This window comes from Streptomyces sp. col6, assembly GCF_008042035.1.
Taxonomy (GTDB): domain Bacteria; phylum Actinomycetota; class Actinomycetes; order Streptomycetales; family Streptomycetaceae; genus Streptomyces.
The window spans coordinates 478,722-566,145 of sequence record NZ_RDBL01000029.1; the positions used below are offsets into that span (position 1 = coordinate 478,722).

An 87,424-nucleotide genomic window follows, 5' to 3' on the forward strand; every position below is an offset into this window, starting at 1 on the left:
GCCGGCGGGGGCGGGTTGCGGCGCGACTCCCGGCGGGGTGGGCGGCGTCGCGGCCAGACGCCCGAGGCGCGGGTCATCGACCACCTCGCGGGACGCGGGTTGCTGCGAGACTGGCGGTATGCGGAACGAACAGATCTTCTCGGTCCACGGGGACGCGGAGCTGCTGGCCCGCGCGGGGCACCTCTTCGAATCCGCCCGCACGGAGTTCCTGTGCGCCGCCCGGGACCTGGCGACCTGGGCACAGCCGGAGGCCCGTACGGCGGTCGCGCAGCGCATGCACTCCGGCCAGTCGCCGGAGTTCGTCACCCGCAAGCTGCTCAGCCCGGTGGCCCTCACGGAGGAGGCGTCCCGGGCCCACATACGGCTGGTCCTGGGCCACGGCGCCCAGGTCCGCATCACCGACGCGGCGCTCCCGCACGAGACGATCATCATCGACCGCCGCGTCATGATCCTCGCGGGCCGCGACTCCCCGGCCGGTCGCGAGTACTCCGTGACCACCTCGAAGAACATGATCGACGGCGTCCACTCCCTGTTCGACGCGATGTGGCACCAGTCGACGGACTACGACACGTACCTGGCGACGGACACCCCCCACCTGGCCCCGGAGTCCCGCCGCATCCTCGAAGCCCTGAGCACGGGCCTGACGGACGCCACGGCGGCCAGGCAGCTGGGCGTCTCCCTGCGCACGTACCGCCGCCGCGTGGCCGACCTCCTGGTGACCTTGCAGGCCGCGTCCCGCTTCCAGGCGGGGCTGCGGGCGGGGGAGCTGGGGCTGCCGGGGCGGTGAGACCGGGTGTCACAACGAAGCCTCGGCGTCACCCACCGAACATGCGTCTCATGCAGCCTCACCCCTCCGGGACCGGCTGCGTGAGGTTCACCGCGTTGCCGTCGGGGTCGCGGATGTGGGCGACGCGTTGGCCCCACGGCATGTCCTTGGGGCCGCCGCTGACCGAGCCGCCCAGGGCCTCCACGCGGCCGAGCATCTCGTCGACGTCGTCGACCTCGATGCTGAGCAGGATGCGCGGCGCCGCACCGTCCGCCGGGTCCGGCTTGGTCACCAGGCCCAGGTCGGTGTCGCCGATGCGCAGGCCAAGGTAGAAGACCGGGCCCTTCGCGGGGACCCGGAAGATCTCCTCGGCGCCGAAGAGGTCCGTGTAGAAACGGCGCAGGGTGTCCAGGTCGGCGGTGAGGATCACTGGCTGGATGGTGGACATGGCACTCCTGTCGAGGACGGTCGGGTCACTCGGTGGACCGTCCGCGAACGGAGAACTCATCGCTCGCCCCGCGTGGGAGGGTGGCCGTCCATACGAAGCCGCTGGAGGCGCGCGTGAAGGGCCCCGCTTCGACCTGTCCCCGGACGAGGCCGCCTTCGTCGGGGAACACCGCGCGTACGACGAGTGCTACGCCGTGAACCACCTGGTCAACTGGCTGGCCGTCGCGCTGTACGGCCACCCCCCGGCTGAGCGCAGGAGGGGATTCCGGCGTCGATCGCGGCACTCCTGCTCCGGCACGGACCGGTGGCGGCGGCGATGGGCGACTTCTACCGCGCGTTCCAGCGGGAGAGCCGGACGGTGCCGCACCCGCTGGGGACGATCGGCCCGGTCGCGTGGAGCGGGACCACTTACTCGGTGGACAACGCGGCGGCCGGCGACGACCGTTGACCGAATGCAGCAGCAGAAGATCTGGGGCGCCGACACCGCCCGACGCTACGACACCCCCGGTTCCGGGATGTTCGCGCCCGAGGTCCTGGAGCCGGCCGTGGACCGCCTCGCCCAGCTCGCGGGTGACGGAGGAGCGCTGGAGTTCGCCATCGGGACCGGCCGCGTAGCCGTTCCGCTCGCGGGGCGCGGGGTGCCCGTCACCGGCATCGAGCTGTCGCGCCCGATGGTCGAGCAACTGCGTACGAAGGCCGACGAGGCGGCGATTCCCGTGATCATCGGCGACATGGCGACCGCGGTCGCCCCTGGGGAGTACTCCCTCGTCTACCTCGTGTACAACACGATCTCCAACCTGCTCACACAGGACGAACAGGTGCGGTGCTTCCGCAACGCGGCCCGCCACCTCACACCCGGCGGCCGGTTCGTGATCGAACTCTGGGTACCCGACCTGCGCACGCTGCCGCCGGGGCGGACGGCCGCGGTCTGGCAGTCCGAAGCCGACTACATCGGGCTGGACACGTACGACGTGCTCCACCAGCGCGTCGTGTCTCACCACTTCCGCTTCGACGAGACCGAGGAGGCGCGGCTGTTCCGCAGCCCGCACCGCTACATCTGGCCGGCCGAACTCGACCTCATGGCCCGGCTGGCCGGCTTCGAGCTGGAGAGCAGGCACGCGGACTGGGCCGGCGCCGAGTTCACCGCCGAGTCGGGTTCCCACGTCTCCGTGTACCGGCTCCCGGTCTCGGGGGACCTCCCCTAGGGACCCCTCTTCGCCGTGGCGACGGCACGCGCAGGGCCCCGCGGACCGGTCGGGTCGTCCGCGGGGCCCTGCGTGTGGGAGGAGGCCGTCAGTCGGTGAGGGCGTCCTTCGCCTTCTCCTTGGCCTGGCGGGCGTCGCCCTTGGCCTGCTCGGCGCGGCCCTCGGCGGTGAGCCGCTCGTTGCCGACGGTCCGGCCGGCGACTTCCTTGATCTTGCCCTTGGCCTGCTCGGTCTTGGCCTGGGTCTTCTCGTCAGCAGCCATGTCACTCACACCTTGCTGTGTTCGACGTCTGGATGCCTTCCGTCTGACCGTGCTTTCCCGTTCCAAACACGGCAGTCGCGGAATCCGCCCGTTATCAAAAATCCATCTTCGCGGGATGAATGAACGTCCCGGCCCAGGGCAACTGGCCGAACATGCTTCCTATCATTCTGGTTCTCCTCCTCGCCCTGATCCTCTTCGGCGCCGGTTTCGCCCTCAAGGCGCTCTGGTGGATCGCCGTCATCGTTCTCGCGATCTGGCTCATCGGATTCTTCGTCCGCCCCGCAGGTCACGGCGGCAAGCGGGGCCGCTGGTACCGCTGGTAACCGTCCCCCGACCATCCTTTTCGCGAGATCCGGCAGCACGAGCTGCCGGATCTCGCCCGCATTTCCCGATCTCCGGAAAATGCGAAACGCAAGGAAGAGCGATGAGCCCGCGAGATCGGATTACCGGAGGAACGGGCCTCGGCTCACGGCCGGTTGAACGCCGGCCCTGCCCCTGTCAGTGGGCTCGTTTACGGTGGCCCCATGGACGAACAGCAGCAACCGCCGGACGCACAGGACCAGCAGCCGCAGGGCGACGACCTCATACGGCGCTGGGCACGCGCCAACGGTTTTCTCGTGAACGACCGGGGGCGTATACCCGCGATGTTCCGCGAGGCCTACGCGAGGGCGCAGGCGGAAACGCAGGACCCGGCCGGGGAGTAGGGCCTGTCCGGCGAATCTTCGCGGGCCCGCCGGCCAGGTCCTAGGCCGCCGCCCGCCGCAGCGTGAACTCGTTGCCGTCCGGGTCCAGCAGCACCCCGTCCGGGCCGGGTCGCGCGCCCAGGGCCGTCAGGCGGGCGGTCTCCGCCGTCTCGTCCGCGTCCGCCGGGAGCGTCAGCTCGAAGTACAGACGGTTCACGTCCGGCTTCGGTGCGACCGGCGGGCCGCCCCAGGTGATCTTCGTGCCGCCCTGCGGGGACTGGATCGCGGTCTCCTCGTCCTGGTCCCAGACCAGCGGCCAGCCCAGCGCCTTGCTCCAGAAGTAGCCGACCGCCTGGGTGCCGTCGCAGGCGACCGCGCCGATGACCCCGGTGTCCGCGAGGAACTTGTTGCCCGCCTCGATCACGCAGAACTCGTTGCCGTCCGGGTCGGCGAGGACGATGTGGCCCTCCTCCGGCGTCTGGCCGATGTCGATGTGCCGGGCGCCGAGTTCCAGCGCGCGGGCCACCATGTCCTGCTGCGCCTGCGGGGTGGCGCTGGTCAGGTCGAAGTGGGCCTGGTTCTGCCGGGACTTCGGCTCCTGGCTCTCGGTGAAGCGGAGGCCGAAGCCCTTGCCGTCCGGGGGCAGGACCGTGACGGCGTCGGTCCGCTCCCAGCCCAGGAGGCCGGCCCAGAAGCGGGCCAGGTCCGCCGGGTCGGTCGCGTGGAAGCCGATCGCTGCGAGGTGGGGCGTCATGTTCCGTACGTCTCCGAATCGTTGGCAGGGCGAGCCCGCGCATCCTAGGTACGGCACACAGGGGACGCATCCCGATTTCGCGCGCCTCCACCCCCGGTTACGCTGACCGGCCCGGTCCGCCCCGACGAACGGATGCAGTCGTGCGTGTCTTGTTCAGCAGCCGCGTCATCGAGTGGCGCGGCCCCGCGCCGTACTACTTCGCCCCCGTGCCAGCGGAACAGGCCGCCGACATCCAGGAGGTCGCCCAACTGGCCTCGTACGGCTGGGGGGTGATCCCCGTCGAGGCCGAGATCGGCGGGACCGCCTTCACCACCTCGCTCTTCCCGAAGGACGGCGGCTATCTGCTGCCGCTCAAGAACGCGGTCCGTGTGCCGCAGGACATCGCGGCGGGCGACGACGTGACCGTGACGATGACGGTCCGCCTCTGAGGCGCGCGCCGCTCAGGCCGGCGTCACCCGCGCCGTCACCGGCAGGTGGTCGCTGCCCGTCGCGGGAAGCGTCCGGACACGGCCCACCGTCGCCCCGCGGGCCATCACCTGGTCGATCCGGGCCATCGGGAACGACGCGGGGAAGCTGAAGGCGAAACCGCGCTCCGGGACGTTGAGCTGCGAGGTCAGCGGGGACAGGCCACGGTCGTCCACCGTGCCGTTCAGGTCGCCCAGCACGATCACCGGGCCGGTCGGCTCGGCCGCCAGCGCCCGGCCCAGCAGCCGGGCGCTCTCGTCGCGGCGGTCGGTGCCCAGTCCGCCCGCGCCGAGCCGGAACGACGGCAGGTGCGCCACGTACACCGCGACCTGGCCGTGCGGGGTGCGGGCCACCGTACGCAGGCCCCGGCTCCAGCCCTCCGTGATGCCCGCCGGCTTGATGTCCACGGTCCGGGTGCCGGAGAGGGGGTGCCGGGACCAGATGCCCACGGTGCCCCGGACCTCGTGGAAGGGGTACTCCGCCGCGAGGGTCCTCTCGTACGCCGGCAGCGCGCCGGGCACCAGTTCCTCCAGCGCGATCAGGTCGGCGCCGGCGGCTGCCAGCACGCGGGCCGTGCCCGTCGGGTCGGCGTTCACATCGCTGACGTTGTGCTGCACGACGACCAGGTCACGCGGGCCCGGGTCCCCCGCCGGGAGGAGCAGCCCGCCGAACGCGTACGCCCACGCCGCCACCGGCAACACCACCGACACCAGCGCGAGCACCGACCGGCGCAGCACGGCCAGGGTCAGCAGCGGGACGACGGCCAGTCCGAGCCACGGCAGGAACGCCTCCAGGAGGCTGCCGAGGTGGCCGGGGGTGTTGGGGACGGCGCGATGGCCGATGAGGAGAAGCGCCACGAGGCCCGCGAGCGCGGCCGTGACCCGTCCCCGCCGCCCGGCGCGATCCCACGCCCGCCACGAGACGGCGGCCCGCGCCGCCGCAGCCACTCGTTTCACCCTCGTCTGTGCCATCACCCACCAGGACGGGGGACCGACGCGCCCGGTTCCTCCCCCGGCCGGATCGGGGCCCCGGCGCGCCGGTCTCGCCCACGGGTGCCGGCGCCCCTCCCTCACCGCCCCGGAAACCGCTCCCCGCAAGCACTGCAGAACACCGGTGCCGACTCCGGGGACATCCGGCCGCACTCCGGGCACACCCGGTCCAGCGCGCACGGCGCCTCTCCGCCCTCCTGCGCGTACACCGTCGGCTTGAGCGTCAGGCCGGGGCGGCGACGGTGGACCGTCAGGTAGGCGAGGCCGTCCGGGCCCGCCGTCAGGGAGCGGCGGGAGGTGCGGGGCAGCCAGGTCGCCGTCGTCGGGGTCAGGGGCAGGGGCTCCGCGCCGTCGCCCGGGGTCAGGCGGCCGCTGCCCGCGAGGACGACCAGGAGCACGTCGAGCACGTCCTCCTGGTGCTCCCCGACCTCCGCGCCCGGGGGCAGCCGCACCAGGTTCGCGTCGAGCTCCCTCCCCTGCCGGTCGAGCTGCCACAGGGCGCCCCGGTCGTCGGGGGCCGCGGCGGCGAGCAGGTCGTCCAGTACGGCGAGTACCTCGGGAGTCGCGTTCACGCCGACCAGGCTACGACCGGGTGCGGCCGGGTGCGGCCGGGGGAAGGGTCGTATCAGGCGGAGGCTGCCCGGAGCAGGGTCTCGGCCGCGGCGGTGCGGGCGTAGAGGACGAAACGGCCGCTCCGGTGGGCGCTCACCAGACCGGCGTCGCGCAGTGCGGTGAGGTTCTGGGACACCGCCGCCGGGGAGAGCCCGGTGCGCTGTGCCAGCCGCGTGGTGGCGGCCGGGATCTCCAGCTCGGCCAGCAGCAGCGTGCGGGAGCGGCCCAGCACGGCGGACAGGGTGGCGGCTCCCGTGACGGGCCGGGGCTCCCAGAGCAGGCCGACACCGCGCGCCCGATAGGCGAGTTGGGGCGGGTCCGGCGGCGTCGTCCGGGTGCGCAGGCCGGGCCCGGCGAAGGCCGAGGGGATCAGCAGCAGTCCCGTGCCCGCCGTCGTGCGGGTGAGCGGCCGCTTACGGTGGGCCATCAGCAAGGCACCGTCGTCCCAGCTCAAAGACGTGTGCAGGTCGTCGAGGAGGTAGCCGGTGCCGCGCTCGGCGGCCAGACGCGCCCGGTACCCGATGTCGGCGTCCAGGACCGCCCTGATGCGGGCCCAGTAGGGGGCGAGGGCCCGTTCCCAGTAGGTTTCGAGCTCCTTGGTGAGCTCGGCGAGGAGCGGCCCGTACGGGTCGTCGCGCAGGGCGCGCAGCCGAGGGCCGAGGAACCCCTGATGGCGCGCCAGATGGTCCAGGTCCCGGCGCACACGGTCCCCGGGCGTGGCCCGGATCGCCTCCCACTCCGCCTCCGGGGCGGGAGCGGGACCGGAGGGGGCCGGGTTGAGGAAGTCGGGGATGTAACCGCGAGTGAGCGGGATCAACTCGCCGAGCCAGCCCCGGTCCAGCCCGCCGGCCACCCAGCGCGGGCGTACCTGATCGACCCAGGTGCGATGGACCGGATGCGTGGAGTGCGATCGCAGCAGCCGGAAGCTGGGCGCGACCTCCCACATCGGTGAGACCGAGAACCGCACCTGTGCCAGATCGCTCGTCGAGAACGCCAGCCCGGCCAGAACACCCACTCCTCGACGGATTCACGCATGTCCGAATCAATGGCGGACCAGCCTAGCGCGCGGACATCATCCCGCCATGACCTCACAGACGATCACCGCGGCGGCATCGGGCACCTGGGAGCTCGGTGACCTGACGGTCCACCGGATCGGCTTCGGCGCGATGCGCCTGCCGCAGTACGGCGAGGCGCTGGTCGCCGACGCCCTGCCGCGCGACCGCGACCAGGCGGTCCGCGTGCTGCGCCGCGCCGTGGAGCTCGGCGTGAACCACATCGACACCGCCGCGTTCTACTTCTCCCCGCTGCGCTCGGCCAACGAGCTGATCAACCGGGCGCTGGGCCCGTACCCGGACGACCTCGTCATCACCACCAAGGTCGGGCCCGGCCGTGACGCCTCCGGCGAGTGGCAGGCTCACGCCACCCCCGGGCAACTGCGCGGCCAGGTCGAGGAGAACCTGCGCCAGCTCGGCCGCGACCACCTCGACGTGGTGAACCTGCGCATCGTCGGGACCGGCTCGATCGCCGAACGCTTCGGCGCCCTGGCCGAACTGCGCGAGGCCGGGCTCATCCGCCACCTGGGCCTGTCGAACATCCGCCCCCACCACCTGGCCGAGGCCCAGCACATCGCGCCGGTGGTCTGCGTCCAGAACATGTACGGCATCGACGCGTCGCCCGAGCAGAGGGAGCTCCTGGACCTCTGCGGCGAACAGCGCATCGCGTTCGTGCCGTTCTACTCGATCGCCGGGACCGGACGCACCGCCGGCGCGACCACCGGCCACAGCCCCGAGGTCCACGCCGTCGCCCTCGCCCACGGCGTGACCCCGGCCCAGATCAGGCTGGCGTGGACGCTGCACCAGGGTCCGCACGTCCTGGCCATCCCCGGCACGGGCGACCTCGGCCACCTCGCCGAGAACATCGCCGTCGGCTCCCTGCGCCTGACGGAGGAGGAAGCCGCCACCCTGCGCGGAACGGCATGAGAACGGAACGGCATCAGCACGGAAGCGCGTGAGCAGGGGCCGGCATGAGCAAGCGGCTCCGCCGCGAACCGGCCCTAAGCTGGCGCCCTTTGCTGTACGCCGATGAGGAGACGCGGTCATGGAACGCCTGCCCGACGAGAAGTACCCGCCCATCGAGCCGTACGACCACGGCATGCTCGACGTCGGCGACGGCAACCTCGTGTACTGGGAGGTGTGCGGCAACCCCGCCGGGAAGCCCGCCGTCGTCGTGCACGGCGGCCCCGGTTCCGGCTGCACCGAGCGGCCCCGGCAGCACTTCGACCCGGAGCGCTACCGCGTCGTCCTCTTCGACCAGCGCAACTGCGGCCGCTCCACCCCGCACGCGAGCGACCCGGCCGTCGACCTGCGGCACAACACCACGGACCACCTGATCGCCGACATGGAACGCCTCCGCGCACACCTCTCCATCGACCGCTGGCTGCTGTACGGGGGTTCCTGGGGCTCCACGCTGATCCTGGCGTACGCCGAGCGGTACCCGGAGCGGGTCGCCGAGATCGTGATCCCGGCGGTGACGACGACCCGGCGCTCCGAGATCGACTGGCTGTACCGGGGCGCGGGCCGCTTCTTCCCCGAGGCGTGGGACCGCTTCCGGGCGGGTGTCCCGGAGGCGGCGAGCGACGCGACCCCGGACGTGCTCGCGGCGTACGCCCGGCGGACCACCGACCCCGATCCGGAGGTACGGGCGCGGGCGACGGCCGGCTGGTGCGCCTGGGAGGACGCGGTGCTCTCGCAGGAGGCGTACACGGGCCCGCCCCCGTACAGCGGGCGGCCGGGGCGGGCGCAGCGGGCGCTGGTGCGGATCTGCGCGCACTACTTCGCGCACGGCGCCTGGCTGGAGGAGGGGCAGCTGATCCGGGACGCGGGGCGGCTGGCCGGGATTCCCGGGGTGCTGGTGCACGGGCGCGGCGACATGGGCGGGCCGCTGGTCACGGCGTGGGAGCTGGCGAAGGCGTGGCCGGACGCGGAGCTGACGGTGATCGAGGACGCGGGGCACCTCGGCGGGGCGGCGACGAGCCGGGCGGTCCTCGCGGCGCTGGACCGGTTCGCCCGGACGTAACGGACACGCTTGCTTCGAGCGCGCTCGAAGGAGTTGGCTTGGGGGTCATGAAGTACACGCAGCTCGGACGCACCGGACTCAAGGTAAGCCGCCTCGTCCTGGGGACGATGAACTTCGGCCCCCAGACCAACGAGAGCGACAGCCACACCCTCATGGACGCCGCGCTGGACGCCGGCGTCAACTTCTTCGACACCGCGAACGTCTACGGCTGGGGCGAGAACAAGGGCCGCACCGAGGAGATCCTCGGCACCTGGTTCGCGCAGGGCGGCGACCGCCGCGACAAGGTCGTGCTCGCCACCAAGGTCTACGGCAACATGGCCGCCGACGGCGAGGCGTGGCCCAACCACGACAAGCTGTCCGCCGTGAACATCCGCCGGGCCGTCGACGCCAGCCTGAAGCGGCTCCAGACGGACCACATCGACCTGTACCAGTTCCACCACGTCGACCGGGACACCCCGATCGACGAGATCTGGCAGGCCATCGACGTACTGATCCAGCAGGGCAAGATCCTGTACGCCGGTTCCTCGAACTTCTCCGGCTACAAGATCGCCCAGGCCAACGAGCGCGCCCGGCAGCGGGGCAGCTACGGCCTGGTCAGCGAGCAGTGCATCTACAACCTGATGGAGCGCGGCGCCGAGATGGAGGTCATCCCGGCCTCCCAGGAGTACGGCCTCGGGGTCATCCCCTGGTCCCCGCTGCACGGCGGCCTGCTCGGCGGCGCGATCCGCAAGGAGCGCGAGGGCGGCGGCGCCCGGTCCACCTCCGGCCGCTCCGGCGAAGCGCTGGCCGACCCGAAGGTCCGGGCGCAGATCCAGGCGTACGAGGACCTGCTCGACAAGCACGGCCTGGAGCCCGGTGAGGTGGGCCTCGCCTGGCTGCTGACGCGGCCCGGGATCACCGGCCCGATCTCCGGCCCGCGCACGCGGGAGCAGCTCGACTCGGCGCTGCGCGCGGTGGAGCTGGAGCTGTCGGCGGAGGTGCTGGACGCGCTGGAGGAGATCTTCCCCGGTCCGGGCCCGTCGCCGGAGAACTTCGCCTGGTAGCAGCGCCCGTCAGCCGAGGGCGGCCGCCACGGCGACAACGGCGAACATCAGTACGAGCACGGCCGCCATAATGCGGTTTCTGGTCTTCGGGTCCACCCGATGAGCGTAACCGGACCGGCGTGCCTGAACGCGACGCGGCCCCGTCCCGGAGAACCGGGGCGGGGCCGTAGTCGCGCGTTCACGTACGGGAAGACCCCTACGCGGCCGTCGCCAGCTGCTCGCGCGGCACGAACCGTACGTGCGGACGGCCCGGCCGCAGGTCGACCTTCAGCCGCAGGCCGCCGAGGCGGGCCAGGATCACGCCGATGCCGACCGCGGCCGCCAGGGACAGCGCACCGCCGACCACCATGCCGGTGCGGGCGCCGTACGCGTCGCTGATCCAGCCGACGATCGGGGCGCCCACCGGCGTACCACCGGCGAAGACCATCATGTAGAGGCTCATCACCCGGCCGCGCATGGCCGGGTCGGACGCCATCTGGACGCTGGTGTTGGCGCTGACGTTGGTCGTCTGGCCGATCATGCCGATCGGCACGAGCAGGACCGCGAAGATCCAGACCGTCGGCGCGAGCGCCGCGACGATCTCCAGCAGGCCGAACGCCGTACCGGCGGCGACCAGCATCCGCAGCCGCGAGGAGCGGCGGCGGGCGGCGAGCAGCGCACCGACCAGGGAGCCGACCGCCATGAGGATGTTGAAGAACGAGTACATCCCGGCGCCGCCGTGGAAGATCTCGTCCGCGAAGGCCGTCAGCCAGATCGGGAAGTTGAAGCCGAAGGTACCGACGAAGCCGGCCAGAACGATCGGCCAGATCAGCTCGGGCCGGCCCGAGACGTAGCGCAGCCCCTCGCGGAGCTGCCCCTTGGCGCGCGGCACGACGACGGACTTGTGGAGCTCGCTCGTCCGCATCATCATCAGGCCGACCAGCGGCGCCAGGAACGACAGGCCGTTGAGCATGAAGGCCCAGCCGCTACCGACCGTGGTGATCAGCACACCCGCGACGGCGGGACCGATGAGCCGGGCGGACTGGAAGTTCGCCGAGTTCAGGCTGACCGCGTTGCGCAGCTGGGCGGGGCCGACCATCTCGGACACGAAGGCCTGGCGGGCCGGGTTGTCCACGACGGTGACCATGCCGAGCAGGAACGCGATCAGGTAGACGTGCCAGACCTGGACCACGCCGGAGAGCGTGAGCACGGCGAGCACGACACCGCAGGCGCCCAGGGCGGCCTGGCTGACGAGCAGGAGCTTGCGCTTCGGCAGCCGGTCGGCGATGACGCCGCCGTACAGGCCGAACAGCAGCATGGGGAGGAACTGGAGTGCCGTGGTGATACCGACGGCGGCGGCGGACCCTGTGAGGCTCAGGACGAGCCAGTCCTGCGTGATGCGGGACATCCAGGTACCGGTGTTGGAGATCACGGCGCCCGTGGCGAACAGGCGGTAGTTGCGGATCTTCAGCGACGAGAAGGTCCCGCCGGGCTTGCTCTCGTGGGTGGAAGTCGGTGCGGGGGCGGAGTCTGCTCCGGATCCCGTACTCAAAAGGGTTCGCCTCCTCGGCGTGGGCATCTTGCTGGTCGACGGGGACGGAGACGTGTCTCCTACAGGTGGGCGAGCTTCTCCAGCACGGGCGCCGCGTTGCGCAGCGTCTCCCACTCGTCCTCGTCCAGGCCTTCGGCGAGGGTGGTCAGCCAGGCGTTCCGCTTGTCGCGGCTCTCGGCGAGCATGGCCTCGGCCTGCTCGGTCTGGCTGACCATCTTCTGACGACGGTCATCGGGGTGCGGTTCCAGCCTGACCAGGCCCTTCGATTCCAGCAACGCGACGATGCGGGTCATCGACGGCGGCTGGACGTGCTCCCGCCGGGCCAGCTCACCCGGAGTGGCGGAGCCGCAACGGGCGAGAGTCCCGAGCACCGACATCTCGGTCGGGCTCAGCGACTCGTCGACGCGCTGGTGCTTGAGGCGCCGGCCGAGCAGCATGACGGCGGAACGAAGGGAGCTCACGGCGGCGGCACTGTCGCTGTCGTGGATCAGGTCAGGCATGTTTGTTAGCGTAACTCATTACCTACTCTAAAGACCACTTGTGTTACACGCGCGTAAGCGGGATCACCTCCCGCGGATGGGCCGGATCACCAATCGATCACCCAAACGAGTGAGTCGATGGCGGAAAATCACGCACGGCGGGGCCGGGGGACGTAACCCTGCTTGGCATGGGATCGACAGTGCTCAGCCTGCGCATAGACGGTGAGCTGCTCGACCGGCTCAAGCAGCACGCCGCAAAACGCGGAATGAGCGTCCAGGACTACGTGGTCCGGACGCTCATTCGCGACGACTTCGACGAGCGCTTCCAGGCGGCCGTCGACGAGACGGAGAAGTTCTACGGGCCGGAGAAGCTCTGCCCCGCGGACGGCGTGCCGGCCGAGGAGGTCACCTGACCCCCGGGGCCGGCCCGTTCCCCGCCCTTACGTGAGGCCGAGCGCCGGCATCATGTAGTAGAAGACGAAGACCGCCGACACCACGTACATGGCCACCGGCACCTCGCGGCCCCGCCCGGAGGCCAGCCGCAGCACGCTGAACGCGATGAAGCCGATGCCGATGCCGTTGGTGATCGAGTACGTGAACGGCATCATGACCATGGCGAGGAACGCCGGGATCGCGAGCGTGAAGTCGCTCCAGTCGATGTCCCGCACCGAGCCCGCGATGATCAGGAAGCCCACCGCCAGCAGGGCCGGAGTGGCCGCCTGCGAGGGGACCATGGTCGCCAGCGGCGTGAGGAACAGCGCCACCGTGAACAGCAGCCCCGTGACGATGCTGGCCAGACCCGTACGGGCACCCTCGCCGACACCCGCCGTGGACTCCACGAAGCAGGTCGAGGCGGAGGAGGAACTGGCACCGCCCGCGGCGACCGCGACACCGTCGACGAACAGCACCCGGTTGATGCCTGGGAAGTTGCCCTTCGAGTCCGTCAGCTTCGCCTCGTCGCCGACACCGAGGATGGTGCCCATCGCGTCGAAGAAGCAGGACAGCAGCACGGTGAAGACGAACAGGATGCCGGTGAGGACGCCCACCTTGTGGAAGCCGCCGAACAGGCTGAAGTGACCCAGCAGCCCGAAGTCGGGCGACGCCACCGGATTGCCCGGCCACTCCGGGACGGTCAGCCCCCATGCCTCGCCCGGCAGGTCCGCCACGGCGTTGATGATCAGCGCGACGACGGTCATCGTCACGATGGAGATCAGGATCGCGCCCGGCACCTTGCGGACGATCAGGATCAGCGTCAGCAGCGCGCCGAGGACGAAGATCAGGACCGGCCAGCCGGTGAGGTGGCCGTCGCCGCCGAGCTGGAGCGGGACGGTGGTCATCGCCTTGTCGGGGATGCGCGAGACGAAGCCGGAGTCGACGAGGCCGATCAGCAGGATGAACAGGCCGATACCGATCGCGATGCCCTTGCGCAGCGAGCCCGGTACGGCGTTCATCACGCGTTCCCGCAGCCCGGTCGCGACCAGCAGCATGACCACGATGCCCGCGAGGACCACCATGCCCATGGCGTCGGGCCAGGTCATCCGGGGGGCGAGCTGGAGGGCGACGACGGTGTTGACGCCGAGGCCCGCGGCCAGCGCGATCGGCACGTTGCCGATGACACCCATGAGCAGGGTGGAGAACGCGGCGGTGATGACGGTCGCGGTGACCAGCTGGCCGTGATCGAGGAAGTGCTGGTTCACGTCCTTCGCGCTGCCGAGGATGATCGGGTTCAGCACGATGATGTAGGCCATCGCGAAGAAGGTCGCGAATCCGCCGCGGATCTCGCGGGCGACCGACGACTTCCGCTCGGAGATCTTGAAGAAGCGGTCCAGCCCGTTGGTGGGCTGCGGAGTCGGGGCGTCGACCGGAGCGGTGGCCGAGGGGGACATGTATGACCTCAGTACGTACTCAGAGGGGATCAAAAGCGGTCAGCTTTGGACTTTCACACGAATAATTCGAGCCAGCCATAAGCAGATTCAGTATGAATACATAAGGCGAAGATCGCTATCTCCGCGCGTAGACCCTTGGGCCGACTGGCCCGAACGCACTTACATATGCGCCGCATACACTGACCGCATGGCGAAGTGGACACCGAAGCACGAGGCGCCGGAGCCCCTGGAGGGCCCGGTCGTCGCGACCATCACCGGCGGCACGATCCTCTGGTTCGTCCTCTTCCTCGTCCAGATCCCGTTCTACGGCTGGTTCGACGACCACGGCCACCTGTGGTGGGTGTGGACCTGCCTGGCCGGTGCCGGCCTCGGCCTGATCGGCATCTGGTACGTACGGGGACGCGACGCGGCCCTCAAGCGCGCGGCGGCAGCGGCGGCGGACCCGCAGACCGACTGAGGCACGGTCCCGTACGACCACGGGACCATTCCCCTCCTCCCCCGGTCTGATCTTCGTACTTCCCGGCGGGTGCCTCGGACGTTCCGCCCGTACCGTCGGAACCATGACTCAGCGGGCATCCGACCCCTCCGGGGAGCAGCGAAGCGGTCCCTCCGGCCGGGAGGCCACGATCGACGCCGGGGCCGAGCTCGACCCGGTCCACCCGGTCGAGCTGCCCGAACCGCCCGCCGGGCGCGGACTCACCTCGGCCGAGGTGGCGGAACGGATCGCGCGGGGCGAGGTCAACGACGTACCGGTACGGTCCTCGCGGTCGCTCACCGAGATCGTCCGGGCCAACGTCTTCACCCGGTTCAACCTGATCATCGGCGTCCTCTGGGTGATCATGCTGTTCGTCGCGCCGATCCAGGACAGCCTCTTCGGCTTCGTGATCGTCGCCAACACCGGCATCGGCATCGTGCAGGAGTGGCGGGCCAAGAAGACCCTGGACAGCCTCGCGGTCATCGGCGAGGCGAAACCCGTGGTCCGGCGCGACGGGACGGCCGCCGGGATCCACACCTCCGAGATCGTCCTCGGCGACCTGGTCGAGCTGGGGCCCGGGGACAAGGTCGTCGTCGACGGCACGGTCGCCGAGGCCGACGGCCTGGAGATCGACGAGTCCCTGCTCACCGGCGAGGCCGACCCGGTCATCAAGAAGACCGGCGACACGGTGATGTCCGGCAGTTTCGTCGTCGCCGGCGGCGGCGCGTTCACCGCGACGAAGGTGGGGCGCGAGGCGTACGCGGCCCAGCTCGCGGAGGAGGCGTCCCGCTTCACGCTCGTACGGTCCGAGCTGCGCAGCGGCATCTCGACGATCCTGAAGTACATCACCTGGATGATGGTGCCCACGGCGACCGCCCTGGTGATCAGCCAGCTGGTGGTCAAGGAGCACAACTTCAAGGACTCCATCGCCCGCACGGTCGGCGGGATCGTCCCGATGATCCCGGAGGGCCTGGTCCTGCTGACCTCCGTCGCCTTCGCGATCGGGGTCGTACGCCTGGGGCGCAAGCAGTGCCTCGTCCAGGAGCTGCCCGCCATCGAGGGCCTGGCCCGGGTCGACGTCGTCTGCCTGGACAAGACCGGCACGCTCACCGAGGGCGGCATGGACGTCACCGAGGTCCGCGCGCTGAACGGCACCGACGAACCGTATCTGCGCCGCGTCCTGGCGGCCTTCGGCGCCTCCGAGCCCCGGCCCAACGCCAGCCTCCAGGCGATCATCGACGCATACCCGGCCCCCGGGGACGGCGGCTGGCGGACCACCGGCACGCTGCCGTTCTCCTCCGCCCGCAAGTACAGCGGCGCCGCGTTCGACGAAGACGGCGGGGCCTCCTCCGCCTGGCTGCTCGGCGCGCCCGACGTGCTGCTGGCCGAGGACGACCCGGCCCTCGCGGAGGTGGAGCAGCTCAACGAGCAGGGGCTGCGGGTGCTGCTGCTGGCCCGCGCGCGGGGCGAGCTGGACGCCCTGGACGCGGCGGAGGGCGCCGAACCGGCCGCCCTGGTCGTCCTGGAGCAGCGGTTGCGGCCCGACGCCGGGCAGACCCTCGCCTACTTCGGCGAGCAGCGGGTCGCGACGAAGGTGATCTCCGGCGACAACGCGGTCTCCGTCGGCGCGGTCGCCGCGAAGCTCGGGATGAAGGGCGCGGAACACCCCCAGGACGCGCGCAGGCTCCCCGAGGACACCGACGCGATGGCGACGGTGATGGAGGAGAACGCGGTGTTCGGCCGCGTCACCCCGCAGCAGAAGCGGGAGATGGTCGCCGCGCTCCAGTCACGCGGCCACACCGTCGCGATGACGGGCGACGGCGTCAACGACGTCCTCGCGCTGAAGGACGCCGACATCGGCGTCTCGATGGGCTCCGGCTCCGAGGCCACGCGCGCGGTCGCCCAGATCGTGCTGCTGAACAACAGCTTCGCGACCCTGCCGTCCGTCGTCGCCGAGGGCCGCCGCGTGATCGGCAACATCACCCGGGTCGCGACCCTGTTCCTGACGAAGACCGTGTACTCGGTGCTGCTCGCCGTGCTGGTGGTCTGCTTCCAGGTCGAGTACCCGTTCCTGCCCCGCCATCTGACGCTGCTGTCCACGCTGACGATCGGCATCCCGGCGTTCTTCCTGGCGCTGGCCCCGAACAAGGAGCGCGCCCATCCGCACTTCGTACGCCGTGTGATGCGGTACGCGGTGCCCTCGGGCGTCATCGCCGCCGCCGCGACCTTCGTGACGTATCTGATCGCGCGGCACCACTACTCCGGTACGGGGGCGCTGGACGCGGAGACGAGCGCGGCGACGCTCACGCTGTTCCTGGTCTCGATGTGGGTCCTGGCGATCATCGCCCGCCCGTACACCTGGTGGCGGATCTGCCTGGTGGCCGCGATGGGTCTCGCGTTCCTGGTGGTGCTGGCGGTGCCATGGCTCCAGGACTTCTTCGCGCTGAAGCTGGTGGGCACGCAGATGCCGTGGACGGCGGTGGGCATCGCGGTAGTGGCGTCGGTCGTGCTGGAGTACGCCTGGCGGCTGGTGAGCCGCCGCTTCCCGGTGTAGTCCCCGTACGTGGGGAAGCGGCGGCCCTCGGCCCGTGCGGGCCGGTCTACTTCACGTCGACGTAGTCACCCGTGGCGGTGGCCGCCGGGGTGGTGGACGTACCGGCGAAGCTGTAGCGCCAGTAGCCGTCGACCGTGGCCTTCACGGTCGTCTTCGCGTCGCCCTTGTTGTTCGTCTTGACGGTCTTCACCGTGGTGTAGGTGCTGCTGCCCTTCTTGCGGAACTGCAGCTTCACGGACTGGCTGGTGTAGCCGTGGTACTTGTAGTCGTCCCAGTTGGCCCGCGAGAGCCAGCCGGTGACGGTGATGGTCTTGCCCTTCTTGACCGGCTCGGGGGAGGCGTTGACGGTCTGCCGGGAGGCGCGCTGGAACTTGAACGAGCTCGCCTTCTCCTCCCAGATGTAGTCGCCGTCCTTGGCATCCACCCATGCGTCGACGTACCAGGTGCCGGCGTAGTCGTTGGAGTACATGAGGTCGGCCTTGGGGTCGACGGTGAACGACGCCGTGCAGGTGCTGCCGGAGCAGCGGGCCTTACCGGTCATGAAGCCGAACCCCGGACCGTGCAGGCTGATGTCGGCGCCTTCGATCCCGGAGTTGTCCTTCGCGGTCACGGAGACGGTGAACTTCTTGACCTCGCTGGTACCGACGACCACGTTCTTGCCGCCGTTGACGGTGACCTTGGTGATCCCGGTGTCGCCATAGCCGCCGTCGGCATGGGCGGCCGGCACGGCAAGGGCGGTCAGAGCCAGGGCGCCGGTGAGGACGGCGGCGGAGGTGCGCATGCGCATGTGTGCTTCCCCGTGGGAAAGGGCCCGGGTCCGCGCGCGGACCCCTCGGGCCGATCGGTCAGTCGAGTCGGGGTGACTCAACAGACCAGACGAGCAACGGATGTGAAGGGTTGTGCAGGATTTGAAGATTCTGCGAAGATCGCATAAATCGGTGTAGTTGCCACAGACCTCCGCACCCGCCCGGCCGGGCCCCTGTCTCAGTCGAACCAGCGGTCCCGGGCCAGTTCCGCCGTACGGGAGGGGTCCTCCAGCAGGGCCGCGACCTCGAAGCGGCGGGGCCACTGGCCGGCCGCCCAGGCGAGGCCCGCCGCGACGCCCTCCAGCGTCGAGGCGTGCACCACGCCGTCCGGGGTCCGGCGCCAGTCCAGTTCGACGCCGCCCGCGCGCAGTTCGCCGTGTTCGACGTACGTGGCCGGGGTGGCGGGCCCCAGCAGGACGCGGACGGACTCGGGCACCTCGTGCTCCTCGCCGTCGCTCGTGACCCCGGCCTCGACGCTCTCGCCGAGCCGCCGCACCTGGAACAGCTCGGCCAGCTCCGCCGCGTGCGCCGGGGCGACGGGCAGCAGCGGCAGCCCCTCGGTGAGCGGCAGCAGGTCCGGCGCGTCGGCGATCACCGCGTCCGCAGCGTCGGCCACCCGCACCTCGCCGTCCACCACCGCACGCAGCTCGTCCGGCAGCGTGACCTGTTCCGGGTCGAGCGCGGACAACGCGGTGTACAGGGCGTGCAGTTGTACGCCGGTGACCGGGCGGTCCCCGTCCGCGAGCCGGCCGAGGAGTTCGGCGGCCCCGCCCGGCTCGTCCAGCAGGGCGTCGACCGAGGTCCGTACGCCCAGGGCGCGCAGCACCTCGGCGTCGTCGAAGCCGGTCGCGTCGGCGGAGTCGTACAGGCCCGCGAGCCGGGCGTCGCTCCCGTGGGCGCGCAGTCCGGCGGGGCGGCGGCCGTCCAGCACCGGGTGCCCGCGCAGCCACCACGCGGTGTACGGGCGGACGGACTGCGTGGTGCCGTCCGGGAGCAGCACCCGGACCGGCTGGGTGAGCGCGTCGCGCAGCGGCGGTTGGGCGAGGAGTGCGAGCGCCTGCGGCCAGGCGTCGTCGTCGACGAGGTCGAGGTCCCGTACGGCGACGAGCTCCGTGGCGACCGGCGGCACCGGGCTGTCCGGGAACCGGTCGAGGATGTCCTCGCACCACACGTCGACGGCGTCGAGCAGCCCGGCGTCGTCCGGCTCCGGGAAGTCGCTGTCGCGCGGCTCCAGTTCGTCCGGGTCCAGCACGACGTCGGTGGCCCGGACGAGGGCGAAGGTGGCGAGCACCCCGCAGGCGGTGAGCGGCTGTTCGCCCCAGCGGTCGGCCAGCTCCGCGTCGCACAGGGCGAGTTCGCCCTCGCGCATCACGTCGGCGAACGCGCTGCCCGGCAGCACGAGTTCCCCGGCCGGGGCGAGTTCGCCGTCCTCGTCGGTCAGCGCGAGCGCCCCGAGCCAGGGCTCGTCGCCCGGCTCCAGGGCCGCGTCCCGGACCAGGGTGAGCACGGTCTCCACCAGCTCGTCCCCGTCGAGCGCGTCCTCGTCCCAGATCTCCCCCGCGTCCAGCGACCCGGCGACGGCGGACCGCACCTGCGGGGTCGTCAGCACGGCGCGCGGGGTGGCGGGCAGGGCGCCCAGCTTCTCCAGGAGCGGATGCGCGGCGTCCGGGTGCGCGACCTTGAGACCCAGCCGGCCGAGGCGGTCGAGGACCGGGCCGGAGAGGGCGTCGGGGAGCGGGAGGAGGACCTGGCGGGGGCCGATGGTGGTGCGGGGAGGCGGGGGAAGCGCGAGCGCTTCCCGGCCGGCGGAGGGGGCGTCGGGGCCGCCGTACGGGCCGTCCGCTCCGGCACCGGCCGACGGGGCGTCGGGGCCGATGCCCGCGGACGGGGCGTCCCAGTCGGCGCCCAGGGACAGAGCGCCCCGGACATCCCTCGCCGCGCCCGTCCCCGCGAGCGGTACGGGGAGGCCCGACAGCCGGTCCGGGTCGACGCCGGTCAGGCTGTCGTAGAGCCGCCGCCACCAGGCGGGTTCGCGCTCCAGACCCGCCAGGCGGTCGATCGCCTCGGTCAGCGGGACGCGGGCGACGCCCAGCGTGCGCAGCTCGACGCGGCGCTCCAGGCCGGCGGGCAGCAGGCACGGCAGCACCTCGGCCAGCACGGCGACGGTCTGCGCGCCGACGCCCTCCACCACCTCGGCCTCGACCGGCCGCAGGGCGACGGTGTCCTTGCGGACGCCCTCGTCCCAGCCGTCCCAGCGCTCCGGCTCGGCGGCCGGGTCGCGCGGGGCGGCCGGCTCCAGGAACGCCACGCGCGGCAGCCGCTCCAGGATGGCGCCGCGCAGCGCGGCGTCCAGCCCGCCCTGCCCGAGGGGGCCCGGGACCAGGGAGATCGTCGCGACGGAGACCGGCTCCCAGTCGCCGAGCAGTTCCGCGTACGCGTCGGCCGCGCGCTCCACCAGGAAGTCGGTGAGCGGTCCGGGGGCGGGGTGCCTGCGGGTGGTGTCCAGCGGCAGCGAGGCGATGAGCAGCGCGGGCAGGCCGAGCGGTTCGTCGGTGGGCGTCGGCGCGTGGACGACGGACGCGGTACGGGGGTGGACCGGGGCGCCCTCCGTGTCCACCGGGACGGCCCAGGTCACCGACCAGTGCGGACGCAGCCGTTCCTCCAGCGGCCGGTCGGCGAGCAGGGCGGGCTCGATCGGGCCGTGGTGGACGGCGGTCCGCCAGCGGTGCGTGCCGTGCGCGGAGTCCTCGATGTGCGTGTACGGGCCGTGCTGGGAGCGGCGCAGGGTGCGTACGCCCTCCGGGGTCTCGACGACGACCTCGTCGAGCCCGGTCAGCGTGAGGAGCAGCGCGTCGTCCACGGCGGCGAGCAGCCGGCCCACCAGGTCCTCGGCGGTGCCGTCGCGCAGCGGCAGCACCACGACGGTGTCGTAGCCCTCGGGCGCGGTGCCCTCGGCGGGCAGCGGGAGGCGCAGCAGCGGTACGTGGCCGTCGCGGCGGCGCAGCTCGTCGCCCAGGCCGGGGCTGCCGACAGCGGCCTCCCGGGCGAGTTCGCGGGCCTCCGCGAGGGACCAGCGCACCCCGCCGTGCCGGCCGACGACCGCCGGCTCGTCGCTGACCGCGAGGACGGCGGCGAACCCGACGCCGAACCGGCCCACGGCGCCCTCGTGGCCCTCGCGCTTGGCGGAGGCCCGCAGCGTGGACAGCGACTCGACGCCGGTGGCGTCCAGGGGGGCGCCTGTGTTCGCGGCGGCGAGGACGGCGGGGGCGCCGTCCGTCGCCGGGTGCAGGGTGAGCCTCAGGCGGCCGGGGGTCCCGGCGCGGGCCGCGGCGTCGGCGGCGTTCTGGGCCAGCTCGACGACGAGGCGGTCGCGGTAGCCGCCGAGCGCGAGGTCCTCCTCGGCGTTGGCGTCCTCCCGGAACCGGGCGGGCCCCGCGCCCCAGGCGTCGAGCACGCCGCGCCGCAGCCGCGCGGTGCCGAATGGGTCGGCGCCCTCGGTCGCGTTGATGCCCATGGGCGTACTCCCTCTGCCGGTTGCCGGTAACGCGTACCCCGCGAAGCTACCGGGTACGGGCGAGCACCCGAACGCACCGGTCCCCGCGCGCGGGCTTCCGTCCTCAGTCGCCGGACAGGCTGGATTCCGCAGTCCCCGGGCCCACCACCCCGGAGGTTCCGTCCTCAAACGCCGGACGGGCTGGGAATGCCGCGGGCCGCGCTCGACGGATCAGGCGAGCCACACCAAGCCCGTCCGGCGATTGAGGACGGAACCGGCTCGCCGGGGCACCCGAGGTCATCGGGACCCCCGGCCCCGGAGGGGCTACGCGTGGCCCAGGTCCTCCGAGGAGGAGGACGACGCCTCGTGCAACGGATACTCGTCCACCCGCACCGTGTCCAAGCGATGCGGCACCGCCGCAGGCGGCTTCGGCATCACCGCCGCCTCCGAATGCCCCCCGCACCCGTACGACAGCGACACCACATGCCCGTCCGCCGGACCGAACTCGTTCGCGCACACGCCGAACGCCTGCCGCAGCGAGCCCGCCAGCGGCATCAGGAACGCGCAGGACACGCACGAGGCCGGCGCGGCCTGCGCCATCGGTGTCTTCGGGCCGAACTCCTCGTCCCAGCGGTCCGCCGCCGAGTGCAGCCCGTAGCGGGACAGCACCCGCGCCCGCCGCATGCCCAGCTCGTCCGCCACCGCGGCGATCGAACCGCGCACGGCCGGATCCGGGCGCGTCGTCAGCTCCGCGTCCTCCACGTCGACGAGGTCGGCCAGCTCGTCGGTGACCGGCGCGTTCGGCAGCGGCTCGTCCGCCCCCGTGTACCCGGGCTCCAGCCGCAGGTCGTCCGCCTCGGTGGGCAGCAGGTCGCCCGGACCCATGTCGCCCGGCCGCAGCCGCTCGCTCCACGGCACCCACTCCGGCGCGAGGAGCGCGTCACTGCCCGGCAGCAGCACGGTCTCGTCCAGCGTGACGTTCTTCGCGCGGGAGGCCCGCGCGACCGTCACCGCCCAGCGCCAGCCCCGGTACCCCGGGTCCTTGCACTCGAAGTAGTGCGTGACGACCCGGTCCCCCTCGGAGACCACCGCCACATGCTCACCCACGATCCCCGGCGCGGCAGCCTCCTCGGCGGCCGTGCGGGCGAGGTCCACCGCCTCGGCGCACAAACGGTCGGGCACAGGGGTACGGGCGGTACGGGCCGTACGGCCTCGCGTCGTCGCAGCACTCACAGGTCTCGCTTCTCTCCTACGCCAGTCTCACGAGCGCGCCAGCACATCGACCATCGATTTCGGCCATACGGTCGCGGACGGAGCGGACCTGAGGGCCGCGTCGACGTCCACACCCGTTGAGCCAACCTCGGGCACGCCTTCCGCAATCCATTCTGCGGGATCGCCAAGAAGCGCGCGGCCGAGAACAACCGCCGGTGGCGCGCTACGCACGGTACCCTCTCCGCCGCCCCCCGCCCACCTGCCGTCCCAAACGGCGCCGTATCCGCGCCGCGCGCCGCCCGTCGGCAGGCCGCCCCCGAGAGGCGCCCCGCACCCCGCCACCTGGCCGATCACTGACCCGACGGGGCGGTCCGGCCCGCGCCCCGCAGTGATGCCGGTTCGCATCGCCCGGTCCTGGGGCACTATGACCAAGTGGCTTCTGCCAGGTCGCACGACGGACCCGGCCCCTTCCGCAGGACGGGCCGGTCGATCGGTCATGCCCTGAGGGTCCCGTTCACCGGCACCGCCCGGGGCATCCGGAAGGCCACGCACGCGCACGGCGCCGGCGAGAGCGGCCTCGGCAAGCTGATCGAGCTGCACGCGGTGAACGGCGCGGGCGACGTGATGATCACCGTCGCCCTCGCGTCCACCGTGTTCTTCTCCGTACCCACGGACCAGGCACGCGGCCGGGTCGCGCTGTACCTCGCCGTCACGATGGCGCCGTTCATCCTGCTCGCCCCGGTCATCGGACCACTCCTGGACCGCCTGCCGCACGGCCGCCGCGTCGCGATGGCCGGTTCCATGCTGGCGCGGGCGCTGCTGGCGCTCACCATGTCGGGCGCGGTCGCCACCGGCGGCCTGGAGCTCTACCCGGCGGCGCTCGGCGTCCTGGTCTGCTCGAAGGCGTACGGAGTGGTGCGCAGCGCCGTCGTACCGCGCCTGCTGCCACCGAACTTCTCGCTGGTGAAGGCCAACTCCCGGGTGACCCTGGCCGGTCTGCTGGCCACCGGGGCCGCCGCGCCGATCGGGGCGGGGCTGCAGATGATCGGCCCGCCGTGGCCGCTGTACGGCGCCTGCGCGGTGTTCGTCGGCGGCGCGATCCTGGCGTTCACGCTGCCGCCCAAGGTGGACTCCGCGAAGGGCGAACGCAGGGCGCAGCTCGTACCGCCGCACGGCGAGGGCACGCCCCGCCCGGAACCGCTGCGGTCCACCTCCACGCAGGCCGGGGCCAAGGGCGGCCGGTGGCGCAAGCGGCGGGAGAACGGTGAGCGGCGGCCGGGGCTGCGGTCCGTCGGCCCGTCCGTCCTGCACGGCCTCCAGGCCAACGCCGCGCACCGCGCGCTCTCCGGCTTCCTGATCTTCTTCCTCGCGTTCCTGCTGCGCGAGCACCCGCTCGCCGGGCAGAGCGCCGCGATCTCGCTGGGGATCGTCGGCGTGGCGGCGGGTGTGGGCAACGCGCTGGGCACGGCGATCGGCTCCTGGCTGCGGGCGCGCGGCCCCGAGATCATCGTCGCCTCGGTCCTGGGCCTGGCGCTCGGCGTCGCCGTCCTCGCGGCCATCTTCTTCTCCACGGTCATGGTCGCCGCGCTCGCCGCGACGGCGGGCCTCACGCAGGCCCTGTCGAAGCTGTCGCTGGACGCGATGATCCAGCGCGACGTGCCGGAGGAGGTGCGGACGTCCGCGTTCGCCCGCTCCGAGACCCTGCTCCAGATGGCCTGGGTGGTGGGCGGCGCGATCGGCATCGCCCTCCCCCTCAACGGCGTACTGGGCATGTCCGTCGCCGCCGGGCTGCTCGCGCTCGGTGCTTCCGCCTCCGTACGGGGGCTGCTGGGCGCCGCGCGGCGCGGCTCGCCGCACCCCCGCGTGGCGTGAGCGGGAGCGACCGATAGCCTTCGGCCCATGACCGTTGCGTTCTTCTCCGGTAAGGGCCGTCGAATCGGCGTCGCTCTTGGTGCCGTGTCCGCGGGACTTCTCGTCCTCTCCGCCTGCGACAAGCCGACGCCGCTCGCCACCGTGACGGTCGGCGACAACTCGGTGAGCACCGAGGCCGCCTGCTACAACGACGGCAAGGCCCTCAAGGAATCCGAGGTCAAGTCCTGCCTCAACAAGGAGGCGGAGAAGACCGTCAAGGTCTCGATGTCCGACACGGTCCACTTCGGGGTCGACCCGGAGATCGCGGACCACGGCTGGACGCTCTTCATCAACGGCCAGCAGGCCGAGCAGGAGCCGTTCAAGAAGACCTACCGCTCCATCTCGGGCAGCGCCTTCTTCTCCAGCCAGACCGGCGAGACCGCGGACAAGACGCAGATCAGCGTGGTGGAGACGAAGGGCGCGAGCGTCCTCGGCGTCTGGCACTTCGAGCTGAAGAAGACGGACTGACCCTCTCCCGACCTCGAAGGGCTCCTCTTCGTGCGCGTGCTTGTCGTGACCGCGGTCCCGGTGGAACGGGACGCGGTCACGCGTGCGTACGGGGACGAGCCGGCGGTCCACCGGATCCGCGGCGCGGAGATCCACCGCGCCGGCCCGCTCGACGTGCTCGCGGGCGGCGCGGGACCGGCCGCCGCGGCGGCGTCGGCCGCCTTCGCCCTCGCCTCGGACCGCTACGACCTGGTGGTCTCGGCGGGCATCGGCGGCGGCTTCGCACCGGCCGCCCCGGTCGGCTCGCTCGTCGTGGCCGACGCGATCGTGGCCGCCGACCTGGGTGCGGACACCCCGGACGGCTTCCTGCCGGTGACGGCGCTCGGTTTCGGCCGCGACCGGTTCGCGCCGCCGCCCGCGCTGGTCCGGGAGACGGCCGCCGCGACGGGCGCGCGCACCGGCGGCATCCTCACCGTCTCCACGGTGACCGGCACGGCGGAGCGCACCGCCGCGCTCCTGACCGCCCACCCGCACGCGGTCGCCGAGGCCATGGAGGGCTTCGGGGTCGCGGAGGCGGCGGCCCTCGCCGGCGTACCGGCCCTGGAGATCAGGGCCGTGTCGAACACCGTCGGCCCGCGCGACCGCGACGCCTGGCGCATCGGCGACGCGCTGACCGCGCTGACCGGCGCGTTCGGCAAGCTCATACCCGTACTGGAAGGCTGGACCCGCCATGACCGAGACGACACCGCAGGCTGACGCGCTGCGCATCGCCTTCTCGCCCTGCCCGAACGACACGTTCGTCTTCGACGCCTGGGCGCACGGCAGGGTCCCCGGCGCGCCGGCGCTGGACATCACCTTCGCGGACATCGACCTGACCAACGGCATGGCCGAGCGCGGCGAACTGGACGTGCTCAAGGTGTCGTACGCGGTGCTGCCCTGGGTCCTGGAGGAGTACGCGCTGCTGCCGTGCGGCGGCGCGCTGGGCCGGGGCTGCGGGCCGCTCGTCCTCACCCGCGAGGCGGGCACCGACCTGACCGGGAAGACCGTCGCCGTACCGAGCGAGCGCTCCACCGCCTACCTGCTGTTCCGCCTCTGGGCGGCCGAGGTGGTGCCGGGCGGGGTCGGCGAGATCGTCGTCATGCCGTTCGACGAGATCATGCCGGCGGTCCGGGACGGCAAGGTGGACGCCGGCCTGGTCATCCACGAGGCGCGCTTCACGTACCGGAACTACGGCCTGCACAGCCTGGCCGACATGGGCCGGCACTGGGAGGACACCACCGGCCTGCCGATCCCGCTCGGGGCGATCATCGCGAAGCGCTCGCTGGGCGCGGACACGCTGAAGCTGCTCGCCGAGTCCGTCCGCACCTCGGTCCGCATGGCCTGGGACGACCCGGAGGCCTCCCGCCCGTACGTCCTCGCGCACGCCCAGGAGATGGACCCGGCCGTCGCGGACCAGCACATCGGCCTGTACGTGAACGAGTTCACCGCGGACCTGGGCGAGGACGGCTACGCCGCCATCCGCGGCCTGCTGACCCGGGCGGCGGCCGAGGGGCTGGTCCCGGCGCTCGCCCCGGACGCGCTGTCGTTCGCCTGAGAGCCGGGGGCCGGGCGAGTCCCGCGCCGGTCGTGCCGCGCACGGGCCCTTCACATCCCCCGCGCCACAAACGCGGTGCGCGGTGGCATGGTTGACCGACTGGCGAGCCTGATGCCAGGACATCCATTCCGTGGGGGGATTTCTCATGCGTACCCGTACCACCGCGGCCGCCGCGGCCGTTGTCCTGCTCACCCTGCTGGGTTCGACCGCCTGCTCGTCCTCGTCGGACGGCACGTCACGATCCGATGAGCGGCAGGCGGCCCCGAGCGAGCCCGCCGTCGACCCCTCGAAGTGCGCGGTCCCCGCCGACAGGACTCCGGCGGAATGCGAGATCGACGCGTCCTTCGCGGTGATCGAGGAGGGGGTCCCCGCCGAGGGGATGCCGACGCAGGCGGCCGGCAAGTAGGCCTTGGCGCGCGAAACGCGAGGTGGGCGCCCCCGGCCGGGGGCGCCCACCTCGCGTCGCGTCGGCGGCTACACGTCGAGCTGGTCCGCGACCGCCCTCAGCAGGCCGGCGATCTTCGCGCCCGCCGCCTTGTCGGGGTAACGGCCGCGTTCCAGCATCGGGGTGATGTTCTCCAGGACCGTCGTCAGGTCCTGGACGATCGACGCCAGCTCGTCCGGCTTGCGGCGCTGGGCGGCCGCGACGGACGGGGTCGGGTCGAGGACGGTCACGGAGAGCGCCTGGTCACCGCGCTGGCCGGCGACCACGCCGAACTCGACGCGCTGGCCGGGCTTGAGAGCGTCGACCCCGGCCGGGAGCACGGACGAGTGCACGAAGACGTCGCTGCCGTCGTCGCGGGAGAGGAAGCCGAAGCCCTTCTCGCTGTTGAACCACTTGACCTTGCCAGTCGGCAAAGCACGCACCCCATCTCAACCCGTATGCCGGAACGAAAGCCCTCAGCAGGTCAGGCCGTCCTGTGGTCGTGCTCCCCTGCCGGGCCTGAAGCCTCCACAGGTGACGTACCCCTCGTCAAGCCTGGTCATCCGGACTGTGTCCGGAAACGGCATCTGCTTCACCCGGACACGGTTCGCCGTGCCCGGGAACTACCCTGACGGGGTGAGTACCTCATCTTCCGGCGCAGGCGACCGGCTGGTCCGGATCGGCGCGATCGTCTTCCTCATCGGCGCCCTCTCCACCCTCGCCACCATGGCGCCCCTGTTCCTCGGCACCCACCCGCTCCCGTCGATCGCGTGGTCCCTCTGCATGCTGATGGGCGTCGGCTTCCTGATCGCGGCGGCGGGCGTGGTCCGCTCGGCCCGCGCGGGGTCCCGCGAGCGGTAGCTAGGGGCGGTACGCGTCCAGCCAGGCCGGCAGTTCGGTGAGGGACGTGAGGACCACGTCCGCGCCCGCGTCGCGCAGCTCCTCCGCGCCGCACGGGCCCGTCGTGACGGCCACGGAGACGGCGTTCGCCGCCCGGGCGCCGCGTACGTCGCCGATGTGGTCGCCGACGTAGACCGTGGCGCCGTGCTCCTTCAGGGCCACCGCCTTCCGCTCGGCCCAGAGGTTGCCCACGATCACGTCCGGTTCGATGCCGAGGTGGGCCAGGTGCAGCTTGGCGTTCGGCTCGTACTTGGCGGTGACCACGAGCGTCCGGCCGCCGCGCGCCCGTATCGCCTCGACCGCCTCCCGGGCGCCCGGCAGGGCGAGCGTCGGGGTGATCGCGTACGAGGGGTAGATCTCCCGGTACCGGTCCGCGACGGCGGGCACCTCGGCGGCCGGCAGCCAGTTCGCCAGCTCCTCCTCCAGCGGCGGGCCCAGGCGGCTCACGACCAGGTCGGTGTCGATCGCGGCGCCCGTCTCGGCGACAAGGGCCTCGTAGACGGCCTTGATGCCGGGACGGGAGTCGATGAGCGTCATGTCCAGGTCGAAGCCGACCGTCAGGGGTGTGGGGGTCATGTCCCCCATTGTGGACGCCGGACGAACGGCCGCCGCGCCCGGTCGTCCCCGCCGCCTACCTCCGCCTCGCCCGCCACAGCAGGAACAGCGCCGAGGCCACCGCCGCCGCTCGTACCGTGACCGGCCAGACGTCGCCCAGGGCGTCCTTCATGCCGTCCTCCGCGATCGGAGCACCCCAGCGGCCGTCCATGCGGCCCCACAGCCAGACCAGGGCCGCCGCTGCGACCGCCCCGGGCAGGCCCATCGCCGCCCACTTCGCCTCCGCGCGCGTCAGCTTGCGGGAGCTGTACGCGAGCAGCCAGCCGCCCGCCAGGGCCAGCAGCGAGCCCATCACCGCGCCCGTCACCAGCAGGGCGGCGGCCAGCAGCAGCACCGGGTGGCCGAAGCCCCGGCGCGGGGCGGCGGCCTCCGGCGCGACGGTGGGCCTGCGGCGGAGCTTCGGCAGCCGGCGGCGGCGCTTCTCCGGGGGCGCGGCCTCCGGGGCCTCCTCGTCGGAGACCTCCTCGTCCGGCTCCTCCTCGTCCTCCTCCGGCTCCGGCGGGCGCAGCAGCGCCTCGATCTCCACCCCGCCCCGGAAGCCCGGCACCTCCGTACCGGGGCCGAACTCGCCGAACGCGCCCGGTCCGGACTCGCCGAACGGGCCGGGTTCGTCCCGCCACCAGTCCGCCTCGCCGTCGCCCAACTCGTCCGTACCCGCCCGGTGCGGGCCGGCGGCGCCGAAGTCGGCCGCGTGCGCGACGGCGCCCGTGTCCGCCTCGTCCGGTGCTTCCGGCGGTGCGGGCCTGTGGTGACGCGCGCGGCGCGGTCCGGGAATTTCCGGGGCGTCCGGCGCCCTCCGGCCCGCCTCCGCGACGAGTTCGTCCGGGGTGCCGAGCGTGCCGATGATGCGGCGCACCTGGCCCGGCGTGTGGGCCGCCTGGGCCGTGCGCTGCCGGTCGATCTCGGCCCGGAGCTCCGACACGAGCCGCATCCGGGCGGCCGACGACAGCTGTTGCTGCTGGGCGAGGTCGCCGACCCGGCTCAGATAGTCGTAGACCAGCTGGTCGCTCTCGATCCCCACGCGATGCTTCCCCTCGGTTCCCCGCTACCGGCCTGCACCGACGGTAGCGCCCTCACGGCTGTCCGGAACGACTACCGTGGGGCGGATGGGGACGACCACACCACCGCGGACGCTCGCCGAGGCTCTGCGCGCCCGGGACGACGAGTCACTGGCCGGGCTGCTGCGGGCGCGGCCCGATCTCCTCTCCCCCGTGCCGGGCGACATCACCCAGCTCGCCACGCGCGCGGGCACCCGTGCGTCCGTCGTCCGGGCCCTGGAACACCTCGACCGGTTCGCCCTGCAGACCGCCGAGGCGCTGGCGGTGGCGCCCGACCCGGCGCCGTACGGGACGCTGCTCGGCCTGCTGACCGGTGACGGGCAGGATGACGGCGAGCAGCGCGACGACGCGGGCGCCGCGATCACCGAGGCGCTGCCCGGCGCGCTCGGCACCTTGCGCGAGCAGGCCCTCGTATGGGGCGAGGACGACCGGCTGCGGCTGGTGCGCACGGCGCGGGAGCTGCTGTCGCCGTCCCCGCAGCACCCCTCCCCCACCGGGCTCGGGCCGACCGTCGCCGAGGCCACCGCCGGGATGTCGCCGGGCCGGCTCCAGGAGATCCTGACCGCCGCCGGACTGCCCGCCACCCACGACCCGGTGTCCGCGGTGACGGCCCTGACCGCGCTGTTCACCGACCGCGCCCGGATGGGCGGGCTGCTCGACACCGCCCCCATGGAGGCGCTGGCGGTCCTGGACCGGCTCGTGTGGGGGCCGCCGTACGGGGAGGTGACGCCGAACCCGACGCCGCCCGTGAAGTGGCTGCGGGACCGGGGCCTCCTGCTGCCCGTCTCGACCCGGACCGTCGTGCTGCCCCGCGAGGCCGCGCTGCATCTGCGGGCCGGACGCGCGCACCGGGTGCCCGAGCCCCGGCCGCCGGTCGTGGCCGCCGTCGCCGAACGCGATCCACAGGCTGTGGACAGCGCGGCGGCCGGTCAGGCGTTCCTGGCCGTGTCCACCGTCGAGGAGCTGCTGAAGCTCTGGAACGGCGGCGGCCCCGTCGTCCTGCGCGCCGGCGGCCTCAGCGTCCGGGAGCTGCGGAAGACGGCCACCGCGCTGGACGTCCCGGAGCCCGCCGCCGCGTTCTGGGTCGAGCTGGCGTACGCCGCCGGGCTGCTGGCCTCCGACGGCGAGGCGGACGAGCGGTACGCGCCGACGCCCGCGTACGACGAGTGGCTGGAGCTGCCCGCCCAGGAGCGCTGGGTCTCCCTCGCCACGACCTGGCTCACCGCCACCCGCACCTCGGGGCTGGTCGGCGGCCAGGACGCCAAGGGGCGGGCCCTGTCCGCGCTCGGCCCCGATCTGGACCGTTCCGCCGCGCCCGAGGTACGCCACCGGGTCCTCGCCCTGCTCGACGCCCTGCCGGCCGGCACCGCGCCCGACCCCGAGACCGTGCTCGCCCGGCTCCGCTGGGAACGGCCCCTGCGCGGGACCGCCGCCACCGGGGAGACCACGGATCTGCGCTCCCGGATCGCCCTGTGGACGCTGAACGAGTCGGAGCTCCTCGGCATCACCGGGCGCGGCGCGCTCGCCGCGCCCACCCGCGCCCTGCTCACCGGCGGGCCCGCCGAGGCGGCCGGGCTGCTCGCCCCACTGCTGCCCGAGCCCCTGGACCACGTCCTGCTCCAGGCCGACCTGACCGCCGTCGCGCCGGGGCCGCTGGAACGCCCCCTCGCCGATCTGCTCGGCGCGCTCGCGGACATCGAGTCCAAGGGCGGGGCGACGGTGTACCGGTTCACGCCCGGGTCGGTCCGCCGGGCCCTGGACGCCGGACAGACCACCGCCGACCTGCACGCCTTTCTCGCCGCGCACAGCCGTACGCCGGTGCCGCAGCCGCTGAGCTACCTCATCGACGACGTGGCCCGGCGCCACGGCCACCTCCGGATCGGCGCCGCCTCCTCGTACGTGCGCTGCGACGACGAGGCCGTGCTCAACGAGATCCTCGCCGACAAGCGGTCCGCCGCGCTGCGGCTGCGCCGGATCGCGCCGACGGTGCTGGCGGCCCGAGCCGATCCGGCCTCGCTCCTCGAAGGGCTCCGCGAGATGGGGTACGCGCCCGCCGCGGAGTCCGCCGACGGCGACGTCCTGATCACCCGGGCCGGTGCCCACCGCACCCCGCCCCGGTCGGCGCCCACGCCCGTCCCCGAGGGCCCGCCGGTGCCGGACACCACCCTGCTCGGCGCGGCGGTCCGGGCGATCCGGGCCGGGGACACCGCCGCCACGGTCGTCCACGCGCAGAAGGACACCGGCCCCGCCACGCCGCCCGGCGCGCTGCCTCGTACGACCCCGGCGGAGACCCTGGTCACCGTCCAGGCCGCCGCGATGACGGGCTCCGCGGTGTGGATCGGCTACGTCAACGCGGAGGGCACCGCGAGCCAGCGCGTGATCGCCCCGGTCCGTGTGGAGGGCGGCTTCGTGACGGCGTACGACCACACGGCGGACGAGGTCCGCACGTACCCGCTGCACCGGATCACGGGCGTGGCCGAGCTGGCGGAGTAGGCCGGACGCGGCTGTTTGCCCCTGGGCCGGGCGCGGGCACACTTTGGCGTGTCCGCGACTAAGTCCGCGATCACAGGGGGAATCACATGCGACGCACCGACGCTGCCCGGCAGCTGGGCGGCTTCGTCCGCGAGCACCGCACGGACGGCGGCAGACGGCTGGTGCAGGCCGGCGTGCTGGCGGCCGTCGGGGCGGCCGGACTGGCCTTCGGGATACCGGTCGTGCTCGCCTCCGTCGGCACCACGGACGGGGCCCCCGAACTGGCCGGCCTGCTCCTCGGAGTCGGGCTCGTGGGGCTGGGCCTGGCGGTCTGGCGGTTCGTGCAGGGCTTCCGTACGCGTGAGCAGAGCTTCGACGTCCACGAGCGGGGGCTGACCCACCGGGTCGCGGGGACCGCGACGCTGATCCCGTGGGAGGACATCGCGTCGGTGGGGGCGCACGGCGACGACGGCCGGCCGCTGGCCGAGGCGCGCGGCATGGGCTTCACGTGCGTGATCCGCCTCCGCGACGGGCGGGCTCTGCGGGTCGACACGTTCACGCAGGACGCGCCGGAGCTGGCGCGCACGGCGCACGCGGCGGTCCACCAGGGCCGCCTCCCGCGGGGCCGGGGCCAACGGCCGCCGACGCCGTGACCCTAGCGGGCCGCCCGCGCACATCCGGTCGTGAGACTGGTGGGCCCGCACGTTGAGGTGTCGCGTATCCTCCGGCGGTCTCCAGTTCTGGTCACCCTGAGTGGTCGGTGGTGGGCACGTAGGGCGGGATCGTCCAGCGCACTGTTGTCCGGCCCGTGGGACCAGGCGGAAGAGTCACGAGACAGACCTGTCCGGAGGTTCGTTCGCCGCAGCCCAAAGACGATGCCGAGCGAGCTGCGCGGCTGACGGCATCGGAGCCCGCCACCCGCAGCCGTTCCTCCGCTGCGGGTGGCTCCCCTGCCCGGCAGGACGGGGCGCCGTCCTGCCGGTGCGCGGGCCGAAGGGCCCGGTCGCTCAGGTTCTGCCGGGTTTGCCCGTCGAGACCAGCAGGAGGACGGACGAGCCCGGTGCCACCGGTGCTGCGCCGCCCCGGGGGGCACTGCTGATCACCTGCCCGGCGGGAGCGTTCCAGTCCGTGTGCCGCATGATCGTGCAGCTCAGTCCGAGTCCGCGCAGCAGGCTTCCGGCCTGTTCGACCGGCATGCCGGCCAGGTCCGGCAGCGCGATGCCCGCTCCCGCGGTCTGCTCCCGTTCCTGTGTCGGAGTCGGATCGGCGCTTCCGCTCTTGGGGGTGCCGGTGGCGAGCGGGGTGCACGCCCCGTTCGCCGCTGGGGACGGGGAGGCGCCGGGCGCGGGCGGCACGGGCTTCAGCGCGAAGAACCCCACCGTGGCGCACGCCAGCACGCAGCACGCCGCAGCGGTGCCGAGGAGCGCCCGGCGGGTGCGGCTGCGGCTGACGACTCGCTCGATCGCGGCCGCGTCGACGACCGGCGCCGTCGGCCCGTCGGCGAAGGAGGCCACCGCGGCACGCAGCTCGGCTTCGAGGCCCGGCTCGAACGGGGCGGGTCCGGACGACGTGTTCCTCACTTCGTACCTCCGAAAGCGGCCGACGGGGTGTGCGGCGCCTGGGCGCCCGATACGGAATCGCGCAGCTTGGCCAGGCCGCGGGCTAGCTGGGACCTCACCGCACTCGAAGAGATGTCCAGGACGCCGGCGACCTGCTCGGCGTCCAGATCGTGCAGGTAGTACAGGACCACCACGCTGCGCATGCCCATCGGCAGCCCGAGCAGTGCCTCGATCAGCTCCGCGCGCAGATCCACCTGCCCGAACCGGTCCCGGGGGTCGGCCGTCTCGGGCACCCCCGACAGCCCGGGGCGCCAGCCCGGGCGCGACAGCCGCCGCCAGCGGTCGTTGGCCAGGTTGACCAGCACTTTGCGCACGTACGCCTCCGGCGAGTCCGCCACCGCGACCTTCCGCCAGTGTCGGCACGCCCGCTCCAGCGCCTCCTGCACCAGATCCTCGGCCACATGCACGTCACCGGTCAGCGCATACGCGGTGCGGAACAACGCTCCCGACCGCTGTGCGACGAACTCCGTGAACCCGATGCCCGGACCACTCCTGCGAAACCTCACCCGCCGACCTCCTCTCCTCGTCCCGTCCCGATCACTGCCCCCATGACGGCGGAACGAGGCCGGGTGCTGCACCGAGCCGCCGGCAGTGACGTGAATCACAGCTGGGACGGAAGGGTGTCCCAGGACCTCGCGCCGCTGCCACGGCCTGGCGGGCGAGAGCGGCAAGCTCGGCGTTCGGCGCTTGAGGACAAAGCCGGTGTCCCCGGACCGGGCCTAAGGGTTCCGTCCTCAAACGCCGGACGGGCTGGGTTGCCCCGGCCCCGACGACGGGCCCACGACACACCGCCCCCCGATGCGGCACACTGGAGGTTTCCCCCGAGCCGGAAGGGCCAACGCGCGTGAGCGGACCCCTCATCGTCCAGAGCGACAAAACGCTCCTCCTCGAAGTCGACCACGAGCAGGCCGACGCCTGCCGTCGGGCCATCGCGCCGTTCGCCGAGCTGGAGCGGGCGCCCGAGCACATCCACACGTACCGGCTGACCCCGCTCGGGCTGTGGAACGCCCGCGCGGCCGGGCACGACGCCGAGCAGGTCGTGGACGCGCTCGTGACGCACTCGCGCTACCCCGTCCCGCACGCGCTGCTCGTCGACATCGCCGAGACGATGGACCGCTACGGCCGCCTCACCCTGTCCAAGCACCCCGTGCACGGGCTGGTGCTGACGACGACGGACCGGCCGGTGCTCGAGGAGATCCTCCGCTCGAAGAAGGTCCAGCCGCTGGTCGGGGCCAGGATCGACCCGGACACCGTCGCCGTGCACCCCTCCGAGCGCGGCCAGGTCAAGCAGACGCTGCTCAAGCTCGGCTGGCCCGCCGAGGACCTCGCGGGGTACGTGGACGGCGAGGCGCACCCGATCGAGCTGGACGAGAACGGCTGGGCGCTGCGCCCGTACCAGCAGCAGGCCGTGGACGGCTTCTGGCACGGCGGGTCCGGCGTCGTCGTGCTGCCCTGCGGCGCGGGCAAGACCCTCGTCGGGGCGGGCGCGATGGCGCAGGCCAAGGCGACCACCCTGATCCTCGTCACGAACACCGTCTCCGCCCGGCAGTGGAAGCACGAGCTGGTGAAGCGGACCTCGCTGACCGAGGAGGAGATCGGCGAGTACAGCGGGACGCGGAAGGAGATCCGGCCGGTCACGATCGCCACCTACCAGGTGCTGACGACCCGCAGGAAGGGCGTCTACCCGCACCTGGAGCTGTTCGACTCCCGTGACTGGGGCCTGGTGATCTACGACGAGGTGCACCTGCTGCCCGCGCCGGTCTTCAAGTTCACCGCCGACCTCCAGGCCCGGCGCCGCCTCGGCCTGACCGCGACGCTGGTCCGCGAGGACGGCCGCGAGTCGGACGTCTTCTCGCTCATCGGGCCCAAGCGGTTCGACGCGCCGTGGAAGGAGATCGAGGCGCAGGGCTACATCGCCCCGGCGGACTGCGTCGAGGTCCGGGTCAACCTCACGGACTCGGAGCGCCTCGCGTACGCGACCGCGGAGGCCGAGGAGAAGTACCGGTTCTGCGCGACGACCGCGACGAAGCGGAAGGTGACCGAGGCGCTGGTGCGCAAGCACAAGGGCGAGCAGACCCTGGTCATCGGGCAGTACATCGACCAGCTCGACGAGCTGGGTGAGCATCTGGACGCCCCGGTGATCAAGGGCGAGACGAGCAACGCGCAGCGCGAGAAGCTGTTCGACGCCTTCCGGGAGGGCGAGCTGAACGTGCTGGTGGTGTCGAAGGTGGCGAACTTCTCCATCGACCTGCCGGAGGCGACGGTCGCCATCCAGGTGTCGGGGACCTTCGGTTCGCGCCAGGAGGAGGCGCAGCGCCTGGGCCGGGTGCTGCGGCCGAAGGCCGACGGGCACGAGGCGCGGTTCTACTCGGTCGTCGCGCGCGACACGATCGACCAGGACTTCGCGGCGCACCGCCAGCGCTTCCTGGCCGAGCAGGGCTACGCGTACCGCATCGTCGACGCGGACGAGCTGCTGTCGGAGAGCTGAGGCAGGGGCGGCGGCGCGGTCAGCGCCGCCGCACCCCCGCCTCCTCCGCGTACTCGCCGAGCACGACGACGCCGAACGCCGCCTGCGCGAACACCTTCACGGCGTGCAGGGCCTCCCAGGCGCGGTTGTGGGGGTGACCGGGGGCCGCGGTGGCGCCGGTCCTTCGCGGGTCAAGAGTGACGGTACTCATGTATCCATGGTGCTCCGGACGGGTGCGCCGGGGCGTCGGTCCGGAGGCGGAAGCGGGGCGCGGCCCGCGTACACCTCCGGTCGCACGGCATCCCCTACGGGACGTACGGGACTGCCCCCACCCCGCCCCCGTAAACCGTTCGAGGTTCTGGGCGTCCTCCCGCATGGCGCGCAACGCGGCGCGGGACGCGGCGAGATGGGCGCGCTCATGGGCGAGGGGGTCGGTGGTGGTGTCGCTCTCGAATTCGTGCGCGGGCACGGTGTTGCCTCCGGCATTCAACGCAGGACGGCGGACCGCACACCCCCCAAAGGTGAGACGCGGTCCGCCGTCCTGCGTTGAATGCCGGAGGCAACACCGTGCCCGCGCACGAATTCGAGAGCGACACCACCACCGACCCCCTCGCCCATGAGCGCGCCCATCTCGCCGCGTCCCGCGCCGCGTTGCGCGCCATGCGGGAGGACGCCCAGAACCTCGACATCCGCGATGTCACCGCGAACTGGGTGAACGCGGCGGTGCTCCAGGCCCAGATCGACGAGCGGATCAAGTCGCTCGCCGACCTCGCGCACACCCCGCTGTTCTTCGGACGCCTGGACTACCTGCACGTGGTCGGCGCCGAGGAGGCGGAGGGCGCCGAGGGCGAGCAGTTCTACATCGGGCGCCGCCATGTGCACGACGCGGTCGGCGACCCGATGGTGATCGACTGGCGCGCCCCGGTCTCGCAGCCGTTCTACCGGGCCTCCCGCAAGGACCCGCTGGACGTCGGCCGCAGGCGCCGCTTCGGTTACACGGGCGGCGACCTCACCGCGTACGAGGACGAGCACCTGACCGACCCGGCGGAGGCGGAGCAGACGAGCAAGCTGCTCCAGGCGGAGATCGAGCGCCCGCGCGTCGGCCCCATGCGGGACATCGTCGCGACGATCCAGCCGGAGCAGGACGAGATCGTCCGCAGCGAGCTGGGCGGCACGGTCTGCGTCCAGGGAGGCCCCGGCACCGGGAAGACCGCCGTCGGCCTGCACCGGGTCGCGTATCTGCTGTACGCGCACCGCGAGCGCCTGGCCCGCACCGGCACCCTGGTCGTCGGCCCGAACCGCTCCTTCCTGCACTACATCGAGCAGGTGCTCCCCGCCCTCGGCGAGCTGGAGGTCAAGCAGGCGACCGTCGAGGACCTGGTGACCGCGCAGATCGAGGTCCGGGGCGCGGACGAGGCGACGGCCGCCGTCGTGAAGGGCGACGCGCGGATGGCGGAGGTGCTGCGCCGGGCGCTGCGCTCGCACGTCACGCTGCCGACCGAGCCGGTCATGGTGGTGCGCGGCTCACGGCGCTGGCGCGTTCCGGCGTACGAGATCGAGGAGATGGTCCAGGAGCTGCTGGCCCGGGACATGCGGTACGGCGCCGCGCACGAGGCGCTGCCCCAGCGCATCGCGCACGCCGTGCTGGTGCGGATGGAGGAGGCGGGCGAGGCGCCCGACGACCGGGTCCAGAACGCGGTGGCCCGCACCCCCGCCGTGAAGGCGGCCGTCAAGGCGATCTGGCCGGCGGTCGACCCGGCGAAACTGGTCCTGCGGCTGCTGTCCGACGCGGAGTTCCTGGCGGAGCACGCGGAGGGACTGCTGACCGAGGACGAGCGGAAGGCGATCCTGTGGGCCAAGCCGGCGCGCAGCGTGAAGTCCGCGAAGTGGTCGGCGGCGGACGCGGTCCTGATCGACGAGGCGGCAGACCTGGTGGCACGTACGCACTCGCTGGGCCATGTCGTGATCGACGAGGCCCAGGACCTCTCCCCCATGCAGTACCGCGCGGTCGGCCGCCGCTGCTCGACCGGTTCCGCCACCGTCCTCGGCGACCTCGCACAGGGCACGACCCCGTGGTCGACGCAGAGCTGGGAGCAGGCGCTGCACCACCTGGGCAAGGCGGACGCGCTGGTGGAGGAGCTGACGGCCGGTTTCCGCGTGCCGCGCGATGTGATCGCGTACGCCTCCCGGCTGCTCCCGGTGATCTCGCCGGGGCTGACGCCGGTGGAGTCGGTGCGTGAGTCGCCCGGTTCGCTCTCCGTGCGGGAGGTGGCCTCCGGTGTCCTGGACGCGGCGGTGATCGCGGCCTGCGAGGAGTCCCTGGCGCACGAGGGGTCGATCGGTCTGATCGCCGCCGACGCCCGCGTCCCGGCCCTGGCCGACGCGCTCACGGCGGCCGGTCACACGTATCTCTCCCCCGGTCAGGAGACGACCGCCGAGTCCCGGCTGACGCTGGTCCCGGCCTCGCTGGCGAAGGGCCTGGAGTACGACTACGTGGTGCTGGACGAACCGGCCGCCGTGGTCGACGGCGAACCGGACGAGCGCACGGGCCTGCGCCGGCTGTACGTGGCGCTGACCCGTGCGGTCTCCGGGCTGACAGTGCTTCACGCGGCTTCGCTGCCGGAGCAGTTGGTGTAAAGAGGGAGCGGGAGCGGGAGGACCCTCGCGTCCACTCCCGCCCCCGCCCGGTCATCATCCCGCCGTGCAGGCCCGCCCGTTCAGCTTCACGGTGCCCGGGTCGGCCGCCGGGCCCGTACGGCTGCTGTTGAACCCGAAGTCGATAGAGGCCCCGGGCGCGAGCGTCCGGTTCCAGGACAGCGGCGCGGCCGTCACCGTCCGCCCGTACTGGCCGATCTCGGCGCTCCAGGTGTGGCTGAGCTTCTGGTCGCCCGGCAGCAGCCAGGTCAGGGACCACGGGGTGACGGCCTCGCTGCCGGTGTTCTTCACCGTGACCGTGGTGGTCGAGCCGGTGCTCCACGGGTGCGAGGAGTACATCACCGTGCAGGCGCGCTCCGGTCCGGCGCCGTCGCCCGCGTCGTCCAGGTAGGAGGCGACGAAGGCCAGCGGCGCGTTCCAGTTGATGGCGACCTCATTGGTGGCGTACGAGCCGTTGTCGTCGAGGTAGCACATCGCGGCGGCGCAGCCCTTGAGCTTGGCGGCGGCCTCCGGGTCGCCCGAGGTGGGCGCGGTCAGGTTCGGCCCGCCCGCGAGGGACCCGGCCGGCGGGTGCGGCAGGGACGGGTCCGACTCGTGCGCCCAGAACCGGTGGTGCTGGTTCTGCGAGAACCGCTCGCCGTAGCCGGTGACATACGACTGGTTGAGCGGGTTGCGCCCGAACAGGTAGTCCGCGCCGCGCAGGACGGCGTCCCGGTATCCGGCCTCGCCGGTGAGGTCGGCGGCGGTGGCCAGCACGATCATGTTGTTGAGGACCTGGCTGTTGGAGCCCCAGACGTAGTTCTGGTCCTTCGGCGCGTACGGCACGCCGTACAGCTGGTCCGCGGTCTGCGCCGCGTACCGGTCGGCGGCCGTGGTGACCACGGACCGTACGTCGGCGAGCTGCGCGGACGTCAGGTCGTTCGGGACCGTGGCCAGGGTCAGCACGCCGAGCCCGGCGGTGCCGCCCCACCACATGCCGCCGTCGGCGGGGAACGCCGCGTCCACGTCACCGTGGAGCGGCGAGTCGAGCAGCGCCTGCCGGTAGGTGTCCTTGCCCGTGGTGGTGAACAGCTCGGCGGCGGCCCAGTAGAACTCGTCGCTCACGTCGTTGTCCTCGTACGTCCCGCCCCCGACCCCGTCGGCCGGGCTGGCGTACACCGCCGGGTGGGCCTTCGCGGCGGCCCATGCCGTCTCGGCGGCGGTACGGCACTTCGCCGCGAAGTCCGCGTCGTACGGGGCGTACAGCCGGGCGCACTGGGCGGCGGTCGCGGCGAGGTTCAGGGTGGCGGCGGTCGTCGGCGGGTGCAGTTCGCGCTGCTCCGGGTCGAGTTCGGGCCGCATCGGGATGCCGGTCCAGTTGGCGTCGTGCACCTTGTGGTGCACCATGCCGGCCAGCGGCTTCCCGGCCGGGACCTGCATGCGCAGCAGGAAGTCCAGCTCCCAGCGCGCCTCGTCGAGGATGTCCGGCACCTCGTTGCCGTGCTCGGGCACCCGCAGCGCGCCGTCGCCCAGCTCGGCGGACTCCGCGCCGTCGGCGGTCAGCGTCCTCTCGTAGGTGTCCATCAACTCGGCGACCGCGATGCCGCCATTGACGACGTATTTGCCGTGGTCCCCGGCGTCGTACCAGCCGCCGCGCACATCGAGCCGGTAGTCGCAGACGCCCGCCTGGCACGGCACGTCCGTGTCGCCCTTGTTCGGCGCCACACCGAGGTGGCCGGCCGGGCGCGCGTACTCCGCGCCGACGAGGTCCGCGTCGATCGCGATGCCGCTGCGGTTCTGGTAGAAGTACGCCAGCGAGTCGGACCGCAGCCCGTCGTAGAGGTCCGCGCGGATCGAGAACGGCTCGCTGACCTGCCCGTCCGCCTCGACCGTGAAGCCGTCACCGGTCGCGGTGGCGTCGCTGAAGTCGAAGGTGTGCACGTTCTGCCGCGAGGTCGGGTCCTCGCCGCCCGGCACGGTGGTCCCGCTCGCGACGGTCGCCCCGTCGGCGGCCTTCAGCTTCCACGGCAGCGGGTCGGCGGCGTCGGTGACCAGGGTGCCGGTCTTGGGGCCCTTGGGCAGGTAGCCGACCTGGTTGACGCGTACGGGCGACCCGGTGTCGGGCTCGTACACGGGCGGCTCGGCGCCCCCGCGCAGCGACACGTCGTCCACACAGAAGGTGGCCGCCGCCGCACCCCCGCCGACCTGGAAGGCGACCTGCGCCCCGTCCTGGTCGGCGCTCGCGGTGAAGACGTGGGTGAAGGGGGCCGCCTCCGCGTCGATGTGATCGGTCGCGGAGAGGTCGGCGGTGTAGGGATCGGTCGCCATTTGCACGTTGGTGTGAATGGAGAGCGGCGCGCTCGAACTCGCCGTGTACGTCAGCGTGTACGTCTCCCCCGCCACGAGCGGGATGTCGTTCTGCCCGATGATCGCGTCCCACGGGTTGGCGGTCCCGGCCGGTACGTCGGCGCAGAGCCGCCCGTCGACCACGGCGACGGGCGCGTTGGCCGTGGACCACCAGGGCGCGGTCCCGGCGGAGAAGTCACCGTTGGTGATCTGCTCCGGCGCGGGCTCGTCGTCGGCGGCAGCGGCGGCCCCGGGCGCGGTGAGGAGGCCACCGCAGAGGGCGGCCAGAGCCACCACGCCGAACACACGACGTCTGCGCCGGACGGGGGACGGGGGCGAGAAGGCGTTCACCGGGAGCCTTTCGACGTGGGGGCCGGAGACAGGGATGGGAGCGCTCCCACAACAGATGGGCATGCCGGGGAGGCGCACCATGGGAGCGGTCCCATCGCTGCGCAGTCATTGTGGGGCGAGGGGCGCCTGATGCGCCAGGGTCATGACAGGACGAGGTTGCGAAACCAGCCCCTCCGGCGCTTGAGGAGCGGGGGTCCGGGGGCAGCGCCCCCGCGCAGACAGCCCGCGCCGGGCGGGGCGGGCCGCACACCACCGCACCCGCCCCGCCCGGCGCGGGCTGTCTGCGCGGGGGCGCTGCCCCCCACGCACCCCGCCCCCGCGGCTACGCGTCCAGCACGTCCCGCCACTCCCGTACCGCCGCCGCGTCCACCGGCCCGGACCAGCCCCGCGGCCGGGCGGCACCACCGATGTGCACCGCATCGATCCCCGCGGCCAGCAACTCCGGCAGATGCTCCAGCCGGAGCCCGCCGCCCACAAGGATCCGCGGCTCGTACCCCGGCTCGCCCGCGCGCCCCGCCTCGGCCACCAGCGTCGGAATCCCCGCGTCCACCCCGGCGGCCGCCCCGGCCGTCAGATACGTGTCCAGCCCCGGCAGATCCGCCAGGGCCTTCCGCAGGGCATCCCTGTCCGCCGCCCGGTCGATCGCACGGTGGAACGTCCAGCGGCACCCGTCCAGCTCGGCGACCAGCCGCTCGACCGCCACCAGGTCCGGATTGCCGTCCGCGTCCAGGAAGCCGAGCACGAACTCGTCCGCACCCTCCGCCCGCAGCTCACGCGCCTTGCGTACGAGTATGTCGACATCGCCGGCCGCGAAGCCGTCGGCGACCCTGAGCATCACGCGCAGCGGAATGTCCACCGCGGCGCGGATCGCCGCGAAGGTCGCACAGGACGGGGTGAGGCCGTCCGCCGCCATGTCGGTGACCAGCTCAAGCCGGTCCGCACCACCCGCCCGGGCAGCGACCGCGTCCTCCGCGTCGAGAGCGATCACCTCCAGGACTGCACGGTTGCTCATGGGAACCCAATCCTCCAGGAAGCAGCTACAGGTCTAGTCCAATGGCCCAGCCTACGGGGCGGTAGGCCGGGGGCGCAGCCCCACCGTGAACGTGAAGATACGCGAGGTCAAACGCGTGACGGACGACCGCTCACGGGGCGGCCCGCGCATCCACGGCGGATCACCCTTGCCCCGACATAGGGGGTGGGGGTATACATGAAGCAGAGGGAGATACCCCCAGGGGGTATATAGAAGCCGATCGAGGAGGGCCCGTGTCCACGCACACCACAGCCACCGCAGCCACCGCCGAGGTCGAGCTGGCCATCGGAGGCATGACGTGTGCCTCCTGCGCGGCCCGTATCGAGAAGAAGCTCAACCGGATGGACGGCGTCACCGCGACGGTCAACTACGCCACGGAGAAGGCCCGCGTCAGCTACGACGACGGCGCCGGGGTCTCCGTACAGGACCTGATCGCCACGGTCGAGAGGACCGGGTACACCGCGCAGGAGCCCGCACCCCCGGCGCGTACGCCCGAGGAAACGGCCGAACCACCCGTCCAGGAGACGGACACGTTGCGGCAGCGGCTGATCACGGCGGTCCTCCTCGCCGTGCCGGTGATCCTGATGTCGATGATCCCGGCGCTCCAGTTCGACAACTGGCAGTGGCTCTCCCTGACCCTGGCGGCGCCTGTCGTCACCTACGCCGGCTGGCCCTTCCACCGCGCCGCGTGGACCAACGCGCGGCACGGCGCGGCCACGATGGACACGCTGATCTCGGTCGGTACGTCGGCCGCGTTCCTGTGGTCGGTGTGGGCGCTGTTCTTCGGCACCGCCGGGATGACCGGCATGACGCACCCCTTCGAGCTGACGATCGGCCGCAGCGACGGTTCCGGGAACATCTACCTCGAAGCGGCGGCGGGCGTCACCGCGTTCATCCTCGCGGGGCGCTGGTTCGAGGCCCGCTCCAAGCGGAAGGCGGGCGCCGCGCTGCGGGCGCTGCTCGAACTGGGCGCCAAGGAGGTCACGGTCCTGCGCGACGGCCGCGAGGTGACCGTGGACACGGCGGACCTCCGGGCCGGCGACCGCTTCCTGGTCCGGCCGGGCGAGAAGATCGCCACGGACGGCGTGGTCGTCGAGGGCTCGTCCGCCGTGGACGCGTCCATGCTGACCGGCGAGTCCGTCCCGGTGGAGGTCTCCACGGGCGACGCGGTGACCGGTGCGACGCTGAACGCCGGCGGCCGGCTCGTCGTCGAGGCGACCCGCGTCGGCGCGGACACCCAGCTCGCCCGGATGGCGAAGCTCGTCGAGGACGCGCAGAACGGCAAGGCGGCCGCGCAGCGGCTGGCGGACCGGATCTCGGCGGTGTTCGTCCCCGTGGTCATCGTGCTCGCGCTGGGCACGCTGGGCTTCTGGCTGGCGAGCGGGGCGGGTCTCACGGCCGCGTTCACGGCGGCGGTCGCCGTCCTGATCATCGCCTGCCCGTGCGCCCTGGGCCTCGCGACCCCGACCGCGCTCATGGTCGGCACCGGACGCGGCGCCCAGCTCGGCATCCTCATCAAGGGCCCCGAAGTCCTGGAATCCACCCGCCGCATCGACACCATCGTCCTCGACAAGACCGGCACCGTCACCACCGGCCGCATGACCCTCCAGGCCGTCCACACGGCCGCCGGAACCACCGACACCGACGTCCTCCGCCTGGCCGGAGCCCTGGAACACGCCTCGGAACACCCCATCGCCCAGGCCGTCGCCACCGCAGCCACCGAACGCACCGGCACCCTCCCCACCCCCGAGGACTTCGCCAACGTCCCCGGCCTCGGCGTCCAGGGCGTCGTCGACGGACACGCCGTCCTCGTGGGCCGCGAACAGCTGCTCGCCGAGTGGGAGATCCGCCTCCCCGCGGACCTGGCCGCCCGCAAGGCCGAGGCGGAGGCCGCCGGCCGGACGGCCGTCGCGGTCGCCTGGGACGGCGAGGCGCGCGCGGTCCTGGAGGTCGCCGACGCGGTCAAGGACACCAGCGCCGAGGCCATCGTCCGGCTGCGCCGGCTCGGCCTCACCCCGATCCTGCTGACCGGCGACAACCGGGCGGTCGCGGAGTCGGTCGCGGCCGAGGTCGGGATCGACGAGGTGTACGCGGAGGTCCTGCCGCAGGACAAGGTGGACGTCGTCAAGCGCCTCCAGGCGGAGGGCCGTTCGGTGGCGATGGTCGGCGACGGCGTGAACGACGCGGCCGCCCTCGCCCAGGCCGACCTGGGCCTGGCGATGGGCACCGGCACCGACGCGGCGATCGAGGCGGGCGACCTGACCCTGGTCCGCGGCGACCTCCGCGCGGCCCCGGACGCGATCCGCCTGGCCCGCCGGACGCTGGGCACGATCCGGACGAACCTGTTCTGGGCGTTCGCGTACAACGTGGCCGCGCTGCCGCTGGCCGCGGCGGGGCTGCTGAACCCGATGATCGCGGGCGCGGCGATGGCCTTCTCGTCGGTCTTCGTGGTCGGCAACTCACTGCGGCTGCGGGGGTTCCGGGCGGAGGCGTAGGGCGTACGCCTGTCAGCCTCGGCGCTCCGCCCACTCCTCGTACAGCAGGCCGTAGACCACCCGGTCGTACCAGCGGTCGCCGACGCGGACGGCGGAGCGCCGGCGTCCTTCCTCCACGAACCCGGCGCGCCGGAAGGTCCGCATGGCGCGCTCGTTGCCGCTCCAAGTGTCGAGCTCGACGCGCCGGATCCCGCACGCGCCGAAGAGGTGCTCAAGCAGCAGCCCCAGGGCCTCGGAGCCGTATCCGCCTCCCCAGTGGCTGCGCTCGCCGATGGTGATGCCCACCGTCGCCTGCCGGGTGAACGGTTCGACGTCGCGGTAGTCGACGGTGCCGATGACCCGCCCGTCGGCCAGGTCCTCCACGGTGAGCGAGGCCTCCGTACGCGGGTCCTGCCGGAGCCTCGCGTCGTGGAACCCCTCCAGGGCCTCACGGGTGATGGGCCCGTAGTGCGGGTCGCCACCGGTGGCCCAGTGCACGACCTCGGGGTCGTTGCGCCACCGCAGGTGGGCGTCCAGGTCGGAGGCCCACAGGGCGCGTATGCGAACGAGCTTTCCCTCAATCATGCGGTGATCGTAAAGGAGCCGCTACGGCGTAGGACCGGCCCTCAGCGCACGATCCGCGCCTCCAAACGCCCCCGCACGTCCGGCCACTCCTCCGCCGTGATCGAGAAGATCGCCGAGTCCCGCAGCCGGCCTTCCTCGCCGGGTGCCCAGGACGGGGACCAGTTGCGCAGGACGCCCTCGAAGCGCGCGCCCACCGACTCGATCGCGGCCCGCGAACGCCGGTTGCGGGCGTCGGTCTTGAGGTCCACCCGCGCCACGCCCCACACCTCGAACGCGTGGCGGAAGAGCAGGTACTTGGACTCGGTGTTCACGCCGGTTCCCTGCGCGGACGCGGCGAGCCAGGTGAAGCCGACCTCGATCGCGGTGAGGCTGTCCTCGTCCAGCCAGGAGCGCGGCTCCCAGTACGCCGTGGCCCCGACGACCTGTCCGGAGGCCCGGTCCACCTGCACGTACGGCGCGAGCTTCCCGTCGGCCGCCCGCCCCAACTGGGCGTCGATGTAACCCTCGACCTCCCCTGGCCCCGGCACCCAGGTGAACCCGTACGAGTCCCGGTTCTCCTGTCCGGCCCGCAACAGCCCTTCCGCGTGCCGGTGTTCAAGTGGTTCGAGCCGCACCCGCGAACCCTCCAGAACCGGTCCCGCCAGCACGAAAGCCATCGCTCCCCCATCCCGTCACCGGGCCCGCGACCGCGCGCCCGTGCGTAGGTTTCCAGAGCCGCCACACGCGTGTCGCGCGAATATGTCCGCAGGCCGGAGCCGCATACGCAGGCCCCGCCCCGCCGTTGTCAGTCCCGCCGCCTACGCTCGCCGCATGACTTGGATCCACGACGCGTACGGCTTGCCGGGCCACGAGGTCAATCTCGTCTTCGCCCGGGGCACGTCCCTCGCCGCGCTCACCGCCGGGCTGCGCGAGCTGAACCGCGAACCGCTCGCCGAGGGTGAGGAGGGCGGCTGGGCCTGGGTGGTGCACGACATGGTCAACGACGAGCTGGAGGACTACGAGAACGTCGACTACACGCGCGTCTGCCCGCCGGGCGCCGAGGTCGCCGTGCTCGTGACCGAGCCGTGCAGTGCCAAGGCGCACGCGCCGGACTTCACGTATCTGCGCGACGGCAAATGGACGCTGCACTTCAGCTTCGAGGACCTGGAGCAGCGCGTCGGCGACAACCCCGACTACATGTCGGCCGAGCTGCTCGCCGCGAACCTCATAGGCCCGGACGCGGAATGCCTCGCGTGGGAGACCGATCCGGCCCACGACTGCGACGCGCACGACTTCGACCGCGAGGAGCGGATCGTGCGGGCGATAGCCGCGTGCTTCGCCCTGCCGTCGCCGCCGCTCGCCCCGGAGGTGGTCGCGGCGTGAGCACGCCCCTCCTTCCCCCGGACACGTTCGTCACGTACGCCAGGGGCATCGACCTGCCCACGTTCAGCGGCATCTGCGCCGACGTGGGCCTCCCCTCCCGCACTCAGGGCGCGGCGGACGGCTGGGTCTGGGTGACGCACGACGCGGCCACCAGCAACGGCGGGGCGGTGGCGGACCAGGCGGGTTTCGTCACCGGGTTCCGCTACGAGGAGCGGTTCGGGAGCCCCAACCCGGTGGAGACGGTGTTCCTGGCCTCCACCCCGGCCTGCGAGTGCCCGCACGGGCAGAACTACATGGTTCCGCACTGCGAGGCGCACCCGTTCCACTTCATCCACAGCCGGCGCGGCTTCTCCACGACGTACTTCAACATGGGCCGGCGCCGTGAGTCCCGCCGCTCCGGCGACCTTCTCGTACGCGAGCTGCTGGCCGCCGGAATCGTCGGCCGGGAGACCCCGCGCTACGAGACCGAGCCCGGGTTCAACGAGGACGGCGCCGTGACCCTGCGGCTCATCGCCGACCGCTTCGGGCTGCCCGCCACGGTCTGACGCGACCGGCGCGCCCGGCGGCCCGCATGTGACGGGCGAGCCGCCGGGCAGCGCGACGCCTCAGCCGAAGAGGTTCAGCTCGCTCTCCCGCGCCCCGGTCAGCTCGTACCGTGTGCCGGTGAGCGGCCGGCCCGCGTACAGCCGGATCAGCGTCGCCCCGTCCCCGGCGTACCGCGCCCGCTCCCGGTCGCCGTCCTCCGCGCCGAGCGCCAGCTCGCCGTCCGCGCCGGTCAGCCGGGCGGTGAGCGGGACCGTGCCCCGGTCCCGGGTCACCGCCGCGAGGAGGTCCAGGGCGGGGTCGAGTCCGGGGCCCGCGTAGGCGCCCGGGACGCCGAACGCCTCGCGCACGTCCCCCGCGTGCACCCACTCGCCCAGCGCGATCCCGTCCAGCTTCCCGCCGGACGCCGCGATGACGGGCCCCGCCCCGGTCATCCCGCGCTCCAGCTCGTCCACGACGCGCGCGTTGGTCCAGCCGGCCCGCTCCGCGATGTCCCGGTCGTTGGCCTCGGGACTGAACACCCCCCGCTCGAACCTGCCCTCCACCACCCGTGTCAGCGCCGCCCCACAGTGCGCGAGCACATCCCGCACGGTCCAGCCGGGGCAGGCGGTACGCAACTCGAAGTCGCGGTCCGCGGCCTCACGCAGCAGCGGTACGAAGAGGTCACGCTCGGTACGCAGCAGAAGACCGGGCAGTTCCGGATCACGTTCGTCAGCCATGGCCACAACCTAACGCCCCCTCGCAGCAGGGGACTTCGGGAGGCAAGTGCCGTCACCGTCCGCCACGCCTACCCTCGTACGCATGACGGACGACCGCACGCAGCACAACCACGGCCCGGCCGCGCTCCGCACCCGCTGGCGGGGCGCCCTCGTCGCGGCCCGCGCCGGGGCGGAGGGGCCCGACCCGCTTCCGTACGCCGACAATCTGCTCGCCCGCTGGGCCGAGCCGCAGCGCAAGTACCACACGACCGCGCACCTCGCGGCGGTGCTCGACCGCGTCGACACGCTCGCCGGGCACGCCGCCGACGCGGACGCCGTACGCCTCGCGGCCTGGTTCCACGACGCGGTCTACCGGCCCGACCGGTCGGAGAACGAGGAGCGCAGCGCCGTCCTCGCCGAGCGGGCGCTGCCGGAGGCGGGAGTGCCCGACGCGGTCACCGAGGAGGTCGCCCGGCTGGTCCGGCTCACCGTCACGCACGACCCGGCCGCCGGCGACACCAACGGCGAGGTGCTGTGCGACGCGGACCTGGCGATCCTGGCGGCGCCGCCGAAGGAGTACGCCCAGTACGCGGCGCAGGTCCGCGAGGAGTACGGCTTCGTACCGGAGGAGGCGTTCCGGGAGGGCCGGGCGGCGGTGCTGCGGCAGCTCCTCGGGCTGCCGAGGCTGTTCCGTACGCCGTACGGGACGGCCGAGTGGGAGCCGAGAGCGCGGCAGAACCTGCTGACGGAACTGGAGCTGCTCACGCGCTGAGGCGGGAATGCCCAGGTGCCGGTCCGTGTTGGGTGCTGTTATGCCTGACTCAGCCGCGCGCGGCAGCTCCCGTATGCCTCTGGCCGTCTACATCCTCGGCCTCTCGGTCTTCGCCCTGGGCACGAGCGAGTTCATGCTCTCCGGGCTGCTGCCGCCGATCGCCGACGACATGGACGTATCGATTCCGCGCGCCGGACTCCTCATATCCGCGTTCGCGATCGGCATGGTGGTCGGTGCCCCGCTGCTCGCGGTGGCGACGCTGCGGCTGCCGCGCCGGACCACGCTCATCGCGCTGATCTCGGTCTTCGGCCTCGGCCAGGTCGCGGGCGCGCTGGCGCCGACGTACGAGGTGCTGTTCGTGTCCCGCGTGGTGAGCGCGTTCGCGTGCGCCGGTTTCTGGGCCGTCGGGGCGGCAGTCGCCATCGCGATGGTGCCGGTGAACGCGCGGGCACGGGCCATGGCCGTGATGATCGGCGGGCTGTCCATCGCCAACGTGCTGGGCGTCCCGCTCGGGGCGTTCCTCGGCGAGAACCTGGGCTGGCGGTCCGCGTTCTGGGCGGTCGGCGCGGCCTCGGCGGTGGCCCTGGTGGGTGTGGTGACGCTGATTCCGCGTATCCCGCTCCCGGACGAGAAGCCGCAGCTCAAGCGCGAGATGGGGATCTACCGCGACCGCCAGGTGTGGCTGTCCATCGTGATCACCGCGCTCGCGGCGGGCGGCGTCTTCTGCGCGTTCAGCTACCTCGCGCCGCTGCTGACGGACGTGGCGGGGCTCGACTCCGGCTGGGTGCCGACCGTGCTGGCGCTGTTCGGGGTGGGCGCGCTGGTCGGTACGACGATCGGCGGCCGGGTCGCCGACGCGCACCTCTTCGGGGTGCTGCTGAGCGGGATCACGGCGTCCACGGTGTTCCTGGCGGCGCTGGCGCTGTTCGCCTCCAACCAGGCCGCCGTGATCACGCTGTCGTTCCTGCTGGGCCTGTCCGCGTTCTACACCGCCCCGGCGCTCAACGCCCGCATGTTCAACGTGGCGGGCGCCGCCCCGACGCTGGCGGGCGCGACGACGACTGCCGCGTTCAACCTGGGCAACACCGGCGGGCCCTGGCTGGGCGGCGCGGTGATCGACGCGGACTTCGGCTTCGCGGCGACGGCGTGGGCGGGCGCGGCGATGACGGTGGCGGCCGTGGTGGCCGTGGTGTTCTCGCTGCGGCTCCAGCGCTCGCACGCCTCGGCGTCCTCCCGGCTGGTGGCACAGGGTTCGCCGAAGGCGGCGCCCGTGGAGTCGACGGAGTGCACCACGGGCTGAGCCGGACGGACCGAGCGGGGGCAGGCGGTCAGGGGGCCGGGCGTCCCTTGGGCCGCCTCAGGCCCGCCTCCGTCAGCCGCCGCACCAGCTCCTTCGAGCCGATCTCCCGCGCCCCCGCCCGCACCGCGTCCTCGTACCGGGTGGCCGGAATGTCGTAGTGGTCGCGCTCGAAGGCGCGCTCCGGGGCGCCGATGGACGCGGCGAAGGCGTGCAGCTCCTCGAAGGAGACGTCGCTGACCAGGTGCGACCAGAGGCGCCCGTGTCCGGGCCAGGTCGGCGGGTCGATGTAGAGCGTCATCGGTTCACCGCGTCATCGCCGGAGTATGCCGCTGAGCGCGCCGACCGGGGCGACCGCCACCGCGGCCTTGGTGCAGACCCAGTGCGGGTGCGGGCCGAGCTCCGGCTCGACGTCCAGGGCGTGCGGGTCGCCCGCGTCGCAGACCGGGCACAGCGGCCAGCGGCCGTACGCCTCCAGGAGCGCGTCCTGCACGTCCTGGGCGACCAGGCCCACGACGAACTCGGCGCCCTCGGGCCACTGCTCCACCCACCAGCGGCGGTGCGTCACGGCGTCCTCGACCATCGACACGATCTGCGCCTCGGCGACGTCTCCGGCGGCGAGGTCGGCCATGACGAGGGCGCGCGCGGTGTGCAGCGCCTGCTCCAGGCGGTCCGGCTCGGGGGGGTTCTGCTCCATGCACCCATTGTCCACCCGCCCGCCGGGCGTCAACCGTTTCTTTCAGAGGTCACACCAAAGGGGGTTGACGGGCCCCCGGCTTGAAAATATCTTTCAAAGGTGACCAATGACCTGAAGGAAAGTTTCAGTACGGACTCGCCGCCCGCGCCGGCCGCCCTGGCCGCCAAGGTGCGGACGCTGTCCCCGTCGATGACCCGCTCCATGCAGCGCGTCGCCGAGGCCGTCGCCGGTGACCCGGCCGGCTGCGCCGCCCTGACGGTCACCGGTCTCGCCGAACTGACGGGCACCAGCGAGGCGACGGTGGTCCGCACCGCCCGCCTCCTCGGTTACCCCGGCTACCGCGACCTGCGCCTCGCGCTCGCCGGTCTCGCCGCCCACCAGGAGTCCGGCCGCGCCCCCGCCGTCACCGCGGACATAGCGGTGGACGACCCGATCGCCGACGTGGTCGCGAAGCTGGCCTACGACGAGCAGCAGACCCTCGCCGACACGGCCGCCGGGCTGGACACGGTGCAGCTCGGCGCCGCTGTCGCCGCCGCCGCCACGGCCCGCCGGATCGACATCTACGGGGTCGGCGCGTCCTCCCTCGTCGGCCAGGACCTGGCCCAGAAGCTCTCCCGGATCGGCCTGATCGCCCACTCCCACACCGACCCGCACCTGGCGGTGACCAACGCCGTGCAGCTGCGCTCCGGTGACATGGCCATCGCGATCACGCACTCCGGCTCGACGGGTGACGTCATAGAGCCGCTGCGCGTCGCCTTCGACCGGGGCGCGACGACGGTCGCGATCACCGGCCGCCCCGACGGCCCCGTCACGCAGTACGCGGACCACGTCCTGACCACGTCCACGGCCCGCGAGAGCGAGCTGCGCCCGGCCGCGATGTCGAGCCGCACCAGCCAGCTCCTGGTCGTCGACTGCCTCTTCATAGGCGTCGCCCAGCGTACGTACGAGACGGCCGCCCCGGCCCTCGCCGCCTCCTACGAGGCACTGGCCCACCGGCACACCCCGCGCACCCGCTGACCGTCACCCGGACCCCTCCGGCAGCATCCGCACCCCGCACCCGCACGCCGTACGAGAAAGCAGAGCCGCCCTCCATGACCTCCCTGACCGACGCCGACGCCACCCCCGACGGCTACGGCGAGCTGCGCGCCCAGCTCGCGACCCTCACCACCGAGGCGTTCCGCCCGGAGCTCGCCGATATCGACCGGCTGGACACCGCGGAGATAGCCCGGATCATGAACGGCGAGGACCAGACGGTCCCGGCCGCCGTCGCCGAGCGGCTGCCCGAGATCGCGGCCGCGATCGACGGCACGGCCGAGCGCATGGCCCGGGGCGGCCGGCTGATCTACGCGGGCGCGGGCACCGCGGGCCGCCTCGGCATCCTGGACGCCAGCGAGTGCCCGCCCACCTTCAACACCGACCCGGCCGACGTGATCGGCCTCATCGCGGGCGGCCCGTCCGCGATGGTCACCGCCGTCGAGGGCGCGGAGGACAGCAAGGAGCTGGCCGCCGCCGACCTGGAGGCGCTGAAGCTCACCGCCGATGACACGGTGGTCGGCATCTCCGCCTCCGGCCGCACGCCGTACGCGATCGGGGCCGTGGAGCACGCCCGCGCCAAGGGCGCCCTGACCCTCGGCCTGTCGTGCAACGCGGACTCCGCGCTGGGCGCCGCCGCCGAGCACCCCCTCGAAGTGGTCGTCGGCCCCGAGCTGCTGACCGGCTCCACCCGGCTCAAGGCGGGCACGGCGCAGAAGCTCGTGCTCAACATGATCTCGACGATCACGATGATCCGGCTCGGCAAGACGTACGGGAACCTCATGGTCGACGTGCGCGCCTCCAACGAGAAGCTGCAGGCCCGCTCCCGGCGCATCGTCGCGCTGGCCACCGGCGCGTCCGACGAGGAGATCGAGACGGCGCTCGCCGCCACGGACGGCGAGGTGAAGAACGCCATCCTGACGATCCTCGGCCAGGTCGACGGCCCCACCGCCGCCACGCTGCTGTCCGAGTCCGACGGCCACCTGCGCGCCGCACTCGCCGCCGCTCCCCGCACCACCTGAACCCACCGCACCACCTCCCCGCACAGCAAGGCACCACGCACCATGGCTACAGAAGACAAGAACCGCGCCACTGCCGCCGCGATCCTTCCGCTCGTCGGTGGCGCCGCGAACGTCAGCTCCATCGCCCACTGCATGACCCGGCTCCGGCTCGGTCTGCACGACCGTTCGCTCGTCCAGGACGACGCGCTGAAGGCCGTTCCCGCCGTCATGGGCGTGGTCGAGGACGACACGTACCAGATCGTGCTCGGTCCCGGTACGGTCGCCCGCGTCACCCCGGAGTTCGAGAAGCTGGTGGAGGAGGGCCGCGCCGCGGCCCCCGCCCCGGCCGCCGCCCCGCTCACGGCGGAGGAGCTGGCCGCGCAGGGCGCCGAGATGAGGGCGGCCCGCAAGGCGAAGAACGCGACGCCGTTCAAGCTGTTCCTGCGCCGCATCGCGAACATCTTCGTGCCGCTGATCCCGGCCCTGATCGGCTGCGGCATCATCGCCGGGCTCAACGGCCTGCTGGTCAACCTCGGCTGGCTGACCTCGGTCACCCCGGCGCTCGCGGCGATGGCGTCCGGCTTCATGGCGCTGATCGCGGTCTTCGTCGGCTACAACACGGCGAGGGAGTTCGGCGGCACGCCGATCCTGGGCGGTGCGGTCGCGGCGATCATCGTCTTCCCGGGCGTCGCGAACATCGAGGCGTTCGGCCAGAAGCTCTCCCCCGGCCAGGGCGGTGTGCTCGGCGCGCTGGGCGCCGCGGTGCTCGCGGTGTACGTGGAGAAGTGGTGCCGCCGCTGGGTGCCGGAGGCGCTGGACGTGCTGGTCACGCCGACGCTCACGGTCCTCATCTCCGGTCTGGTCACGATCTTCGGCCTGATGTACGTGGCGGGCGAGGTCTCCACCGCCATCGGTGACTTCGCCGACTGGCTGCTGTCCAACGGCGGCGCGGGCGCGGGCCTGATCCTGGGTGGCTTCTTCCTCCCGCTGGTCATGCTGGGCCTGCACCAGGCGCTGATCCCGATCCACACGACGCTGATCGAGCAGCAGGGCTACACGGTCCTGCTCCCGATCCTCGCCATGGCCGGGGCCGGCCAGGTCGGCGCCGCCATCGCGACGTACTTCCGCCTGCCGCGCAACGAGTCGATCCGCAAGACCATCAAGTCCGCCCTCCCGGCCGGCTTCCTGGGCGTCGGCGAGCCCCTGATCTACGGTGTCTCGCTGCCGCTGGGCCGCCCGTTCATCACGGCGTGCGTGGGCGGTGCGTTCGGCGGCGCGTTCGTCGGCTTCTTCAACCAGCTGGGCGACGCGGTCGGCTCCACCGCGATCGGCCCGTCCGGCTGGGCCCTGTTCCCGCTGCTCGACGGCAACCACGGCCTGGGCGCCACGATCGCGATCTACGCGGGCGGCCTGGTCGTCGGCTACCTCGCGGGCTTCCTCGCCACGTACTTCTTCGGCTTCAGCAAGGAACTCCTGGCGGAGTTCAACGTGAGCCAGGAGGAGGCGGCCCCGACGGCGACCCCGGACCCGGCCCCGGCCACCACGACGGCGAAGGCACCCGCGTCGGTCTGACCCGTACGGCTACGGAGCGGCGGCACCCTTCACCCAGGGGTGCCGCCGCTTCGTCGTCACGGCTCAGTTCTCGCCGGCACCGAGGGAGATGACCGAAAACCTTTATCAGGGATGGCTGAAAGTCGCCCCCTCCAATGAGGGTCGGCGCGGGTCGATGTGAACACCAGCTGATTCAAGCCTGAATCACTCCCGTCCCGCTGGTGACATCCACTCGCGGAAAATCCCTGGGGGGACTTTGCCTTCCGCTACATCCGGCCGTTTCGGTCTCGCGCGCGCGAAGCGCGCGAGACGGATCGCGGCCTGCACCGCACTCGTTCTCTCCGCCGGCATGCTGCTGGCGGCCCCGGCCTCGGCCGACGACGCCTCCAGGGGCTCCGGCGGCCCCGAGACGCCGGCCACTACGAAACCGCGCCTGGACCTGAACGGCAACGGCGACAACGACCTCATCTACCGAGGCGTGGACGGCGGCCTGTACGTCAAGACGGCCCCGAACACCCCGGACTACCCGTTCCGGATCCCCGCCACCGACGAGCGGGAGATGCCCAAGGACATCATCCCGCTGGGCGACCTCGACTCCAACGGCCCGCCCGCGCTCGTCACGCTCTCCGCGACCGGCACGCTCACGCTGTACCCGAGCGCGGGCGAGGAGAGGGCCTCCCCCGCCACATGGTCCGGTGACGGCTGGCAGAAGTACAACAAGGTCCTCTCCCCCGGCGACCTGACCGGTGACGGCCGCAACGACCTGCTCGCGCGCACGCCCTCCGGCGACGTCTACCTCCATGCCTCCACCGGCGCCATCAAGGGCGAGCCCTTCGCGCCCGCGGTCAAGGTGGCCTCCGGCTGGGAGCAGTACGACCAGATCGTCGGCCTCAACGACAGCAACGGTGACGGGTTCGGCGATGTCGTCACCCGCACCACGGGCGGGGACCTGTACTTCTTCGCGGGCACCGGCGACGCGGCGAAGCCCTTCAAGACGCCCACCAAGAGAATCGGCTACGGCTTCGGCATCTACAACCAGCTCGTGGGTGTCGACGACCTCAACGGAGACGGCCACGGCGACCTCATGGGCCGCAAGCCGAACGGCGACACGTACATCTACCGGTCCACCGGGCAGGGAAGCTTCCGCACGCGTGCCGCCGATACCTTCGGCTGGCAGAAGGCCGCCCTGTTCGTCAGCCAGGGCGGCAACCCCGACTTCGGCAAGCACGAGGCCGTGGGCATCACCGACAACGGCAGTGCGTGGTGGTACGACTCCAGGAACAACGGACAGTTCTACCCCCGCACGTTCTACACCGACCAGTCCGGGCTGACGAGGCTCGTCTCCTCCCTCGACGCCGACGGCCGGGCCGAACTGCTCCAGCTCCAGGACGGCCGGCTGACCATCGGGAACCACTCCTTCGGCAGCGGCTGGGGCGCCTACGACGATCTCATCGGGCCGGGCGACCTGAGCGGTGACGGCAAGGGCGACCTGCTGGCCCGCGACACCAAGGGCGACCTGTACCTGTATCCGGGCAATGGCCTCACCAAGTTCGGTGCCAAGATCAAGGTCGGCTACGGCTACGGCACGTACCGCCACATCGTCGGCGCCGGCGACCTCACCGACGACGGCAGGACCGATGTGGTGGCCGTCGCCAAGGACGGCACGCTCTATCTGTACGCGGGCACGGGCCAGGCGTCCGCGCCGCTGAAGCCGCGCGTGAAGATCGGCTCCGGCTTCGACATCTACAACAAGTTCGCCGCGCCCGGCGACATCAACGGGGACGGCAGGGCCGACCTGATCGGCGTCAACGGCTACGGCGACCTGTACCGCTACACGTCCACCGGGACCGGCACGATCAGCAAGCGCATACGGATCGGCTACGGCTACAACATCTACAACGGCCTGTACTGATCACTGCGCCGCGGCGCCCTCCTCGCGGATGCGCGGGAGGGCGCCTTCGAAGCGGCGCACCGAGCGCCGCTCGCCTTCACTCCCCGGCGCGCGCCAACCCCAGCAGCGCCGCGTGCGTCTCGGCGTCCGCCGCGACGATCAACCCGCCCTCGCCCCGGTCCACCGGCAGCCCGTCGATCCCCGTCACCACGCATCCGGCGGCCTCGCACAGCGCGATGCCCGCCGCGAAGTGGACGCTGTCCAGACGCAGGCCGGGCCCGCCGTCCGTGACGTACGCGGCCCGGCGCCCGGCGGCGACCCAGGCGACGGCCACCGTGCTGGAGACGACGCGCGGCCGGAACCCGGCGACGAACTCCGGCGCGGCCATGAGCTCCACCGCCCGGAAGCCGGGGGCGTGCGGGAACGGCGGGTCCAGGTTGAGGTCGACGAGCCGTGAGCCCGCCGAGGGTATGAGCCGCTCGTCCCGTCCGTCTTCGCCCCGCACCCAGGCGCCCGCCCCGTCGGTCCAGAACACCTCGCCGCTGAACGGATCGGCGGAGGCCGCTGCCGCGATACCGGAGCCGTCCCGCAGCGCGACGTTCACCGCGACGAGCATGTTGCCCACCGCGTAGTTCAGCGTCCCGCACAGCGGATCGACCAGCCACCGGCGCCCCGCACCGGCGGCCCCGGACTCCCCGCTCTCCTCCCCCGTCACCGCATCATCGGGCCGGGCCGCGCGCAGCACGCCGAGCACGGCCTCCTCCGCCGCGATGTCCGCCGCCGTCGCGAAGTCACCGCCACCCTTCTCGTACCGCGTCAGCGAGGCCCCGTACATCTCCCGCACGACGGCCGCGCCCGCCCGCGCGGCCCTGACGGCCAGTTCGGCGTCGCTCTCCATGCTCATGATCACCATCACCGCAGGCTAGCTCCCGCCCCCCGCCCCGGCAGCGGTACGCAGGAACCGCACGAGGTCGTCGGTCCCGTACCCGAGCTTCGGTCCTCGTTCGGCCGCCATCAGGAGCAGCTGGCCCACGATCTCCGCGCCCCACCCGTCGGTGCCGTCCGCCGACCACTCCCACAGCTTCTCGATCCCGAGGTCGGTCATCAGCAAGCCGTGCCCGGTCCGGATCTCGGCACACACCTCGGCCACCGCGTCGAGCAGGGTCGCGCCCGGACGCTCGCAGACGAGCCCGAAGTACGCACCGAACTCCTCGACCCGGCACCCCTGCGGCGGAGCGGCCCTGATCCCCTCGTACTCCGGACCGTCCAGACGCGGCTGCTCCCCCACCGGGCAGTGGATCAGCGTGAACCGGTGCCATCCGGGCGGCAGCGGAAGCTCCGGTGTCATCGCGGCAGCTTCCCCTCGCGGTTGATCTCCGTCACCCGTGCCCGCAGGACGACCCCTGGAGGCGCCGGCCGGACGGAGTCGGGCGGGCAGTCCCACACCGGCCCGCCACCCGGCGGACGCAACCGCACGTACGGCCCGACGCGCCCCAGCACCCGGCCCACCCGTCCGTCCCGCGCGTCCACGGCGAACGACCCCGGCTCCGGCGCACACGGCTCCGGTTGGCCGCCCTCGGCCGTCATGCCCCCGCCGCCCTCTCGTCCAGCACCCGGCTCAGCCGCACCGCCGCGTCGAGGTTGCAGCGCCCCAGGTCGACGAGCACCGCCGGTGCGTCGCCCGCACACGAGGCCGCGTCGATCCGCAGCGACGGCAGCTTCACCCCGGCCCGCGCGAAGCCGTCCCGCAACCGCGCCACCACCTCCTCGGCCTCCCGGATTCTCTCCACTGCCGCCCTGCGTCGTTCCGTAGTAGTCATGATCCATTCCTTCCACGCTGAGTAACGACGATGCATACCCAGAGTGGTGATTCTCTCGCTAGCCTGGAAGAGGTTCAGCCCCAACAAACGCATGTGTGCAACCGGGAGTTGTCATGCCAGGGCCCAGGAAGCTCGACCCTTCCTCCTCCCCGCGCGCCCTCCTCGGCGCGGAACTCCGCCACCGACGGGAGCTGGCAGGACTTTCCCAGACGGCTCTGGGCGAGCCGTTCTTCCTCAGCGGCTCATTCATCGGCCAGCTGGAATCCGGCGTGCGGCGCATGCAGATGGACCAGGCCGTCCAGTTGGACTTCGGAAGCCGATACCACCGAAGCGCGTAGCGGGCCCGGCTTCCGTCCCGTCCCAGCTCTTGACCTCAACCGCGCTTGAGGCCAAACGATCTCCTGAGTGGCCCGCACAAGCGGAGCTCGGAGACGAAGGGCAGGTCCATGCAGGCGGCTACGGAATGGATCGAGAAGAACTCCCACGCGCTCACCGCAAGGAAGCCCGACGAGCCGTTGGACGATCTGCGACCGCTCGCCCCACTGGTGCGCGACGCCAAGATCGTGGCGCTGGGGGCCGCCGCCCGGCTGACACGCGAACTGTCGGACGCGGCACACCGCGTGGTGCGTCTGCTGGTGGATGAGGAGGGATTCCGGAGCGTCGCCCTGGAGGGTGACGACCCCGGCCGACTCGGCTTGGACGCCTACGTCGCCACCGGCAAGGGGGACCCGCGGGCCATGCTCGCCGAGGCGCGAACGTTCTGGCAGACAACGGAGATCCTCGAACTCGTCCACTGGATGCGGTCCTACAACAAGCACCACCCGGACGACCCGGTACGTTTCGCGCAAGCACCGGCTGAACCGATCCGCCACACCACGCCCCTCAGCGGCCTGGCCGAAGCGGAGCGCACTCTCGCCGACAATGCGGCCTGGTGGCAGCAGCACTCCGGAGACAAAGTCGTCTACTGGGGCGGCATGGCCCACACCGCCATCGGCGACCCACGCACCATTTCCGTGCCCTCCTCCCAGACCCCGGAAACGCACTGGAACATGGGCGGATACCTGCGTGAGCGCTTGGGACCGGACTTCCGGTCCGTCGGCCTCACCCTGGGGCACGGATCCATCGGCCTGCCCTTGCCGGCTGCGGGCCCGGACTTCGTGGAGGGCGTGCTGAGCGAGGCAGCCGGGAACAGGGCCGGCTACCTCCTCGACCTGAGCCTGCCGCGCCCCGAGCCGGTGCGCCGCTTCCTGGACACCCCGACTCGTACGCGACTGATAGGCCCGTCGTACGACCCCCGGGACGACGAGGCCCACCACATGTCCGGCGGGTCACTCGCGAGCTGGTTCGACGCCGTCGTCCACACACCGAAGGTGACGCCGGCCCGGCCCCTGCCGTGAGGGCCGCATGGCAGAGAGGAGAGCGCGACAAGGTGATCTCCGGGGCTCAAGTCGCGAGGTCCGAGCGCTCTTTCAGCGGAATGGTGGGGTGGGCCTGAACCCGCCCACCCACGAAGGAGGCGACGGGGGCGGTGTCCGTGGGGGCCTCCCGGGTGAGGTGGCCGTCGGCCGTCGGGTACCAGGAGACGGCGCCCCCGCCGGTGGGCCACGCGTCCAGGTCCCGGACGGCCGGGTCCGCGCCGCCCACGTGTACGCGGACCGGCGTCGGGCGCAGAGCGGACGGGTCGTCGCACAGGTGGGCCCGGAGCCAGGCGAGGGATTCGGTGAACACCTCGGCCCAGCCCTTCTGGAGCGCGGAGGTGTGCGTCCACGGGCCGACGAGCAGGGACACCTCGCCGTCCGCCCGGCGCAGCCGGCCGTACTGCTCGAAGCTCTGGTCCACGAGGACGTCGTGCCATCCGGTGATCAGGGCGGTGGGCACGGCCGCCCGGTCCGCCGCACCGGCCTGCCACGCGCCCGCCCAGTACGGGTCGTCCGGGTCCGGGTGGCTCAACACCTCGTCCAGCCAGGGCACTTCGGCGCCGAGCGCACCCGCGTACGCCCCGCGCAGCGGACGCGCGGCGAGGACGGCGCGCATGCCGCGCCGCAGGCGCATGGACGCCCGGACGAATGGGCCCATGCCCCGGTGCTGGTATGTCATCCCGGCGCCCACGGCGAGCGCGGTCTCCAGGTGCGGGACGCCGCCCGTGTGGAAGAGGGCGTACGGATCGTGCAGCCCGACCTGCACCACCATGGCCTTCAGCTCCGGCGGCGGATCGAGGGCGAGCGCCCACTGCGTGTACCCGAGGTAGCTGGGGCCGACCGTGCCCAGCCGCCCGTCGAACCAGGGCTGTTCGCGCAGCCAGCCGACAGCGGCCCGGCCGTCCGCGGCCTCGTTGCGCCACAGGTGGAAGTCGCCGCCCGAGCCACCGGTGCCCCGGCAGCTCTGCAGGACGACATGGAAGCCCTGCTCGGCGAAGAGCATCCCGTACTGCGGGGACCACGGCACGCCCCGCCCGTACGGCGAGCGCACCAGGAGCGTGGGGAAGTCGCCCTCGGCGCGCGGGAAGTAGTGGTCGGTGACGAGCGTGCTGCCGTCGGCGGCGGGGACCGCGAGCCCCCGTTCGACACCCACCCGGTGGTGCGCGACCGGGAGGTCGCGCCAGGTGGCACGCATCAGCCGGGAGGCGAGCGGTGGCTTCCCGGACGACGGCGTCCATGCGGCCCCGGTGCGGGCGTCGTGCGTCGGTCGTGTCATCTTCGCCTCCGTCAGTCATTCTCGTACTGCGTACGAGAATACTGGATGCTTGGATGGACGCGAAGGGGGATCCAGGTGAGAGAGGCGGAGAGGGTGACCCGCACCGAGGAGTCCGGCGCCGGCGGCGTCGACCCGCGCGAACTCTGGCGGAGGCAGGACCGGCCCCGGCGCGGGCGCAGACCCGCCTTCAGCCGGGAGGCGATCACGACGGCGGCCATCGCCCTCGCGGACGCCGAGGGGATCGACGCGGTCACCATGCGGCGGGTCGCCTCCGAGGTGGGCGCCGGCGTCATGTCGCTCTACAGCTACGCCCCCGACAAGGAGACGCTGCTCGACCTGATGATCGACCAGGTCTCGGGCGAGCTGCCCACGTCCGGCCCGCTCACCGGCGACTGGCGCGCCGACCTCAAGACCATCGGGCGTGACCAGCGCACCCATATGCTCCGCCACCCCTGGCTGCCCGCCGCCGTGCAGGCCCGCCGCACCCTGGGCCCCCACACGCTCGCCTTCCTGGAACACGCCCTCACCGCCCTGCGCCCCAGCGGCCTGGCCGGGGCGGCGCGGCTGGAGATCTTCGCCCAGCTCACCTCGTTCGTGGCGGCCCACGTGGCGTACGAGGTCGGGCAGGCCAGGGCGGCCCAGGACCCCGATCGGGCCGCCGCCGAGGTGCTCTATCTGGCCGAGGTCGCGGCGGACGGCGATCATCCGGAACTGGCGGAGGCCCTGGCCGGGGCGGCCGGACGGCCCGGCGACCCGGACGCCATGTTCGACCGCTTCCTCACCCGGCTGGTCGACGGCCTCGACGCGGGCTGAGCCGTACCCGTACACACAAAGGCACCGGCCCCCGGGGACGAATCCCCGGGGGCCGGTGCCGTGGTACTGCTGAACTACCGATCCGTCAGGATCAGAAGTCCATGTCACCGCCCGGCATGCCGCCCGGAGCGGCCGCGGCGGCCTTCTCCGGCTTGTCGGCGATGACGGCCTCGGTGGTGAGGAACAGCGCGGCGATCGACGCGGCGTTCTGCAGGGCGGAACGCGTGACCTTCGCCGGGTCGAGAATGCCCTCGGCGATCATGTCGACGTAGTCGCCGGTCGCGGCGTTGAGGCCGTGACCGATCGGCAGGTTGCGCACCTTCTCCACGACGACGCCACCCTCGAGACCACCGTTGACGGCGATCTGCTTGAGCGGGGCCTCCAGGGCGAGCTTCACGGCGTTGGCGCCGGTCGCCTCGTCACCCGAGAGCTCCAGCTTCTCGAAGACGGCCGAGGCCTGGAGCAGAGCCACGCCACCACCGGCGACGATGCCCTCCTCGACGGCGGCCTTGGCGTTGCGCACCGCGTCCTCGATGCGGTGCTTGCGCTCCTTGAGCTCGACCTCGGTGGCGGCACCGGCCTTGATGACGGCCACGCCGCCGGCCAGCTTCGCCAGACGCTCCTGGAGCTTCTCGCGGTCGTAGTCCGAGTCGGAGTTCTCGATCTCGGCACGGATCTGGTTGACGCGGCCCTGGACCTGGTCGCTGTCACCGGCGCCGTCGACGATCGTCGTCTCGTCCTTGGTGATGACGACCTTGCGGGCGCGGCCGAGCAGGTCGAGACCGGCGTTCTCCAGCTTGAGGCCGACCTCCTCGGAGATGACGGTGCCACCGGTGAGGATGGCGATGTCGCCGAGCATGGCCTTGCGGCGGTCACCGAAGCCCGGGGCCTTGACGGCGACGGACTTGAAGGTGCCACGGATCTTGTTGACGACCAGGGTCGACAGGGCCTCGCCCTCGACGTCCTCGGCGATGATCAGCAGCGGCTTGCCGGACTGCATGACCTTCTCCAGCAGCGGAAGGAGGTCCTTCACGTTGCTGACCTTGGAGTTGACGATCAGGATGTACGGGTCGTCGAGGGACGACTCCATGCGCTCCATGTCGGTGGCGAAGTACGCCGAGATGTAGCCCTTGTCGAAGCGCATACCCTCGGTGAGCTCCAGCTCCAGACCGAAGGTCTGGGACTCCTCGACGGTGATGACGCCTTCCTTGCCGACCTTGTCCATGGCCTCGGCGATGAGCTCGCCGATCTGGGTGTCGGCGGCGGAGATGGAGGCGGTCGAAGCGATCTGCTCCTTGGTCTCCACGTCCTTGGCCTGCTCCAGGAGGGCGGCGGAGACGGCCTCGACGGCCTTCTCGATGCCCCGCTTGAGAGCCATCGGGTTCGCACCCGCGGCCACGTTGCGCAGGCCCTCGCGGACGAGCGCCTGGGCGAGAACGGTGGCGGTGGTCGTACCGTCGCCGGCGACGTCGTCCGTCTTCTTGGCGACCTCCTTGACCAGCTCCGCACCGATCTTCTCGTACGGGTCCTCCAGCTCGATCTCCTTGGCGATGGACACACCATCGTTGGTGATCGTGGGGGCGCCCCACTTCTTCTCGAGGACGACGTTGCGACCCTTGGGGCCAAGGGTGACCTTGACGGCGTCGGCGAGCTGGTTCATGCCGCGCTCGAGACCGCGCCGGGCCTCCTCGTCGAACGCGATGATCTTGGCCATGTGAAGTGGTCCTCCCGGACAGGGGTGGATTGCTCCGGACCGAGTGGCGCCCGCGACGGACGGCCTGCGTGCCCGGCGGTTCCTTGCCCCGCCCGGCGTGCGGGCCTCACCGGCCCGGTCCAAAATTCTGTCACTCTCACCTGGAGAGTGCTAAGCCAATGATTAGCACTCGGCACCCTTGAGTGCAAGCGTCGCCCTCGGTATGTGGACGGGCTCGGGACGCGGGGCGGGCGGGACCGGGACGCGCGAAGGGTCCGTACCCCTGCGGGTACGGACCCTTCGTACGTGCGTGGCGTCGCGGCCGACGTGCCGTGCCGGGCTCAGCCGACGGCGAGCTTGACCATGTCCGCCTGCGGCCCCTTCTGGCCCTGCGAGATCTCGAACTCGACCCGCTGACCTTCTTCGAGGGTGCGGTACCCGTCCATCTGGATCGCGCTGTAGTGGACGAATACATCCGCACCACCGTCGACCGCGATGAAGCCGTACCCCTTCTCCGCGTTGAACCACTTGACGGTGCCCTGAGCCATGCCTAACTCCCCTGTAACGTGTGTGCGCCGAAGCGCGTCGACCGCGGCTGAATGTATCTGCCCAACTGCCCTCTGCAACAGGTCAATCGGACGACAATTCTGCGCAGCACCGATCGCCCGAATATGAGGAATTCGCGGGATTGCGGGGCAAGTCGGGCCCGGCAAAGGTGACTTATGGCGCAAGACGTTCAAGCACTTTGGCTGCTTCTGGTCGTGGGGCGGCGCATTCTCATATGCGGGCGGCACGGGCAGCGAAGGGGACTTCCCACACTCTACCCCGCTCAACCATGCAGAATTGCCCCCTCCGCTTCTCTCGCAGAGGGGGCAATTCCTGTAACTCCGTGAAGTCGGGGGCCCCTTCCGGAAGCCCCCGGGGATCAGCAGCCGCCGGCGACGGCGGGGATGATCGAGATACCGGCGCCGTCCGGGGTGGCCGCGTCGAGGCCGCCCTCGAACCGCACGTCGTCGTCGTTGACGTACACGTTGACGAACCGGCGCAGCTTGCCCTGGTCGTCCAGCACGCGGGCGGCGATGCCCGGGTGGTCCTTCTCCAGCGAGGCGATGACCTCGGAGAGGGTCGCGCCCTCGGCCGGGACCTCGGCCTGGCCGCCGGTGTAGGTGCGGAGGATGGTGGGGATGCGGACCTTGACGCTCATGGCGGATGCCTTCCTGAAGTCTCGGGGTGGTCAGCTGGTGGCGAGGCCGGCGGCGCGGAAGGCGTCGAGGCTCGGGCGGATCGTGGCGGTCGCCTGCGAGGTCTCGGCCACCGCGTCCAGCGTCTTGAGGCCGTCACCGGTGTTCAGGACGACGGTGGTCAGCGACGGGTCGAGCAGACCGGCCTCGATCAGCTTCTTCGTCACGCCGACCGTCACCCCGCCCGCCGTCTCGGCGAAGATGCCCTCGGTCCGGGCCAGCAGCTTGATCGCGTCGACGACCTGCTCGTCGTTCACGTCCTCGACGGCGCCGCCGGTGCGGCGGGCGATGTCCAGGACGTACGGGCCGTCGGCCGGGTTGCCGATCGCCAGGGACTTGGCGATGGTGTTCGGCTTCTGCGGGCGGACCACGTCGTGACCGGCCTTGAAGGCGGTGGAGACCGGGGAGCAGCCCTCGGCCTGGGCGCCGAAGATCTTGTACGGCTTGTCCTCGACCAGGCCGAGCTTGATCAGCTCCTGGAGACCCTTGTCGATCTTCGTGAGCTGCGAGCCGGACGCGATCGGGATGACGATCTGGTCGGGCAGCCGCCAGCCGAGCTGCTCGCAGATCTCGTACGCCAGCGTCTTGGAGCCCTCGCCGTAGTACGGCCGCAGGTTCACGTTGACGAAGCCCCAGCCATCGCCCAGCGGGTCGCCGATGAGCTCGGAGCAGAAGCGGTTGACGTCGTCGTAGTTGCCCTCGATGCCGACCAGCTCGCCGCCGTACACCGCGGCCATGACGACCTTGCCCTGCTCCAGGTCGTGCGGGATGAACACGCAGGAGCGCAGGCCCGCGCGGGCGGCGGCGGCGCCGACGGCGCCGGCCAGGTTGCCGGTGGAGGAGCAGGAGAGCGTGGTGAAGCCGAAGGCGCGGGCGGCCTCGACGGCGATCGCGACGACGCGGTCCTTGAAGGAGTGCGTCGGGTTGCCGGAGTCGTCCTTCACGTACAGGCCGCCGGTCACGCCCAGCTCGCGGGCGAGGTTGTCGGCCTTGACCAGCTTGGTGAAGCCGGGGTTCAGATTGGGCTTGTCGGCGACATCGGCGGGCACCGGCAGCAGCGGCGCGTAACGCCAGATGTTGTCCGGGCCGGACTCGATGCGCTTCTTCAGCTCTTCGGGGGAGCCGCTCGGCAGGTCGTACGCCACTTCGAGCGGCCCGAAACAGGACGCGCAGGCGAAAATGGGGCCGAGTGCGAACCGTTCACCGCATTCGCGGCAGGAAAGCGCCGCGGCGGGACCCAGGTCCACAGAAGATTCGGTGTGTGCTGCGACGGTTTCAACAGCCATGATGGCGAGGCCCTTTCTCCTCATCTTCCTCACGGCGCGTTTCGCCGCGAGACGGAATTGGCACCTTCCCCACCTGACCTCGCGGTCGGCAGGAGGGTTGCCGGGACTTCAACGGGCCGTTCCCTCTGTCCCTCTGGATGAGCGCTGTGGCACCGGATCATGGATCCGGGCATTTGTCGGCGGACCGACCCCGGCATGCGCCGGTCGTCCGCGTTGTTCAAGACTGTAACCGAAGCACCGGACTGTTGAGATAGCCGTCCGTACCGCGAGATGGATCACATACAGGGAGTATCGACCGTGCTCGAAGAGGTCGAACGCTGGCTGACCAGGCGTTCCTGGTCGGCCGCCGACCGTCCGTCGGCGCGTGCGCAGGCCGCCGCGCACGGCACGGGCGTGAGCGTCGTCCTGCCCGCGCTGAACGAGGCGGAGACCGTCGGGGACATCGTCGCGACGATCCGGCGCGAGCTGATGGAGCAGGTCCCGCTGGTCGACGAGCTGGTGGTGATCGACTCCGGTTCCACGGACGCCACCGCCGAGGTCGCCCGCCGCGCGGGCGCCCGGGTGGTCCACCGGGACAGCATCCTGCCCCGCCTCCCGGCCGTCCCCGGCAAGGGCGAGGTGCTGTGGCGCTCACTCCTGGTGACCGGCGGCGACATCCTGTGCTTCATCGACGCGGACCTCAAGGACTTCTCCGCGGACTTCGTCTCCGGCATCGTCGCCCCGCTGCTGGCCGACCCCGAGGTGCAGTTCGTCAAGGCCATGTACGACCGCCCGCTCGGCGAGGTCGCGGGCCAGGGCGGCCGCGTCACCGAGCTGGTGGCCCGTCCCCTGCTCAACCTGCACTGGCCGCTGCTCGCGGGCTTCGTCCAGCCGCTGGGCGGCGAGTACGCCGTACGCCGCTCGCTCCTGGAGCGGCTGCCCTTCCCGGTCGGTTACGGGGTGGAGCTGGGCCTGCTCGTCGACGCCCTGCACACCGTCGGCCTGGACGCCCTCGCCCAGGTCGACGTCGGCGTCCGCGTCCACCGCCACCAGGACGGCCAGGCCCTCGGCCGGATGGCCGCCGCGATCTACCGCACCGCGCAGGTCCGGCTCTCCCGCGGCCATCTGGTCCGCCCCTCGCTGACCCAGTTCGAACGCGGACCCGGCGGATTCGTCCCGCGCACGTATCCGGTCGACACGCAGGAGCGGCCGCCGATGCGTGAGATCCCGGAGTACGCGGCACGGCGCGCGGCCTGATCACGACCCCGCCCCGTCCGACTTCGTACGTTTGGGCGGATCGGGTTCGGGCTAGATTCCGCCCATGGTCTCCGAGCACTCCCCCCAGCCCGCTGCCCAGGTCCTCGTCGCGTCCAACCGCGGCCCCGTGTCGTACGCGCTGGGCGACGACGGCTCCCTCGAAGCGAAACGGGGCGGGGGCGGACTTGTCTCCGGCCTCAGCGCCGTCGACGACAAGATGTGGGTCTGCGCCGCCCTCGGCGACGGCGACCGCGAGGCGGTGCGCCGCGGGGTCGGCGAGCCGGGCGTCCGGATGCTCGACATCGACGCCGGGACGCACGCCGACGCGTACAACGGCATCGCCAACTCCGTGCTGTGGTTCGTCCACCACATGCTGTACCAGACGCCCGTCGAGCCCGTCTTCGACGCGGAGTTCCGCCGGCAGTGGGCCTCCTTCGAGACGTACAACCGGGCCTTCGCCGAGGCGCTCGCCGAGGAGGCGGGCGAGGGCGCGGCCGTCCTGGTGCAGGACTACCACCTCTCGCTCGTCCCGGGCATGCTCCGCGAACTCCGCCCCGACCTGCGGATCGGCCACTTCTCGCACACCCCGTGGGCGCCGGTCGACTACTTCCGGCTGCTCCCCGACGACATCGCCGAGCAGCTGCTGCGCGGCATCCTCGGCGCCGACCGCGCCGCCTTCCTGACCCGCCGCTGGGCGGACGCCTTCATCGGCTGCTGTACGGAGATCCTGGGCGGCACCGGCCGCACCCGCATCGGCGTCCACGGCCTGGGCGCCGACGCCGGCTTCCTGCGCCGCCGCGCGCACGAGGCGGACGTGGACGAGCGGATGGCGGCCCTGCGCGAGCAGATCGGGCCCGGCCGGAAGACGATCGTCCGGGTCGACCGCACGGAGCTGTCCAAGAACATCGTCCGGGGCCTGCACGCCTACCGCGCCCTGCTCGACGAGCGCCCCGAGTGGCGCGAGCGCGTCGTGCACGTGGCGTTCGCCTACCCCTCGCGGCAGGACCTCGCGGTCTACCGGGAGTACACCGCGGAGGTCCAGCAGGTCGCCGACGCGATCAACAAGACGTACGGCACGGCGGACTGGACCCCGGTCGTCCTCCACGTCAAGGACGACTTCGCCCGCTCGCTCGCCGCGTACCGGCTGGCCGACGTGGCCCTCGTCAACCCCATCCGCGACGGCATGAACCTGGTCGCCAAGGAGGTCCCGGTCGTCTCCGACGAGGGCTGCGCGCTGGTCCTGTCCCGCGAGGCCGGCGCGCACGAGGAGCTGGGCGAGCACGCGTTCACGGTCAACCCGTACGACGTCTCCGCCACCGCCGCGGCGCTGCACGAGGCGCTGACCCTGCCGGACGACGTGCGCGCGGCCCGCTCGGAGCGCCTGGCCGAGGCGGCGACGGCGCTGCCGCCGCAGCAGTGGTTCCTGGACCAGCTGGAGGCGCTGCGGCGCGACTAGGCGAGCCGGTCGGCGAGCGCTCGCAGGTACGCGACGACCGCGCCCGGACCGGGCAGGGCCAGATCGGCGCGGTCGGCCAGCTCGGGCACCTCGGCACTGCCGCTGCAGATGAGCAGCCCCGGTACGGGGTTCTCCTCGTCCGTGCGCAGCTTCTCCACGGCCGCGTACGCGGCGAGGTCGCCCAGGTCGTCGCCCGCGTACAGCACGGAGCCGGCGCCGATCTCGCGCACGTACTCGGTGAGCGCGACGCCCTTGTCCATGCCCGGGGGGCGCAACTCCAGGACGAGGCGCCCCGGTTCGACGATCAGCCCGTGCTCGGCGGCCAGGTCCCCGAGGGGCCCGCGCAGCGCGTCGAACGCGGCCTGCGGGTCGGCGGCGCGGCGGGTGTGCACGGCGAGGGCGCGGCCCTTGTCCTCGGTCCAGGTGCCGCGCCAGAAGTCGAACTTCTCCAGTACGCCCGGGAGTTCGGCGCGCACGGCGGCGACACCGGGGGGCGGGGCGGGGGCGTGCACGGTCCCGGTGACCGCGTCCCAGCGCTCGGCGCCGTAGTGCCCGAGGACGACGAGGTGGTCGAGCCCTTCGACCCCGGCGAACCCGCCGTACCGCACGGCGACGGCGGCGGGCCGCCCGGTGACCACGGCCACGGACCTGACCCGCGGCGCGAGCGCGGCCAGCGCCTCGACGGCGCCGGGGTGCGCCCGCGCCTGCTCGGGGTCCGGCACGATGTCCGCGAGCGTCCCGTCGAAGTCGAGCGCGACGAGGGCCTCGGCCGGCCGGGCGAGGAGGGCGTCGAGGCCGGTGCGGCCTGCGGGGGTGTGCGGAGGGGTACCCATGCGCTTGAGCGTATCCCCGCGCGGCACCGTCACGGGGGCGCTGCCCCCGCACCCCCGCTGCTCAATCGCCGCAGGGGCTGAAAACCGAGCGCGCCGCCCCCTAGCGCCTCCCGCGCCGGGCCTCCCGCACGCGTCGGAGGCGGTTCACCGTCACCGGGTCCTCCTCCAGCGCCCGCCGGTCGTCCAGCAACGCGTTCAGAAGCTGGTAGTACCGCGTCGGCGACAGCCCCAGCCCCTCCCGGATCGCCCGCTCCTTCGCCCCGGGCCCGGCCCAGGCGCGCCGCTCGACCGCCAGCACCGCGCGGTCGCGGTCGGACAGCGGGGCGGGCTCGTCGGCACCGGCAGGGCCGTTCGGGGGGAGGGCGGTCATATCAGCCAATATATGGCGCGGCCCGCCCCCACGAAACGCCCCGTCCTACTCGGCCGCCTCCGCCGCCGTCGCCTCCCGCGCTATCTGCGCGAGCACGGTCTCCGGGTTCGCCCCCGGCTCCACCGCCTTGCCGATGTTCTCCTTGATCGACTCGCTCGCCTGCGCCCAGGACGTCTTGCCGAACGGGTAGAACTCCGCCTGCGGCAGCGCCGTAAGGAACTTGTGCAGCGGCTTGAACTTGGAGTCGTCCTCCATCGCCGCCGACGCGCTGTCCGTGACCGGCAGGATGTCGTACGTGTCCGCGAACTGGATCACGTTCTTGTCGCTGAACAGGAAGTCGAAGAACTTGCCGATCTCCAGCCGGTGGTCGTTCTGCTTGAAGCCCATGATCCAGTCGGCGACACCCATCGATCCCTCGGTGGGGCCCTTCTCACCGGGGAGGGGGACCATGCCGATGTCGACGCCCTTCTGCTCGGCCTCCTCCATCAGCGTGGGGTGGCCGTTGAGCATGCCGACCTGCCCCTTCGTGAACGCCTCGAAGGCCTTCGCGCGGTTCAGCTTGCCGGGTGCGACGGGGCCCACGAGCCCCTTGTCGACGAGGTTCGACTTCAGCCAGGTGAACGTCTTGACGTTCTCCTCGGAGTCGATGTCGTACGAGCCGACGTCATCGGTGTAGCCGCCGCCCCCGCTGAGCATCCACATCAGGGTCTCGGCCTGGGACTCCTCCTGGCCGAGCGGCAGCGCGAAGGGGTACGTCACCCCGCGCTGCTTGAGCGCGGCGGCGTCGGAGGCGATGTCGCTCCAGGTCCGGGGGGCCTTGAGCCCCGCCTGGCCGAAGAGCTTCTTGTTGTAGAAGAGCAGCCGGGTGCTGGCGACGAACGGCAGTCCGTACTGGATGCGGTTGACCCGCCCGGCATCGGTCAGCTTCGGCAGGAAGTTCGCCTGGGTGGGGATGCTGAGCATCTCGTCGGCGGAGTAGAGCTTGCCGGCCTTGGCGTAGTCCGCGTAGGCGCCGATCTGCGCGATGTCGGGGGCCTTGCCCGCCTTGACCATCTCGGCGACCTTGCGGTCGACGTCCGTCCAGGGCAGGACGGTGACCTCGACCTTGATCCCGGGGTGGGACGCCTCGAAGCTCCGGGCGATGCCGTCCCAGTACTTGTCGGACTTGTTCGCCGCGCTGGTGCCGTAGTCGGCCGCGACCACCTTCAGCGTGACGTCGCCCGAGCCGTCGCTGCCACCGCAGCCCGACAGCGTCGCCGTCATCCCCAGTGCGGCGACAGCCGCAGTCAGTCCCAAGTAACGCCGCTGCACAGCTCAGTCCGTCCTCGTCGATTGCACCGCCCGCGGCTCCCACGTCCGCGCGGGGCACTCCGGGTGAGCTGCGATTTTCCCCGCCACCGGCGTAGAGGTCTACACCACGGAGGTATCGCTTCCACAACGCAGCAGCATTGCACGGGGCCTGCGGCGGCTGCTAAGTAGGTCTCGGCGTACGGGTCTTATTGGTCCAGACCTTTAGCCGCCCGCGCGCCAACTCCCCGCCGCGTCGCCCTGTCCGCCCAGCCTCAAGGAGCCGTTCCGCATGTCGCGTACCGCATCTGAAATTGCCACCCAGCCCAGCTGCTGGCGGCGTGCCGCGCAGGCGGGCGCGGAGTTCGACGGGCTGCCGAGGCCCGGCGAGCGCGTCGCGGTCACCGGATGCGGCACCTCCTGGTTCATGGCCATCGCCTACGCGGCCCTGCGGGAGGCCGCCGGACAGGGCGAGACGGACGCGTACGCCTCCTCGGAGTTCCCGGTGGGCCGCCCGTACGACCGGGTGGTGGCGATCACCCGGTCCGGCACCACGAGCGAGGTGCTGGCGCTCCTGGGCGAGCTGCGCGGGAAGACGGCCACCGTCGCACTGACCGGCGACCCGGCGACGCCGGTCATGGAGGCCGCCGACGCGGTCGCCGTACTGGACTGGGCGGACGAGGAGTCGGTGGTCCAGACCCGGTTCGCCACCACCGCGCTCGCCTTCCTGCGGGCGGGCCTGGAGGCGGCCGGTCCGCTTCCGGCGGGCGTGAAGACGGTCGCCGAGGCGGCGGTGGACGCGGAGCTGGCGGTGACCGAGCCGCTGGACGAGGCGGTCGTCGCGGCCGAGCAGTGGACGTTCCTGGGGCGCGGCTGGACCTATGGGCTGGCCCAGGAGGCCGGGCTGAAGATGCGCGAGGCGGCGGGCGCCTGGACCGAGTCGTACCCGGCGATGGAGTACCGCCACGGCCCGATCGCGATCACCGGCCCGAACCGGGTCGCCTGGGTCTTCGGCGCCCTGCCCGAGGGGCTGGCGGGCGAGGTGGCGGCGGTCGGCGGGACGCTGGTCGCACACCGCTCGGCGGACCCGATGGCCGACCTGATCCGCGCGCAGCGGCTCGCGGTGGTGCTGGCCGAGTCGAAGGGGTACGACCCCGACCACCCCCGCAACCTCTCGCGCAGCGTGATCCTGCCGGAGTAGGAGCGGAGCCAGGGCCCGCCGGGGGACGGTTCTCGACAATCCGGGACCGTTCCCCGTAACCGGTACCGGGGATTTTGTATGGATGCGCAACAAACAGCGATAGTGGACTAGACCTTTTGGGGTCCCTCGGGCGAAACTGTTTCCCGTGAAACACGTCATCGCCCTCGATGTGGGCGGCACCGGGATGAAGGCCGCACTGGTCGGGGCCGATGGCGCCCTGCTCTACGAGGCACGGCGCGCGACCGGCAGAGAGCGCGGCCCCGAAGCCGTCGTGGAGTCGATCCTCGCCTTCGCCGCCGACCTGCGCGCGTACGGCGAGGAGCACTTCGGCGAGAGTGCCCTCGCGGCCGGAGTCGCGGTGCCCGGCATCGTCGACGCGGAGAAGGGGATCGCCGTCTACGCGGCGAACCTGGGCTGGCGCGACGTACCCATGCGGCAGCTGCTCGGCGAACGGCTCGGCGGCGTGCCCGTGGCGCTCGGCCACGACGTCAGGACCGGCGGCCTCGCCGAGGGCCGGATCGGCGCGGGCAACGGCGCCGACCGCTTCCTCTTCATCCCGCTCGGCACCGGGATCGCCGGAGCCATCGGCATCGCCGGGGCCATCGAGGAGGGCGCCCACGGCTACGCCGGCGAGATCGGGCACATCGTGATCCGGCCGGACGGCCCGGACTGCGGCTGCGGCCAGCGCGGCTGCCTGGAGACCCTGGCCTCCGCCTCCGCCGTCAGCCGCGCCTGGGCGGCCGCGTCCGGCGACCCGAAGGCGGACGCCGCCGACTGCGCCAAGGCCGTCGAGTCGGGCGACCCGAAGGCCCTCGCCGTGTGGCAGGACGCCGTCGACGCGCTCGCCGCCGGGCTCGTCACCGCGCTCACCCTGCTGGACCCGCGCACGCTCATCATCGGTGGCGGGCTCGCCGAGGCCGGGGAAACCTTGTTCACACCACTCCGTGCGGCCGTCGAGGAACGCGTCACGTTCCAGAAACTGCCCCACATCGTCCCGGCGGCCCTCGGGGACACCGCCGGATGCCTGGGCGCAGGGCTGCTCGCCTGGGATCTACTCTCCACGGAGGTATCCGCCTGATGGCCGGACGCGCAGACAGCACCGTTCTCGCAGGGGCCCGGGTGGTACTGCCCACCGGCACCGTCGAGGACGGCCGGGTGATCGTCGAGGGCACCCGCATCTCCGGCGGCGGGGCCGAGGGCGCCCCGGTCGTGGACCTCTCCGGCCACTGGATCGTCCCCGGCTTCGTGGACATGCACAACCACGGCGGCGGCGGCGCCTCCTTCACCTCGGGCACGGTCGACGAGGTCCTCACCGGCGTCCGCACCCACCGCGAGCACGGCACCACCACCCTGGTCGCCTCCACGGTCACCGGCGAGATGGACTTCCTGGCCGAGCGCGCCGGCATCCTCTCCGAACTCGTCGAGCAGGGCGACCTCGCCGGTATCCACTTCGAGGGCCCCTTCATCTCCCCGTGCCGCAAGGGCGCCCACAGCGAGGCCCTGCTGCGCGACCCGGACCCGGCCGAGGTCCGCAAGCTGATGGACGCCGCGCGCGGCACCGCGAAGATGTTCACCCTCGCCACCGAACTGCCCGGCGGCATCGACTCCGTACGGCTGCTCGCCGAGCACGGCGTGATCGCGGCCATCGGCCACACCGACGCCACGTACGAGCAGACCGTCGAGGCGATCGACGCCGGCGCCACCGTCGCCACGCACCTCTACAACGCGATGCCAACCCTCGGACACCGCGCGCCCGGCCCGATCGCCGCCCTCCTGGAGGACGAGCGGATCACCGTCGAGCTGATCAACGACGGCACGCACCTGCACCCGGCCGCGCTCGAACTGGCCTACCACCACGCCGGCGCCGACCGGGTCGCCCTGATCACGGACGCCATGGACGCGGCGGGCTTCGGCGACGGCCGCTACCAGCTCGGCCCGCTCGCCGTGAACGTCGAGAACGGCGTCGCCCGGCTCGTCGAGGGCAACTCCATCGCCGGTTCCACGCTCACCCTGGACACCGCTTTCCACCGCTCCGTGACCGTCGACCGGATCCCCGTCGAGGACGTGGTCCGGTCCATCTCCGCGAACCCGGCCCGCCTCCTCGGCGTGGACGACAAGGTCGGCTCGCTGGAACCCGGCAAGGACGCCGACCTGGTCGTTCTCGACGAGGACTTCCGGCTCAAGGGCGTCATGCGCAAGGGCGAGTGGATCGTCCGCCCCGAGGCCGCAGCCGGCTGAACGGGCTACGTAACGAAGAGACGGCGGTTGGTCCCGAGGTCTGGGCCGACCGCCCCCTCTTTGGCATGATCGCCTGGGAAACCAGCACGGAAAGCGCGTTCCGGCAAGGAATCAGCGCTCGGCACGGATCGAAAGCGAAGGGGCGGCCGCGGTGATCCTCACGGTCACGCTGAACACGGCACTCGACCTGACCTACGGCGTCCCCGCCCTCGTGCCGCACTCCAGCCACCGGGTCACCGACCTCTCGGAGCGCCCCGGCGGCAAGGGCCTCAACGTCGCCCGTGTCCTCACCGCCCTCGGCCACGACACCGTCGTCACCGGCTTCGCCGGCGGCGCCACCGGAGCCGTCCTGCGCGACCTGCTCGCCGCGCTCCCCGGGCAGAAGGGCGCCCTCACCGACGCGCTCGTCCCCGTATCCGGCGACACCCGCCGCACCCTCGCGGTCGTCGACGCGGCCACCGGCGACACCACCCAGTTCAACGAGGCCGGACCGCACGTCACCGCCGACGAGTGGGCCGCCTTCCTCGACGCGTACGCCGGCCTGCTGGAGACCGCCGACGCCGTCGCCCTGTGCGGCAGCCTCCCGCCCGGCATCCACGTCGGCGCCTACGGCGAACTCGTCCGGCTCGCCCGCGCCGCCGGCGTCCCCGTCCTCCTGGACACCAGCGGCGAACCGCTGCGCCGGGGCATCGCCGCCCGCCCCGACCTGATCAAGCCGAACTCCGACGAGCTCGCCCAGCTCACCGGCTCCCGCGACCCCCTGCGCGCCACCCGCGACGCCCGCCGCCGCGGCGCCCACGGCGTCATCGCCTCGCTCGGCCCCGACGGCATGCTCGCCGTCACCCCGGACGGCGTCTGGCGGGCCGCACCGCCCGCCCCCGTCAAGGGCAACCCGACCGGAGCGGGCGACTCCGCGGTGGCCGGGCTGCTCTCCGGGCTCGTGGAGTCCCTGAGCTGGCCGGACCGGCTGCGCCGGGCGGTGGCACTGTCGACGGCGACCGTGCTGGCCCCCACCGCGGGCGACTTCGACCGCACGGCGTACGAGGAGCTGCTGCCGCGCGTCGCCATCGAGGAACAAAGACCAGGAGCGGTCTGAGGGCCGCACCCGCAAGGGAGCGGCCCGCACGCCGCCCCCGCCCCGCACCGGGCCCGCCCGCCGGACCCGGGGAAACAACAGAGGTCAGCAATGCCGCTCGTCAGCACCGGTGAACTCGTCTCCGCCGCCCAGGCACAGGGACACGGGATCGCCGCCTTCAACGTCATCACGCTGGAACACGCGGAGGCCATCGCCACCGGCGCCGAACGCGCCGGCGCCCCCGCCATCCTCCAGATCTCCGAGAACGCCGTGAAGTTCCACGGCGGCCGGCTCACCGCCATCGCCGCCGCGGCCGCCGCCGTCGCCCGTACGTCGAGCGCCCCGCTCGCCCTGCACCTCGACCACGTCGAGTCCGTGGACCTGCTCCACCGGGCCCACGACGAGGGCTTCGGCTCCGTGATGTTCGACGCCTCCAAGCTCACGTACGAGGACAACGTCCGTGCCACCGCCGAGGCCGTCGCCTGGGGCCACGAGCGCGGCATCTGGATCGAGGCCGAACTCGGCAAGGTCGGCGGCAAGGAGGGCGAGGCCCCGCTCGACGCCCACGCCCCCGGTGTCCGCACCGACCCGGACGAGGCCGCCGCGTACGTCGCCGCCACCGGCGTGGACGCCCTCGCCGTCGCCGTCGGCTCCTCGCACGCCATGACCGAGCGCACCGCCGCCCTCGACCACGCGCTGATCGGCCGGCTGCGCGACGCCGTCCCCGTCCCGCTCGTCCTGCACGGCTCCAGCGGCGTCCCGGACGAGGAGATCCGCCAGGCCGTCGCCGCCTCCGGCATGGTCAAGATCAACGTCGGCACCGCCCTGAACACCGCGTTCACCGGAGCCGTCCGCGCCCACCTCGCCGAGCACACCACGGGCGTCGACCCCCGCAAGTACATCGCCCCCGGCCGCGAGGCCATGGCCGCCACGGTGGCCGGCTTCCTCGCCCTGATGGGCTGAGCGGCACCCGGGAAACGCACCGGCCCCCTCGCCCGGAGGCGAGGGGGCCGCAATGCGTCAGGCGCCGGTCAGCGGGTCTGGTGACCGGCCTTCAGCGACAGCTGGTCCAGGTTGGCGTCGCACTGATCGCCCTCGTTGCACGAGATCTTCAGCGTGTTCGCGCCCTTGACGAGGTTGACGTAGGCGTACGTCGTCGTCCAGCCCTTCTCCAGATCGCCCTCGGGGGCGTTCGCGTAGTTCTTCATGTTGATGGCGCGCGGGTCCTCGGAGTTGACCGTCAGCGACGTCTTGGCGTCCTTGCCCGGCACGCCGTACGTCACGAACAGCGTGTACTCGCCGTCCTCCGGCACCTCCACCGACCAGGTCGCCGAACGGCCCACCTCGTTGAGGTTGATGTACTGCCCGTTCGCGCTCTTGGCGCCCTTCACGGAGTTGTCCAGCTGCGCCGTCCCGCCCAGCTGGAGCGAGGCCGCGTCCTGCTTCGGCAGCTCCGCCGGGGCGGAGGAGGACGGGGACTGCTCCGGGGTCGGGGACTCCTCGACCTTCGAGCCCGGACCCTCCGAGGTGGTCGGCTCGGCCTTCTTGTCCTTGTCGCCGTCGTCCGTCAGCAGTGCAGCGCCGATGCCGATGAGCACCACCGCGACCACCGCGACGGCGGCGATCAGCAGGCCCTTGGTGTTCGGACCGCCCCGGCCGGAACCGCCGGAGCCACCGCGCCCGCCCTGCTGCGGCACCTGCGTGGTGGCCGCGCCGCCGGGATACGTCTCCGGGGCGGCGTACTGCGGGCTGGGCTGGCCGTACTGACCCTGGGGCGCCTGCGGCGGGTACCCGTACGCCTGCTGCTGGGGCACCTGCTGCCCGTATTGGCGCTGGCCGACGGTCCGCACCTGGTTGTACGAGGTCCGGGGCACACCCGGCTGGGCGGCGGGCCCCGGGTAGCCGTAGCCGCCCTGCCCCGGAGGCTGCGCACCGGCCGCCTGCCCGTCCTCGTAGAGGTAGCCGAACGGATCGTCGTCCTCGGGTGTGCTCGCGCCGTTGTTCCCGGCCATCCCTGGGTCACTCCTCACCATGTCGCCAGCCGTCGCCCAGTAGCGCCGGCCGTCGCCGACCGGCCGAGCCTACCTCGAATGGAGGATGTCAAGAATTGACACAGAGGTTCCCGGGAATCCCGCCGGGACCGCTCGGGAGAACGTCAGCCGGCTCTGCGGTGAACCTTCGACCGGGACCGCTTCTCGATGTACATCCGCTGGTCGGCGGAGCGCAGCACCTCTTCGGCGGTCATCCCGCAGGCCGCCCAGCCGATGCCGAAACTCGCCCCGACCCGCACCGCGCGCCCGTCCACCCTGATCGGCGGAATGATGGCGTTCCGCAGCCGAACCGCCAGGTCAGCCGCGTCCGCCGCGCCCAGCCCGTCCGCGAGGACGACGAATTCGTCACCCCCGAGCCGGGCGACCGTGTCCCCGTCCCGCACACACGTGGTCAGGCGGCGCGCCACCTCGATGAGAACCGCGTCACCCGTGTGGTGCCCGAAGCGGTCGTTGATCGACTTGAAGCCGTCCAGGTCGCAGAAGAGGACCGCGAGCCCCTTCGCGCCGTCGTCGCGCGATGTGTCCGGTGCCACGGCGTGCACATGGTGGTCGAACGGGTGCGCGCCGGGACCGGCGGGCACATACCCCCGGGCCTCCACGTCCCCGTACGCCGCGTCCAGGGCCTGCACATCGGTGGTCGCCGCCGCGTCCGGCCGGGCGCACAGCCGGGAGCCGAGCCGGGAGCGCAGCTCCGCGCTGTTGGGGAGCCCGGTCAGCGCGTCGTGCGAGGCGCGGTGGGCCAGGTTCAGCTCGTGCCGCTTGCGCTCCTCGATGTCCTCGACGTGCGTCAGCAGGAAGCGCGGCCCGTCCGCGGTGTCCGCGACGACGGAGTTGCGCAGCGACACCCAGAGATACGTGCCGTCCCGGCGGCCCAGGCGCAGCTCGGCCCGGCCGCCCTCGGCGGAGGTACGGAGCAGGGTGCCGATGTCCTCGGGGTGGACCAGGTCGGCGAAGGAGTAGCGGCGCAGCACCGACGCGGGGCGGCCGAGCAGCCGGCACAGCGCGTCGTTGGTCCGCAGCAGCCGCCCCTGCTGGTCGCCGCCCAGCTCGGCGATGGCCATGCCGCTGGGGGCGTACTCGAAGGCCTGGCGGAAGGATTCCTCGCTGGCCCTGAGCGCCTGCTGCTCCCGCTCCAGCCGGACCAGGGCCCGCTGCATGTTGGCCCGGAGCCGGGCGTTGCTGATCGCGATGGCGGACTGGGAGGCGTACATCTGAAGGGCCTCACGGCCCCAGGCGCCCGGACGGCGTCCGTTGCGCGGCCGGTCGACGGATATGACGCCCAGGAGGTCCGAGCCGCCGCCGGAGGCGTACATCGGGGCGTAGAGCCGGTCCTCGGGGTGCCACTCGTCCTCGAACCGGGGCTCGGGGCCCTCGGTGTGCCACTGCGGGACGTCGTCGTCGAGGAGGATCCAGCCCTCGGTGTGCGGTATGAAGCGGAGCCCGTCCCAGGCCTCACCCATGGCGAGCCGGCGTTCCCAGGAGGCGCGGGAGCCGACCCGGCCGGTGATCAGGGCCTCGGCGGCGTGGCTACCGGCCAGGGCGGCAACGACGAGGTCGCCGTCGGGGCGGACGAGATTGACGCAGGCAAGCTCGTAGCCGAGATTGGCGACGATCCCGTCGGCCACGGTCTGCAGGGTGTCGGCCAGACTCCGTGCCGTGTTGAGATCGGCGACCGCCTGGTGCAGCTGCCGCATCGTCGCGAGGCGGACGTAGGGCTCCGACTCGGCCTCCATTGCTCGCACTCCCCGAGACCTCGACAGCACTCCAGAATTCATATCGACGTACGTGACGTACTTACTGCAGTGTCACGGCCACTGAATCACAGCGAGCTGTGCACCCGGTACACAGGGTCAGCAAATATTGCACTCTGTGACTCAAGTCACAAACGAGCAGGGAGTGAGGGGAGCGGGCCGGCGGCCCGCGGTCCTAGGACCCGGCTGGTCCCCTGGCCCGATGCGGGGGCACGGCGCGCGCGGCTAGCGTTCCCGGTGTGTTGCAGACGAAGCCCCCCACACCGCGTTCCGAGCCCGTCCCCCATGCTGAGGGGGTGAGCAACGAAGAGTTCCGTGCCGCCCTGTCCCGGCTGGCGGCCGGCGTGGTGCTGGTCACCGCCCAGGAGCCGCCGCTCGACGAGGACGGACGGGGCGAGGACGTCGGCATGACCGCGACCGCCTTCATGTCCGTGTCCCTGGACCCGCCGCTGGTCATGGTGAGCCTGCGCAACGACTCCCGGATGGACGACCTGCTGGCGGAGCAGCCCCTGTGGGCGGTGTCCGTCCTGGCGGAGAGCCAACGGCACATCGCCGGGCGGTTCGCGATGAAGGGCCGGATCAGCGACCGGCTGCTCTTCGAGGACATCCCCTATGTACGCGGTGAGGTGAGCGGCGCCCCGCTGGCGGGCGGCGCGCTGGCGACGCTGGAGTGCCGTACGGAGCAGAGGGTGGTGGCGGGTGACCACACGCTGGTGATCGGCCGGGTGCTGAGCGCCCATGTCCCGAGCGGGGAGGGCGGCCCGCTGACGTACTTCCGGGGGAAGTACCGGCACCTGGGCTGAGTGCGCGGGGCCCGCTCTACCAGTCGCGCCCCGAGCGGCCCCGCTTGGTGTCGCCGCGCGCCTTCTTCTCCCGCAGCCGGCGCTCGTTGATCCCGCGGGGGACCTTCCGCTTCACGCGCGGCCGGGGCGGCGGCGCGGACGCCTCCGCCAGCAGGGCCGCGAGGCGTACGGCGGCCGTCTCGCGGTTGCGCCACTGGGAGCGGTGCTCGGAGGACCGGACCGCGATCACGCCGTCGGTCAGCCGGCCCGCCAGCCGGTCCAGGGCGCGTTCCTTCCACACCTCGGGCAGGGCCTCGGTGGCCGCGAGGTCGAAGCGCAGTTCCACCTGGGAGTCGCTGGTGTTGACGTGCTGCCCGCCGGGCCCCGAGGACCGCGAGAAACGCCACATCAGCTCGGCCTCCGGCAGGGAGACCGAACCGCGGATGACATAGGGCCCGGACATGACACCCATGTTCCCCGCCCCACCAGCTGTTCGTCACCTCTTTTTGCGGCGCCCCGCCGCCTCTTCGGCAAAGAAAGTAAAGGCGCGCGGAACCTCTCGGTCCCCTGTCGGCGTTATGACCTGTGACGGTAGCTTCGTGACCGCGAAGCCCGCACCCGACAGATGAAAGGGACTTCCCATGGCAGTAAGCCTGTCCAAGGGCGGCAACGTCTCCCTCACCAAGGAGGCCCCCGGCCTCACCGCCGTCACGGTCGGCCTCGGCTGGGACGTCCGTACCACCACCGGCACCGACTTCGACCTGGACGCCTCGGCGATCGCGGTCAACGCCGGCGGCAAGGTCTACTCCGACGCCCACTTCGTCTTCTTCAACAACAAGTCGACGCCGGACCAGACCATCGTGCACACCGGTGACAACGTCACGGGTGAGGGCGAGGGCGACGACGAGCAGATCAACGTCAACCTGGCGGGCCTGCCGGCGGACGTCGACAAGATCGTCTTCCCGGTCTCCATCTACGACGCCGAGACCCGCAGCCAGAACTTCGGCCAGGTGCGGAACGCCTACATCCGCATCCTCAACCAGGCCGGCGGCAGCGAGATCGCGCGCTACGACCTGAGCGAGGACGCCGCCACCGAGACCGCCATGGTCTTCGGCGAGCTGTACCGCAACGGCGCCGAGTGGAAGTTCCGCGCCGTGGGCCAGGGTTACGCCTCCGGCCTGCGCGGCATCGCCCAGGACTTCGGCGTCAGCCTCTGACGCCCAGCAAGCCCTTCCGAGGAGCCCCCGGCCGAACGTCCTGCGGCCGGGGGCTCCCGCATGTCCGCACACCCGGTCCGGACCGGTCGAGGTCCGCCGGATAACGAACATGACAGCGCTTCAGTCGGACAAGAACTGGTCAAAGAAATGTGAGGTATTTGTTCGTACATCGTCAATGACGGTCATTCGGTGGCAGGCTCCCGGCTCGTAACCCCCCACGGAACGAGCAACGGAGTCCGTATGACCCCCCACATGAACACCCGTCGCGCCGCAGCCCTGGCCGCCGTGGCCGCGATGGTCGTCGTCGGAGTGCAGACCGGTGCGGCGAACGCCCACCCGAACACCCCCGGCGACTCCCCCTCCGTCTCCGCCACTCCGGCGTTCAGCAGTGCCTCCGCCCGTACCGCCGCCATCAAGTCCGCCCAGGCCGACACCTCCTCGACCGCCACCGCGCTGAAGCTCGGCGCCAAGGAGAAGCTGATCGCGCGTGACGTGATCAAGGACGCGAACGGCACCGTCCACACCCGCTACGAGCGCACCTACGACGGCCTGCCCGTCCTGGGCGGCGACCTCGTCACCCACACCGCCGCCAACGGCAAGCTCAAGAGCGTCACCAAGGCGACCACGGCCCGGATATCCGTGCCGTCCACCACGCCGAAGATCAAGACCGCGGCGAGCGCCCGCAAGGTGATCTGGGCCGGCGGCTCCACCCCCGTCCTCGCCCTGGAGTCCGTGAAGACCGGCGTCCAGAAGGACGGCACCCCCAGCCGCAAGCGCGTCATCACCGACGCCACCACCGGCAAGGTCCTGCGCAGCTACGAGGAGATCGAGACCGCCGGCGTCGGCAACAGCCAGTACAGCGGCAAGGTCGACCTCAGCACCACCGCGTCCGGCTCCGGCTTCGAACTGACCGACGGCGACCGCGGCGGCCACAAGACGTACGACCTCAACCAGGGCGAGAGCGGCACCGGCGACCTCGTCACCGACGACGACGACACCTGGGGCGACGGCACCGGCAACGACCGCCAGACCGCCGCCGTCGACGCCCACTACGGCGCCGCGAAGACCTGGGACTTCTACAAGTCCGCCTTCGGCCGCGACGGCATCGCCGGCGACGGCAAGGCCGCGTACTCCCGCGTCCACTACGGCGACGCGTACGTCAACGCGTTCTGGGACGACAGCTGCTTCTGCATGACGTACGGCGACGGCGCCGACAACAAGAGCGCCCTCACCGCCCTCGACGTCGCCGGCCACGAGATGAGCCACGGCCTCACCGCCTCCACCGCCAACCTCGAGTACGCCGGTGAGTCCGGCGGCCTCAACGAGGCCACCAGCGACATCCTCGGCACCTCCGTCGAGTTCTTCGCCGACAACTCCACCGACGTCGGCGACTACCTCATCGGCGAGAAGATCGACATCAACGGCGACGGCAGCCCGCTGCGCTACATGGACAAGCCCAGCAAGGACGGCGGCTCGGCCGACTACTGGGACAGCAGCGTCGGCGACCTCGACGTCCACTACTCCTCGGGCGTCGCCAACCACTTCTTCTACCTGCTGTCCGAGGGCAGCGGCGCGAAGACCATCAACGGCGTGGACTACGACTCCCCGACCTCCGACGGCTCCACCGTCACCGGCATCGGCCGGGACAAGGCCGTCCAGATCTGGTACAAGGCCCTCTCCGAGTACATGACCTCCACCACCGACTACGCGGACGCCCGCACCGCCACCGAGAAGGCGGCGACCGACCTCTACGGCGCCGACAGCGCCGAGCTCAAGGCCGTCGACGCGGCCTGGAGCGGCGTCAACGTGAAGTAACCCCTCCGCGAGGAGCGAGCAGAGCACCAGGAGCCGGTCAGCCGTCCGCGGCGGGCCGGCTCCTGCCGTACAGCCACGCCTTCCACAGGTCCGACAGATCCTGGCCGGTCTCCTCCTCCACGTACGCCGTGAAGTCGGCCGTCGACGCGTTGCGGTGCCGGTACTTCTTCGTCCACCCCCGCAGCAGCGCGAAGAACTCCTCGTCGTCGTCCACCGCCTCGCGGATCTTGTGGATGACCATCGCCCCGCGCCCGTACACCGGCGGGTCCGAGATCTCCGCGGCGGACGGCGGCAGGGCGGGCGGGAACGCCCAGTTGTCCTTGTCCTCGTAGGCGTCCTCGAACGACTCCTCGGCCGGGGTGTCGTTCTTCTCCTCCTCCCACAGCCACTCCGCGTACGTCGCCAGGCCCTCGTTCAGCCACATGTCGCGCCAGCTCTCCGGCGTGACCGAGTCGCCGAACCACTGGTGCGCCATCTCGTGGACGAACGTCCCGAGGTCCGGCGGGCCGGGGAAGACCGGCCGGTTCTGCGTCTCCAGCGCGTATCCGGAGTCGTCGTCGCGTTCCACGATCGCGCCCGTCGCGGAGAACGGATACGGACCGAAGTGCTCCGCCTCCCACGCCACGACCTCCGGCACCCGGCCGACGGTCCGCGCGCTCGCCTTCGCCACCTCCGGGTCCACCGCCGTGAACACCGTGATGCCGCCGGCCATCGTCGACGTCTTCGTCTCGAACTTCCCGATGGCCAGGGTCGCGAGATAGCTCGCCATCGGCTCGGCGGTGTGCCAGCGGAAGGTCGTACGGCCCTTCTCCGTGACCGGCGGACCCGCCATCACGCCGTTGGAGACCGCCGTCAGCCCCTTCGGGACGGTGACCGTCAGGTCGTACGTGGCCTTGTCGCTCGGGTGGTTGTTGCCCGGGAACCAGGCCATCGAGCCCGTCGGCTCACCGAGAGCCAGCGCCCCGTCGTCGGTCGGCAGCCAGCCCTCCTCGGACTCGTCCGGGTCCGTGATGGTCTTCGGCGAACCGGAGTAGTGGACGACCGTACGGAACGTCTCGCCCTTGCGCAGCCGGTCCTCGGCCTTCGCGTCCGAACGGAGCGTCAGCTCGTTGCCCGCCCGGTTCACGGCGGCCGGACGCCCCTCCACCGTCGCCGAGTCCACGGTCAGCCCGGCCAGGTCCAGATTGAACGAGCTGAGGTCCTGCGTGGCCCGCGCGGTGATCTCGGCGGTCCCGCGCAGCGTCTGCTCGTCCGGGTCCACATCGAGCGTGAGGGCGTAGTGCGTGACGTCGTACCCGCCGTTGCCCAGCTTCGGGAAGTACGGGTCGCGCACACCGGCCGCCCCCGGCTTGCCCTCCACCCCGCCCGTGCAGGCGGGCGCGAGGAGGACGAGGGCGAGCAGCGGGAGGGCGGCGCGGGCCGCCCTGGGGGCCCTTGGGCGTACCGGAGTTCGATGATCCACACCGATGATCCTATGTGCGGAATGTCGCGATCCGGGTAGGTGCGGCGGTCTCAGAGCACCGCGATGCCCAGCGGCCGTTCGCCCGCCGCCAGGCGGACCGGGGGCGTCCTCCCGTCGAGGGCGACGACCGTGATCCCGTTCCAGTACCCGTCCCGGGTGAACCCGCCGGTGACGTACGCCGTGCGCCCGTCCCGGGACACGGCCACGTCCTCGTGCGGACCGTCCAGTTCCACGACCCGCTCGGTGCCGTCCGGCTTCCGGATCGTCAGCGACGGCTGCTCGTCGTCGGAGGCGATCGGGCCGGTGCCCACGACGAGCAGGGTGCCGTCGGGCGCCATCGCCGCCCCGTGCTGGTGCGTGTCGGCCGTCATCCGCTCGACGGCCACCTTCCCGGTGCGCGGGTCGAGCACCGCGAGCCGCTCGCCCTCGAACGGCAGCAGCAGCTTCCCGTCGGACGGCCTGACCACCGCGTAGTGCGGCTTCAGCCAGGACCCGAGCCCGCCCTCCGTGCCGAACGGGGCGACCTCCATGCGCCGGGTGCGCAGCGTGTCCGTGCGGACGGACGTCACGTCGAACGAGTCGTGCCCGGTGGCGTACGCCTCCTTGCCGTCCCGCGACACGTCCACGTCGAAGGGCCGGCGGCCGACCGGGGCCGTGCCGGTGACCTTCCGGGTGCCGGTGTCGATGACCTCCAGCACCCCGTCGCCGTCGGGCACGTTGACGCCGACGTACGCCTGCCGGCCGTCGGGGGACAGCGCGATACCCATCCCGCCGCCCCGGTACTCGCCCGTGGTCACCGGCCCGGTCCGCGTCTCGTACGGGATACGGGCCAGCCGCGTCCGCTGGTCCGTGTCCACGACCGCGACGCCCTCGGCGGTGGCCACCCATGCCCGCCCGTCCGCGCCGACGGCCACCCCGTAGGGGGCGGTGCCGACCTTCACCCGGTCGAAGGTGCCGCGCTCCGGATCGACGAAGCTGACGGTGTCGCCCCCGAAGTCGGCGACGAGCAGCGTGCCGTCGGGGGTGGTCCCGGGCGCGGGCGCGGCGGTGGCCGAGGGTGCGGGCGCCTCCGCGGCGGGCGAGGTGGCCGACGACGCGGGCGCGTCGGTGGCGGCGCAACCGGCGAGCACGGCCGCAGCGGCGACGACGGCCAGGAGGACGGCCGGGCGGCTCCGGTTCCCGGCACGGCGGGGGCCGGCTCCGCGAACCGGGCCCCAGGCACGGCGGGGGCTCACCGCGTGCCTCCCGCGCCCGTCGCCGCCCGCAGCAGCCCCGCGATCCCGGCGAACCCGCGCCGCTCCGCGTGCTCCAGCGCCGTCACGCCGTCGCCGTCCGGAAGTCCGGGCGTCGCGCCCGCCGTGAGCAGCAGCTCCACGATCTCCTGGTGCGCCCGGCCGCCGTCACCGAGGATCACGGCCTCCAGCAGAGCGGTCCAGCCCAGCCGGTTGACGTGGTCCACGTCGATGTCGGTGGCCCGCAGCAGCTCCCGTACGTACGCCACGTGCCCGCGCTCGCTCGCCGGGATCAGCGCGATCCCGCCGAACCGGTTGCGCAGCTTCAGGTCCGGCCCGGCCGGCAGCAGGACGTGCAGCATCTCCACGCTGCCCGTGACGCCGGTGGCCAGCCAGGGGCTCTCCTCGCGCCGGTCCTGCGCGTCCGGGTCCGCGCCCGCCGCGACGAGCAGCCGGGCGGCCTCGACGTGGCCGCCGTGGACGGCCAGGAGCAGCGGGGTGCGCAGCTCCTCGTCCCGGGCGTCCACCCGGGCTCCGCCCTCGATCGCGGTCCGCACGGCGTCGGTGTCGCCGGTGCGCGCGGCGTCGAGCAGCTGGTGATCGAGGGCGTTCATGTCCGTCTCCCGGGGGTCGTCGCGTACGTACTACTTGGCGAGGGCGGCGACGCCGGCCTGCGCGAACTTCTCGTCGAGGTCGCCGCTGGGCGCGCCCGCGACACCGATGCCCGCCACCGGGGCGCCCTTGACCTGCACCGGGGCACCGCCCGCGAGGAACAGCGTGCCAGGGATGTCCTTCAGGTTCGGGGCCTGGGCGAGCCGCTTGGCCAGCTCGGAGGTCGGGGCGTTCCAGGACACGGCGGTGTACGCCTTCTTCTCGGCCGACTCGTACGCCTGCGGGCCCGAGCCGTCGCCGCGCAGGGTCAGGATCGTGTTGCCGTTGCGGTCGACGACCGAGACGGCGACGCGCTGGTTCTCCTTCTTCGCCGCGTCCAGGGCCGCCTTCGCGGCCTTCGTCGCGGCGTCGAGGGTCAGGTGCGTGGTCTGCTGGAGGTTGCGGTTCGCGGTGTCGGCCTTGACGGTGGTGGCGTCGGGCGGCGGCCGGGTCGGTGTCCCAGGTGCGGTCGGCGGCCTGGAGGAGCATCTGCTGGCTCGACAGGCCCTGGGCGAGGGTGTCGTGGATCTCCATGGACAGCCGCTGGCGTTCGGCGAGGGTGCCTTCGCGGCGTTCGGTGGCGGCGAGTTCGCGGCGGGTGCGGAGCAGGTCGTCGATGAGCCGGCCCTGTTGCACGGCCTGGCGCCGCATATGGACGAACACGGCGGTGGCGACGGCGGCGACGGCGGGCGGGGCGAGGACGAGGTTGGGG

Annotated in this window: 84 protein-coding genes, 5 pseudogenes and 1 riboswitch; of the genes and pseudogenes, 44 read left to right on the top strand and 45 right to left on the bottom strand. The window is 72.3% G+C overall.

The window, feature by feature from the left end:
* Positions 1-118 precede the first annotated feature (118 nt).
* Positions 119-787 carry a response regulator transcription factor gene (locus tag EAO73_RS31450; RefSeq protein ID WP_147974904.1) on the top strand — a complete coding sequence of 223 codons (669 nt, stop codon included), beginning with the start codon at positions 119-121 and terminating at the stop codon, positions 785-787.
* Between the two features lie 58 nt (positions 788-845).
* Here EAO73_RS31450 and EAO73_RS31455 read toward each other — a convergent pair whose 3' ends face one another.
* Positions 846-1,214: a VOC family protein gene (locus EAO73_RS31455; RefSeq protein ID WP_147974905.1), complete on the bottom strand. Its 369-nt coding sequence runs from the start codon at positions 1,212-1,214 to the stop codon at positions 846-848.
* 315 nt (positions 1,215-1,529) lie between these two features.
* On the opposite strand from EAO73_RS31455, the gene EAO73_RS37255 reads away from it, so the two are divergent.
* Positions 1,530-1,661 (top strand): hypothetical protein, encoded by a 132-nt coding sequence (locus tag EAO73_RS37255; protein ID WP_318153304.1) that lies wholly within the window; start codon positions 1,530-1,532, stop codon positions 1,659-1,661.
* A 4-nt stretch (positions 1,662-1,665) separates the two neighbouring features.
* Positions 1,666-2,418, top strand: a complete 753-nt coding sequence (locus tag EAO73_RS31465; RefSeq protein WP_147974906.1) for a class I SAM-dependent methyltransferase — start codon at positions 1,666-1,668, stop codon at positions 2,416-2,418.
* 88 nt (positions 2,419-2,506) lie between these two features.
* Here the strand turns inward: EAO73_RS31465 and EAO73_RS31470 are convergent, their stop codons facing one another.
* Entirely contained in the window at positions 2,507-2,680 is a 174-nt protein-coding gene (locus tag EAO73_RS31470) for a CsbD family protein (RefSeq protein WP_147974907.1), read from the bottom strand.
* Between the two features lie 152 nt (positions 2,681-2,832).
* Between EAO73_RS31470 and EAO73_RS31475 the strand changes: the two genes are divergently transcribed.
* Both EAO73_RS31475 and EAO73_RS31480 read left to right on the top strand, forming a co-directional pair.
* Entirely contained in the window at positions 2,833-3,003 is a 171-nt protein-coding gene (locus EAO73_RS31475; protein ID WP_147974908.1) for a hydrophobic protein, read from the top strand.
* 261 nt (positions 3,004-3,264) lie between these two features.
* Positions 3,265-3,384, top strand: a pseudogene (locus tag EAO73_RS31480) (histone-like nucleoid-structuring protein Lsr2); the annotation flags it as partial.
* 40 nt (positions 3,385-3,424) lie between these two features.
* Here EAO73_RS31480 and EAO73_RS31485 read toward each other — a convergent pair.
* Entirely contained in the window at positions 3,425-4,117 is a 693-nt protein-coding gene (locus tag EAO73_RS31485) for a VOC family protein (protein WP_147974910.1), read from the bottom strand.
* 149 nt (positions 4,118-4,266) lie between these two features.
* On the opposite strand from EAO73_RS31485, the gene EAO73_RS31490 reads away from it, so the two are divergent.
* Positions 4,267-4,545 carry a DUF1905 domain-containing protein gene (locus EAO73_RS31490; RefSeq protein WP_147975411.1) on the top strand — a complete coding sequence of 93 codons (279 nt, stop codon included), beginning with the start codon at positions 4,267-4,269 and terminating at the stop codon, positions 4,543-4,545.
* Positions 4,546-4,557: 12 nt separating this feature from the next.
* Here the strand turns inward: EAO73_RS31490 and EAO73_RS31495 are convergent, their stop codons facing one another.
* The 3 genes from EAO73_RS31495 to EAO73_RS31505 form a co-directional block, all read right to left on the bottom strand.
* Entirely contained in the window at positions 4,558-5,553 is a 996-nt protein-coding gene (locus tag EAO73_RS31495) for an endonuclease/exonuclease/phosphatase family protein (protein ID WP_412075657.1), read from the bottom strand.
* Positions 5,554-5,651: 98 nt separating this feature from the next.
* A complete protein-coding gene (locus EAO73_RS31500; protein WP_147974912.1) occupies positions 5,652-6,143 on the bottom strand; it encodes a hypothetical protein in 492 nt (163 codons plus the stop codon).
* 53 nt (positions 6,144-6,196) lie between these two features.
* Positions 6,197-7,198 carry an ArsR/SmtB family transcription factor gene (locus EAO73_RS31505; protein ID WP_224756531.1) on the bottom strand — a complete coding sequence of 334 codons (1,002 nt, stop codon included), beginning with the start codon at positions 7,196-7,198 and terminating at the stop codon, positions 6,197-6,199.
* Between the two features lie 67 nt (positions 7,199-7,265).
* Here EAO73_RS31505 and EAO73_RS31510 point away from each other — a divergent pair, with 67 nt between their 5' ends.
* The 3 genes from EAO73_RS31510 (at position 7,266) to EAO73_RS31520 (ending at position 10,301) form a co-directional block, all read left to right on the top strand.
* Positions 7,266-8,162, top strand: coding sequence for an aldo/keto reductase (locus EAO73_RS31510; protein WP_147974913.1), 897 nt, complete (start codon positions 7,266-7,268; stop codon positions 8,160-8,162).
* Positions 8,163-8,280: 118 nt separating this feature from the next.
* On the top strand, positions 8,281-9,258 hold the full coding sequence (gene pip / locus EAO73_RS31515) for a prolyl aminopeptidase (protein WP_147974914.1): 978 nt from the start codon (positions 8,281-8,283) through the stop codon (positions 9,256-9,258).
* Between the two features lie 47 nt (positions 9,259-9,305).
* Positions 9,306-10,301 carry an aldo/keto reductase gene (locus EAO73_RS31520; RefSeq protein WP_147974915.1) on the top strand — a complete coding sequence of 332 codons (996 nt, stop codon included), beginning with the start codon at positions 9,306-9,308 and terminating at the stop codon, positions 10,299-10,301.
* Positions 10,302-10,497: 196 nt separating this feature from the next.
* Here EAO73_RS31520 and EAO73_RS31525 read toward each other — a convergent pair whose 3' ends face one another.
* Together EAO73_RS31525 and EAO73_RS31530 are read right to left on the bottom strand one after the other, a co-directional pair.
* A complete protein-coding gene (locus tag EAO73_RS31525; protein ID WP_147974916.1) occupies positions 10,498-11,832 on the bottom strand; it encodes an MFS transporter in 1,335 nt (444 codons plus the stop codon).
* A gap of 59 nt (positions 11,833-11,891) precedes the next feature.
* Complete coding sequence (locus EAO73_RS31530; RefSeq protein ID WP_147974917.1) at positions 11,892-12,332, bottom strand: MarR family winged helix-turn-helix transcriptional regulator; 441 nt, start codon at positions 12,330-12,332, stop codon at positions 11,892-11,894.
* A 167-nt stretch (positions 12,333-12,499) separates the two neighbouring features.
* On the opposite strand from EAO73_RS31530, the gene EAO73_RS31535 reads away from it, so the two are divergent.
* On the top strand, positions 12,500-12,724 hold the full coding sequence (locus tag EAO73_RS31535) for a hypothetical protein (RefSeq protein ID WP_191134294.1): 225 nt from the start codon (positions 12,500-12,502) through the stop codon (positions 12,722-12,724).
* Between the two features lie 27 nt (positions 12,725-12,751).
* Here EAO73_RS31535 and EAO73_RS31540 read toward each other — a convergent pair whose 3' ends face one another.
* Positions 12,752-14,197: an NCS2 family permease gene (locus EAO73_RS31540; protein ID WP_147974918.1), complete on the bottom strand. Its 1,446-nt coding sequence runs from the start codon at positions 14,195-14,197 to the stop codon at positions 12,752-12,754.
* A 187-nt stretch (positions 14,198-14,384) separates the two neighbouring features.
* On the opposite strand from EAO73_RS31540, the gene EAO73_RS31545 reads away from it, so the two are divergent.
* On the top strand, positions 14,385-14,654 hold the full coding sequence (locus EAO73_RS31545; protein ID WP_147974919.1) for a DUF2530 domain-containing protein: 270 nt from the start codon (positions 14,385-14,387) through the stop codon (positions 14,652-14,654).
* Between the two features lie 103 nt (positions 14,655-14,757).
* Positions 14,758-17,226: a cation-translocating P-type ATPase gene (locus EAO73_RS31550; protein WP_147974920.1), complete on the top strand. Its 2,469-nt coding sequence runs from the start codon at positions 14,758-14,760 to the stop codon at positions 17,224-17,226.
* 46 nt (positions 17,227-17,272) lie between these two features.
* Here EAO73_RS31550 and EAO73_RS31555 read toward each other — a convergent pair whose 3' ends face one another.
* The 3 genes from EAO73_RS31555 to EAO73_RS31565 form a co-directional block, all read right to left on the bottom strand.
* On the bottom strand, positions 17,273-18,013 hold the full coding sequence (locus EAO73_RS31555; RefSeq protein WP_147974921.1) for a calcium-binding protein: 741 nt from the start codon (positions 18,011-18,013) through the stop codon (positions 17,273-17,275).
* A 197-nt stretch (positions 18,014-18,210) separates the two neighbouring features.
* On the bottom strand, positions 18,211-21,546 hold the full coding sequence (locus EAO73_RS31560) for a sacsin N-terminal ATP-binding-like domain-containing protein (RefSeq protein ID WP_147974922.1): 3,336 nt from the start codon (positions 21,544-21,546) through the stop codon (positions 18,211-18,213).
* Positions 21,547-21,849: 303 nt separating this feature from the next.
* Positions 21,850-22,758, bottom strand: a complete 909-nt coding sequence (locus EAO73_RS31565) for a DUF3027 domain-containing protein (protein WP_191134295.1) — start codon at positions 22,756-22,758, stop codon at positions 21,850-21,852.
* Positions 22,759-23,169: 411 nt separating this feature from the next.
* On the opposite strand from EAO73_RS31565, the gene EAO73_RS31570 reads away from it, so the two are divergent.
* From EAO73_RS31570 to EAO73_RS31590, 5 genes are all read left to right on the top strand, one after another.
* Complete coding sequence (locus EAO73_RS31570; protein WP_147974923.1) at positions 23,170-24,609, top strand: MFS transporter; 1,440 nt, start codon at positions 23,170-23,172, stop codon at positions 24,607-24,609.
* Positions 24,610-24,636: 27 nt separating this feature from the next.
* Positions 24,637-25,116 carry a DUF2771 domain-containing protein gene (locus EAO73_RS31575; RefSeq protein ID WP_147974924.1) on the top strand — a complete coding sequence of 160 codons (480 nt, stop codon included), beginning with the start codon at positions 24,637-24,639 and terminating at the stop codon, positions 25,114-25,116.
* 30 nt (positions 25,117-25,146) lie between these two features.
* Positions 25,147-25,851, top strand: a complete 705-nt coding sequence (locus EAO73_RS31580) for a futalosine hydrolase (protein ID WP_147974925.1) — start codon at positions 25,147-25,149, stop codon at positions 25,849-25,851.
* A complete protein-coding gene (locus EAO73_RS31585; protein ID WP_147974926.1) occupies positions 25,826-26,689 on the top strand; it encodes a 1,4-dihydroxy-6-naphthoate synthase in 864 nt (287 codons plus the stop codon). The genes EAO73_RS31580 and EAO73_RS31585 overlap by 26 nt, the downstream gene beginning before the upstream one ends.
* Positions 26,690-26,834: 145 nt before the next feature.
* The gene (locus EAO73_RS31590; protein WP_147974927.1) at positions 26,835-27,095 is read left to right on the top strand and encodes a hypothetical protein; all 261 of its coding nucleotides are present in this window, start codon (positions 26,835-26,837) and stop codon (positions 27,093-27,095) included.
* Positions 27,096-27,163: 68 nt separating this feature from the next.
* On the opposite strand, the gene EAO73_RS37260 is transcribed toward EAO73_RS31590, so the two are convergent.
* Positions 27,164-27,547 carry a cold-shock protein gene (locus EAO73_RS37260; RefSeq protein WP_073964676.1) on the bottom strand — a complete coding sequence of 128 codons (384 nt, stop codon included), beginning with the start codon at positions 27,545-27,547 and terminating at the stop codon, positions 27,164-27,166.
* 202 nt (positions 27,548-27,749) lie between these two features.
* On the opposite strand from EAO73_RS37260, the gene EAO73_RS31600 reads away from it, so the two are divergent.
* Positions 27,750-27,974, top strand: a complete 225-nt coding sequence (locus tag EAO73_RS31600; RefSeq protein ID WP_147974928.1) for a hypothetical protein — start codon at positions 27,750-27,752, stop codon at positions 27,972-27,974.
* On the opposite strand, the gene EAO73_RS31605 is transcribed toward EAO73_RS31600, so the two are convergent.
* Positions 27,975-28,589 (bottom strand): HAD family hydrolase, encoded by a 615-nt coding sequence (locus tag EAO73_RS31605; protein ID WP_147974929.1) that lies wholly within the window; start codon positions 28,587-28,589, stop codon positions 27,975-27,977.
* Positions 28,590-28,644: 55 nt separating this feature from the next.
* Positions 28,645-29,649 carry a hypothetical protein gene (locus EAO73_RS31610; protein WP_147974930.1) on the bottom strand — a complete coding sequence of 335 codons (1,005 nt, stop codon included), beginning with the start codon at positions 29,647-29,649 and terminating at the stop codon, positions 28,645-28,647.
* A gap of 85 nt (positions 29,650-29,734) precedes the next feature.
* Here EAO73_RS31610 and EAO73_RS31615 point away from each other — a divergent pair, with 85 nt between their 5' ends.
* Both EAO73_RS31615 and EAO73_RS31620 read left to right on the top strand, forming a co-directional pair.
* Positions 29,735-32,179: a helicase C-terminal domain-containing protein gene (locus tag EAO73_RS31615; RefSeq protein WP_147974931.1), complete on the top strand. Its 2,445-nt coding sequence runs from the start codon at positions 29,735-29,737 to the stop codon at positions 32,177-32,179.
* An 86-nt stretch (positions 32,180-32,265) separates the two neighbouring features.
* On the top strand, positions 32,266-32,811 hold the full coding sequence (locus EAO73_RS31620) for a hypothetical protein (protein ID WP_147974932.1): 546 nt from the start codon (positions 32,266-32,268) through the stop codon (positions 32,809-32,811).
* Between the two features lie 354 nt (positions 32,812-33,165).
* Here EAO73_RS31620 and EAO73_RS31625 read toward each other — a convergent pair whose 3' ends face one another.
* Together EAO73_RS31625 and EAO73_RS31630 are read right to left on the bottom strand one after the other, a co-directional pair.
* Positions 33,166-33,738, bottom strand: coding sequence for a PASTA domain-containing protein (locus tag EAO73_RS31625; protein WP_147974933.1), 573 nt, complete (start codon positions 33,736-33,738; stop codon positions 33,166-33,168).
* On the bottom strand, positions 33,735-34,217 hold the full coding sequence (locus EAO73_RS31630; protein ID WP_412075894.1) for a SigE family RNA polymerase sigma factor: 483 nt from the start codon (positions 34,215-34,217) through the stop codon (positions 33,735-33,737). Before EAO73_RS31630 ends, EAO73_RS31625 begins: the two co-directional genes overlap by 4 nt.
* A 404-nt stretch (positions 34,218-34,621) precedes the next feature.
* Between EAO73_RS31630 and EAO73_RS31640 the strand changes: the two genes are divergently transcribed.
* Positions 34,622-36,265: a DNA repair helicase XPB gene (locus tag EAO73_RS31640; RefSeq protein ID WP_147974935.1), complete on the top strand. Its 1,644-nt coding sequence runs from the start codon at positions 34,622-34,624 to the stop codon at positions 36,263-36,265.
* Positions 36,266-36,284: 19 nt separating this feature from the next.
* On the opposite strand, the gene EAO73_RS36185 is transcribed toward EAO73_RS31640, so the two are convergent.
* Positions 36,285-36,455, bottom strand: coding sequence for a hypothetical protein (locus EAO73_RS36185; protein ID WP_018519565.1), 171 nt, complete (start codon positions 36,453-36,455; stop codon positions 36,285-36,287).
* A gap of 356 nt (positions 36,456-36,811) precedes the next feature.
* Between EAO73_RS36185 and EAO73_RS31650 the strand changes: the two genes are divergently transcribed.
* Positions 36,812-38,881: a HelD family protein gene (locus EAO73_RS31650; RefSeq protein WP_147974937.1), complete on the top strand. Its 2,070-nt coding sequence runs from the start codon at positions 36,812-36,814 to the stop codon at positions 38,879-38,881.
* A gap of 54 nt (positions 38,882-38,935) precedes the next feature.
* Here EAO73_RS31650 and EAO73_RS31655 read toward each other — a convergent pair whose 3' ends face one another.
* Together EAO73_RS31655 and EAO73_RS31660 are read right to left on the bottom strand one after the other, a co-directional pair.
* Positions 38,936-41,575, bottom strand: a complete 2,640-nt coding sequence (locus EAO73_RS31655; protein WP_147974938.1) for a glycoside hydrolase family 9 protein — start codon at positions 41,573-41,575, stop codon at positions 38,936-38,938.
* Positions 41,576-41,897: 322 nt separating this feature from the next.
* Complete coding sequence (locus EAO73_RS31660) at positions 41,898-42,587, bottom strand: copper homeostasis protein CutC (RefSeq protein WP_147974939.1); 690 nt, start codon at positions 42,585-42,587, stop codon at positions 41,898-41,900.
* A 251-nt stretch (positions 42,588-42,838) separates the two neighbouring features.
* Between EAO73_RS31660 and EAO73_RS31665 the strand changes: the two genes are divergently transcribed.
* Positions 42,839-45,100 (top strand): heavy metal translocating P-type ATPase, encoded by a 2,262-nt coding sequence (locus tag EAO73_RS31665; protein ID WP_147974940.1) that lies wholly within the window; start codon positions 42,839-42,841, stop codon positions 45,098-45,100.
* 12 nt (positions 45,101-45,112) lie between these two features.
* On the opposite strand, the gene EAO73_RS31670 is transcribed toward EAO73_RS31665, so the two are convergent.
* Complete coding sequence (locus tag EAO73_RS31670; RefSeq protein WP_147974941.1) at positions 45,113-45,664, bottom strand: GNAT family N-acetyltransferase; 552 nt, start codon at positions 45,662-45,664, stop codon at positions 45,113-45,115.
* A 41-nt stretch (positions 45,665-45,705) separates the two neighbouring features.
* On the bottom strand, positions 45,706-46,320 hold the full coding sequence (locus EAO73_RS31675; RefSeq protein ID WP_147974942.1) for a GNAT family N-acetyltransferase: 615 nt from the start codon (positions 46,318-46,320) through the stop codon (positions 45,706-45,708).
* Positions 46,321-46,474: 154 nt separating this feature from the next.
* On the opposite strand from EAO73_RS31675, the gene EAO73_RS31680 reads away from it, so the two are divergent.
* Both EAO73_RS31680 and EAO73_RS31685 read left to right on the top strand, forming a co-directional pair.
* Entirely contained in the window at positions 46,475-47,026 is a 552-nt protein-coding gene (locus EAO73_RS31680) for a hypothetical protein (protein WP_147974943.1), read from the top strand.
* A complete protein-coding gene (locus EAO73_RS31685; RefSeq protein WP_147974944.1) occupies positions 47,023-47,571 on the top strand; it encodes a hypothetical protein in 549 nt (182 codons plus the stop codon). Before EAO73_RS31680 ends, EAO73_RS31685 begins: the two co-directional genes overlap by 4 nt.
* A gap of 60 nt (positions 47,572-47,631) precedes the next feature.
* Here the strand turns inward: EAO73_RS31685 and EAO73_RS31690 are convergent, their stop codons facing one another.
* Complete coding sequence (locus tag EAO73_RS31690) at positions 47,632-48,288, bottom strand: maleylpyruvate isomerase family mycothiol-dependent enzyme (RefSeq protein ID WP_147974945.1); 657 nt, start codon at positions 48,286-48,288, stop codon at positions 47,632-47,634.
* An 82-nt stretch (positions 48,289-48,370) separates the two neighbouring features.
* Here EAO73_RS31690 and EAO73_RS31695 point away from each other — a divergent pair, with 82 nt between their 5' ends.
* Both EAO73_RS31695 and EAO73_RS31700 read left to right on the top strand, forming a co-directional pair.
* Entirely contained in the window at positions 48,371-49,039 is a 669-nt protein-coding gene (locus EAO73_RS31695; protein WP_147974946.1) for a hypothetical protein, read from the top strand.
* Between the two features lie 73 nt (positions 49,040-49,112).
* On the top strand, positions 49,113-50,339 hold the full coding sequence (locus EAO73_RS31700) for a Cmx/CmrA family chloramphenicol efflux MFS transporter (RefSeq protein WP_147975415.1): 1,227 nt from the start codon (positions 49,113-49,115) through the stop codon (positions 50,337-50,339).
* A 28-nt stretch (positions 50,340-50,367) separates the two neighbouring features.
* Here the strand turns inward: EAO73_RS31700 and EAO73_RS31705 are convergent, their stop codons facing one another.
* Both EAO73_RS31705 and EAO73_RS31710 read right to left on the bottom strand, forming a co-directional pair.
* On the bottom strand, positions 50,368-50,637 hold the full coding sequence (locus EAO73_RS31705; protein WP_147974947.1) for a DUF4031 domain-containing protein: 270 nt from the start codon (positions 50,635-50,637) through the stop codon (positions 50,368-50,370).
* A 12-nt stretch (positions 50,638-50,649) separates the two neighbouring features.
* Positions 50,650-51,033 (bottom strand): hypothetical protein, encoded by a 384-nt coding sequence (locus EAO73_RS31710; RefSeq protein WP_147974948.1) that lies wholly within the window; start codon positions 51,031-51,033, stop codon positions 50,650-50,652.
* A gap of 99 nt (positions 51,034-51,132) precedes the next feature.
* Here EAO73_RS31710 and EAO73_RS31715 point away from each other — a divergent pair, with 99 nt between their 5' ends.
* The 4 genes from EAO73_RS31715 (at position 51,133) to EAO73_RS31730 (ending at position 56,529) form a co-directional block, all read left to right on the top strand.
* Positions 51,133-52,050: a MurR/RpiR family transcriptional regulator gene (locus tag EAO73_RS31715; RefSeq protein WP_018101550.1), complete on the top strand. Its 918-nt coding sequence runs from the start codon at positions 51,133-51,135 to the stop codon at positions 52,048-52,050.
* Positions 52,051-52,124: 74 nt separating this feature from the next.
* Positions 52,125-53,087, top strand: coding sequence for an N-acetylmuramic acid 6-phosphate etherase (murQ, locus tag EAO73_RS31720; protein ID WP_147974949.1), 963 nt, complete (start codon positions 52,125-52,127; stop codon positions 53,085-53,087).
* A gap of 42 nt (positions 53,088-53,129) precedes the next feature.
* On the top strand, positions 53,130-54,638 hold the full coding sequence (locus tag EAO73_RS31725; protein WP_147974950.1) for a PTS transporter subunit EIIC: 1,509 nt from the start codon (positions 53,130-53,132) through the stop codon (positions 54,636-54,638).
* A gap of 328 nt (positions 54,639-54,966) precedes the next feature.
* Entirely contained in the window at positions 54,967-56,529 is a 1,563-nt protein-coding gene (locus EAO73_RS31730; protein ID WP_147974951.1) for an FG-GAP repeat domain-containing protein, read from the top strand.
* Positions 56,530-56,605: 76 nt separating this feature from the next.
* On the opposite strand, the gene EAO73_RS31735 is transcribed toward EAO73_RS31730, so the two are convergent.
* From EAO73_RS31735 to EAO73_RS31750, 4 genes are read right to left on the bottom strand one after another with little or no spacing between them, the layout of a single operon-like run.
* Positions 56,606-57,421: an inositol monophosphatase family protein gene (locus tag EAO73_RS31735; RefSeq protein ID WP_147974952.1), complete on the bottom strand. Its 816-nt coding sequence runs from the start codon at positions 57,419-57,421 to the stop codon at positions 56,606-56,608.
* A gap of 9 nt (positions 57,422-57,430) precedes the next feature.
* On the bottom strand, positions 57,431-57,856 hold the full coding sequence (locus EAO73_RS31740) for an amidase (protein ID WP_147974953.1): 426 nt from the start codon (positions 57,854-57,856) through the stop codon (positions 57,431-57,433).
* A complete protein-coding gene (locus EAO73_RS36950) occupies positions 57,853-58,095 on the bottom strand; it encodes a hypothetical protein (RefSeq protein ID WP_147974954.1) in 243 nt (80 codons plus the stop codon). The genes EAO73_RS31740 and EAO73_RS36950 overlap by 4 nt, the downstream gene beginning before the upstream one ends.
* Positions 58,092-58,328, bottom strand: coding sequence for a hypothetical protein (locus EAO73_RS31750; protein WP_147974955.1), 237 nt, complete (start codon positions 58,326-58,328; stop codon positions 58,092-58,094). Before EAO73_RS31750 ends, EAO73_RS36950 begins: the two co-directional genes overlap by 4 nt.
* A 113-nt stretch (positions 58,329-58,441) precedes the next feature.
* On the opposite strand from EAO73_RS31750, the pseudogene EAO73_RS31755 reads away from it, so the two are divergent.
* Both EAO73_RS31755 and EAO73_RS31760 read left to right on the top strand, forming a co-directional pair.
* Positions 58,442-58,636: pseudogene (locus tag EAO73_RS31755) on the top strand (helix-turn-helix domain-containing protein); the annotation flags it as partial.
* A gap of 138 nt (positions 58,637-58,774) precedes the next feature.
* Positions 58,775-59,725 (top strand): erythromycin esterase family protein, encoded by a 951-nt coding sequence (locus tag EAO73_RS31760; RefSeq protein WP_147974956.1) that lies wholly within the window; start codon positions 58,775-58,777, stop codon positions 59,723-59,725.
* Positions 59,726-59,837: 112 nt separating this feature from the next.
* Here EAO73_RS31760 and EAO73_RS31765 read toward each other — a convergent pair.
* Positions 59,838-61,022, bottom strand: a pseudogene (locus EAO73_RS31765) (CocE/NonD family hydrolase); the annotation flags it as partial.
* Between the two features lie 93 nt (positions 61,023-61,115).
* On the opposite strand from EAO73_RS31765, the gene EAO73_RS31770 reads away from it, so the two are divergent.
* Positions 61,116-61,835 (top strand): TetR/AcrR family transcriptional regulator, encoded by a 720-nt coding sequence (locus EAO73_RS31770; protein WP_147974957.1) that lies wholly within the window; start codon positions 61,116-61,118, stop codon positions 61,833-61,835.
* Positions 61,836-61,926: 91 nt separating this feature from the next.
* Here the strand turns inward: EAO73_RS31770 and groL are convergent, their stop codons facing one another.
* From groL to thrC, 4 genes are all read right to left on the bottom strand, one after another.
* Entirely contained in the window at positions 61,927-63,549 is a 1,623-nt protein-coding gene (groL, locus tag EAO73_RS31775) for a chaperonin GroEL (RefSeq protein WP_073862394.1), read from the bottom strand.
* 320 nt (positions 63,550-63,869) lie between these two features.
* Entirely contained in the window at positions 63,870-64,076 is a 207-nt protein-coding gene (locus tag EAO73_RS31780) for a cold-shock protein (RefSeq protein WP_003967346.1), read from the bottom strand.
* 377 nt (positions 64,077-64,453) lie between these two features.
* Entirely contained in the window at positions 64,454-64,732 is a 279-nt protein-coding gene (locus tag EAO73_RS31785; protein ID WP_136320208.1) for a MoaD/ThiS family protein, read from the bottom strand.
* A 30-nt stretch (positions 64,733-64,762) separates the two neighbouring features.
* Positions 64,763-66,055: a threonine synthase gene (gene thrC / locus EAO73_RS31790; RefSeq protein ID WP_147974958.1), complete on the bottom strand. Its 1,293-nt coding sequence runs from the start codon at positions 66,053-66,055 to the stop codon at positions 64,763-64,765.
* A 17-nt stretch (positions 66,056-66,072) separates the two neighbouring features.
* Positions 66,073-66,199, bottom strand: a riboswitch (SAM riboswitch).
* Between the two features lie 153 nt (positions 66,200-66,352).
* Here thrC and EAO73_RS31795 point away from each other — a divergent pair.
* Both EAO73_RS31795 and EAO73_RS31800 read left to right on the top strand, forming a co-directional pair.
* Entirely contained in the window at positions 66,353-67,291 is a 939-nt protein-coding gene (locus tag EAO73_RS31795) for a glucosyl-3-phosphoglycerate synthase (protein ID WP_147974959.1), read from the top strand.
* A gap of 64 nt (positions 67,292-67,355) precedes the next feature.
* Positions 67,356-68,747: an alpha,alpha-trehalose-phosphate synthase (UDP-forming) gene (locus EAO73_RS31800; protein WP_147974960.1), complete on the top strand. Its 1,392-nt coding sequence runs from the start codon at positions 67,356-67,358 to the stop codon at positions 68,745-68,747.
* On the opposite strand, the gene otsB is transcribed toward EAO73_RS31800, so the two are convergent.
* From otsB to EAO73_RS31815, 3 genes are all read right to left on the bottom strand, one after another.
* Entirely contained in the window at positions 68,744-69,580 is an 837-nt protein-coding gene (otsB, locus tag EAO73_RS31805) for a trehalose-phosphatase (RefSeq protein WP_147974961.1), read from the bottom strand. The two genes, EAO73_RS31800 and otsB, sit on opposite strands and share 4 nt — an antisense overlap.
* A gap of 100 nt (positions 69,581-69,680) precedes the next feature.
* The gene (locus EAO73_RS31810; RefSeq protein ID WP_147974962.1) at positions 69,681-69,950 is read right to left on the bottom strand and encodes a DUF3263 domain-containing protein; all 270 of its coding nucleotides are present in this window, start codon (positions 69,948-69,950) and stop codon (positions 69,681-69,683) included.
* A gap of 45 nt (positions 69,951-69,995) precedes the next feature.
* Positions 69,996-71,213, bottom strand: coding sequence for an extracellular solute-binding protein (locus EAO73_RS31815; RefSeq protein ID WP_191134323.1), 1,218 nt, complete (start codon positions 71,211-71,213; stop codon positions 69,996-69,998).
* Between the two features lie 316 nt (positions 71,214-71,529).
* Here EAO73_RS31815 and EAO73_RS31820 point away from each other — a divergent pair, with 316 nt between their 5' ends.
* From EAO73_RS31820 to EAO73_RS31840, 5 genes are all read left to right on the top strand, one after another.
* Positions 71,530-72,438 (top strand): SIS domain-containing protein, encoded by a 909-nt coding sequence (locus EAO73_RS31820; protein ID WP_147974964.1) that lies wholly within the window; start codon positions 71,530-71,532, stop codon positions 72,436-72,438.
* Positions 72,439-72,583: 145 nt separating this feature from the next.
* The gene (locus EAO73_RS31825) at positions 72,584-73,516 is read left to right on the top strand and encodes an ROK family protein (protein WP_147974965.1); all 933 of its coding nucleotides are present in this window, start codon (positions 72,584-72,586) and stop codon (positions 73,514-73,516) included.
* Entirely contained in the window at positions 73,516-74,676 is a 1,161-nt protein-coding gene (gene nagA / locus EAO73_RS31830; RefSeq protein ID WP_147974966.1) for an N-acetylglucosamine-6-phosphate deacetylase, read from the top strand. The genes EAO73_RS31825 and nagA overlap by 1 nt, the downstream gene beginning before the upstream one ends.
* A 151-nt stretch (positions 74,677-74,827) precedes the next feature.
* The gene (locus EAO73_RS31835; RefSeq protein WP_147974967.1) at positions 74,828-75,772 is read left to right on the top strand and encodes a 1-phosphofructokinase family hexose kinase; all 945 of its coding nucleotides are present in this window, start codon (positions 74,828-74,830) and stop codon (positions 75,770-75,772) included.
* A 90-nt stretch (positions 75,773-75,862) separates the two neighbouring features.
* On the top strand, positions 75,863-76,714 hold the full coding sequence (locus EAO73_RS31840) for a class II fructose-bisphosphate aldolase (RefSeq protein ID WP_147974968.1): 852 nt from the start codon (positions 75,863-75,865) through the stop codon (positions 76,712-76,714).
* A 68-nt stretch (positions 76,715-76,782) separates the two neighbouring features.
* Here the strand turns inward: EAO73_RS31840 and EAO73_RS31845 are convergent, their stop codons facing one another.
* Positions 76,783-77,763 (bottom strand): carbohydrate-binding protein, encoded by a 981-nt coding sequence (locus tag EAO73_RS31845; RefSeq protein WP_147974969.1) that lies wholly within the window; start codon positions 77,761-77,763, stop codon positions 76,783-76,785.
* Positions 77,764-77,906: 143 nt separating this feature from the next.
* On the bottom strand, positions 77,907-79,535 hold the full coding sequence (gene cdgB, locus EAO73_RS31850) for a diguanylate cyclase CdgB (protein ID WP_147974970.1): 1,629 nt from the start codon (positions 79,533-79,535) through the stop codon (positions 77,907-77,909).
* A 314-nt stretch (positions 79,536-79,849) separates the two neighbouring features.
* Here cdgB and EAO73_RS31855 point away from each other — a divergent pair, with 314 nt between their 5' ends.
* On the top strand, positions 79,850-80,356 hold the full coding sequence (locus EAO73_RS31855) for a flavin reductase family protein (protein WP_147974971.1): 507 nt from the start codon (positions 79,850-79,852) through the stop codon (positions 80,354-80,356).
* Between the two features lie 16 nt (positions 80,357-80,372).
* Here the strand turns inward: EAO73_RS31855 and arfB are convergent, their stop codons facing one another.
* A complete protein-coding gene (gene arfB, locus EAO73_RS31860; RefSeq protein ID WP_147974972.1) occupies positions 80,373-80,807 on the bottom strand; it encodes an alternative ribosome rescue aminoacyl-tRNA hydrolase ArfB in 435 nt (144 codons plus the stop codon).
* A 169-nt stretch (positions 80,808-80,976) separates the two neighbouring features.
* Here arfB and EAO73_RS31865 point away from each other — a divergent pair, with 169 nt between their 5' ends.
* Positions 80,977-81,552 carry a TerD family protein gene (locus EAO73_RS31865; protein WP_147974973.1) on the top strand — a complete coding sequence of 192 codons (576 nt, stop codon included), beginning with the start codon at positions 80,977-80,979 and terminating at the stop codon, positions 81,550-81,552.
* A gap of 240 nt (positions 81,553-81,792) precedes the next feature.
* A complete protein-coding gene (locus EAO73_RS31870; RefSeq protein ID WP_147974974.1) occupies positions 81,793-83,367 on the top strand; it encodes a M4 family metallopeptidase in 1,575 nt (524 codons plus the stop codon).
* Between the two features lie 37 nt (positions 83,368-83,404).
* Here EAO73_RS31870 and EAO73_RS31875 read toward each other — a convergent pair whose 3' ends face one another.
* The 5 genes and pseudogenes from EAO73_RS31875 to EAO73_RS31895 form a co-directional block, all read right to left on the bottom strand.
* Positions 83,405-84,829: a M1 family metallopeptidase gene (locus EAO73_RS31875; RefSeq protein ID WP_147974975.1), complete on the bottom strand. Its 1,425-nt coding sequence runs from the start codon at positions 84,827-84,829 to the stop codon at positions 83,405-83,407.
* A 50-nt stretch (positions 84,830-84,879) separates the two neighbouring features.
* Complete coding sequence (locus EAO73_RS31880; RefSeq protein WP_147974976.1) at positions 84,880-86,064, bottom strand: YncE family protein; 1,185 nt, start codon at positions 86,062-86,064, stop codon at positions 84,880-84,882.
* Positions 86,061-86,675 (bottom strand): ankyrin repeat domain-containing protein, encoded by a 615-nt coding sequence (locus EAO73_RS31885; RefSeq protein ID WP_147974977.1) that lies wholly within the window; start codon positions 86,673-86,675, stop codon positions 86,061-86,063. The genes EAO73_RS31880 and EAO73_RS31885 overlap by 4 nt, the downstream gene beginning before the upstream one ends.
* A gap of 30 nt (positions 86,676-86,705) precedes the next feature.
* Positions 86,706-87,146 (bottom strand): annotated as a pseudogene (locus EAO73_RS31890) (GlcG/HbpS family heme-binding protein); the annotation flags it as partial.
* Positions 87,136-87,424 (bottom strand): annotated as a pseudogene (locus tag EAO73_RS31895) (histidine kinase); the annotation flags it as partial. The pseudogenes EAO73_RS31890 and EAO73_RS31895, both read right to left, overlap by 11 nt.

Bases quoted from the DNA above. Each gene is read 5' to 3' on its own strand.
- EAO73_RS31590 (WP_147974927.1), top strand. From the start codon at position 26,835: ATGCGTACCCGTACCACCGCGGCCGCCGCGGCCGTTGTCCTGCTCACC.
- EAO73_RS31695 (WP_147974946.1), top strand. From the start codon at position 48,371: ATGACGGACGACCGCACGCAGCACAACCACGGCCCGGCCGCGCTCCGC.
- EAO73_RS31700 (WP_147975415.1), top strand. From the start codon at position 49,113: ATGCCTCTGGCCGTCTACATCCTCGGCCTCTCGGTCTTCGCCCTGGGC.
- EAO73_RS31865 (WP_147974973.1), top strand. From the start codon at position 80,977: ATGGCAGTAAGCCTGTCCAAGGGCGGCAACGTCTCCCTCACCAAGGAG.
- EAO73_RS31520 (WP_147974915.1), top strand. From the start codon at position 9,306: ATGAAGTACACGCAGCTCGGACGCACCGGACTCAAGGTAAGCCGCCTC.
- EAO73_RS36950 (WP_147974954.1), bottom strand. From the start codon at position 58,095: ATGACGGCCGAGGGCGGCCAACCGGAGCCGTGTGCGCCGGAGCCGGGG.
- EAO73_RS31820 (WP_147974964.1), top strand. From the start codon at position 71,530: ATGTCGCGTACCGCATCTGAAATTGCCACCCAGCCCAGCTGCTGGCGG.
- EAO73_RS31810 (WP_147974962.1), bottom strand. From the start codon at position 69,950: ATGACCGCCCTCCCCCCGAACGGCCCTGCCGGTGCCGACGAGCCCGCC.
- EAO73_RS31675 (WP_147974942.1), bottom strand. From the start codon at position 46,320: ATGGCTTTCGTGCTGGCGGGACCGGTTCTGGAGGGTTCGCGGGTGCGG.
- EAO73_RS31450 (WP_147974904.1), top strand. From the start codon at position 119: ATGCGGAACGAACAGATCTTCTCGGTCCACGGGGACGCGGAGCTGCTG.
- pip (WP_147974914.1), top strand. From the start codon at position 8,281: ATGGAACGCCTGCCCGACGAGAAGTACCCGCCCATCGAGCCGTACGAC.
- EAO73_RS31780 (WP_003967346.1), bottom strand. From the start codon at position 64,076: ATGGCTCAGGGCACCGTCAAGTGGTTCAACGCGGAGAAGGGGTACGGC.
- EAO73_RS31740 (WP_147974953.1), bottom strand. From the start codon at position 57,856: ATGACACCGGAGCTTCCGCTGCCGCCCGGATGGCACCGGTTCACGCTG.
- groL (WP_073862394.1), bottom strand. From the start codon at position 63,549: ATGGCCAAGATCATCGCGTTCGACGAGGAGGCCCGGCGCGGTCTCGAG.
- EAO73_RS31585 (WP_147974926.1), top strand. From the start codon at position 25,826: ATGACCGAGACGACACCGCAGGCTGACGCGCTGCGCATCGCCTTCTCG.
- EAO73_RS31615 (WP_147974931.1), top strand. From the start codon at position 29,735: ATGGGGACGACCACACCACCGCGGACGCTCGCCGAGGCTCTGCGCGCC.
- EAO73_RS31465 (WP_147974906.1), top strand. From the start codon at position 1,666: ATGCAGCAGCAGAAGATCTGGGGCGCCGACACCGCCCGACGCTACGAC.
- EAO73_RS31735 (WP_147974952.1), bottom strand. From the start codon at position 57,421: ATGGTGATCATGAGCATGGAGAGCGACGCCGAACTGGCCGTCAGGGCC.
- EAO73_RS31885 (WP_147974977.1), bottom strand. From the start codon at position 86,675: ATGAACGCCCTCGATCACCAGCTGCTCGACGCCGCGCGCACCGGCGAC.
- EAO73_RS31470 (WP_147974907.1), bottom strand. From the start codon at position 2,680: ATGGCTGCTGACGAGAAGACCCAGGCCAAGACCGAGCAGGCCAAGGGC.
- EAO73_RS31555 (WP_147974921.1), bottom strand. From the start codon at position 18,013: ATGCGCATGCGCACCTCCGCCGCCGTCCTCACCGGCGCCCTGGCTCTG.
- EAO73_RS31815 (WP_191134323.1), bottom strand. From the start codon at position 71,213: ATGACGGCGACGCTGTCGGGCTGCGGTGGCAGCGACGGCTCGGGCGAC.
- EAO73_RS31575 (WP_147974924.1), top strand. From the start codon at position 24,637: ATGACCGTTGCGTTCTTCTCCGGTAAGGGCCGTCGAATCGGCGTCGCT.
- EAO73_RS31510 (WP_147974913.1), top strand. From the start codon at position 7,266: ATGACCTCACAGACGATCACCGCGGCGGCATCGGGCACCTGGGAGCTC.
- EAO73_RS31725 (WP_147974950.1), top strand. From the start codon at position 53,130: ATGGCTACAGAAGACAAGAACCGCGCCACTGCCGCCGCGATCCTTCCG.
- EAO73_RS31535 (WP_191134294.1), top strand. From the start codon at position 12,500: ATGGGATCGACAGTGCTCAGCCTGCGCATAGACGGTGAGCTGCTCGAC.
- EAO73_RS31680 (WP_147974943.1), top strand. From the start codon at position 46,475: ATGACTTGGATCCACGACGCGTACGGCTTGCCGGGCCACGAGGTCAAT.
- EAO73_RS31730 (WP_147974951.1), top strand. From the start codon at position 54,967: ATGCTGCTGGCGGCCCCGGCCTCGGCCGACGACGCCTCCAGGGGCTCC.
- EAO73_RS36185 (WP_018519565.1), bottom strand. From the start codon at position 36,455: ATGAGTACCGTCACTCTTGACCCGCGAAGGACCGGCGCCACCGCGGCC.
- EAO73_RS31545 (WP_147974919.1), top strand. From the start codon at position 14,385: ATGGCGAAGTGGACACCGAAGCACGAGGCGCCGGAGCCCCTGGAGGGC.
- EAO73_RS31660 (WP_147974939.1), bottom strand. From the start codon at position 42,587: ATGAGCAACCGTGCAGTCCTGGAGGTGATCGCTCTCGACGCGGAGGAC.
- arfB (WP_147974972.1), bottom strand. From the start codon at position 80,807: ATGGGTGTCATGTCCGGGCCCTATGTCATCCGCGGTTCGGTCTCCCTG.
- EAO73_RS31845 (WP_147974969.1), bottom strand. From the start codon at position 77,763: ATGGCCGGGAACAACGGCGCGAGCACACCCGAGGACGACGATCCGTTC.
- EAO73_RS31670 (WP_147974941.1), bottom strand. From the start codon at position 45,664: ATGATTGAGGGAAAGCTCGTTCGCATACGCGCCCTGTGGGCCTCCGAC.
- EAO73_RS31705 (WP_147974947.1), bottom strand. From the start codon at position 50,637: ATGACGCTCTACATCGACCCGCCGACCTGGCCCGGACACGGGCGCCTC.
- EAO73_RS31550 (WP_147974920.1), top strand. From the start codon at position 14,758: ATGACTCAGCGGGCATCCGACCCCTCCGGGGAGCAGCGAAGCGGTCCC.
- EAO73_RS31620 (WP_147974932.1), top strand. From the start codon at position 32,266: ATGCGACGCACCGACGCTGCCCGGCAGCTGGGCGGCTTCGTCCGCGAG.
- EAO73_RS31485 (WP_147974910.1), bottom strand. From the start codon at position 4,117: ATGACGCCCCACCTCGCAGCGATCGGCTTCCACGCGACCGACCCGGCG.
- EAO73_RS31560 (WP_147974922.1), bottom strand. From the start codon at position 21,546: ATGGGCATCAACGCGACCGAGGGCGCCGACCCATTCGGCACCGCGCGG.
- EAO73_RS31750 (WP_147974955.1), bottom strand. From the start codon at position 58,328: ATGACTACTACGGAACGACGCAGGGCGGCAGTGGAGAGAATCCGGGAG.
- EAO73_RS31540 (WP_147974918.1), bottom strand. From the start codon at position 14,197: ATGTCCCCCTCGGCCACCGCTCCGGTCGACGCCCCGACTCCGCAGCCC.
- EAO73_RS31800 (WP_147974960.1), top strand. From the start codon at position 67,356: ATGGTCTCCGAGCACTCCCCCCAGCCCGCTGCCCAGGTCCTCGTCGCG.
- otsB (WP_147974961.1), bottom strand. From the start codon at position 69,580: ATGGGTACCCCTCCGCACACCCCCGCAGGCCGCACCGGCCTCGACGCC.
- EAO73_RS31530 (WP_147974917.1), bottom strand. From the start codon at position 12,332: ATGCCTGACCTGATCCACGACAGCGACAGTGCCGCCGCCGTGAGCTCC.
- EAO73_RS31710 (WP_147974948.1), bottom strand. From the start codon at position 51,033: ATGGAGCAGAACCCCCCCGAGCCGGACCGCCTGGAGCAGGCGCTGCAC.
- thrC (WP_147974958.1), bottom strand. From the start codon at position 66,055: ATGGCTGTTGAAACCGTCGCAGCACACACCGAATCTTCTGTGGACCTG.
- cdgB (WP_147974970.1), bottom strand. From the start codon at position 79,535: ATGGAGGCCGAGTCGGAGCCCTACGTCCGCCTCGCGACGATGCGGCAG.
- EAO73_RS31840 (WP_147974968.1), top strand. From the start codon at position 75,863: ATGCCGCTCGTCAGCACCGGTGAACTCGTCTCCGCCGCCCAGGCACAG.
- EAO73_RS31870 (WP_147974974.1), top strand. From the start codon at position 81,793: ATGACCCCCCACATGAACACCCGTCGCGCCGCAGCCCTGGCCGCCGTG.
- EAO73_RS31690 (WP_147974945.1), bottom strand. From the start codon at position 48,288: ATGGCTGACGAACGTGATCCGGAACTGCCCGGTCTTCTGCTGCGTACC.
- EAO73_RS31475 (WP_147974908.1), top strand. From the start codon at position 2,833: ATGCTTCCTATCATTCTGGTTCTCCTCCTCGCCCTGATCCTCTTCGGC.
- EAO73_RS31785 (WP_136320208.1), bottom strand. From the start codon at position 64,732: ATGAGCGTCAAGGTCCGCATCCCCACCATCCTCCGCACCTACACCGGC.
- EAO73_RS31605 (WP_147974929.1), bottom strand. From the start codon at position 28,589: ATGACCCCCACACCCCTGACGGTCGGCTTCGACCTGGACATGACGCTC.
- EAO73_RS31495 (WP_412075657.1), bottom strand. From the start codon at position 5,553: ATGGCACAGACGAGGGTGAAACGAGTGGCTGCGGCGGCGCGGGCCGCC.
- EAO73_RS37255 (WP_318153304.1), top strand. From the start codon at position 1,530: ATGGGCGACTTCTACCGCGCGTTCCAGCGGGAGAGCCGGACGGTGCCG.
- EAO73_RS31455 (WP_147974905.1), bottom strand. From the start codon at position 1,214: ATGTCCACCATCCAGCCAGTGATCCTCACCGCCGACCTGGACACCCTG.
- EAO73_RS31760 (WP_147974956.1), top strand. From the start codon at position 58,775: ATGCAGGCGGCTACGGAATGGATCGAGAAGAACTCCCACGCGCTCACC.
- nagA (WP_147974966.1), top strand. From the start codon at position 73,516: ATGGCCGGACGCGCAGACAGCACCGTTCTCGCAGGGGCCCGGGTGGTA.
- murQ (WP_147974949.1), top strand. From the start codon at position 52,125: ATGACCTCCCTGACCGACGCCGACGCCACCCCCGACGGCTACGGCGAG.